Genomic DNA, 112,768 nt, shown 5'->3' on the forward strand with positions numbered 1-112,768 from the left:
TGCCGGGACGGTCGGCGTGGCTGTGGTCAGCAGCGGTGTCGTTCACGGATTTCGGCCTGCCTGCCGATCCGAGGAAGCGCCGCAGCACTCCTCCCCGATCCGCGGGTGCGGCCGCACCTCCCCTGTCGGCTCTGGTGGTGTCCAGTGGAGCCCCTACCATAGCCACCTCGCCCGTTAGCTCCGGATAAGCGGTTTTACGAAAATTTGATCTGGGCTGACACGGCTCGTACGGCTGCGTCAGCACTTGCTCGGCGCCCTGGCCCACTTCGCTGCCCCCGTCGTGTCCGGCCGTTCGGTCGTCCCTCTTTGCTCTCCCCTTAAACGACCGGTCCCATCTGCGGGTTCCCGACGGCAACGGATACAGTCACGCCGAGGCAACGACGGGGACAGGAGAGGGTCATTACCGGCAACCGGCAGACGAGCTGGGCGTTCGCCGACGCCTATGTCGCCGAGGACGACGCGCTGCTCTGGGCACGCGACCGGGCCCGCGAGGCGGGCCTGCGCTCGGTGACCCCGGGCACGGGCTCCGCGCTGGGACTGCTCGCCGCCGCCGTGGACGCCAAGGCGGTCGCGGAGATCGGCACCGGCTGCGGCGTCTCCGGTATCCATCTGCTGCACGGAATGCGGCCGGACGGCGTACTGACCACGGTCGACCCGGAACCGGAACACCAGCAGTTCGCCCGTCAGGCCTTCCGCGCCGCGGGCTTCGCCAGCAACCGGGCCCGGTTCATCCCGGGCCGCGCCCTGGACGTCCTGCCCCGGCTCGCGGACGCCGGCTACGACCTCGTCTTCTGCGACGGCGACCGCCTGGAGTACCTCGACTACCTCGCTGAATCGTTGCGTCTGCTGCGCCCCGGAGGCCTCGTCGCCTTCGAGGGCGTCTTCGGCACCGGCCGGACGATCGACTCCGGACCGCAGCCCACAGAGGTGCTGCGGCTGCGGGAACTCCTGCGCGCGGTCCGGGAGAGTCAGGAACTGGTGCCGTCACTGCTGCCGGTGGGCGACGGCCTGCTGTGCGCCGTCAAAAGGTGAATCACCGCCCGTACGGCCCATGAGAACGGCCCGGGGAGAGCGGAAAGCAGTCGCCCCGGCACCGCGTGCGGCACCGGGGCGACTGAACGGGTATGGTCGCTCGCGCGTCAGCCGACGACCTGCTTGAGGGCGTCGCCGAGCGCGTCGGCCTCATCGGGGGTCAGCTCGACGACGAGCCGCCCGCCGCCTTCGAGCGGAACGCGCATGACGATGCCCCGCCCCTCCTTGGTCACCTCGAGCGGGCCATCGCCCGTCCGCGGCTTCATGGCCGCCATGCTCGTTCCCCTTCCTGATACCAGCTCACCGTCACCGCCGACGGCCCGTGAGGGCACGCGCAATCCGGCCCGGACGCGCGACACCGGCATCGAACACATTGCTTCCCGGCCATTATCCCGCATCCCACGACCCGATGACCAACATCGGTCGGCATCGCTTGGGCAACGCGCGCGAGCAAAACCACTCAATTCGGCGATGTGACTGCGATACTGCGCGCCCCCGCCCACTTCCGCCGAACGGATACGGACCGGAATCCTTTGACGCAGGTCACATCCGTGGAGCGATCCACTTCCCGTGATCTCCGTCATGCTGAGTCCGGACACACACGTGCGACCGTCTACGACGCGGAGGGGAATCCATGGCCGACACCGTGCTCTACGAGGTGAGCGACGGGCTCGCGACGATCACGCTGAACCGCCCCGAGGCGATGAACGCGCTGAACATCGAGACCAAGGTCGCGCTCCGGGACGCGGCGCGTGCCGCGGCGGCCGACGAGGCCGTACGGGCGGTGCTGCTGACGGCGGCCGGGGAGCGGGCGTTCTGCGTCGGGCAGGACCTCAAGGAGCACATCGGGCTGCTGGCCGCCGACCGGGAGACGGGCTCGGGCCAGACCATGAGCACGGTGCGCGAGCACTACAACCCGATCGTGCGGGCGCTGGCGGGCGCGCGGAAGCCGGTGGTCGCCGCCGTGAACGGCGTGGCGGCCGGGGCGGGCTTCGGCTTCGCGCTCGCGGCGGACTACCGGATCGTCGCGGACACGGCGTCGTTCAACACGTCCTTCGCCGGCGTCGCGCTCACCGCCGACTCAGGGATCTCCTGGACGCTGCCGCGCGTCGTCGGTCCCGGGCGCGCCGCCGACCTGCTGCTCTTCCCGCGCAGCATCAAGGCGCAGGAGGCGTACGAGCTGGGGATCGCCAACCGGGTCGTGCCCGCCGCGGACCTGCGCGCCGAGGCGGAGAAGGTGGCCCGGACGCTGGCCGAGGGGCCGACCGTCGCCTACGCCGCGCTGAAGGAGTCGGTGGCGTTCGGCCTGACGCACTCGCTGGACGAGGCCCTGGAGAAGGAGGACGAGCTGCAGTCCCGGGCCGGGTCCTCCGAGGACCACGCGATCGCCGTGCGGGCCTTCGTGAACAAGGAGGCACCGCGCTATCTGGGCAAGTGACCCGGTGACAGCCGGGGCGGTGCGGTGACCTGCCCGGGGGCTACCGCACGCCCCCGGGCGCGTTGCCGCGCGCCACACACGTCTCCAGGTGGTCGTCCACCAGACCGCACGCCTGCATCAGGGCGTACGCAGTCGTCGGGCCGACGAAGCGCAGGCCCCGCTTCTTCAGGGCCTTGGACAGCGCCGTGGACTGCGGGGTGACGGCCGGGACGTCGGCGAGAGTCTTCGGGACCGGGCGGCCGGCGGGGTCCGGGGCGTGGGACCAGATCAGCTCGTCCAGCTCGCCGGGGGCCCATTCGGCCAGTACGCGCGCGTTGGCGAGGGTCGCGTCGATCTTGGCACGGTTGCGGATGATGCCGGCGTCGGCGAGCAGACGGTCGCGGTCCGCGTCGGTGAAGGCCGCCACCTCGGCGATCCCGAAGCCGGCGAAGGCGGCGCGGAAGCCGGGGCGGCGGCGCAGGATCGTGATCCAGGACAGGCCGGACTGGAAGGCCTCCAGGCTGAGGCGTTCGAAGAGGGCGTCGTCACCGTGGACCGGGCGGCCCCACTCCTCGTCGTGGTACGCCACGTAGTCCGTGGTGGACAGGGCCCAGGGGCAGCGCGGCGCCCCGTCGGGCCCGGCGATCGCCTCCCCGGCGCTCACCGCTGCTCCTCGGGGCCCGGCTTCTCCATGGAGACGTGCTGGTGGGCTGCGGCGGCCCGGGCGCCGGCCAGTGCGGACTCCAGGTCGGCGATGCGGGCGTCGCGCTCGGCCAGTTCGGCGCCGAGGCGGCCGAGGGCGTCGTCGACGTCCGCCATGCGGTAGCCGCGGGCGACGAGCGGGAAGCGGAGCCGCTCCACGTCCGCGCGGCCGACCGGGCGGTCCGGGGGCAGGGAGTCCCGCAGCCGCTCGGGCGCGGCGTCGGGCAGCGGCCCGCTGTCACCGCCGCTCACCACGGCGAGCGTCACCGCGGCGACCACGACGGCCAGCGCGACGACGAGGAACAGGAACATGACCATCGCTGGGCCCCCATGGTCGGGTAGTCGGATCGGGTCCCGGTCCGGTGCGGGTCCGAGTGGACTCGAAGCCGGAGTCGGTTGTGCCGGGTCCGATCGTGCCATGCGAGTCTGACAGTCGGGGCCGCAGGCGGTCCAAGGCCGGGTGTCCGGCTCGATTCGCCGCGCTCGGTTCGGCGGTCGGTGACGTGAGAAGGATGTGGACGAGGAGATGTCACAGGGGATGCTCAGACTGGGCAGGCGTGAATTCGCGGCGCACGAGCCGGTGATCATGGCGATCGTGAACCGGACCCCGGATTCCTTCTACGACCAGGGGGCGACCTTCCGCGACGAGCCCGCCCTCGCGCGCGTGGAGCAGGCGGTGGCCGACGGCGCCGCGATCATCGACATCGGCGGGGTGAAGGCCGGGCCGGGCGACGAGGTGTCGGCCGAGGAGGAGGCGCGACGGACGGTGGGGTTCGTCGCGGAGGTGCGGCGGCGGTTCCCGGACGTCGTGATCAGTGTGGACACCTGGCGGCACGAGGTCGGCGAGGCCGTGTGCGAGGCCGGGGCGGATCTGCTGAACGACGCGTGGGGCGGGGTCGACCCCAGGCTCGCGGAGGTCGCCGCGCGGTACGGGGTGGGGCTGGTGTGCACGCACGCCGGCGGCGCTCAGCCGCGGACGCGGCCGCACCGGGTGACGTACGACGACGTCATGGCCGACATCCTGAAGGTGACGGTGGGGCTGGCCGAGCGGGCGGTGGCGCTCGGGGTGCCGCGGGAGTCGGTGATGATCGATCCCGGGCACGACTTCGGGAAGAACACGCGGCACAGCCTGGAGGCGACGCGGCGGCTCGGGGAGATGGTGGAGACGGGGTGGTCGGTGCTGGTGTCCCTGTCGAACAAGGACTTCGTCGGGGAGACGCTGGACCGGCCCGTGAAGGAGCGGGTGCTGGGGACGCTGGCGACGACGGCGGTGTCGGCGTGGCTGGGGGCGCGGGTGTACCGGGTGCACGAGGTGGCGGAGACGCGGCAGGTGCTGGACATGGTGGCGACGATCGCCGGGCACCGGGAGCCGGCGGTGGCGCGCAGGGGGCTGGCGTAGCGCCGAGGCGTGGTGGCGGGACGAGAGGGGATTCTCGCCCCGCCACCCTCGCCCGCCCTAGCGCCCCGCCTCCTTGGAGACCAGGGCCACCGCCTCGTCCACGTCGTCCGTGACGTGGAAGAGCATGAGGTCCTTCTCCGCGGCCTTGCCCTGGGCCACCAGGGTGCCGCGCAGCCAGTCGACCAGGCCGCCCCAGTACTCGGAGCCGAAGAGGACGATGGGGAAGCGGGTCACCTTCTGGGTCTGGACCAGGGTGAGCGCCTCGAAGAGCTCGTCGAGGGTGCCGAGGCCCCCGGGCAGAACGACGAAGCCCTGCGCGTACTTCACGAACATCATCTTGCGGACGAAGAAGTAGCGGAAGTTCAGGCCGATGTCGACGTACGGGTTGAGCCCCTGCTCGAAGGGCAGCTCGATGCCGAGGCCGACCGACGTGCCCTTCGCCTCCAGGGCGCCCTTGTTCGCCGCCTCCATGGCGCCGGGGCCGCCGCCGGTGATGACCGCGAAGCCCGCCTCGACCAGGCCCCGGCCCAGCCGCACGCCGGCGTCGTACTCCGGCGAGTCCACCGCCGTCCGGGCGGATCCGAAGACGCTGATCGCGGGCGGGAGTTCGGCGAGCGTGCCGAAGCCCTCGATGAACTCCGACTGGATGCGCAGGACGCGCCACGGGTCGGTGTGCACCCAGTCCGTGGGAGCGCGCTCGTCCAGCAGGCGCTGGTCCGTGGTGCTCTCCTGGACCTGACCCCGCCGCCGGAGGACAGGGCCCAGGCGCTGCTCCTCCGGTGGCCGCTTCTTGCCCTCGGGGTTGCCGGTAGCCATGCGCGCGCTCCCTCCAGTTGCAGGTTCTTCCACCTCAGCGTAGATCTACGCGGGTTACGTACGAGGGACCTCAGCATGTCCGCCACGCAGCGGCCTAAACTCTCGCTGGATCACGCGGTCAGCCAGGACCGCAGGCGCTCCTCCCCCGCGAGGATCTTCGCCGTCTCCACCCGTTCGTCCCGCTTGTGCGCCAAGTGGGGGTTGCCGGGGCCGTAGTTGACGGCCGGTACGCCGAGCGCCGAGAAGCGGGACACGTCCGTCCAGCCGTACTTGGGCTGCGGGGTGCCGCCGACCGCCTCGATGAAGGCCGCCGCGGCCGGGTGGGACAGACCGGGCAGGGCCGCGCCGCTGTGGTCGTCGACGACGAACTCCGTCACCCCGCAGTCCGCGAAGACCTCCCGCACGTGGGCGAGGGCGTCCTCGGGGCTACGGTCCGGGGCGTAGCGGAAATTGACCGTGACCACGCACTCGTCGGGGATGACGTTGCCCGCGACCCCGCCCGTGATGCCGACCGCGTTCAGGCCCTCGCGGTACTCCAGGCCGTCGATCACCGGGTAGCGCGGCTCGTACGCCGCGAGGCGCGCGAGGATCGGGGCGGCGGCGTGGATGGCGTTGGAGCCCATCCAGGAGCGCGCCGAGTGCGCCCGCTCGCCCGTCGTCTTCAGCAGCACCCGCAGCGTGCCCTGGCAGCCGCCCTCCACCTGGCCGTCGGACGGTTCGAGGAGCACCGCGAAGTCGCCCTCCAGCCACTCGGGGTGCGCCTCGGCGACGTGCTTCAGCCCGTTCAGCTCGGCGGCGACCTCCTCGTTGTCGTAGAAGACGAAGGTCAGGTCGCGGTTGGGGGCCGGGACGGTGGCGGCGATGCGCAGTTGTACGGCGACGCCCGCCTTCATGTCGCAGGTGCCGCAGCCCCACAGCACGCCGTCCTCGTCCAGCCGGGACGGCACGTTGCCGGCGATCGGGACGGTGTCGATGTGGCCCGCCAGGATCACACGCTCCGCCCGCCCCAGGTCCGTGCGGGCCACCACGTTGTTGCCGTACCGCTCGACCGACAGGTGCGGCAGGGCGCGCAGGGCGCTCTCGACCGCGTCCGCCAAGGGCTCCTCGGTGCCGCTCTCGGAGGGGAAGTCGACGAGCCGCGCGGTAAGCTCCGCGGCGTCCAGCGTGAGGTCAAGCGGGGTATCGGCCATGGCTCCGACCCTAACGCCCCTGCCCTTTCGGGCATTGCTCGTACCGGGCGGACACCACTGGCTACCCTCCAGTACCTTGTACGCGTGCTTCAGCCGTCACCCGCCCGCAAACGCCGTGGCCGCCTTCTCCGTTCGGGGGCGGCCTTCGTGGTCCTGCTCTCGGTCGCCGGTTACCTGGCGGTGCAGTACGTCACCGGGGGCGCGGGCGCCCCGGGCTGCAAGGTGGTCTCCTCCGAGGACGGCCGGAAGGCCTACGAGTTCACGCCGGAGCAGGCGGTGAACGCGGCGACGATCACCGCGGTGGGCACCGCGCGCGACCTGCCCGAACGGGCGGTGACGATCGCGCTGGCGACCGCGCTGCAGGAGTCGACGCTGCGCAACATCGACCACGGCGACCGCGACTCGCTCGGCCTGTTCCAGCAGCGCCCCTCGCAGGGCTGGGGCACACCGAAGGAGATCATGAACCCGGCGTACTCGGCGGGCATGTTCTACGACCACCTGGTCGAGGTCCCCGACTACACCCGCCTCCCGCTGACCGTCGCCGCCCAGCGCGTGCAGCGCAGCGGCTTCCCGGACGCCTACGCCAAGCACGAACCGGACGCCGCGCTCCTGGCCGCCGCGCTGACCGGACGGTCCGCGGCGACGCTGACCTGCCAGGGCCGCCCGGGCACCACCCGGGACAAGGGTCCCGACGCGGTCCGCGCGGCGCTCGTGCGGGACTTCGGGCACGATGTGCTCCAGCCGGCCGGCGCGGAGGCGGGCAGTGGCGACGCCGCCGCCCCGGAGCCCATGTCCTCGCCGGCCGCCGGCGGCTCCGCCGACGCCGACCGGACCGTGACGCTGCCGGTCGCCGCGGCCGGTTCGGGCACGGAGGCGAGCCCGGAGCGACGCGGGTGGCAGCTGGCGCACTGGGCGGTGGCCAACGCCTCCTCGCTGCACATCCAGCGGGTCTCCTACGCGGGCCGGCAGTGGACGGCGGGGAACACCGACAGCAAGTGGCACCCGACGGGCGAGGGCGGCGCGCAGGGCGCCGAGCGGGCCGCGGGCTCGGTCCGGATCACCACCGCGCGGTAGCGGCCGCCCGTACGATCCGTCACCCCTGGGGGTTACTCGCGGCGGCGTCGTGTCGACGCGGCGCCCGCGTTTTCGGTGCCTCACCGTCCGATCCGTCGGAGGCCAGGAAAATCAAGGGCTGTAAGGATTCAGCAGACTTTCCGACCGGCTCCCTTTTGCCCGTTTTTATGGGCACCCGATAATGCGACGCATTACCAACTCTTTACGTTGTGCGTCCGCAACCTTCGTCGCCTTCGAGCGGTAGTCACTGCGTCCGAGCCCGGTCGATCACTCGCCGGGCACGGTCGGATTCCTCATCGTTGACTTCCGTCGAAGGAGCATCATGTCCCTCCCCCTGACCCGCCGGATCGCCCGTGCCGCGCTGCTCGTCGCTGCGGGAGCGGCCGCCGGGGTCGGTGCGGCCGGCTCCGCCAGCGCGGCTCCCGAACTGCCCGCCACCCCGAACCTCGGGGGACTGACCGCGCTGGACGGGGCGAACGTCGGCAACACCGTCGACGCCGCGGCCCAGAACGTCACCGAGACCGCGGGCGACACCGGCAGCAAGGCCGTCAAGAAGACCGTGCCGGCCGCGGGCAAGACCGGCGGCTCGCTCGTCAAGAAGACCACGCCGGTGGCGCAGAAGGCCGCGGGTGACGCGGCGGGTTCGGCCGGTGAGGTCGTCGGTGACACCGCGTCGACGGCCACGGACAGCGGGCTGCCGACGGACGCGCTGGGCACGGGCGGGCTGCCGGTGCAGGGTCTGCCGGTCGGCTAGCGCCGGGCTTGTACGGCGCCGGGGCCCAGGGATTGCTTCCCTGGGGCCCGGCGTTTTGCGTGCCTACGCCGGTGCGGTGGGCGTTTGTTGGCCGGGGGCCCGGCATTGGTGGCTGTGCCCACCCGTTCCGCCCCAGCGGAACGACTGCCCACAGCCGCGTCAGGCCGTCAGGCGGGACACCGCCTGTTGGACGCGTTCGTCCGTGGCTGTGAAGGCGACGCGGATGTGGTTGGTGCCCGCGGGGCCGTAGAAGTCGCCGGGGGCGACCAGGATGCCGTGGTCGGCCAGGTGGGCCACCGTGTCCCAGCAGGACTCGTCGCGGGTGGCCCAGAGGTAGAGGCTGGCCTCGCTGTGCTCGATGCGGAAGCCGTGGCCGAGGAGCGCCTCGCGCAGGGCCGTGCGGCGGGCCGCGTAGCGGTCGCGCTGGACGCGGACGTGCTCGTCGTCGCCGAGCGCCGCCACGACCGCCGCCTGCGTCGGCGCGGACGTCATCATGCCGCCGTGCTTGCGGATCTCCAGGAGGGGCCCCAGGACGCCCGGGTCGCCCGCCAGGAAGGCCGCGCGGTAGCCCGCGAGGTTGGAGCGCTTGGAGAGCGAGTGGACGGCGACCAGGCCGTCGTACGAGCCGCCGTTGACGTCCGGGTGCAGGACGGAGACCGGGTCGGCCTCCCAGCCCAGCTCCAGGTAGCACTCGTCGGAGACGACGAGGACGCCGTGCTCGCGGGCCCAGGCCACGATCCGGGTCAGGTCGGCCTTGGACAGGACCTTGCCGGTCGGGTTCGACGGGGAGTTGAGCCAGAGGAGCCTCAGGCCCGTCGGGTCCAGGTCCGTGGGGTCGTCGTACGCCTCGTACTCCGCGCGGGCCAGGCGCGCGCCGACCTCGTACGTCGGGTAGGCCAGGCGCGGGAAGGCCACCTTGTCGCCCGGGCCGAGGCCCAGCTGGGTCGGGAGCCAGGCGACGAGTTCCTTGGAGCCGACGATGGGCAGGACGTGGCGGTGGGTGACGTCGCGGGCGCCGAGGCGGCGCTCGACCCAGCCGGTGATCGCGTCGCGCAGTGCCGGGGTGCCCCAAACGGTCGGGTAGCCCGGGGAGTCCGCCGCATCGACCAGGGCCTTCTGGATCAGTTCGGGGACGGGGTCGACCGGGGTGCCGACGGAGAGGTCGACGATGCCGTCCGGATGCGCGGCGGCCGTCTTCTTGTACGGCTCCAGCTTGTCCCAGGGGAAGACGGGAAGGCGGTCGGAGACTGCGGACACGGTTGGTGGCTCACTTTCGTCGGTACGGCGAACGCCTCGGCCCCGTACGGCGCCGATCGGGTGACCGGGCCGTACGGGACCGAGGCGGCGCGAGTGCTTACGCCTGCGGCGGCAGCGCGGCGACGAAGGGGTGATCGCGCTCGATCAGCCCCAGCTTGCTGGCGCCGCCGGGCGAGCCCAGCTCGTCGAAGAACTCGACGTTCGCCTTGTAGTAGTCCTTCCACTCCTCCGGAGTGTCGTCCTCGTAGAAGATCGCCTCGACCGGGCAGACCGGCTCACAGGCGCCGCAGTCGACGCATTCGTCCGGGTGGATGTACAAGGACCGCTGGCCCTCGTAGATGCAGTCGACCGGGCACTCCTCGATGCACGCCTTGTCCTTGACGTCGACACAAGGCTGCGCGATGACGTAGGTCACGCTGTCGTTCCTCCTCGATACGGGCGCTGGCGGGCCTCCTCAGGCTCCGCCGCCTGGCGCGCGGGAGCGCGGCGTCGTCGATGCCCGCCCCTAGTATCTCCGTTCTTGGGCATGATCCGAACAGGAGGGGTGCACCGACCCGTGGAAATCTCTGCCGCAGGCCGTCTCGAAGTCCGCATCACCGCCGCTGACGTGGGCAAACGAGTCTCCGTACGGCGCTTGAACGAAGCCGGCGCCGCGGCGGAGAAGTTCACCGACACGGTTGGTGTTCTCACATCATGGGACAACGGTGTGCTGCTGATCACACGAAAGAGTGGCGAGAGCGTCCGCATACCCGAATCCTCGCTGGTCGCGGGGAAGGTCGTGCCGTCCGCTCCGGCGCGTCGCCGTGGTCCCGCCGCCTCCTACGAGGAGCTGGCGCGCGCCGCCTCGCGGGCCTGGCGGCCGGTGGAGAGCGAGTGGCTCGGCGACTGGGAGCTGCGGGCGGCCGGCGGATTCACGCGGCGGGCCAACTCCGTGCTGCCGCTCGGTGATCCGGGGATGCCGCTCGACGAGGCGCTGACGACCGTACGCCGCTGGTACGGCGCCCGCCGCCTGCCCGCGTACGTCCAGACCGCCACCGGTGCCGAGGGCGCGCAGGAGCTGCTGTGCGCGGAGCTGGAGCGGCGGGGCTGGGTGCGGGAGGTGACGGCCGAGGTGTGGACCGGCGGGCTCGCGCCGGTCGCCGACCGGGCGGAGGGCGCCGGCGTCGTCCTGTCCCGGGAGGCGGACGAGGCGTGGCTGTCGCGGTACCAGCGCAAGGGCGTGAGCGACGTGGCCCTGCGGGTGCTGGGCTCCGGACCGTCGGTGTGGTTCGCGACGGTGCCCGGCGCCGACGCCCCGGCGGCGGTCGGGCGGTGTGTCGTGGACGGGCGGTGGGCCTCCTTCGCGGCCGTCGAGGTCGATCCCGCGCAGCGGCGCCGGGGGCTCGCCACCGCCGTGATGGCCGCGCTGGCCCGGCGGGCGCTCGACGAGGGCGCGTCGGCGGCGTGGCTCCAGGTCGAGGCCGACAACCCGGCGGCGCGGGCGCTGTACACCGGGATGGGCTTCGCGGCGCATCACGCGTACCACCACTACCGGGAGCCGGCGGACGCCGGTACGGACCGGTAACCGATCGCCGTGGAAGGGCACGAGCCAGTCATGCGTCACCCACGTTCTCCGCAGCCCCCGTCCCCGGAACGCTCCGCCGAGGTGCGGCGGCTGTTCGCCGAAGAGGCGCGTTCCGAGCGGCCCGACCTGTCGACGCTGTGCCTGCTGGTGGGCGCGGAGGCGGACGGGGCGCTGGACGGCGCGGGGCTGGACGCCGCGCAGGTGGAACTGGACCGGCTGGCCGGGGAGCTGCCGTTCCGGCCGGGTTCGCCGCGGGCCTGGGCGGTGGCACTGCGGGACCTGCTGGGCGAGCGGTACGGGTTCCACGGAGTCGCCGCGGACTACCAGCGGCTGGAGTCGTCGCTGCTGCACGAGGTGCTGCGGCGCCGGCGCGGGCTGCCGATCCTGCTGTCGGTGGTGTGGCTGGAGGTGGCCCGGCGGGCGGGTGCGCCGGTCTACGGGGTCGCGCTGCCGGGGCACTTCGTGGTCGGCTTCGGGTCGGAGCTGGGCCCGGCGTTCGGGTCGGAGGAGGAGGACGAGCGGCGGGTGCTCGCCGATCCCTTCGACGGGGGCCGGCTGCTCGAGGGGAACGACGCGGAGGTGCTGGTCGCCGGGGCGACGGGGGCGGGGTTGCAGCCGTCGATGCTGGAGCCCGCGGCGCCGTTGGACGTGGTGGCGCGGATCCTGAACAACATCCGGGCGTGGGCGGCGGGGCGGCCGGAGCAGTCGGCGGTCGGGCTGTGGGCGATCGAGCTGGCGCTGCTGCTGCCGGCGCATCCGGCGCGGCTGCGGTACGAGCGGGCGCGGTTGCTGGTGCAGCGGGGGGAGTTCTCGGCGGGGGCCGGGGAGCTGGAGGCGTACGCGGAGGTCGTGGAGGCGGTGGACGAGGAGGCCGCGGAGCGGGTTCGGGAAGAGGCGCGGGGGGCTCGGGCGATGCTGAACTGAACGCCGGACAGGCCCTGGGGGTGGCCGCCGTACGACGCGAGGGGCGCCCGGCGAGTGCCGGGCGCCCCTCCTCCTGCTCGGTGGGTCGTCAGCTGGGGTTGGTCTCGATGACCGCCACGCGGTCGGTCTTGCTCTTCAGGGCCTGGCGCAGGGCGCCGTAGACGTCCTGGGGAGTGACGGCCGTCTTCTCACCGTTGGCCCGGGCGATGAGCACGCCGTCGAAGGTCTGCCCGTACAGGCCCTTGAGGGCGTTCAGGTCGGGCTTGTCGACGAGCTTGCCGTTGACGGAGGTGACCCTGAGGAACTTCCACAGCGACTTCTCCGGGCTGAACGCGATGCTGTGCGCCGGGTCCGTCTGCACGGTCACCTTGGCCGACATCGCCGGCTCGGCGAACTCCTTCATCATCCGGTCGACCTCGGCCTTGGAGACCGTGGGCTGCTGGGTGGTCGTCGGCACGTTCACCGGGGTGGCGGTGCCCGTCTCGACCTGGGCGCGGTACGCCTCCCGCACGGCCTCGGTGGACTTGGCGACGTCGATGCCCTTGCCCGGCTTGCCGTACACGGGGACGGCCTTGCCGGACTCGAACTCGATCGTGCCCTCGGTCACCGATCCGGCGCCGCCCGCGGCGTCCTCCAGGGCGGCGTGCAGCTTCTCCTCGTCGACGGGCATGACCGGCTCGACGACCCGCTCCTGGCCGAAGAGCGAGCCGATCACGGAGACCGGGTTGTAGTCGCTGGTCGCCGCGTTGCTGGCCGTGGCCTGCGTGTCGAGCTGGAGCCCCGCCTGGTCCGGCTTCAGGGAGACGGTGTCGCCGCCCACCGTGAGCTTGAGCGGCTTGGCCGCGCGGGCCCCGAGGACGTCGTCCAGCTTCTCGACGGCGTCGTCTCGCGTGCTGCCGCCGATGTCGACGCCGAGCACGGTGGTGCCCTTCGGCACGTCGGAGCGGTTCATGAGCAGGCCGGCGCCGTAGGTGACACCGGCGACGACGACCAGGCCGCCGACGAGCAGCGGGAGCTTCCCGCGCCCCTTCTTCTTGGCGGGCTTGGCGGAGCTCGTCGGGGGCGCGGAGACCGGCTCGGGCAGCTTCGGGGGCGTGTGCGGCGACGTCCCGTCGACGGGCGCGCCCCGGAACGGCGCGGTGCGTTCCGACGGTACGACGGGGATGCCGCTGGTGACGGTGTTGCCGGAGACGTTGTCCGGGTTGCCGCGGGTGCCGGGCTCGGGGGCGGGCTTCTGCGGGGTGAGGATCGCGGTGTCGTCGCTGAGCCCGCCGCCGGGACCGGGCCGGGCGGCGCCGGGACCGGCGCCGGGGCCCTGCGGCCCGCCGGGGCCGCGCAGGCCGTTGGGTTCGGGACCGCGCTGTCCGCCCGGCACGCCGGGGCCACCGGGCAGACCGGGACCACCGGCCGGCGGCGCCAGGGCGCTGTCGCCGGTGACCGGACCGCCCGTCGGGCCCGCCGGGCCCTGGGGGCCGCCGTACGGGGACTGCCCGTTCGGTCCGTGCTGCCCCTCGCGGGGTCCGGGAGCCCGGCCGCCCTGCCCGTCACCCGGGAAGTACGGCTGGTCGTCGCCGCCCGGACGGGTGCCGTTGCCGGTGCCGAGCGGTCCCGCCGCCAGCGCCTCGGTGACGTCGAAGGAGCCGGTGCCGCCGCCGTGGCCGGGCGCCACGGGACCGCCGGTCGCACCGGAACGGCCGGCGCCGCCCCCGGAACCGGACCGGGAGCCTCCGGGGGCGTTCATGGAACCGACGACGCCACCGGGACGGCCACTCCCGCCGCCCGGACGCGCGCCCGCACCGGAAGCACCCGGGCCGGAGGCGCCGGGCGCACCGGGCGCGGTCCCCGAACCACCGGCCGTACCGCCGCCGTTGGTGGAGCCACCGCCCTGAGCGCCCTTGCCCGGACCGGACTTGCGCGGCGCGAACCAGTCGCTGGCCGGCTTGTCCTCGGCGGGCCTGGCGTGCTGCTCGGGCTCGGCGGGAGCCTCCGCGACGCCGGGGGCCGGCGCGGAGGCGCTCGGCTCGGTCCGCCCGGCCGTCTCCGCGTCACCGGCGTCGGTCTCGGTGTCGGCGACGGGCTTGCGCACGACGACCGGCGGGATGGGACGCGACCCGGGGATGTTGATTTTGATACGGGTCGTCAGCGTCGTCTCGGTCTTGCGCTCCTCGGGCCGCGGGGCCGAACGGCCCGCGTCCGCACCGGCGTCGGAAGCCGTGGGTGTCCCGTAGGGCGGGGTGCCCGACGGGTAGGCGGCTCCGCCGCGCCCGTGGGGCCCGGAGGACGAACTGTCAGTTTCACGACTCAAGGCAGGTTCTCCCGGTTGGCTCCGCCGCCCGTCACACCTTCAGCGGGCGGCTCGGCGGCGCGCACCACCATACTGGCCGCCTCTCGCGTGTATCCCGTGACCGCTGGGGAAACCCACACCGGACTCGCACGCCGACGCCACGGCGAAGCGGTACGTCACTTGCGAAGTCGGACGGCGTCGCCGTCCGGTTGCCGCACCGGTGCGAGGGTGGCGCACATCACAGCGATGGCGATGCCGCCGAGCAGGAAGAGATAGGAGCCGCTGCCGACGGCGAAGAGGAAGTCGCCCTCCGGCCGGCTGGTGGTGAGCAGGACCACGGCGAGCGCCCAGCCCGCGGCGGGCGCGACGGCTCCGCCCCGGCGTCCCACGGCCCGGCCCGCGCCGAGGCAGAGGCCCGCCTCGGCGGCCAGCGCGAGCAGCAGCCCGCCCGGGAACCACGCCGGCTGCACCAGCGCGCCCGCCACGCCGACCACGGCACCGAGCACGAAGAGACCGAGGTAGAGGGCGGCCCGCCCGAGGGACGGCGGACGCAGCGGCTGGGCCAGGGCGGAGTTCGTCGGTCCGGTGCGGCCGCTCACGACGCCTCCTGGATGCCGGTGCCGGCGAAGAGATCCGTCTCGCGCCCGTCGCCGGGGCCGCGCTCGCCGCGCACCAGTTCGTAGTACTCGGTGGTGAAGAGCGGCTGGGCCAGTTCGTTGGAGAGGACGAAGTACGGCCCGTCCACGGTGATCTGCGTGGCGTGCGCGCGCATGGCGGCGGCCTTGGCCGCGTGCGTGAAGCCCTCACCGCGGATCTCGGTGGTGATCAGCTCGTCGTCCACGACGCCCGGTACGTCCCCGACGCCGGCCGCCTTCTCGAAGGGCAGCAGCGGCAGCTCCTCGTCCAGCCGGGTGAAGGCGTCCTCGGCGACGGAGCGCGGCACGCGGTTCCAGTAGACCTTGGCGACGGGGCACCCGGCGTCGGCCGCCAGCTCCACCGCCCGCATGGCGATGCGGTGGGCCTGGATGTGGTCGGGGTGGCCGTAGCCGCCGTCCGGGTCGTAGGTGACGAGGACCTGCGGCCGGACCTCGCGGATCACCTCGACGAGCAGTTCGGCGGCCCGGTCGACGTCGGCCTGCCACAGGCAGCCGGGGTCGTCGTTGTCGGGCAGGCCCAGCATCCCGGAGTCCGCGAACCGGCCCGGCCCGCCGAGCAGCCGGAAGTCCTCGACGCCGAGCGCGCGCATGGCGGCGGCCAGCTCCTGAGCGCGATGCCCGCCGAGGGCGGCGCCGGTCAGGTGCGCGAGCCCGGGCGGGATGACCTCGCCCCGCTCACCGAGGGTGCAGGTCACCAGCGTCACGTGGGCGCCCTCGGCCGCGTACCTGGCCATGGTGACGCCGTTGTTGATCGACTCGTCGTCCGGGTGCGCGTGCACCAGCAGCAGACGCCGGGAGGGCAGTTCCGTCATGGGCTCCACCCTATGAGGCCGCGGGGTCGTCCACGTAACGCGGGAAACCGTCAGGACCCACGCACACGCTGCGCAGAGCCGGGTCATGGATTGTGTTGTCGTGCTGCCCGGCAGGGGAAGAGGTCGTCGCCTTCGCCCCGCCGCGTGGGCCGGCTTCGTGCCGTACGCGGCCGGGGGCTGACACACCCTCCCGAAACCGTGAGCAAGTGGCACCTCACTGTCATCCGGGCGCTCACCCGAGCGCCCGGATGACAGTAAGGGCCGGAGTGCTCACGCTTTGTCGTCAGAAGTTGATGCTCCCGATCATCCCCGCGATGTTCGTCGTCAGCTCACTGATCGTGGGCGCGACGGTCGAGGAGGCCAGGTAGAAGCCCAGCAGCATGCAGACGACCGCATGCCCCGCCTTCAGGCCTGACTTCTTGACCAGCAGGAAGACGATGATCGCCAGCAGCACAACCGCCGAAATCGAGAGTGCCACGGCGGCTCACCTCCAATAAGCCCAGGGACATGGGGAGTCGGACGCAGTCGAACCTTGGGACAGATAAATGCACGCAGCGGGCACCTGGTTGATACCCACTATGCGCTAGTGATCATAACTATCCGTGCGCGCGCATCTCTCGGCGCACGGCCGCACAAGGGGGCGCATGGCCAATATGGTCAAGGCATGACGACCGAGTCCGACTCCTTCCCCAAACGGCACGCCCGCACCCAGCGGTTCACGCTCGGCGCGCCGCGTTCGTTCACCGTGGCGCCCGACGGTTCACGGGTCGCCTTCCTGCGCTCCGGTTCCGGTACGGACCGGGCCAACGCCCTCTGGGTCCTCGACGTCGAGGAGGGCGGTGAGCGCGTCGCCGCTGACCCGCGCGCCCTCCTCGGCGGCGCCGAGGAGCATCTGCCGCCCGAGGAACGGGCACGGCGCGAACGCAGCCGCGAGGGCGGCGCCGGCATCGTCGGCTACGCCACCGACGCGGCCCTGGAACTGGTCTCCTTCGCCTTGTCCGGGCGCCTCTTCGCGGCCGAGCTGCGGGCCGGGACCGCCCGCGAACTGTCCGTCCCCGGGCCGGTGATCGACCCGCGCCCCTCCCCCGACGGCCGGCACATCGCCTACGTCGCCCGGGGTGCCCTGCGGGTCGTCGGGGCCGAGGGGGACGGCGACCGGGCGCTGGCCGAGGCGGACGCGGAGGGCGTCACATACGGGCTCGCCGAGTTCATCGCCGCCGAGGAGATGGGCCGCAGCCGGGGCTTCTGGTGGGGGCCGGAGTCGGACCGGCTGCTGGTGGCGCGGGTGGACGACACGCCGGTGCGGCGGTGGTGGATCTCCGATCCCGCCCATCCCGACCGTGATCCACACCACGTCGCGTATCCGGCGGCGGGCACCGCCAACGCGGACGTACGGCTGTTCGTGGTCGGGCTGGACGGGGGGCGCACGGAGGTCCTGTGGGACCGGGCGCGGTACCCGTATCTGGCGCGAGTGCACTGGTCGGCGGCGGGTGCCCCGCTCCTTCTCGTACAGGCGCGCGACCAGCGCAGCCAGTTGTTCCTGGCCGTGGACACCGAGTCCGGGGCGACCCGGATGGTGCACGCCGACGAAGATCCAGTTTGGCTGGAACTTTTCCCCGGCGTCCCCTGCTGGAGCCCCTCAGGACAGCTCGTGCGGATCGCCGACGAGGGTGGCGCGCGCGTCCTGGCGGTCGGTGAACGGCCGCTCACCGGAGCCCAGTTGCACCTGCGGGCCGTGCTCGACGTGTCCGGCGACGACGTGCTGGTCTCCGCGTCGGCCGGCGAGGAGGCGGAGGGGCCCGAGACGGGCGAAGTGCACGTCTACCGGGTGAACGAACTCGGCGTGGAGCGCGTCTCGCAGGAGCCCGGCGTGCACTCCGCCGTGCGCTCCGGGAACGTGACCGTTCTGGTCTCGGCGACGCTCGACCGGCCGGGGGCCCGGGTGCAGGTCCTGCGGGACGGGAAGCCGGCGGCGGTCGTCGCCTCTTACGCCGAAGACCCCGGTTTGTCCCCGCGCGTGACACTCACCCAGGGGGGCGCACGCCGTGTCCCGTGCGCCGTGCTTATGCCAAGGGACTACCACGGTGACACCCCCCTCCCCGTCCTCCTGGACCCGTACGGTGGCCCGCACGGCCAGCGCGTCGTGTCCGCGCACAACGCCCACCTCACCTCGCAGTGGTTCGCCGACCAGGGATTCGCGGTGGTCGTCGCCGACGGACGGGGCACCCCGGGCCGCTCCCCCGCCTGGGAGAAGGCCGTCAAGGACGACGTCGCCGCCGTCGTCCTCGAGGACCAGGTGGACACACTGCACGCCCTCGCCGCCGACTTCCCGCTGGACCTGAGCCGCGTGGCCATCAGGGGCTGGTCCTTCGGCGGCTACCTGGCGGCGCTGGCCGCGCTGCGCCGGCCGGACGTCTTCCACGCCGCCGTCGTCGGCGCTCCGGTCACCGACCTGCGGCTGTACGACACCCACTACCAGGAGCGCTACGTCGGCCACCCCGACGAGCAGCCGGAGGTCTACCGCCGCAACTCGGTCATCGACGACGCGGGACTCGTCGACGCCGCCGAGCCGCACCGGCCCATGATGGTCATCCACGGGCTGGTGGACGACAACGTCGTGGTCGCCCACTCGCTGCGGCTGTCCTCGGCCCTGCTGGCGGCCGGCCGCCCGCACGAGGTGCTGCCGCTGTCCGGCGTCACGCACATGACCCCGCAGGAGTCGGTCGCCGAGAACCTGCTGCTGCTCCAGGTGGACTTCCTCAAGCGGTCGCTGAACATGCCGCGGGCCTGACGTCACCCGTGTGCGCCAACGGCTTTAACACGCGGGCAACTTCACCGAAGCGGTACCGATATACGGACGCGCGAAGCTGATCGGCGTACGGCCGTGCGGGTGCCGTGAGCGGGCCGGGGAGCACCATGTCACCCCGGCCCGCTGCCGTGTCCGCCCTCCTCCGCACTGTCCTCCCGGTGGGCGCCGTGCGGGTGGGGCGCGCCGGTCTCCTCCGGCGGCACCACCTGCTTCTCCTCGGCGAAGTGGCACGCCGAGTCGTGAGCGGCGGGGCCCTGGACGCCCCGGAACTCGGCGGGCACCGCGAGCGCCGGCACCTCCAGGGCGCAGCGCTCCCGCGCCTTCCAGCAGCGGGTGCGGAAACGGCAGCCGGAGGGGATGTTGGTCGGGGACGGGACGTCACCGGCCAGGATGATCCGCTCGCGGTGTTCCCGGGCCTCCGGGTCGGGCACGGGCACGGCGGACAGCAGCGCCTGGGTGTAGGGGTGCGTCGGGTGGTCGTAGATCTCGGCGTCGCGGCCGGTCTCCACGATGCGGCCGAGGTACATCACGCCGACCCGGTCGGAGATGTGCCGGACGATCGACAGGTCGTGGGCGATGAAGATGTAGGAGAGGTCGAACTCCTCCTGGAGGCGGCCCATCAGGTTGATCACCTGGGCCTGGACGGAGACGTCGAGGGCCGAGACCGGCTCGTCGGCGACGATGATCTCGGGGCGCAGGGCGAGGCCGCGCGCGATGCCGATGCGCTGGCGCTGGCCGCCGGAGAACTGGTGGGGGTAGCGGTTGATGTACTCCGGGTTGAGGCCGACCACGTCCAGCAGGTGCTGCACCCGCCCCCGCCGGTCGCCCTTCGGAGCCACCTCCGGATGGATGTCGTAGGCCTCCCCGATGATGTCGCCGACCGTCATGCGCGGGTTGAGGGAGGTGTAGGGGTCCTGGAAGACCATCTGGATGTTGCGGCGTACGGCCTTCAGGGCCTTTCCGGACAGCCGGGTGATGTCCTCGCCCTTGTAGCGGATCTCGCCGGACGTCGGCTTCTCCAGGTTGACCAGCATCTTGGCGACCGTGGACTTGCCGCAGCCGGACTCGCCGACGATGCCGAGGGTCTCGCCGCGGTCGAGGTGGAAGTCGACGCCGTCGACCGCCTTCACCGCGCCGACCTGCTTCTTGAAGAGGATGCCGGTCGTCAGCGGGTAGTGCTTGACGAGGCCGGTGACCTGAAGGATCGGCTCAGCCATGCAGGCACTCCCTCCAGAAGTGGCAGGCGCTGCCCCGCTCGGCGTCGGACTCCGTCACGTCGTACAGGGGCGGTACGTCGGTGCGGCAGACGTCCTGGGCCATCGGGCAGCGCGGGTGGAAGGCGCAGCCGGGCGGGATGCGGGTGAGGTTGGGCGGCAGACCCTTGATGGCGTACAGCTCCTGGCCCTTCTGGTCCAGGCGCGGGATCGACTCCAGCAGGCCGCGGGTGTAGGGGTGGGCGGGCGCCTTGTAGATGTCGTGGACGGGGGCGGTCTCGACGATCCGGCCCGCGTACATCACCGCGATCTTGTCGGCGACGTCGGCGACGACGCCGAGGTCGTGGGTGATGAGGATCAGGCCCATGTGCAGCTCGCGCTGGAGTTCCGCGAGCAGGTCCATGACCTGGGCCTGGACGGTGACGTCGAGGGCGGTGGTGGGCTCGTCGGCGATGATGAGCTTCGGCTCCAGGGCCATCGCCATGGCGATCATGATGCGCTGGCGCATGCCGCCGGAGAACTGGTGCGGGTACTGCCGCACCCGCTCCTTCGCGGCCGGGATGCGGACCCGGTCCATCAGCTCCACGGCCTTGGCGCGGGCGTCCTTGCGCGACATCCCCCGGTGCACGGTGAACATCTCGCCGAGCTGATCGCCGACGGTGAGGACGGGATTGAGCGAGGACAGCGCGTCCTGGAAGATCATCGCCATCTCGGCGCCGCGGACCTTCCGGCGTTCCTCCTCCTTCAGTTTCAGCAGGTCCCGGCCCTCGAAGAGGACCTCGCCGGCGGTGATCCGGCCGGGCGGCATGTCGAGGATGCCCATGACGGTCTGGGCGGTGACGGACTTGCCCGAGCCGGACTCACCGAGGACCGCCAGGGTCTCGCCCGCGTCGACCCCGTAGCTGACGCCGTTGACGGCCTTGGCGACGCCGTCCCGGGTGTGGAACTCCACGTGCAGGTCGCGCACTTCGAGCAGCATGCGGCGACTCACCTCAGCTTCGGGTCGAGGGCGTCGCGCACCGCGTCGCCGAGCATGATGAACGCGAGGACGGTGATGGCGAGGGCTCCGGAGGGCCAGAGCAGGGCGTGCGGGGCGTTGCGTACGTAGGGGGCGGCGGCGGAGATGTCGATTCCCCAGGAGACGCTGGGCGGCTTGAGGCCGACGCCGAGGAAGGACAGGGTCGCTTCAAGGGAGATGTAGGTGCCGAGCGCGATGGTCGCCACGACGATGACGGGGGCTACGGCATTGGGTGCGATGTGGCGCAGGAGGAGGCGGGAGTTGGAGGCGCCCAGCGCGCGGGCGGCCTGCACGTAGTCGTTCTGCTTCGCCGTGATGACGGAGCCGCGGGCGATGCGGGAGATCTGCGGCCAGCCCAGCAGCACGATGAAGCCGATGACCGGCCAGACGGTGTTGCTGGTGATGACGGAGAGCAGGACCAGGCCGCCGAGGACCACCGGGATCGCGAAGAACACGTCGGTGATCCGGGACAGGACCGCGTCCCCCGCGCCGCCGAAGAACCCGGCGAGCCCGCCCAGCACGCTGCCGAGCACGGCGACCCCCAGCGTGGCGAGGACGCCGACCGCCACCGACGTACGGGCGCCGTAGACGGTGCGGGTGTAGACGTCGCAGCCCTGGCCGTTGAAGCCGAAGGGGTGGCCGGACTGGGAGCCCTCCTGGGCCTTGGCCAGGTCGCACTTGAGGGGGCTGCCGGAGGCGATCAGGGACGGCCAGACGGAGATGACGATCAGGAAGAGGATCACCAGGGCCGAGACGATGAAGACGGGGTTGCGGCGCAGGTCGTGCCAGGCGTCGGACCAGAGGCTGCGGGGCTTGTCGCGCGGGTCCGCCCCGTCCGGTCCGGGCGGCTGCTCCAGGGTGACCGCCTCGCTCGCGCCCAGGTCCATCTGCCCGCCCATGCCGGTACCGGCGACGGCGCGCTCGGGCTCGTAGGGCTGCTGGTGGTCAGGCATAGCGGATCCTCGGGTCGAGTACGGCGTACAGGAGGTCGACGAGGAGGTTGGCGACGAGGAAGACGAGGACCAGGACGGTGACGAAGCCGACGACGGTCTGGGTGTTCTGGCGCAGGATGCCCTGGTAGAGCTGGTAGCCGACGCCGTGGATGTTGAAGATCCGCTCGGTGACGATGGCGCCGCCCATCAGGGCGCCGATGTCGGTGCCGATGAAGGTGACGACGGGGATGAGGGAGTTGCGCAGCAGGTGCCGGGTGATGACCCGGTGGCGGGGCAGGCCCTTGGCGATGGCGGTGCGCACGTAGTCGGAGCGCCGGTTCTCCGCGATCGAGGTGCGGGTGAGGCGCGTGACGTACGCCAGGGAGACCGAGGCGAGGACCAGGCCGGGGACGATCAGCTCGCGGAAGGGTGCCTCGGTGGAGACGGCCGGGTCGATCCACCCCCACTTGACGCCGAGGAGGAGCTGGAGGAGGAGGCCGGTGACGAAGGTGGGGACGGAGATGACGACGAGGGTCAGGAGCAGCACCCCGGTGTCGACGGGGCGGCCGCGGCGCAGGCCGGTGACGACGCCCAGGATGATGCCGACGACGATCTCGAAGAGGATCGCCACGACGGTCAGCCGGATGGTGACCGGGAAGGCGGTGCCCATCAGCTCGGTGACCGGCTGACCGTTGAAGGCGGTGCCGAAGTCGCCGGTGAAGAGGTTGCCCATGTAGGTGACGTACTGCTGCCACACGGGCTGGTCGAGGCCGAACTCGTGCCGCAGTTGCGCGGCCGTCGCCGGGTCGCACTCCCGGTCGCCGCAGAGTCCCGCGATGGGGTCGCCCATCACGTTGACCATCAGGAAGATCAGCAGCGTGGCCCCGATGAAGACCGGGATCATCTGGAGCAGCCGCCGGACGACGTAGCGTCCCATGGCGCCCCCTCAGCCGACCTTGATCTCGTTGTAGACCGGGACGCTGAACGGGTTGAGCTCCACGTTGGACAGCCGCTCCGAGTAGCCGGCGCTGCCGTTCTGGTACCAGAGCGGGATGGCCCCCATCTCGTCCCGCAGGACCTCCTCGGCCTGCTGGAAGAGGTCGATGGCCTTGGCGGTGTCGGTCTCGGCGTTGGCCTGGTCGACGAGCTCGTCGAACTTCTCGTTGGACCACTTGCCGTCGTTGGAGGAGGCGTTGGTGTAGTAGAGCGGCTGGAGGAAGTTCTGGATGAGCGGGTAGTCCATCTGCCAGCCGGCGCGGAAGGGGCCGCTCATCTTCTGGTCGGTGATCTGGTTGCGGAAGTCGGCGAAGGTGCCGACCGGGTTGCCGACGCAGGCGCGGTCGTTGTCCAGGGCGTTGTTGATGGAGTTGCAGACCGCGTCGACCCACTGCTTGTGGGAGCCGGTGTCGGCGTTGTACGTGATCTTGACCTGGCCGCCGGGGAGGCCGCCGCCGTCCTTGATCAGCTGCTTGGCCTCGTCGGGCTTGTACTGGCAGGCCTCGCCGCACAGGCCGGCCTTGTAGCCGCCGTCCTCGCCGAGGACGGGTGAGGTCCAGTCGGTGGCCGGGGTGCGGGTCTGCTGGAAGATCGTGTCGGTGATCTGCTTGCGGTCGATCGCCATGGACAGGCCCTTGCGGACCTTCTCGGCGCCGGGCTTGCTCCAGTCGTTGTCGTAGAACGGGAAGGCGATGGTCTGGATGATGCCGGCGGGGGTGTTGATGTACCGGTCGCCGAGGTCGCTCTTGACGTTCTTGAGCTGGGCGGCGGGGATGTCGTCGACGAGGTCGAGGTTGCCGGCCATCAGGTCGGTGTAGGCGGTGTTGTTGTCGGTGTAGACCTTGAGGTCGACGCCGCCGTTCTGCGCCTTGTCCGGGCCGGGGTACTCCTCCCACTTCCGCAGGGACATCTGGGAGCCGCGGGTGTAGTTGTCCACCATGTACGGGCCGTTGCCGATGGGCTTCTTCAGCCAGGCGTCGTGGTCGTCGAAGAAGGCCCGGGGCAGCGGCGCGAAGGCCGGGTAGCCGAGGGTGTCGGGGAAGGTGGAGAACTTCTGGCTGAGCCTGACGGTGAAGGTGAGCGGCCCGGTCACCTTCAGCCCCGAGAGGGTGTCGGCGCTCTGCTCGCCGCTGACGGGATGCACCTTGTCGTAGCCGTCGATGTACGCGAAGAAGTACGCGTTGCGCTGGTTGTTCTTCAGGCTGGCGCCGTAGTTCCAGGCGTCCACGAAGGACTGGGCGGTGACCTTCTCGCCGTTGGAGAAGGTCCAGCCGTCCTTGACGGTGATGGTGAAGTTCTGCGAGTCGGAGGTCTCGATCTTCTCGGCGAGCATGTTCTGCGCCTCGCCGGTCTCCGGGTCGTACTTCTTCAGTCCCCGGAAGATCATGTCGAGGACCTTGCCGCCCTGCACCTCGTTGGTGTTGGCCGGCTCCAGCGGGTTCTGCGGGTCGCCCCAGGAGGAGCTGAGCACGGCGCCGGCGTCTCCCCCGCCGCTTCCGCCGCCGCCTGAGCAGCCCGTCGCCGCGAGGACCGCCGCCGCCGCGCAAGCGGCCCATTTTGCGTGCCTGACTCCGCGCATGGGGTGCCTCCTCGTGCCCTGACCCGTCCGGCTCGTTCCCCGACGCGTCCGCTGTTCTCTCCGCTGATCCATTACCGGCCAGCATCAGGGGGCGGGCACGAAAACGCCCGTTCGTCCGGTCCGTACGGGTACGGCACTGCTCCGGACGGGGGTGCCGGACACACGGGGACACACGAGAACCGGGGCGGGAGCTCGTGCTCCCGCCCCGGTTCCGGGGTGCCGTACCGGTCGCCGGCTCAGCCCTTGGCGAGCTTCGCGCCGTCGCCGTCGCCGTCCTCCAGGGCCTTCAGCCCCCGGTCCATCACCACGTCCTCGGCCCGCGCCTCGATGGTGGGTTCCTCCGGGAAGTGACAGGCGGTCAAGTGACCCGCCCTGCTGCCCTCGATGCGGACCAGCGGCGGCTCCTCGGTCGCGCACTTGTCCTGTGCCTTCCAGCACCGGGTGCGGAACCGGCAGCCGGACGGCGGGGCGATCGGCGAGGGGACGTCGCCCTCGAGGCGGATGCGCTCCCTCTTGTCGCCGTCGATGTCGGCTTCCGGCACCGCGGACAGCAGCGCGTGGGTGTACGGGTGCCGGGGCCGGGTGTAGATCGACTCACGGTCCGCGATCTCCACGATCTTGCCGAGGTACATCACCGCGACGCGCTGCGAGAAGTGGCGCACGATCGCCAGGTCGTGGGCGATGAAGACGAACGCGATGCCCATCTCCCGCTGCACTTCCTGCAGCAGGTTCACCACCTGGGCCTGGATCGACACGTCCAGCGCCGAGACCGGCTCGTCGGCGACGATCAGCTTCGGCTCCAGGGCGACGGCGCGCGCGACGCCGATGCGCTGGCGCTGACCGCCGGAGAACTCGTGCGGGAAGCGGTTGTAGTGCTCCGGGTTGAGACCGACGATCTCCAGGAGCTCCCGGACGCGCTTCTCACGGCCGCCGGGCGGGTTGATCCCGTTGATCTCCATCGGGCCCGAGATGATCGTGCCGACCGTCTGCCGCGGGTTCAGCGACGCGTACGGGTCCTGGAAGATCATCTGGATCTCGGACCTGATCGGCGCCAGCTGCCGCCGGCTGGCGCGGGTGATGTCCTGGCCCTTGTACTGGATGTTGCCCTGGGTGGGCTCGTACAGCCGGGTCAGCAGCCGGCCGGTGGTCGACTTGCCGCAGCCCGACTCGCCGACCAGGCCGAGGCTTTCGCCCGGGTAGACCTCGAAGTCGACGCCGTCGACGGCCTTGACGTGGCCGACGGTGCGCTTGATCGGGAAGCCGCCCTTGATCGGGAAGTGCTTCGTCAGGCCGCTGACCTTGAGGAGCGGTCCGCCGTCGCCGTCCCGCTGCTGCGGGATCGGGTCGGCCACCGCCGTGGTCGTCTTGCTGTTGTCGCTCATGGTGATGCCCCAGTCGCCGGTTTCCGCTCAGCCCAGCCGGGGCTGAATCTTCTCGATGAACGCCTGCTGCCGCTGTTCCCCCGTCAGGTGACAGGCCGCGGCCCGCCCGGCGGCGAGCGCCGGCCGCTCACCGGAGCAACGGTCCCCGGACACCTTGTCGGTGAACGCGCACCGCGGGTGGAACGCGCAGCCCGAGGGCGGGTTGAGCAGCGAGGGCGGCGACCCGGGAATGGGCAGCAGCGGCTCGTCCACGTCGGACGCGAGCCTCGGCATGGAGCCCAGCAGCCCCCAGGTGTACGGGTGCTGAGGCGTCTTGAGCACCTCGCGCACCGACCCGCGCTCCACGGCCCGGCCCGCGTACATCACGAGGATGTCGTCGGCCATGTTGGCGACCACGCCGAGGTCGTGGGTGATCATGATGATGGCGGAGCCGAACTCCTGCTGCAGGTCCTTGAGCAGGTCGAGGATCTGCGCCTGCACCGTCACGTCGAGTGCCGTGGTCGGCTCGTCGGCGATGAGCAGGTCCGGGTCGCAGGCGAGCGCCATGGCGATCATGGCGCGCTGCCGCATACCGCCGGAGAACTGGTGCGGGTAGTCGTCGACCCGCTTCTGCGGATGCGGGATGCCGACCTTCTCCAGCAGGTCGATGGCGCGCACCCGGGCGTCCTTCTTGGAGGCGCCGGTGTGCTTCATGAACGGCTCGCCGATCTGCCGGCCGACCGTGTAGTACGGCGACAGCGCGGTCAGCGCGTCCTGGAAGATCATCGCCATCTTCTTGCCGCGCAGCGTCTCCAGCTGCTTCTCACCGGCGCCGGTCAGCTCCTGGCCGTCCAGCGTGATCGACCCGTCGATGGCGGTCTTCCGGCGGTCGTGCAGGCCGAGGACGGCCAGGTTGGTCACCGACTTGCCGGAGCCGGACTCGCCCACGATGCCGAGGGTCTTGCCGCGCTCCAGGTCGAAGGAGAGCCCGTCCACCGCCTTGACGACGCCGCCCTCGGTGGAGAAGTGGACCTTGAGGTCGCGCACCGAGAGGAAGGCGTCCCCCGAGGCGGCGGCAGCGGCCTCTTCGGGCTTGGTCTGAGTGGTCACGGTGGTTCTCCTAGGACAGGCGCACGCGCGGGTCGATGACGGCGTACACGGCGTCCACGATCAGGTTGAAGACGATGATGAGCGCGGCACTGACGAGCATGACGCCCATCAGCATCGGCAGGTCCTTGTTGGTGACGGAGTCCAGTGCGAGCCGGCCGATGCCGGCCAGATCGAACGTCATCTCCGTGACCATGCCACCGCCCATGAGCGCCGACAGGTCGATGCCGAGGATGGTGACGATGGGGATGAGGGAGCCGCGCCAGGCGTAGCGGAAGAAGGTGTAGTTGCCCGACATGCCCTTGGCACGGGCCGCTCTCACATGCTCTTCCTGTAGCTGCTCGATCATCGACGAGCGGCTCATCCGGGTGTAGTTGGCGGTGAAGATGGTCGCCATGACCAGCCAGGGGATCAGCAGACCCATGAACCAGCCGCCGAGATCCTCGGAGAAGGGCACGTACTTCGGCTTCTCCAGCCAGCCCGTGCTGTACACGAGCGCCAGCATCACGAGCGGGCCGAGGAAGTAGATCTGCAGGGAGCTGACGACCAGCGAGCTGGAGCTGAAGGTCTTGTCGATCCAGGTGCCGCGGAACTTGGCGGCCAGCATGCCGGCGCCGAGACCGAGGATGAGGAAGACGATCATGCTGCCGATGGTCAGCGAGACGGTCAGCGGGAAGCGATCCATGATCGTGTCCCAGACGTTCTGGTCGTTGGCGAAGGACACACCGAAGCAGGGCGCCGGGCAGTGCCCGACGGCGAAGTCGCGGCCGGCGAAGATCCCGACCATGAAGTCCCAGTACTGGACGGTGACCGGCTTGTCGAGCCCCAGGTTCTGGTGAATGATCGCCAGCGCGTCCGGAGTGCAGTTCTTGCCACAGGCCAGCATGGCCGGGTCCTGCGGGATCGCGAAGAACATGAAGAACGTGAACGCACTGATCAGCACGAGGATCAGCGCCGCGCCGAATGTCCGGCGAATGAGGAATTGAAGCATGGCAGACAGCTGCTCTCAGGACGGCGGCAGTCGGGTGGGAGGTCTGGGAGGGTCCGGGGCCGGTGGTGGGCGCTCCGCCGCGCACCCAACCACCGGACTCCCGACCGAGCGGGCTACTTCTTCAGGAAGATCCGCGTGACGTCCACGTAGCTCGTGTCGTGGCTGTAGCGGATGCCGCCGATGTTCGAACCGAAGATCTGGAAGACCTTGGTGTAGTACAGCGGGGCGGCCGGGTTGATCTCCGTGGAGATGTACTTGGCCAGCTCGGCCCATGCCTTGGTGGCCTCGGCCGTGTCCGTGATCTTCTCGATGCGCTTGATCTCGGAGTTGACGTGGTCGTCGTTGATGTGCGAGTAGTTCGACGCGCCGTCCTGGATCTGCGTGCCGTCGTACACCGGCGGGATGACCGTGGAGGCGGACGGCCAGTCCTGGCCCCAGCCGGTCATGTACAGGTCGTAACCGTTCTTGACCTTACCGACCTGCTCGTACCAGGTGGCGGAGTCGATCTCCTTCTTCTGGATGTCCAGACCGATCTTCTCCAGCGCGTCGGCGATCAGAACGGCCTGCTTCTGACGGGTCGGCGTGTTGGCGTAGGCGTAGACGAGGCTCTTGCCCTCGAAGCCGCCTTCCTTGATCAGCTTCTTGGCGGCCTCGATGTCGCCGTTGGGCTTCTTCAGGCGGTTGAAGGGGTCGAACTTCGCGTCGTAGCCCGGAGTGGTGGGCGAGATCAGCGAGTTGGCGACCTCACCGCCGTAGGCACCGCCGTCGGCCTTGTAGACCGAGGCGGAGGGCAGCGCCAGGGTGATGGCGTCACGGAGCTTCTTGTCCTTGACGCGGTCCATGTTGAAGTTGAGCTGCCACACGTAGGGCGCGTAACCCTGGATGGTGCGCTTCATCGCCTCCTTGTTGCTCACCACCTTCTGGAGCTGGGTGGTGGCGACCTGACCCGTGAACATCATGGCGTTCTTGGCGTCGCCCTGGTCGGCGAGGAGGGTCTTGGTCTGGCTCTCGTCGTCGGAGTTCATCGAGATGTTGAAGCCGTCGACGTACTGGTGGCGCACCGAGTCGGACTTCGGGTCCCACTGGTCGTTCTTGACCAGCTTCATGGACTTGCCCGGCTTGAACTCGGCGATCTTGTACGGGCCGACGGAGACCGGGTCGGAGTCGTACTTCGCCTTGGTGTCCGTCTCCTCCGGGACGACGCTGTAACCGGGCATGGTCAGCATCTGCGGGAGGTCGGGGCGCGGGGTGTTGAAGTGGAAGACGATCGTCTTCTCGTCCGGCGTCTCCAGGACGGACTTGGGCAGGTGCTTGCCCTTGTCCGGGCCCTGGTACGCGTCGCGGTAGGTGGTGCCGGCGCCGGACAGCCACTGCTGCAGGTACGTCGGGCCGTCGGTGATGTAGTTCGAGTACAGGCGCTCGACGGTGTTGCGGATGTCCGCCGAGTTGATCGGGTTCCCGTTCTCGTCCTTCAGGTTGTCCTTCAGGGTGTACGTCCAGGTCTTGCCGCCGTCCGACGACTTGCCCGCGTCGGTGGCGAGGTCGCCCACGACGGTCAGGTTGCCCTGGTCGTCCTCGGAGTACTGAGTCAGACCGCGGAAGATGAGGCGGCCGAGCAGCTTGCCGTCCGAGACGTAGATCTGGCCCGGGTCCAGGTGCGAGAAGTCCGCCTCCTGGTAGACCGTCACGGTGCCGCCCGGCTTGGCGCCCGGCACCTCGGGGGCCGGACCGGTCGACGCCTCGGCGTCACCGATCTGGACCGGCTTCGACTGCGACTTGGCGTCCTCCTTGGTCTTGCTCTTGTCCTTGGAGGAACTGTCGCCGCCGCCACCACCGCAGGCGGTGAGAGTGAGTGCGCCGGCCGCGACCGCGACTATCGCGGCCGTGGCGGTGCGGTTACGGAAGATGCTCATAGGGACGAATCCACCTGCCTGTGAGTAGTGAACACTGCTGGTACGTGGCCGGGGCGGGCTGAGCGGCGCCGGACCGGCCGGGCGGGGTGTGGGGGGATTCCCCTGGGGGATCAGCGGCTCGACTTGGGATCGAAGGCGTCCCGCACCGAGTCGCCGAGGAGGTTGAAGGCCACCATGAAGACCACCATGGCCACTCCGGGGAAGAGCATGTAGTACGGGTCCTGCTCGACGATGCTGGCGCCGATGGCGAACATCCGTCCCCAGTCCGGCGTGGGCTCGACGTAGCCGACGCCCACGAAGGAGAGGAACGCGATGCTCAGGATGGTGGCGGGCAGCGTCAGCGTCGCCTGTACCAGCGTGGGGGTGACGATGTTGGGCAGCAGTTCCTTGCGGATGATGCGCCAGGGCGAGGCCCCGGAGATGCGCGCCGCCTCGACGAACTCCCGGTCGCGCAGGGAGAGGGTGGCGCCGCGGACGATGCGGGCCATGCTCATCCAGCCCAGGAAGGACAGAACGATGATGATGGCGGAGGCCCGCACGTAGGTGGGCGTCTCCTTGTCGGGGGCGACGAAGACCGTGGTGATGACGGGCATCGCGGCGACGAAGAACAGCTGGCTGGGCAGGGCCATGAAGAAGTCGGTCACCCGGCCGAGCCAGTAGTCGATCCTCCCGCCGAAGTAGCCGCCGGTGAGACCGATCAGCACGCCCAGGATCGTCATGATCAGGGTCGCGGCCAGCGCGGTGGCGATCGAGTTGCGCATGCCGTACAGCAGCTGCATGAACACGTCGCGGCCCAGGCCCGGTTCGATGCCGAACCAGAACTCTCCGGTGATGCCGCCGAACGGCGCCGCCGGCATGGTGAACATGTCGAGCAGCTCGGGCCGCTCCTGCCCGTAGAGGGTGTACGGGTCCTTGCCGTAGACCTTCGAGATCAGCGGCGCCGCGGCGGAGATCGCGAAGAAGAAGAGGACGACGCATGCCGAGATGACACCGGCTCGGTCGCGCTTGAAGCGCGCCCACATCAACTGCCCGGGCTTCTGCCCCGCCGGCTCCTTCGGCTTGTCGGCGTCGCCCTTGGGCGCGCTCTCCTTGTCCAAGACGGAAGAGGCTTCAGCACCCTCAAGCTCGATTGGACTCGTCATGATTCGTCCGTTTCACAGGTTGGAGGTCGTCGGGGGCGCGCTGCGGTCCGACGGCCTTCGCACGGCGTACGTCATTCGCAGCGCGCGAGGGGAACAACGACGGAGGGGCGTCACCACCCCTGGGGAACCCTGGCTCGCGGTCGGGGCCTACCGACCGACGGAACGAGTCGTCAAGGGAGTTCGCGACGTCGCGTCGCTACCGCAACCACCGTGACGGCACAGGACGTGCCCGCGGGGCCTTCAGCCGCCATCGGGGACGATGCGACCCATATGGCGCTTGTGGCACCTCGCATGGGTTCCTCCTCATGAATCCGCTGGTTCACCGCAAAGGGGAGCACATGACACATCCCGGCCACCTCGCGGTGCCTGAATTCGCCTGGTGCCCCCGCGCTCGCGAGTCTTCGCCGTCAGCGCGTGACCCGTTCATCCGAGCTCTACGCGCCTAACTATCTGCCATCCGCAGGGGAACGAACCACACTCTTGAGGTCTCGGTTCGATCACAGATAGGGGCTAGATCTTTCAAAATCCGGACAAAGGGTTTGGTGAGAGATCACTGCGAAACGGACTTGTTACACATCTGGCGGTGGTCACTGTCCGCATAACGAACGCCGGTGTGACGAAAAGTGATTGCGCGTAACGCGTCCGCAGTGCAGAGTCCCGTACAGGTCTGTCCTGCGCCCGGCGCACACCGCGACGGCCGGCGTGCCGGGCGGAATGCTTCCGCGGAGGTTAGTGCGGTTCCGGCCGCTGGACGGCGTTCCGCCCGCGAATCGAGGGTTTTCCCTAGAGTTGGCCCGAAACGGCGCCGGGCCCCACGTGAAGACGTGGGGCCCGGCGTTTCGGAACGGGGTGTCAGCCGTGCTTGGCGCGGCTCGCGGCGCGGGCGCGCTCGCGGGCGTCCAGGTTCACCTTGCGGATGCGGACGGCCTCCGGGGTGACCTCGACGCACTCGTCGTCGCGGCAGAACTCCAGCGACTGCTCCAGCGAGAGCTTGCGCGGCGGGACGATCGACTCGGTCACATCGGCCGTGGACGACCGCATGTTGGTGAGCTTCTTCTCCTTGGTGATGTTGACGTCCATGTCGTCGGCGCGGGAGTTCTCGCCGACGATCATGCCCTCGTACACCTCGGTGCCGGGCTCGGTGAAGAGCACGCCGCGCTCCTGGAGGTTGGTCATCGCGAACGCGGTGACGGCACCGGAGCGGTCGGCGACCAGCGAGCCGTTGTTGCGGGTCTGCAGCGTGCCGAACCAGGGCTCGTGGCCCTCGTGGATGGAGTGGGCGATGCCGGTGCCGCGGGTCTGGGTCAGGAACTCCGTCCGGAATCCGATCAGACCGCGGGACGGCACCACGAACTCCATGCGGACCCAGCCCGAGCCGTGGTTGGACATGTTGTCCATCCGGCCCTTGCGCACGCCCATGAGCTGCGTGACCGCACCCATGTGCTCCTCGGGCACGTCGATCGTCATCCGCTCGACGGGCTCGTACGTCTTGCCCTCGACCTCCTTGGTGACGACCTGCGGCTTGCCGATGGTCAGCTCGAAGCCCTCGCGGCGCATCTGCTCGACCAGGATGGCCAGCGCCAGCTCACCGCGGCCCTGCACCTCCCAGGCGTCGGGGCGCTCGGTGTCCAGGACGCGGAGCGAGACGTTGCCGATCAGCTCGCGGTCCAGGCGGTCCTTGACCTGGCGGGCGGTGACCTTGCGGTCCTTGACGGCCGCCTTGTTGTCCGCGCCCTTGCCGGTGGCGCCGCGGCCGACCAGCGGGGAGGTGTTGGTGCCGATCACCATGGAGATCGCGGGCTCGTCCACCGTGATCAGCGGCAGCGGAACCGGGTTCTCCTGGTCGGCCAGGGTCTCGCCGATCATGATGTCCGGGATGCCGGCGACGGCGCAGATGTCACCGGGGCCGGCCTTCTCGGCGGGCTTGCGGGTGAGCGCCTCGGTCATCATCAGCTCGGAGATGCGCACGTTGCTGACCGAGCCGTCGCGCTTCATCCAGGCGACCGTCTGGCCCTTCTTCAGCTCGCCCTGGTGGACGCGGAGCAGGGCGATGCGGCCGAGGAAGTTGTCGGCGTCGAGGTTGGTCACGTGTGCCTGGAGCGGGGCGCCCTCGTCGTAGGTCGGCGCCGGGATGTGCTCCAGGATGGTGGAGAAGAACGGCTCCAGGTTGGTGGAGTCCGAGGGGACCGTGCCGTCGTCGGGCTTGGTCAGCGAGGCGACGCCGTCCCGGCCGCAGGCGTAGACGATCGGGAACTCGATCTGCTCCTCGTCGGCGTCCAGGTCGAGGAAGAGGTCGTAGGTCTCGTTGACGACCTCGTCGATCCGGGCGTCCGGACGGTCCGTCTTGTTGATGCACAGGATGATCGGCAGCCGCTGGTGGAGCGCCTTGCGCAGCACGAAGCGGGTCTGCGGCAGCGGACCCTCGGAGGCGTCCACGAGCAGCACGACACCGTCGACCATCGACAGACCGCGCTCGACCTCGCCGCCGAAGTCGGCGTGGCCGGGGGTGTCGATGATGTTGATCGTGATGGGGTCCCCGCCGTCCTTCGGGTGGTACTTCACCGCGGTGTTCTTGGCGAGGATCGTGATGCCCTTCTCACGCTCCAGGTCGTTCGAGTCCATCATGCGGTCGTCGACGGAGTCGAGCTGGTGGGCGGCGAAGGCACCGGCCTGCTTCAGCATTCCGTCGACGATGGTGGTCTTGCCGTGGTCGACGTGGGCGACGATGGCGACGTTGCGGATGTCGTGGCGCGTGGCCATATGAGGCGTACTCCCGGAGGGTGTGAGATGGGCCCTCGCGTACGTCCTTGTCACGCGGGCCTGCCGGGCGGTACATGCCACGGCCTCACCCCATCGTACGGGGCCCCGGGGGCGGCGGCTTGCCGGGGCGGGGGCGTACGGGCCGGGGACGCCCGCTCACTTCGACGGGCTCGCCGGGGCCTCGGCGCCCCGGGCGCCCTTCTTCAGGAAGCCCATGTCCTCGTAGACCGGGGTCTCGAAGCCGAAGGCGCCGGCGTTGGCGAGGTTCTCGCGGGCCGCCATGAGCTGGGGGCGCTGGTAGAGGGGGATGGAGCCGGCCGCCGCCCAGATCCGCGAGTCGGCCTTGCGCAGCAGGTCCCGTGCCTTGTCCTGGTCCAGCGTGCCCATGGCCTGGTCGAAGAGCTGGTCGACCTGGTCGGTGCCGACCCGGGTGTAGTTCTGCGCCACGTTCAGGGAACCGTCGGCGGCCGGGACGGGCTTGGCGTAGATGGGGCGGGCGTCGGTGGCGGGGAAGGCGGAGGCGGGCCAGGAGTAGAGCGCCAGGTCGTACTCGCCGGAGGCGACGTGGTCCTTGAAGTAGCTCTCGTCCGGAACCTTGGTGATCTCGGTGCCGATGCCGATCTTCTCCAGCATGTCCGAGATGCGGTCGGCCACGGTGCGCAGGGCCTGGGAGCCGGGGCCGGAGGGGACCACGAAGCTGAGGGTGAGCGCCTTGCCGTCCTTGGCGACGGGGGCCGCCGCGGCGCCGGCCGGGGCGGCGGTGCCCTTGGGGGCGTAGGCGCCGGGGGCGCCGCCCTGCGCGGTGTTCTTGCCGCTGCTGTGCTTCTCGCCGGTCTCCTGGTCGCTGTCGTCGGCGTCCTTGCCGTCGGCGTTCCCGTCGTCGGCGTCCTTCTGGTCCGTCTTCTTGTCGTCCGCGTTCTTGTCGTCCGTCTTCTTGTCGTCCGTCTTCTTGTCGTCCGTCTTCTTGTCGTCCGTCTTCTTGTCGTCCGTCTTCTTGTCGTCCGTCTTCTTGTCGTCCTCGCCGACGATGTACGTGCCGTCGTCGCCGCCGTCGGACTTCTTCTCGTCCTTCTCGTCCGCGGACTTCTCCGCGCCGGCCGCCTTCTCGCCGTCCTCGGTCTTCTTCACCGGTCCGCCCGGCACCCATCCGGCGTCCGCGAGGAGCGCTCGGGCCTCCTTGGCGTCCTGGTCGCCGAGGGCGCCGCTGCCGTCGGCGTAGACGGGCTGGCCGGACAGCGCGAGGTGGCTGCCGACCGGCTCGGCGGGCAGGCCCAGCGGCTTCAGCACCGCCTCCGCCAGCTTCTCCCGGTCCAGGGCCCGGGCCACGGCGCGGCGGACGCGTTCGTCGGCGAGGGGGCCGTCGGCGCCGTTGAGGGCGAGCTGGGTGTAGGCGGGCTCCAGCGACTTGCGGACCTCGAAGCCGCTCAGGGCCTTGCGCCGGCGTTCCGTCTTGGCCTCAGCCTTGCGCCGCTTCTCCCGGGCGAGGATCTCCTCCTCGGCCGCCTCCTCGTCGGAGCCGTTGGCGACCGCCCAGGAGCGCAGCGCCTCGGCGGCGGACCTGCCCTGCGGGCCCGGGAGCGCGGAGGTGCCCGAGCCCGGGGCCGGGGTGCCGTCCGGGCCCATGAGCGGGGTGCCGGTGCCGGCGTCCCGGGGGCCGGCGGCCACGGCGACCTGTTCGGCGGTGTCCGGGTCGATCTCGGCCAGGTCGAGCTCGCCTGCGACCAGCTCGGAGACCCGCTCGTCGCGCGGCACGGCACGCAGGACGATCTTGTCCAGCTTGGCCGGCTCCCCCCACCAGCGGGGATTGCCGGTGAGGACCACCTCGTCGGCCTTGGTGTCGACCTTCTCGACGGTGAAGGGTCCGGCGGTGACCTCGAGCTTCCGCCGGGCGCCGTCGTTGAAGGCGTCGGGGGAGCCCGTGACGTCCTTCGGGTACAGCGGCGTGAACAGCGACTTCCAGTCGGCGTAGGGCCGGTCGAAGGTGACTCTGACCTCCAGGTCGTTCGCCCCGCGCTCGATCTTCTCGATGCGGTCGTAGCCGGCGTTGCGGGCGGTCCAGTAGGCGGTGTCCTTGCCGGACAGGGCGCGCCACTGGGCGGCGAAGTCGGCGGCGCCGATCTCCCGGCCGTCGCTCCAGACGGCCTGCTGGTTGAGCTTGTAGACGACGACCTGCTTGGGCTCGGTCTCCACGACCTCGGCCGACTCCAGGTAGTCGGGGTTGCGCACCGGGCGGCCCCGCTCGTCCATCCGGTACATGGAGGGCAGCACGGCCTGGGCGACGCGGGTGGTGGTGGCGTCGGCGTCGGACTGGAAGGCGTTCAGCGTCTCCGGTACGGAGTCCACGGCCCAGCGCAGGGTGCCGCCGTCGGCGATCCGGGCCCGGGCCGCGGCGGCGACGTCCTGCTCGGCGAGCGGCTTGCCCGCCGGGTCCTCGGAGGTGCAGCCGGCCAGCGCGGGGAGGGCGAGCACGCCCGCGGTGAGGAAGGCGACCGAACGCATGACCGCGCGCGGTCCGACGCCGACGTGGGACATCTCTGCTACCTCCGGAAGGCCGCGGGCGTTGTGGTCGCTTTTGGCGGTATTTGGAGTTGATCATTTGTATTCGGGCGGGGATGCGGCCACTGAAGAGGAAACGGTTCCGCCACGCCGGGAGACACGGCGGTGACGGTGCGTAAGCCCACCCGTGCGGCGCAACACCACCCGCGATGCACCGACACGCCCCGGCCAATCGGTGCACGTCCCTTCCCAGCGGCAGGTGTGACGCGCGACACTCTCAGGCGCATGAACGTCACCACCAAGGCCGGCCGCCGTGCCGTGTCCGGCGGAAGCGAGGTCACGTCATGTCCGTGCACGACGACCTGTCATCGATCCAACGCAGTCTCGACGACCTGACCCGGTCGGTGGCCCGGCTGGAGCAGCAGCTGGGCAGCGGCGGCCTGGAGGTCCGCCGGGTCCGCACCGACACCGACCACCTGCGCGACAGCGTCGCGCTGCTGCGGGCGGCAGCCGCGCCGGACGCGCCCAGGCGTCCGGACCTCGTCACGATCCCCGACACGCCGTACGACGGCTCACTGTGGACGGACTCGGACGACGAGGGCCTCGGCGCCCGCGACCGCCGCGCCCCCTGAACCCGACCCGACCGACCGGAGTCGCCCAGTGGCCACTGGTACGGAACCCCCAGCCACCGACCCCCATCCCCCGGGCGGCGGCGTCCACACCCCGACGCGCGCCGCCATCCGCGCCCCGCACCTGCGCACCGACCGCTGGTGGCTGGCACCGGCCGCCACCGCCGCCGGACTGCTGGCCTTCGTCGTCTACTCGACCTGGCGGGCGTTCGCCAACGCGGACTACTACGCGGCCCCCTACGTCTCGCCCTTCTACTCCCCCTGCCTGGCGGAGAACTGCGAGCCGATGCGCGGCGGGCCCAACTGGGAGATCTTCGGGAGCTGGTGGGGCATCTCCCCCGCGATCATCATCCTGATCTTCCCGCTCGGCTTCCGCCTGACCTGCTACTACTACCGCAAGGCCTACTACCGGGGCTTCTGGGCGTCCCCGCCGGCCTGCGCGGTGGCCGAGCCGCACAAAAAGTACACCGGCGAGACCCGCTTCCCGCTGATCCTGCAGAACGTCCACCGGTACTTCTTCTACGCGGCCCTCCTGGTCGCGCTGATCCTCACCTACGACACGGTGCTCGCCTTCCGCGACGAGGACTACGCGTGGGGCCACATGGGCCTGGGCACCCTGGTGTTCCTCGCCAACATCGTGCTGATCTGGGCGTACACCCTCTCCTGCCACTCCTGCCGGCACATCGTCGGCGGCAAGCTCAAGCACTTCTCCCGGCACCCCGTGCGCTACCGGATGTGGCAGTGGGTCGGGAAGCTCAACGCCCGCCACATGCAGCTCGCCTGGGCGTCGCTGGTGAGCGTGGCGCTCGCCGACTTCTACGTGTATCTCGTCGCGTCCGGTGCCTTCGACGATCCGAGGTTGTTCTGATGTCCGTGGTCGACCGGCAGGAATGGGACGTCGTCGTGGTGGGCGCGGGCGGCGCCGGGCTGCGCGCCGCGATCGAGGCCCGCGAGCGGGGCGCCCGTACGGCCGTGATCTGCAAGTCCCTGTTCGGCAAGGCGCACACCGTGATGGCCGAGGGCGGCATCGCGGCCGCCATGGGCAACGCCAACTCCGGTGACAACTGGCAGGTCCACTTCCGCGACACCATGCGCGGCGGCAAGTTCCTCAACCAGTGGCGGATGGCCGAGCTGCACGCCCAGGAGGCACCGCAGCGGGTGTGGGAGCTGGAGACCTGGGGCGCGCTGTTCGACCGTACGGAGGACGGCCGGATCTCGCAGCGCAACTTCGGCGGCCACGAGTACCCGCGCCTCGCCCACGTCGGCGACCGCACGGGCCTGGAGCTGATCCGCACCCTCCAGCAGAAGATCGTCGCGCTCCAGCAGGAGGACTTCCGGGAGACCGGCGACTACGAGTCCCGGCTCAAGGTCTTCCAGGAGTGCACGGTCACCCGCGTCCTCAAGGAGGGCCGCCAAGTTTGCGGCGTCTTCGGCTACGAGCGCGAGTCGGGCCGCTTCTTCGTGCTCCAGGCGCCCTCGGTGGTGATCGCCACGGGCGGCATCGGCAAGTCCTTCAAGGTGACGTCGAACTCGTGGGAGTACACCGGCGACGGACACGCGCTGGCGCTGCTGGCCGGGGCGCCGCTGCTGAACATGGAGTTCGTGCAGTTCCACCCGACGGGCATGGTCTGGCCGCCGTCGGTGAAGGGCATCCTCGTCACCGAGTCGGTGCGCGGTGACGGCGGGGTGCTGAGGAACTCCGACGGCAAGCGGTTCATGTTCGACTACGTCCCGGACGTCTTCAAGGACAAGTACGCGGTGACGGAGGACGAGGCCGACCGCTGGTACGACGACCCGGACCACAACCGGCGGCCCCCGGAGCTGCTCCCCCGGGACGAGGTGGCGCGGGCCATCAACGCCGAGGTGAAGGAGGGCCGGGGCTCACCGCACGGCGGCGTCTTCCTCGACGTGTCGACCCGGATGCCCGCCGAGGTGATCAAACGCCGGCTGCCGTCCATGTACCACCAGTTCAAGGAGCTGGCGGACGTCGACATCACGGCCGAGCCGATGGAGGTCGGGCCCACCTGCCACTACGTGATGGGCGGCATCGCCGTCGACTCCGACACGGCCGCCGCGCGCGGGGTGCCGGGGCTGTACGCGGCCGGTGAGGTGGCCGGCGGCATGCACGGCTCCAACCGGCTGGGCGGCAACTCGCTCTCCGACCTGCTGGTGTTCGGGCGCCGGGCGGGCCGGCACGCCGCCGAGTACGCGGCGGGGCGGGACGACGGGGCGCGGCCCCGGGTGGCCGACGCCCAGGTCGACGCCGCCGCCGCGGAGGCCCTGCGGCCGTTCTCCGCGGAGGTCTCCGCCCAGACGGAGGCGGAGGAACCCGGCGACGGCCCTCCCGAGAACCCGTACACCCTCCACCAGGAACTCCAGCAGACCATGAACGACCTGGTCGGCATCATCCGCCGCGAACCGGAGATGAAGCAGGCCCTGGAGAAGCTGGCCGAGCTGCGGCTACGGGCCCGCCGGGCGGGGGTGGAGGGGCACCGGCAGTTCAACCCGGGCTGGCACCTCGCCCTGGACCTGCGCAACATGCTGCTGGTCAGCGAGTGCGTGGCGCGGGCCGCGCTGGAGCGCACCGAGTCGCGTGGCGGGCACACCCGTGAGGACCACGCGGCGATGGACCGCGCCTGGCGGGGCGTCAACCTGCTGTGCGCCCTCACCGACCCGACCGGGGGTCTGGCGGCCACCGACCCGGTGCGCGGCCAGATCGCCCTGACCCGCGAGGCCACCGAGCCCATCCGTCCCGACCTGCTCGCCCTCTTCGAGAAAGAAGAGCTGGTCAAGTACCTCGCCGAAGAGGAGCTGTCCGAATGAGCGGCTACGAGGCCCGCTTCAAGGTGTGGCGCGGCGACGTGGAGGGCGGCGGTCTGGAGGACTTCCGCGTCGAGGTGAACGACGGCGAGGTGGTCCTCGACATCATCCACCGCCTCCAGGCCACCCAGGCCCCCGACCTCGCCGTGCGGTGGAACTGCAAGGCGGGCAAGTGCGGTTCCTGTTCGGCGGAGATCAACGGGCGTCCGCGGCTGCTGTGCATGACCCGCATGTCCGTCTTCACCCGCGAGGAGACGATCACCGTCACGCCGCTGCGGGCCTTCCCGGTGATCCGTGACCTGGTGACGGACGTCGGCTTCAACTACACCAAGGCCCGCGAGGTCCCCGCCTTCGTGCCGCCCGCCGATCTGGGGCCGGGCGAGTACCGGATGATGCAGGAGGACGTCGACCGCTCGCAGGAGTTCCGCAAGTGCATCGAGTGCTTCCTGTGCCAGGACACCTGCCATGTCGTCCGTGATCACGAGGAGAACAAGCCGGCCTTCGCGGGCCCGCGTTTCCTGATGCGCGTCGCGGAGCTGGACATGCACCCGCTGGACGCGGCCGGGGACACCGGCCTGGACCGCGGTCGCACGGCCCAGGACGAGCACGGCCTCGGCTACTGCAACATCACCAAGTGCTGTACGGAGGTCTGCCCCGAGGGCATCAAGATCACGGACAACGCGCTGATCCCGCTGAAGGAACGGGCCGTGGACCGCAAGTACGACCCGCTGGTGTGGCTGGGGTCGAAGATCCGGCGCCGCTAGAGAGTCACGGGTTCACCCAGCCCTCGCGGTACTCCTTCCAGTTCGTTTCCGTCGCCGCGAAGTCGATGTACGGGGCGACGCCGAAGAGCTCGCGGTCGGCGTCCGTCCGGGAAAGGCCGAGGCGGACGCCGCGGACGGCGGCTTCGACGGTCTCGGCGTGGCCCCAGTGGTCGAAGTTGCTCTCGTAGTAGAAGGGCAGGCCCATCAGCAGGTGAGTGGTGGGCGGGGTGACCTCCAGGGCGAGGGACGTCTGCTGGGCGACGTAGCCGCCGTAGGTACCCTCCAGCGGCTGCGCGGTGTCGTACGACATCACCGCGATCTGGTCGACGCGGCGGGCGACCTGGCCGAAGAACTCCTGCGACCACCACTTGGGGTTCTCGGTGAAGACGCCGAAGACGGTGTGCAGGGCGGGCAGCGGGTCGATCTGGTGGGCGGCCACCGAGAGCTGCGCCTTCTCCGCGCGGGTGACGGTGCGCAGGTCGTCCAGGAGGGAGAGGTAGTTCCGGTCGCCGGAGTGCAGGGGCTCCAGGTCGAGGTGGACGCCGTCGTAGCCGGCGTCGAGGACCTGGCGGGCGGAGTCGACGACGGCGGCGCGGGTGTCGGCGCGGTCCAGGTGCATGCCGTCGGGGCCCTCGGTGACGAGGACGTCGCCGAGGAAGGCCTGGACGCGGACGCCGGGCAGTTCGCGGTGCACGGCGTCGATCAGCCAGCGGGCCTTGGGGTAGCGGGCCTTCGGCAGGGTGCCGTCGTGTTCCAGCGGGCCGGTGTGGACGTACAGGTCGCGGATGCCGGTGGTCTTCAGGCGGGCGGCGAAGGCGGCGAGGTCCGCGTCGTCCTTGCGGCCGTCGACCCAGGCGTGGCCGAGCCACATGGCGTCGCGGTTCCTGGTGTGGGTGCCGTCGGCGGGGTCGCCCATGTAGTTGACGCGGAGGGCGGTCTCGGCGGTGAGGAGGGGGAGGAGCAGGACGAGGAAGGCGGCCAGGACGATACGGCGTGTGCGACGCAGCCGCCTCTTCCTCTGCTGTGGGGGCTGGTCGCCGTCGGCGGCTTTCCGGTCTGCTTGCGGGTCGGTGTTTCTCGGCTCCGTGTCCTCCACGGTGTCCCCTCCCTGTGGCCCGTCACCGGTCGCGGTGGCCGGTTCACGTGCATACGCTCGCTGCGTGTTGCCAGCAGGGACGACTCGAACCGGTGTTCCGGTTGCGGTCGGGGGTGCGCGGCGGTGATCTCCGCCGATCTGGTGCCGCCCCTGGTCACGGCCGGGGCGGCCCTGCTGCTGGCCGGGTACGGGCATGTGCGCCGCACCCGGCGGGCCCGGAACCGTACGACCCCGGGCCAGGTCAGAACAGGCTCAGCAGCGCCTCCGCCGGGTCGGTGAGCTGGGTGTCGCCGCCCGGTAGGGGCAGCTCGAACCAGACCGTCTTGCCGCGCGGCGTACGGCGTGAGCCCCAGGCCGCGCTCAGCAGGCCGACCAGTTGCAGGCCGCGGCCGCCCTCGTCGGTGTCGCGGGCGCGGCGCCTGCGGGGCTGGACCAGGCCGGAGTCCCAGACCTCGCAGACGAGGGTGCGGTCGAGGAGGAGCCGGAGTCTGATTTCGCCCTCGCCGTACCTGAGGGCGTTGGTGACCAGTTCGCTGACGAGCAGTTCCGTGGTGTCGACCAGCGGTTCCATGTCCCAGGCGAGCAGCTTGGCGCGGGCCAGTTCGCGGGCCCGGCCGACGCTGCGCGGCTCGCGGGGCAGGGTCCAGTCGCCGACGGACTCGCTGGGCAGGCCCTGGACGCGGGCCATGAGCAGGGCGATGTCGTCCTCGCCGTGGTGGCTGTCGAGGGTGTTGAGGACCTGGTCGCAGACGTCCTCCAGGGGGCGCGCGGGGTCGGTGAGCGCGCCGACGAAGGCCTGGAGCCCTTCGTCGAGGGGGTGGTCGCGGCTCTCGACCAGGCCGTCGGTGTAGAGGGCGAGCAGGGCGCCCTCGGGCAGTTCGACCTCCACCTCCTCGAAGGGCTCGCCGCCGACGCCGAGCGGCAGGCCCGGCGGTACGTCCAGCATCAGCGCGGACTCGCCGGGCTCGACGAGGACGGGCGGCAGGTGGCCGGCGTTGGCGAAGGTGCAGCGCCGGGTCACCGAGTCGTAGACGGCGTAGACGCAGGTCGCCAGGTAGACCTCGGAGAGGTCGGCCTCGCGGGGGCGGCGGGCGGCGCGGGTGGCCTGCTGGACGCCTCCGGGCGCGCCGAGGCCGCAGGCGATCTCGTCGAGCTGGGAGAGCACTTCGGCCGGTTCGAGGTCGAGTCCGGCGAGGGTGCGGACGGCGGTGCGGAGTTCACCCATGGCGACGGCTGCGCGCAGGCCGCGGCCCATGACGTCGCCGACGACGAGGGCGGTGCGGTGGCCGGGCAGTTCGATGACGTCGAACCAGTCGCCGCCGACCTCGCTGGGCCGGCCGGTGGCCGCGTTGCCGGGCAGGTAGCGGCAGGCGATGTCGAGGCCGGACGCCTCGGGGTCGCCGGGCGGGAGCAGGGACCGTTGCAGTATCAGGGCGCGTTCGTGCTCGCGCCGGTAGAGGCGGGCGTTGTCGATGCAGACGGCGGCGCGCGCGGCGAGTTCCACGGCGAGGTCGCGGTCCCGGTCGCCGAAGGGTTCGCTGCCCTTGGTGCGGGCGAACTGGGCGAGCCCGACGACGGTGTCGTGGGCGACCATCGGCACGGCGAGCGTGGACTGCACCAGGCCGCCGTCCTCGGCGGGGACCGTGCGCGGCCGTGCGGTGCGCAGGGCGTCCGCGCAGGGCGAGTTGAACGGGTAGTGGTGGACGGCGCCGAGCTTGACCCGCTCGCCGGTGCCGTGGAAGGGCGCGTCGGAGACGGCGCTGGAGAAGGCGACGCGGCGCAGTTCCGCGCTGCCGTCGGCGAGGCCGGGCGGGGTCTCGTCGCCCACCAGCAGTCCCTGGTAGAGGTCGACGGTGGCCAGGTCGCAGAAGCCGGGGACGACGACGTCGAGGAGTTCGCGGGCGGTGGTCTCCAGGTCGAGGGAGTTGCCGATGCGGGCGCCGGCCTCGTTGAGGAGGGCGAGGTTGCGCCGGGCGGCGGCGGCCTCGCGGGCGGCCTCGCGGCGGGCGGTGATGTCGGTGCCGAGCCAGGCGACGCCGATGGGGCGTCCGGAACCGCTGTGCACGCGGTAGAGGTTGACCGACCAGTGGCGGCGGTCCTCGGTGCCCGGGGTGAAGCCGGTGACGTGCATGTCGGTGATGGAGTCGCCGGTCTCCAGCACCCGGCGCAGGGTCGCGGAGACCCGGTCGGCCTCGGCGCGCGGCAGGTAGTCGTGGACGCCCTTGCCGCGGTGGTCGTCCGGTGTGCCGCCGAAGACGGAGGCGAACCGCTCGTTGGCGCGGCGCACCCTGAGGTCGGGGTCGATCAGGAGGAAGCCGAAGGGAGACTGGCCGAATATGGCCTGCGAGGCGGCGAGGTCTGTCTCGATGCTCCGGAGCACGCGGACGTCGACGACGATGCAGACGGCGGCCTTCTCCCCGTCCTCCGTCCGCGTCGGCATGACGTACACCTCGGCGAGCCCGCGCTGCCCGCGTCCGTGCCGGCCGCCGCCCTCGGCACCGCGGTCCGGCACCCGGAAGGGCACCACGCCGGTCCACTCCCGCCCGTCGAGGATCTCGGCCATCTTGCGCTGGCCCCGCTCCCGCAGGTCGGGGTCGATGAAGGCCTCGATGGGATCGGTGCCGACGGCCTGCTCGGCCCGGATGCCGAGCAGTTGCTCGGCGCGCAGGCTCCACTGGGCGACGAGACCGTCGGGGCCGATGGAGAAGGAGGCGACCTTGATGTAGTCGTAGATGGAGCCGGGCGGGCTGCTCTGCCACACCGCGTCACCGAACGGCGCGCCGTCCGACGGGCCCTCGGACCCCGTGGCCCTCGCTGGTATCTCGCTCACGCGAACCGTCCCCTCCAGCTCACCGCGTCCGGCACCGGTCACCGGCAGCGGCTGCCCGCAGTATCCAGCACTACGGGGCCGCACGACACGGTGTTCACGATCACAGCACGGTCCCGATGGTTTTCGGTCCGGACCGTGACAACACTTCCAGTCTTCTAACCAGCGGACACGGCATCGAATCACGCAGTTCGACAACTGCCACTGGCCTGAACCAGTTGGTGGGCGGAAAACAGAGCGTCACTCGGGCCGTTCGGTCACTCGGGCACGGCGAGTTCGAACCAGACCGTCTTGCCCGCCTCTCCGGGCCGGGTCCCCCAGCGGCGCGCGGAGGAGGCCACGAGTTGCAGGCCGCGGCCGTCCTCGTCGCCGGGCCGGGCGACGCGGGCGCGGGGCGGGTCCGGAAGCGGGTCGGAGACCTCCACCAGCAGGACGCCGTCCGGCCCGGCCCGGTGGCGCACCAGGCGGACGCCGATGGGTCCGGTGGCGTGCCGCAGGGCATTGGTGACCAGCTCGCTGACCAGGAGGGCGGCGACGTCGCCGACGTCGTCGAGGCCCCATTCGCGAAGGGCGCCGCGGACGCGGGAGCGGGCGGTCCGCACGGCGTCCGGTGCCGCGGGAAAGACCCACTCGGCACAGCCGCCTTCGCTGTCGATCACGCCGATCACTTCCCCGGCCGGCGACCCCCACTCCTGTCCGGTTTCGTGGGGTTAATGGGCACATACCCGGTTCCCGGGGGCCGGTACCGTCGGAGAGGGCGCACAGTTGCACTCACGGCGCACGAGGCGCTCGCGCCGGGCCGTTCTCACGCACCGCGCGCGTCCGGCGCGCCCAGTCCGAGGTGGGCGAGGGCCCGCTCGACGGCCGGTACGTCCTGGTCGAGCCACGGCACGTCCCAGACCTCGGCGGGGGTGAGCCAGCGCAGGTCGTCGTGGTCCTCGAGCGGTGCGGGGGCCGCGGAACCGGGGAGCAGACGCGCGGTCCACACGTGCAGGACGAAGGGGGCTCGCAGGGGCCACTGCCCCGGGACCCGTTCACCGGGCTCCGCCGTCACGCCCAGTTCCTCGCGCAGCTCGCGCACGAGGGCCGCCTCGGGCGCCTCTCCCGCCTCGACCTTGCCGCCGGGAAGCTCCCAGCGTCCGGCCAGCTCGGCCGGTGCGCTGCGGCGCGCGGCGAGCAGGCGTCCGTCGTCGACCAGGGCGGCGCCCACCACGATCCGTTCCGTCATGCGCGGGAGCCTACGGCTCTTTCCCGGGCGATGGCCCGTCGGTCCCGCCGGCGGCTCGCGCGGCGCGGTCAGTCCGCCGCGCCCGCGCCGCCCGCGCCGAGCTTCTCGACCCAGTAGAGCTGCTGGTGGCCGCGACCGTCGAGGGTGTCCGCGATCCTCTGGGCCTCGGCCCGGGTCGCGTACCTGCCCACGCGGTAGCGGTTGCCGTTGTCGTCCTGCCGGAAGACCAGCCAGGGGAGAGTGACCGTGCCGTCGTTCATCGCGCCCCTCCACTTCCCGTCCACGGCCCGCGCCGCGCCCCGCCTGCTAAGGAAACCCCAATCCGCATATGCCCGAGCCTACGCCTAACCTTCACGCAGCGAATACGGCTTTACACAAAGAGGTACCCAACCGGCCAGAACGGAGGGGGCGCACGATGCGGAGTGCGCCGTGCACGCGCCGATGCTTCGGGTCGGAGCCGTGCCGAGGACACGGAGACGACCTGCGGGAACGGCCGGATCGCGGCACCGCGCGGACGTCGGCGAGGGTGCGGACGTCCGTACGGACACGGAAAAGGGGCGCGGGAGGCGCACGAGAGGCGTGCGCCATCTCACACCACCGGGGACGCGCGAACTCCCCCGGCGGCGCCGCTACTTGACGGGCAGGTGGTACGCCACCCGGTAACGGTCGGCGGGAACCACCACGTCGGCCGTCTCGACGGCCCGGCCCGAGGCGTAGAAGGTGCGCTGGACGACCAGCACCACGTGCCCGGGGACGCCGCCGAGCGCGAGCAGCTCCTCCGCGAGGCCGGGGCGGGCGCCGACCTCCTCCGTCACGTTGTCGACGACGACATCGATGGCGGCCATCCGCTCGACGACGCCCATGCCGCCGAGCGGCCCCTCCTCGGGCAGCATCACCGGCGTGCGGCCGGTGAGGTCCAGCGGCTCCCAGGAGGTGGAGAGCATCATGGCCTCGCCGCCGTCCCGGAAGACGTACCGCGTGCACATCACCCGGTCCCCGGGTTTGATCCCGAGCCGCTCGGCGACGGCGCCGCTCGCCTCGGCCTGCTCGCTGCGCGACTCCCACGTGCCGCGCGCCTCACCGTCGGCCTGCTCCTGCCGGAAGGGCGTGGCACCGCCCGCCGGCCGGAACCCGGACCGGGCGACGCGCCGGGGCACGGGCCGCTCACGCACATACGTCCCGGAACCGGACCGGCCCTCGACCAGCCCCTCGGCCATCAGCACCTTGCGCGCCTCGAGCGCGACGGTGTCCGAGACGCCGTACTCCTCGCGGATCCGTGCCTGGGACGGAAGGCGGGTGTGGGGCGGCAGCAGTCCGTCGGTGATCTTCTTGCGGAGATCGCCCGCGACGCGGAGATACGCCGGCTGCTCACCGAATGTCACTGGCCGCTCCCATCAGGTTGTACAGACAGCAACAGCGTGGCAACCGTAGGTTGTGCCAGGCAAGCAAAGGCCAGAGAATCACTCGAAGTGATGACTTGTGCCCTCGGAGGGCTTTACGCAGGCACTTTCTCCCCGCTATAGCCGCCGTCACACCTCCTTGCCGGGGCTCTCTCCTCCACCGTCACCGGACTCGTCGTAGACCGGCGGCGTGGTGTCCAGACCCAGGGACTCGCGGGCGGTGACCGTGCTGTCGCCCTCGACGAGCGAGAGGGCCTTGCCGAGGTGCAGGTAGTACGTGTCGGCGTCGGCCGCCCCGGAGGCGAGGCCGAACTCCTCCCGGGCGGTCTCCAGGTCCTCGACCAGGCCGGCGACCGGCCGCTCCGCACCGGCGGGCCAGCTGTGCCCGCGCAGCATCCCGGTCTCCCGTTCGAGCGCCGCCGACATCCGAGCCGCCCAGTGCTGGTATCCCGCGAGGTCCTGCTCGACCGTCTGGACCACGGGCATCTCGTCCATCGCCAGGTTGAACTGGAACTCCGCCGACAGATAGGTGTGCTGGTGGTGGTCGAGCCTCGTACCGTCGTTGCGCAGGGAGCCGGTCAGCGTGCCCCGCTCGTCCGTGTTCCCGAACAGGCAGGTGACCTCGCGGTCGCCGCCGCGCCAGCTCTGCGCGGTCGGCGTCAGGTAGTACACGTCCACGTCGGCCGGCAGAGCCCAGCGGTCCATGGCGTAGGAGTCCTGGAGGGCGTAGCACCGCTCGTCGGCGACCCGGGTGACCTCCCCCTCGCCGGGGAAGGCACCACCCGGCAGGTCGAACACGGCGAACACCTCGCCGTCGTGCTCCCGCGCGCAGGGCACCTGGTCGACGTCGTACGTCACGCCCTGCAGGGAGCCGCTGGGGGTGGTGAAGCAGTCGCCCTTCTGGAGCGCGTACGCGGTGCCCTCGCCCCGCGCGGCGTCCCGGAAGCCGTCCCAGAAGTCGCCGGCGGCACCCGTGGAGAGCGTCACCGCCCACAGGACCAGCCCCACGGACGACAGCACGGAACCGGCCACCGCGAAGCCCTTGCCCCGCTCGCCCCGCTTCCTGATCCGGGCCAGCGCGACCAGGCCCAGCACCAGCCCGACCGCGGGCACGCAGCAGAGGATGCCCAGCACGAAGGCGGCGATGGCGAACCCGTTGACGGGCGGCTGCCGGGGGTAGGGCCCGTAGGGCTGGCCCCAGGCTTCGCCCGGGTACTGCGGCTGCGGCGGCGAGTACGGGCTGCCCTGGGGGTAGTGCCCCTGCGGGTACTGCGGCGGTGGCTGCTGCTGCGGGGACTGCCCCTGGGGGAAGGGCTCTTGGGGGCCGGGCGGCGGCGGTATGGACACGTGTACCGTGCTCCTGTTTCGGGCGGTGACGCGGAGGCGCCGCGGGGCTGGGGGACGGGCCGCCCGCTGGGTGGCCGGGCGATCACTGAGCGCATCGTAAGCGCGCGGAGGGCGGGGACGGCATGCGGGTCACGAGCACGACGGTCCATGCGGTGAACGGGCTCACGGCACGCTGGGCGGCCACCGCCGACGGGGGCGCGGTCTTCTCGGCGGTGGGCGTGTGGCCCCTGCTCGCCCTGCTCGCCGACGGCGCGGCGGGCGCGGCCCGGTCGGAGTTGGAGGAGGCGGTGGGCGTGCCCGCCGGCCGGGCGGCCCCGGCGGCCCGCGAACTGCTCACCGGCCTCGGCTCGGTGCGCGGCCTGGAGAGCGCCCTGGGACTGTGGACCAAGCGCACGCTGGAACTGCGCGAGCGGTGGGAGGCCGGGCTGCCCGCCGACGCGCACGGCGTGCTCACGGGCGACGTGGAGGCCGACGGGGCGGCGCTGGACGCCTGGGCGGCGAAACGCACGGGCGGGCTGATCGAGCGCATGCCGGTGCGGACGACGCGGGACACCGAGATGGTGCTGGCGAGCGCGCTGGCGCTGCGCACCCGGTGGCTGAAGCCCTTCGAGGAGGGGTGGCTCACCCCGGAGACCGGCCCCTGGGAGGGGCGTGAACTGGCGGGCCTGTGGCGCCACAGCGCGCTGCTCGACCGGATCGGCGTGGCGGACACGCCCGACGGCCACGTCACCGAGCTGAAGGTACTGGGCGACACCGCAGTGGACGTCCATCTGCTGCTCGGCGAGGAGGGCATGACGCCCGGACAGGTGCTCGGGGCGGGGATCGGTGTCCTCGCGCGCCGGCACCCGGTGACGCCGGGTTCGCGTCTGCCGTACGGGGAGGTGGGCCCGGGGGTCGAGGTCGTACGGGAGCGCACGATGCGGCCCGAGCCGCCGACGCTGGACGTGACACTGCCGCCGTACGCGGTCACGTCCGAGCACGACCTGCTGGAACGCCCGGAGCTGTTCGGACTGACGACGGCCGTGCGGCGCGTGCCCGGTCACTTCCCCGGCGTCAGCTCGTACCCCCTGTGCGTCGAGTCGGCCCGGCAGTCCGCCCTGGCCCGGTTCGGCGCCCGGGGGTTCGAGGCCGCCGCGGTGACCGCGATGGGTGCGGCGGGCGCCGGGATACCGGAGCTGCGCTGGCGGCGCACCACCGTGCGGGCCGTCTTCGACCGCCCCTTCGGCTTCCTCGCCGTCCACCGGCACACGCGCCTCGCCCTCGCGGCGGGCTGGGTCACCGACCCGGAGCCGTTCCGCGAGGACGAGGATCAGTACTGACCGGGGGTCAGAACTGCAGGGCCCAGGCGTCGATCCGCCCGGTGTCCCACGACGCGTTGTCGCTGACCCGCAGCTTCCACGTGCCGTTCGCGCTCTCCGAGGAGGCGTTGACGGTGTACGTGGTGTCGATGTCGTTGGCGCTGCCGCCGGTGCCGTACGACTTGAGCGTGTACGCCGTGCCGTCCGGGGCGACCAGCTGGACCCGGAGGTCGCCGATGTAGCTGTGGACGATGTTCACGTCGACGGAGAGCGCGGAGGGGGCGTTGCCCGAGACGCCGGAGACGGTCACCGGGGACTCGACGGTGGCGTTGTCCCGGATGGTGTAGTCACCGGTGTTCTCGAAGCGGTCGCCGGGGGGCTGGGGCGTGGTGCCGCCGTCGCCGACGTTCAGCAGCCGGTTGGGCGAGCCGCTGCCCGGGTTCGAGACGGCGCCGCTGGTGGCGGCGGACGTCAGCGCGGAGGCGACCTGGGCGGGGGTGGCCGAGGGGTTGTCGGCCAGGTGGAGGGCGGCGGCCCCGGCGACGTGCGGGCTCGCCATGGACGTACCGGAGATGGTGTTGGTGGCCGAGTCGCCGCTGTTCCAGGCCGAGGTGATGGACGAGCCGGGCGCGAACAGGTCGAGGACCGAGCCGTAGTTGGAGTAGTAGGCGCGGGCGTCACTCGAGGTGGTGGCGCCGACCGTGATCGCCTCCGTCACCCGGGCCGGGGACTTGGTGGAGGCGTTGGTGGACTCGTTGCCGGCCGCGACGACGAAGGTGACGCCGGAGGAGATGGCGTTGCGGACGGCCGCGTCCAGGGCGCTGTCGGCGCCGCCGCCGAGGGACATGTTGGCGACGGCGGGCTTCACGGCGTTGCGGGCGACCCAGTCGATACCGGCGACGACCTGCGCGGTGGTGCCGGAGCCGGAGTTGTCGAGGACCCGGACGCCGACGATGTCGGCCTGCTTGGCGACGCCGTACGCACTGCCCGCGACGGTTCCGGCGACGTGGGTGCCGTGGCCGTGGCCGTCCTGGGCGGTGTTGTCGTTGTCGATGGCGTCGTAGCCGTAGGAGGCGCGGCCGCCGAAGTCGTTGTGGGTGATGCGGACGCCGGTGTCGATGACGTACGCCGTGACGCCCTGTCCGGCGCTGTCCGGGTAGGTGTAGGAGTCGTCCAGCGGGAGGTTCTGCTGGTCGATGCGGTCCAGGCCCCAGGAGGGCGGGTTGGGCTGGGTGCCGGTGACGTGGAAGGTGCGGTTCTGGACGACGGAGGCGACGGCCGGGTCGGCGGCGAGACGTTTCGCCTCCGTCTCCGAGGCCTCGACCGCGTAGCCGTTGAGGGCCTTGGTGTAGGTGCGCTCGATGTCGGCGCCGTACTTCTTCGCGACGGCGCGGCCCTCGGCGGAGCCGGACCTCGCCTCGTCCGCCTTGAGGGTCACGATGTAGCTGTCGGCGACCGCGTTCGCCGCGTCCTGGTACTGGATGTGGCCCTCGGCGGCGGCCGGGGCGGCGCCCGCGGGGAGCGCGGAGACCAGGCTCGCGGTGAGGGCCGCGGTGGCCACGGCGCCGACGGCGGCCAGTCTTCGCCGGGTGGTGCGGTGGGGGTGGTGACGCAGCACTGCCATGTGAGGGGTCCTCCTCGGTGGGGGTGGTGCATGGTGGGGTTCGTGCACGCCGAGCAGACCGCCCGCAGGACACGGACAGGACACAGGTAAGTCATGCCCATGACAACGTGGGGCGGCTTTGGTGCGTCAGCCGAAAGATTGAGGCTTCCAGAGGAATTGCACAAGGGCCCTGCACGGATGTGCGGGGCCCCGTGCCGTTTGAGCGGAGCACCTCACGCCCCCTCTTGCTGACTCCCCGTTCAGTCCCCGAAGGCGGTGGCCCGGGTGCGCTTCTCCCACGCCTCGACGTCCTCGCGGACCTGGTCGAGATGGCCGAGAACCGCGCTGACACCGTCGTCACCGAGGGGCAGCCGCAACGGGGTGCGCTCGGCCGTCAGGGCCGCGAGGACGAGGGCCGCCGCCTTGGCGGGGTCTCCCGGCTGGTTCCCGTCGCCGCCGGAGACGAGCCCGCGGGTTTCGGCCACCTTGGCGTACACGCCGCTGTCCGCGCTCATCCCGGCGTTGCCGGCCCCGAACAGCCCGGTGCGGAAGGCTCCCGGCTCGACGATCAGCACCTTGATGCCGAACTCCCGCACCTCGTCCGCGAGCCCCTCGGACATGCCCTCCAGCGCGAACTTCGTCCCGCTGTACGCCGAGAAGCCCGCGAAGGACAGCTGCCCGCCCATGCTGCTCATCTGCACGATCGCCCCCGAGCGCCGCTCCCTCATGTGCGGCAGCACGGCCCGGGTCAGCGCGGCCGGCCCGAAGACGTGCACGTCGAACAGGGCGCGCAGTTCGTCCTCGCCCGTCTCCTCGAAGGCACCGACGTGCGTGCGGCCCGCGTTGTTGACCAGGACGTCGATCCGTCCGTGCCGCGCCACCACGTCCCGCACCGCGTCACCGGCGGCGGCCGTGTCGGCGACGTCCAGGCGCAGCGCCTCCATCTGGTCGGGGTGCGCGGCCACGAGGCCGTCGAGCGCCTCGGGCCGCCGCGCCGCACCGACGACCACGTCACCGTCGGCGAGGGCCGCCTCGGCGATCGCCCTCCCGAAGCCGCTGCTGGCACCGGTGATCAGCCACACCTTGTTCATGCCGACTCCCTCGTATCCGCCGTTCCGACGCGAACCACCCTTCCCGACAAGCGGGTTGATGGTCCAAGACCCGCGGTGATAGCCAGTGGTTATGACGACGACGGACGTGCACGTACGGGAGTTGCGATACTTCGTCGCGGTGGCCGAGGAGCTGCACTTCACGCGGGCGGCCGAGCGGCTGTACGTGTCCCAGCCCGCGCTGAGCAAGCAGGTCCGGGCGCTGGAACGGCAGTTGGGCACCGAGCTGTTCCGGCGTGGGCCGCGGGGCGTGACGCTCACCGAGGCGGGCGCGGCACTGCTGCCGCACGCCCGTCAGGTGCTCGCCGAGTGGGCCTCGGGCGCGGCGGCTCTGGACGCCGTGCTGGCTGCGCGGCACGGCACGCTGACCGTCGGCATGAGCACCAGCCCCGGGCGCGGAGGCCTGCTGCCCGCGATCCGCTCCCGCTTCACGGCCGCCCACCCGGACGCGGTCGTCCGGCTGCGGCAGATGAGCTGGGAGGACCCGACAGCGGGGCTGGCCAACGGCACCTCCGACCTCGCCTACGTGTGGCTCCCGCTGCCCGGGGCCGACCGCTACGCGTGGACCGTGGTCGCCGAGGAACCCCGCCTGGTCGCCCTCCCCGACACCCACCCCCTGGCCTCGCGCCCGGAGGTCGACTTCGCCGACCTGGCCGACGAGCCGTTCCTCGCCCTGCCGCCGGAGGCGGGCGTCCTGCGCGACTTCTGGCTGGCGCTGGACGAACGGCGCGCACTGGGCGGCCCCGCGGCGGGCCCACCGCGCGTCGGCGCGGAGATCGCCGGTACGGAGGAGACGTACGAGGCCCTCGTCGCCGGCCTCGGCATCTGCTTCGTGGCCACGGGCAACGCCCCGCTGATCACCCTGGGCGGCGTGACCACGCGTCCGGTCCGCGGCCTGAGCCCCAGCCGCTACGCCCTGGCCTGGCGCCGGGAGGACGCGGGGCGGGCGCTGGTGCGGGGGTACGCGGAGGCGTGCCGGCGGGTGGCGGGGCGGGAGTGACGCCCGTTCCAGGACGCCCGCCGGTCAACCGCTGCGCACATGCGCCCGTACCCCTTGCAGCCCGAAGAGGACGAGCAGTTCGACCGCGCCGCCGTCGACGCTGCCCAGCCAGTGCGGCAGGGACGTGTCGAACTCGGCCGCCTCACCGGGCGACAGGGCCAGATCGCGCTCCCCGACCAGCAACCGCAGCCGGCCGCTGAGCACGTACAGCCATTCGAAGCCCTCGTGGGTCTGCGGTGTCGGTTCGAGCGCTGCCGGGCGACTCGGGATGATCATCTTGAAGGCCTGCGTGCCGCCCGGCCGCCGGGACAACGGCACGAAGACCATCCCGAACCGCCGGATCGGCTTCAGGTGGATCCGGGGGTCGCCCGTGCGCGGGGCGCCGACGAGGTCGTCCAGCGGGACGTCGTAGATCCTGGCGAGCGGCAGCAGCAGTTCCAGGGTGGCCCGGCGCTGTCCGCTCTCCAGCCGGGACAGGGTGCTCTCGGACACCCCGGTCGCCGCCGAGAGGTGGGCGAGGGTGATGCCCCGCTCGCGGCGCAGCGCGCGCAGGCGCGGGCCCACGGCGTCGAGTACGTCGAGTACGTCGTCCGTTCCGGCGTCGCCCATGGGGTCAGCTTGCCACAACGGCAAGTTCGCGTGCCGGGTTCCGTCGCGGGTGGTGAGACTGGCCGCGTCACCTCCTCCCGACCGAAGGAGTTCCCATGAGCACCACGGACGCGGTCGCCTTCTGGGACGGCCTGTACGCGGCCCGCCCGGCGGCCACCGAGCCCAGCCCCAACGCCCGCCTCACCGAGACGGTCGCGGAACTGCCGCCCGGCGACGTGCTGGACCTCGGCTGCGGCGACGGCGGCGACGCGCTGTGGCTCGCCCGCCGCGGCTGGCGCGTCACCGCCGTCGACATCTCGCCGGTGGCGGCCGAGCGGCTGGCCGGGCGGGCCCGCGCACAGGGTCTCGGCGACCTGATCGACGCCGCACCGCACGACCTGCGCGCCTCCTTCCCCGAGGGCCGCTTCGACCTGATCTGCGCGCACTACCTCCACACTCCCTTCGACCTGGACCGGGCGGCGGTCCTGCGCACGGCCGCGCACGCGCTGCGCCCCGGCGGGCGGCTGCTGGTCGTCGACCACGGCTCGACCGCGCCGTGGTCGTGGGACCAGGACCCGGCCGCCCGGTACCCCACCCCGCGGGAGGTCGCGGCGGACCTCGGTCTCGACCCGGCGACGTGGCCGGTCGAGCGGGCGGACGCATCGCGCCGGACCGGGACCGGCCCGGGCGGACGCACCGCGGAGGTCGTCGACCACGTCCTGATCGTCCGCCGCGACGGCTGACGCGTACGCCCCCGCCCCCGCCCCGCAAGGAGGCCACCATGCCCAGCACCCCCCGTCGCACCCACCGCCGGGACACCCCTCCGCCCCGCACCGGAAGCAGCGAGGCCGAGACCCTGCGCGGGTTCCTCGACTACCTCCGGAACTCGATCGCCGCCAAGGTCGACGGCGCCCCGGAACCGCGAGTCCGCACGGCCGCGGTGCCGTCCGGCACGAATCTGCTCGGACTGCTCAACCACCTGACCCACGTCGAGCGCGCGGTCTTCCTAGGGGAGGAAGTGCGGGACTGGCCGGTGACGTTCCGCGCGGCGCCGGAGGACACCGTGGCCGAGGTCGTCGCCCGCTACCGGGAGGCCGTCGAGCACGCGAACCGGGCACTCGACACGTGCACCGACCTCGGCGCACCGCTCCCCCGCCCCCGCCCGGACCGGCCCGCCCCCAGCGTCCGCTGGGCCCTCACCCACCTGATCGAGGAGACCGCCCGCCACGCCGGCCACGCGGACATCCTGCGCGAGCTGATCGACGGTTCGACGGGACGCTGACTTGGCGACCACGGCGCGACACCCGCGTCACCAACCTGTCCGGACAGCACATCTAATGCGTACCGCGCCGGAACAGAACCCCGGCCGCCGCCACCGACACCGCCGTGATCCCCGCGCACCACGCCAGCGCCAGCCACGGGTCGTCGCCCACTCGCTGGCCGAGGAGCAGACCACGCATGGACTCGATCACCGGTGTCAGCGGCTGGTGTTCGGCGAAGCCGCGGAGCCAGGACGGCATCGTGTCGATCTGCACGAAGCCGCTGGACGGATACGGCAGGAAGGCGATGAAGAAGGTGAATCCCCCTGCCGCCTCCGGGGACTTGGCGATCAGGCCCACCCCCGCCGACAGCCACGACAGCGCGACGATGTAGCAGACCAGCACCCCGATCGCCGCGAGCCACCCGGCCGCCGACGCCTGCGGGCGGAAGCCGATCGCGGCGGCCACGCCGAAGACGACGGCGGTGGCGGCGAGATTGCGGACCACCGAGGCCGCAACATGTCCGGCCAGGATCGCCGTACCGCCGACGTCCATGGACCGGAAGCGGTCGATGATCCCGCCCCGCATGTCGTTCGCGACGCTCATCGCGGTGTTGCCGGCGCCGAAGCCGGCACAGAGCACGAGCACGCCCGGGACCACGTACTGCACGTACTTCCCGCCGGTCTCGATCGCCCCGCCGAAGAAGAAGACGAAGACCAGCATCAGCATCACCGGCATCGCGAGCGCGGTGATCAGCGCGTCGGGCGTACGGGCGCTGAGGCGGACGGAGCGGCCGGTCATGGTGAGGGCGTCAGACATGGGCGGGCTCCTCGGTTTCGTCGTGGTGCGTGCTGCCCGTGAGGGCCATGAAGACGTCGTCGAGGGTGGTGCCGTGGACCGCGAAGCGGGTGACGAGGCGGCGTTCCGGGTCGACGGCGTCGAGGAGTTCGCGCACGTGGTCGGCGCGACCGCTGGTGGACACCCCGAGCCGCAGGCCGTCCGGATCGCGCCGCACGACGAGGTCGCCGAGCAACCGCTCGGCGGTTGCGTACGCCTCGGGGCCGGCGAAGGTCAGATCCAGCCGCTCGCCCGCCACTCGTCGCTTCAGCTCCTCGGCCGTGCCCTCGGCGACGATCAGTCCGCCGTCGATCAGCGCGATCCGGTCGGCGAGGCGGTCGGCCTCCTCCAGGTACTGCGTGGTGAGGAGGACCGTCACCCCGGAGTCCGCCAGCCCGGCGACCAGCTCCCACACCTCCTGCCGGCTGCGTGGGTCGAGCCCGGTGGTCGGCTCGTCGAGGAAGACGACGGCCGGCTCGCCGACGAGCGAGGCGGCCAGGTCGAGGCGCCGTCGCATGCCTCCGGAGTACGTGCCCACGCGCCGGTGCGCGGCGTCGGTGAGCCGGAAACGGGTGAGCAGCTCGTCGGCGCGGACGCGGGCGGCGGCGCCCGGAAGTCCGGTGAGCCGCGCCGTCATGCGGAGGTTCTCGGCGCCGGTGAGCTCCTGGTCCAGGGCGGCGTACTGGCCGGTGAGGCTGATCGTCCGGCGGACCGCGGACCGCTCGGCGACGATGTCCCGCCCGGCGATGCGGGCCTCGCCGGCGTCGGCGGCGATGAGGGTGGCGAGGATCCGGACGGTGGTGGTCTTGCCGGCGCCGTTGGGCCCGAGCAGGGCGAAGACGGTGCCGGGGGCGATGGCGAGGTCGATGCCGCGCAGGACGCGGACGTCTCCGTAGGACTTGGCGAGACCGCGGGCCTCGATGGCGGGTGGGCTCTCCACGCTGACTCCTTGCCGACTTTTCTGCGTATGCCATACACGCTACTGCGTAGACCATACACGGAACTGCGTATGACATAAACTCGCCTGCCATGGAGAGCAAGACCCCGGACCCCTTCCCCGCCGGCCTCGAGGTCGCCTGGGGCCTGCGCGACCGCCCGCACAAGGGTCCGAAGCGCGGCCTGACCCTGGACGGCATCGTGACGGTGGCGATCGCGGTCGCGGACGCCGAGGGCATCGAGGCGGTGTCGATGAGCCGGGTGGCCAAGGAGCTCGGCGCCTCGACGATGGCGCTGTACCGGTACGTGTCGACCAAGGACGAGCTCGTCATGCTGATGGTCGACGCGGCGATCGGCCCGCCGGCGCCGCTGCCGGAGGCCGCCGGGGGCGACTGGCGGGCAGGGCTGGAACACTGGGCGGCGGCGATGCGCGACTGCCTGCTCACGCACCTGTGGGCGGTCCCGCTGGTGGCGGCACACGGACCGCCGGTGACGCCGAACCAGCTGGCCTGGCTGGACCAGTGCCTGGCAGTGCTCGCAGACACGCGCCTCGGCCACGGCGAGAAGATCGCGGTGTCGCTGCTGATCAGCGGCCAGGTGCGGAGCGAGCTGACCATCCTGTCGCTGCTGCACCAGGACCCGGAGGGGTCGGCGCGACGGATGGCTGGCTACGGGAAGTTCCTGCGCCGGGTGACGGAGAGCGGTCGGCTTCCGGCACTGCGCGAGGCGGTGACGGACGGCGCCTTCGACGACTTGGACGCGGATACGGCGCCTACGGCCGACGACTTCGACGACTTCGCCTTCGGGCTCGCGCGGGCGCTGGACGGGGTGGCGGCGTACCTGGGGGAGGGAGGGGGGTGCGGTCTCCCCGGGGGCAGCCCGCCCCCGTCCAGGCGCACCTGAGGGAAGGGCCCGACTCCGAAGAGTCGGGCCCTTTCCGAACTGTGCGTTCGCCAGATCGCGGCGTTGAGGGCGACCGTGTGCCGAAGGACCGGATCGGGACCCTTCGCGGCACCCCCCAACCCTTCGTGGCGCGCTTCCCGCTCTTTCCTGGGACGCACTCTCGTCGATTGACATGCAACTAAATGGTTGCCATTCTGGTGCCGAGGGGGTTGGATGGCATGGACGAGGTGTTCAAAGCACTCGCGGACGCGAGCCGAAGAAGACTGCTGGACCGGCTGAACGAGCGGGACGGGCAGAGTCTGCGCGAGCTGTGCGCCGGGCTGGAGATGACCAGACAGGCCGTTTCCAAGCATCTGGCGGTGCTGCAGGGAGCGGGCCTGGTCACGTCGGTCCCGCGCGGCCGAGAGCGGCTGCACTACCTCAATCCCGTGCCCATCCACGACATTGCCGACCGCTGGATCGGCCAGTACGAGCGGGGCCGGATGGCAGCGCTCAGCAATCTGAAGCACGCCCTGGAAGGAACGGCGATGACCAAGCCCGAGTACGTCTACACGATCTACATCCACACCACGCCCGAGAAGCTCTGGCAAGGGCTGACCAGCCCGGAGTTCCTGAAGCAGTACCACGGCGGCTACGCGCCGTCCTCCGACTGGCAGCTCGGCTCCAAGGTGCTCTGGCCGGTCGAGGACGGCGGCGAGCCGCAGGACCTCGGCCAGGTCGTCACCGAGTCGGAGCCCGGCAAGCGGCTCGCGTACACCTGGCACACGCTGCAGCCGATGCACCAGGAGATGTTCGGCATGAGCGACGCGGAGTTCACCGAAGCGGCCAAGGAGCGTTCGAAGGTCGCCTTCGACATCGAGCCCGCCGAGGAGCCGGAGATGGGCGTGAAGCTGACCATCACCCACGACGGCTTCGCCTCGGCCGACTCCAAGATGCTCGAGGGCGTCAGCGGCGGCTGGACCGCGATGCTGTCCGAGCTCAAGACGATCCTCGAAAAGGACTGACCTTTTCGGTGGGCCACCGCAGATCTCGGTCTGCGGTGCCCCATGTGCGGGTGCTCCGTGGAACGGCGCGCGGCGCCTGCGGCACTCCGGTCGCGGCCGGCGTGCCGCGGGCTGAAAGCAAGGGGCCTGCCCGGATCCCGCACGGGCGGGGACGTCCTCGCGCTCGTGTCCATACGATCGCGGGCGCCGACGGTTGAGCTCGGGCGGGTCCTGGCCAGGGCGTGCGGGCCAGGTGCACCGACCAGGAGCGTTGTTGACGGTCGACGGGGGTCTGTCTCTTGTGTTTCCGGCCGCGGCACGGCTCTTGTGCGGTCAGCCGACGGCGACGGCCTCAGTGGGATCCGTCTCGTCCGCGACCGCGGAGGACGTGTACTCGGGGCCGCGGAGGGCGATGTAGACCAACAGGGCGCCCATGATGACGGCGCCCGCCCACATGGCCTGCTGCCAGCCGTCGACGAAGGACTGCTGTGCCGCGTGGATCAGGTCCGGTGCGTGCGGTCCGGTGCTGCCCGCCACCTCGATGGCGTTGGCGACGCCTTCCCGGGCGGTGTCCGCAGGGCCCTGGGGGATGCCGTGCAGCCTGTCGTCGATGGCGTTGCGGTAGCCGGCGGACACGAGTGCGCCGAGCAGGGCGACGCCGAGTGCGGTGCCGAACTCGCGGGTGACGTCGTTGAGGGCGGAGGCGACGCCCTGCTTCTCGCGCGGCAGGGAGGCGGTGATGACCTCCGTGGACGGGGTCATCGACAGTCCCATGCCCACGCCCATGGCGATCAGGCCGGGCAGGACGGACAGGTAGCCGCCGCCGACAGATACGAACAGCGCCATGAGCGCCATGCCGATACCGGCCAGTGCGATGCCCACCACCATGGTCGAGCGGGTGCCGACCGCCGAGGTCAGCTTGGGGGACAGGCCGGCGGCCATCATCATCGCGACGGCCATGGGCATCATCGCGACCGTGGACAGCAGTCCCGACCATCCGAGTACGGCCTGGAAGAATGGGAAGAGGACGACACCGATGCCCGCCTGGACACCGAAGACCACCAGCAGCGTGATCGAGCCGCCCGACAGTCCCCGCTCCCGGAACAGCCGCACGTCCAGCAGGGAGGCGTCGCGGCGGCGCAGCTCCCAGACCACGAACGCGACCGCGGCGACAAGTCCGGCAGTCAGGCTGATCAATGTCACGGGTGCGGCCCAGCCACGTTCGGGCCCTTCCTGCAGGACGAAGATGAGGCCGGTCACGGCGATTGCGGAGAGCAGGGCGCCGGCGGTGTCGAATCGGTGGGCCGAGGTCTCACGGGAGTTGGGAACCGACTTGAGCGTCATGGCCAGGGCCACGAGGGTCAGGACCGCCGGCAGGGCGAACAGCCAGCGCCAGTCGGCGACGTCAACGAGGAGCGCGGAGAGGAACATGCCCAGGATGCCACCGCCTCCGGCGATACCGGTCCACACACCGATCGCCTTGCCCCGCTGCTCCTCGGGGAAGGTGGAGGTGATGACGGCAAGCGTGATCGGCATGATCATGGCGGCACCGATGCCGCTGACCACGCGGGCGGCGAGCATCACTTCGGCCGTCGGGGCCAGGCCCGCGAGCACGGTGGCGACGCCGAAGACCCCCAGGCCGGCGATGAGCATGGGCTTACGGCCCAGGCGGTCGCCCAGGGCCCCGAGCGGCAGCAGCAGCGCGGCCAGGGCGAGGGTGTAGATGTTGATGATCCACAGGACCGTGCTCTGGGAGGCGCCGAATTCCACGGCCATGTGGGTCTGCGCGACGTTCAGCCCGGTGACCGAGGCGATGACCGCCATCAGGGCGACGGACACGGTGATCAGGATCATGCGCAGCGTACGCGCGTTCAGGGCACCCCGGTCACTGGCCTGCGCGGCCGGTACGGGCTCGTTCGTACTCATGGATTCCTCTCAAAAGGGCATGCCGACTCAGCGCCTGAGCAGGACCGGGCGCCGGACGAAGGGGATGGGCGGTTCCCGGACCGCCGCACGCACACAGGACGTGCAACGGCCGGTGCCGCGCCGGATGTCAGAGGTCGGGAGTCTCGCCCGGGGCTGAGGCGAGGGCCGCGTCGGTGTCCGCGGTGGCCAGCACGCTGTTGATGTGGGCGCCGGCCAGGGCGCCGGCCGCCGCGGAGGCGCCGACCTGAGCGGCGAGGTCGGTGGCGTTGCCCGCCACCCACACGCCCGGCACCTCGGTAGTACCGGCCATGCCGGAGACGAAGCCGCGGCCCATGTTGTCGGGCAGGTCCTGCACCGGCAGTTTCAGACCGTCCAGACCCTCGGTACGGGCCTCCATCCGGGTGGCGACCGCGAGGACGCGGCGGGCTACGAACTGCCCGTCGGCCAGGCGCACTCCGGCGAGGGTGCCGTCCTCGTTGTCGACGACCCCCTGTACCGGGGTGTCGACGATGCGGATGCCCCGGGCTGCGAACCGGGAATGGGTGGTCTCGTCCAGGTCGGTGCCCTGGGTGAAGAAGGTCAGATCCTCGGTCAGCTGCCGGAACAGGAATGCGTGGGCGACGGAGGCCGGGCCGGTGGCGAGGATGCCGATGGGCTCATCGCGCACCTCCCAGCCGTGGCAGTACGGGCAGTGCACCACGCCGTGGCCCCAGTGTTCGGCGAGGCCGGGGATGTCGGGCAGCACATCCTTGAGGCCGGTGGCCACCAGGACCCGGCGCGCGCTCAGGCTCCGTCCGTCGGTCAGGGTGATGGTGAACCGCAGATCCCCGTCCGACGACGGCGCGGCGGGATCGGCCGAGGCCACCTCACCGAAGGTGACGCGCCCTCCATACTGGCGCACTTGCTCCCGGCCTCGCTGAAGGATCTCGGGCGGCGGGGTGCCGTCCAGGACGATGAAGCCGTGCATGGCCTCGGCGGGCGCGTTGCGCGGGGAGCCGCTGTCGATCACGACGACCGAGCGGCGGGAGCGGGCGAGCATCAGCGCACCGGTCAGCCCTGCGGCACCCCCGCCGATCACCACCGCATCGACGGTCCCATCGGGCAGGGTGTCGCTCGCGTACGGAGAAGTCGTCACAGCCATGGCTTCCTGCCTTTCCTCGTGCACCGGTCCCAGACCTTGCGGACCACCTGCACACGACGTTAAGCCGAGTTTGCCGTGAAGGCATACACTGTTGCTCATGACGCAAGAAGATGGCGATCTGGACAGCCTCGTACGCAAACGCATCCGCGCCTTGCGGGTGGCGCAGGGCTGGTCACTGGAGGAACTGGCCTCCCGCGCCCACCTCAGCCAGTCCTCACTGAGCCGCATCGAGAACGGCCAGCGCCGCCTCGCGCTGGATCAGCTGGTCACCCTCGCCCGCGCCCTGGACACCACGCTCGATCAGCTCGTGGAGACCGCCACCGACGACGTCGTCGCCAGCCCGACGATCGACAGCGCCCACGGCCGGATGCGCTGGACCATCAAGGCCGACCCCGGGATGAGCGTGGTGCGCCAGCGCATGACCGAACCGCCCCCCGAGAACCCGGCGCGCATGCGCGCCCACCCTGGGCGCGAATGGCTCGTCGTCCTGTCCGGCGCGGCGATCCTGATGCTCGGCCACCGCCGCTTCCGCCTTGAGACCCATCAGGCCGCCGAGTTCCCCACGATGATGCCCCACGCGATCGGCGCAGACGGCGGGCCCTGCGAGATCCTGGGCATCTTCGATCGCGACGCCCGCCGCGGCCACCAGCGCGACAGCGGCGACGACACCCAGGGCACTCCCGAGTGACAGTGCGGCCGCGCGACGGCCTTCCCTGGCGGTGACCTCTTGCGCATCGAGCAGCACCCCCGGCCATCATCTTGCGCAAACCGGGACACTTCCTGCCGCAGACGCAATCTGTCTTACTCTGAGGAGCATGAACCACGCACACCCCCACACCCCCCACCACGACGCTTCGCACCGTCACCACCCCGAGCGCGCGACGGACGGCCAGGCGGAGATCCTCGACCTGGACGCCGAGATCCTCGCCGAACACACCGCCTCCATCACCGCTTGGCTGCCGCTGCCGACCGCCCCGCAGCACATCGTCGACCTGGGCTCCGGCACCGGCGCGGGCACATTCGCCCTCCTCGACCGCTTCCCCGACGCGCACGTCACCGCCGTCGACGCCTCCGCCGAACACCTTCAGCGCCTACGCACCAAGGCGTGCACCCGCGGCGTCCAGGAGCGTGTGTACACGGTGCAGGCCGACCTCGATGAAGCGGCCTGGCCCGACCTCGGCTCACCGGACCTGGTCTGGGCGTCGGCCTCGATGCACCACATGGCCCACCCCGACCGCGCTCTGCGCAACGTTCACCGCACACTCGCGCCCGGCGGCCTGTTCGCCGTCGTCGAACTGGCCGGCCACCCCCGCTTCCTGCCCGAAAACGCTCCCGAGGGCCGACCTGGCCTGGAAGAGCGCGTCCACGCCGCAGCCGACCGCCGCCAAGACGAACACATGCCCCACCGCGGCGCCGACTGGGGGCCGATCCTGACCGCCGCCGGATTCACCGTCGAGGGCGAACGCACCATCACCGTGAACCTCGAAGGCTCGCGCAGCGAACCGATCGGCCGCTACGCCATCAGCGTCCTGCAGCGCATCCGCAGCGTCATCGCCGACAGGCTCTCCCTCGAGGACCTCACCGCGCTCGACCAGCTCCTCGACACCAGCAGCCCACGCAGCATCCTGCGCCGCGATGACCTGACGCTACGCACCGAGCGCACCGTCTGGGCCGCCCGCCGCATCTGACCACGGACGGTTCCACTCGCCAGGGCGGGCCTGACTCCAAGCCTGCGGACGGTGATGGGCCGGGCGCGCAACAACCCCGAAGACACGATCTCCGTCCCGCTGGTCGGACACACTGGCCACGTCCCGAGCACCCGTCGAACGAGGCATGGCACGACTCAAGTCCTGGCAAAACTCCCGGAGATCGCGATGCAGCCCGAATCGCATGACGTCAATCGCCAAAGCCGTCCTCACCCCTGGAGAGGCAACGCTGAAATGCTCACTGATCAAACGTCGAAAGGCAGAAGCCGGACCAGGGGACCCGGCATTCATCAGCAACTTTGAGGCAGCCCTCGCCCGGAAAGCACCCAGTTCAGGCGGGGCATGTTCGTACGGGCATGGACGGCTTCGATGATGGTGAGTGAACTGATCACGACGTCCATGCCGCGCGAGCGTGCCTCAGCGATCAGAGCCACCACCTGCTCGTCGTCAATGAGCAGCTTCGAGAGTCCTTCGCCGTCGCAGCACGGGCATCCCCATCCCACCCAAACACCATCCCAGCACGGGAAAAGCGAAGGGCCCGACTCCGAAGAATCGGGCCCACTCTGACCTGAATGTTTGCCAGGTTGCGACGTGGTGATATATCAGCCGCTACACATTGAAGCGGAACTCCACCACGTCCCCGTCCCGCATCACGTAGTCCTTGCCCTCCATGCGCGCCTTGCCCTTCGCGCGGGCCTCGGCGACCGAGCCCGTTTCGACCAGGTCGTCGAAGGAGATGACCTCGGCCTTGATGAAGCCCTTCTGGAAGTCGGTGTGGATGACGCCGGCGGCCTCGGGGGCGGTGGCGTCCTTCTTGATGGTCCAGGCGCGGGATTCCTTGGGGCCGGCCGTCAGGTAGGTCTGCAGGCCGAGGGTGCGGAAGCCGACGTGGGCGAGAGTGGCGAGGCCGGGCTCGTCCTGGCCGACGGACTGGAGGAGTTCGAGGGCCTCGTCCTCGTCCAGCTCGGCGAGGTCCGCCTCGAGCTTGGCGTTGAGGAAGATCGCCTCGGCGGGGGCGACCAGGGCGCGCTGCTCGTCCTTGAAGGCTTCGTCGGTCAGCTCGTCCTCGTCGACGTTGAAGACGTAGAGGAACGGCTTCGTCGTGAGGAGGTGCAGGTCGTGGAGGAGCTCGTTGCGCTCGGTGCCCTGGACGATGCCGTGGGCGAAGAGCGTGTCGCCCTTCTCCAGGATCTCCTTGGCCTCCTCGACCGCCTTCACCTTCGGCGCGACGTCCTTCTTGATGCGCGACTCCTTCTGGAGGCGCGGGAGGACCTTCTCGATGGTCTGGAGGTCGGCGAGGATCAGCTCGGTGTTGATCGTCTCGATGTCGTCCTTGGGCGAGACCTTGCCGTCGACGTGGACGACGTTCTCGTCCTTGAAGGCGCGGATGACCTGGCAGATCGCGTCGGACTCGCGGATGTTGGCCAGGAACTTGTTGCCCAGGCCCTCGCCCTCGCTCGCGCCGCGCACGATGCCCGCGATGTCGACGAAGTCGACGGTGGCCGGGAGGACCTTCTCGGAGGAGAAGATCTCGGCCAGCTTCGCCAGGCGGGGGTCGGGGACGCCGACCACGCCGACGTTGGGCTCGATCGTGGCGAACGGGTAGTTGGCCGCGAGCACGTCGTTCTTGGTCAGGGCGTTGAACAGGGTCGACTTGCCGACATTCGGCAGACCGACGATTCCGATCGTGAGCGACACGTTGCGACTTCCCGTACGTGAGGATGCGGAGGGGGCGGGCCAGGCGGGCCGATCCACCAGTCTACGGGGTGGCCGGTACGGCCGGTGCGCCCTGTCGAACGCTTGGCCAAGCTCTCCCCCACGGCGTGTCTGTCGGCCTATTCGGCACATAAACCGACCTAAGTTGGTCCAGTGGAGCAACACAGGACGCGACCTGCGCAGTACGGACCGCGACGGGGCCGGGCGCCGCTGCCCCCGCAGGGGCGGGGACCGGCGGGCGGCGGACCGGCGGGCGGCGGGGTTCGCAGGCAGGCCTCCGCACGTCCGGTCCCGCCACGTCCCGCACGCCCCGCCCCGGCACGTGGACCGGCGGCGCGGCCGGCACCGAGGCCCGGTCCTCCGGTGGCGCGGGCGGTGCGGGCCCTGCGCCAGATGCCCAACCCGCGGCTGACCGGGCTGGGCAGCGGACTGTTCTGCGCGGCGGTGATGCTGGTGCTCGGGTTCCTCGACCACGCGCTGTTCGGTGCGTCCCTGACGGTGTACGGCGTGCTGTTCCTGCCGGTGTGCCTGCTCACCGCGCTCTGGGTGCGGCGGGGGGACCTGCTCACCGCGCCCGTCGTGGTGCCGATCGCCTTCGCCGTGGGACTGGTGGCCGTCACCGAGAGCGGCAAGGGGGTGGGCGGGCGGCTGATGGGCCTGGTGACCGCCCTGGCCACGGAGGCCGGCTGGCTGTACGGCGGGACCCTGGTCGCCGGATCGACGGTGCTGGTGCGCCGGGTGCGGATGCTGCGGCGGCGTCGGACCGCCGTCGCCGCCGCCCGGGGACGTACGCCCGTGTGACCGCAGAGCTACGGCGCCGGGGCTGGCGGCTCAGCCCGCGGCGGGACGGCCGGCTCCCTCCGCGGCGCGCATCGCCGCGCCCACGATCCCCGCGTTGTTCTGCAGCTCGGCGGGGACGATCTCCGCCCGGATGCCCTCGATGTGGTGCAGGAACTTGTGGGACTTGCGGCTCACTCCGCCGCCGATGATGAAGAGCCGCGGTGAGAACAGCATCTCGACGTGGGCGAGGTACTTCTGCACGCGGTGCGCCCAGTGCTCCCAGGACAGGTCGTGGTCCTCCTTGACCTTGCTGGAGGCGCGCTTCTCCGCGTCGTGGCCGTCCAGCTCCAGGTGTCCCAGCTCACTGTTGGGGACGAGGACGCCGTCGGTGAAGACGGCACTGCCGATGCCGGTGCCGAAGGTGAGCAGGACGACGGTGCCCTTGCGGCCGCGGCCGGCGCCGAAGTGCATCTCGGCGACGCCCGCCGCGTCCGCGTCGTTGACCACCGTCACGTCGAGCCCGCCCAGCCGCTCGCCGAACAGGGCCCGCGCATCGGTGTCCACCCAGCTCTTGTCGACGTTGGCCGCGGTGCGGACCGTGGCACCGTCCGTCACCACGCCCGGGAAGGTCAGCCCCACCGGCCCGGTCCAGCCGAAGTGCTCGACGACCTGCCTGACGCCGTCGGCCACGCCGTCGGGGGTCGCCGGGTGCGGGGTCAGTACCTTGCAGCGCTCCTGGGCCAGGTCGCCCCTGTCGAGGTCCACAGGGGCGCCCTTGATCCCGGATCCGCCGATGTCCACGCCGAAGATCTGCATGGCACCACGTTACGGCCTGCCACCGACAGTCACGCCCCGGCCGGACCGGAGGCGGTCGTGCCGGAGCCGCCCCGCTCCGCCACCAGGGACGCGGCCTCCTCGCGGAGGTCCCGGCGGAGCTCCTTGGGCAGCGAGAAGATGATCGACTCCTCGGCGGCCTTGACGATCTCCACGTCCTCGAAGCCGCGCCCCGACAGCCACTCCAGGACCTGCTCGACCAGCACGTCCGGGACGGAGGCGCCGGAGGTGACGCCGACCGTGGTCACGCCCTCCAGCCAGGCCTCGTCGATCTCGTCGGCGAAGTCCACCAGGTACGCCGCGCGGGAGCCCGCCTGCTTGGCGACCTCGACCAGGCGCTTGGAGTTCGAGGAGTTGCGGGAGCCGACGACGATCACCAGGTCGGCCTCGGCGCCCATCTGCTTGACCGCGAGCTGGCGGTTCTGCGTGGCGTAGCAGATGTCGTCGCTCGGCGGGGAGATGAGCTGCGGGAACTTGTCCTTGAGGGCGTCGACGGTCTCCATGGTCTCGTCGACGGAGAGGGTGGTCTGGGAGAGCCAGACGACCTTGGACGGGTCGCGGACCTCGACCTTCGCCACGTCCTCGGGGCCGTCGACGAGCTGGATGTGGTCGGGGGCCTCGCCGGAGGTGCCGATGACCTCCTCGTGGCCCTCGTGGCCGATCAGGAGGATGTCGTAGTCGTCGTTCGCGAAACGGACGGCTTCCTTGTGCACCTTGGTGACGAGCGGGCAGGTGGCGTCGATGGTGGCGAGCTGCCCGCGCTCCGCCTCCTCGTGGACGACGGGGGCCACGCCGTGCGCGGAGAACATGACGATGTTGCCCGGGGGGACCTCCTCCGTCTGCTCGACGAAGATGGCGCCCTTCTTCTCCAGGGTCTGGACGACGTACTTGTTGTGGACGATCTCGTGGCGGACGTACACCGGAGCCCCGTACTGCTCCAGGGCTTTCTCGACGGCGATCACGGCGCGGTCCACACCCGCGCAGTAGCCACGGGGGGCGGCGAGCAGGACACGGCGGCCAGGCGAAGCAGTCATGGCACCCATCGTAAGGCCGCGTTCGGCCGGTCAGAGATCGCGTGGGTGCGGGTTCGCCGGAGAGACTGACGGGGACGTGGACGGGAACGTTCCGAGGCGGAGTCCGGGGCGGAGTCCGAGGCGCTGGCGGAGGCACGATGTCCGAGACCGGTACGGCGGCCCAGGGGCCCGGTGGAGAACACCATGGGCGCCGGGAGGACCAGCAGGAACAGCAGCTGAAGCGCAGCCTGGGCTTCCGGGACCTGGTCGTCTACGGGCTGCTCTTCATCGCGCCCATGGCCCCGGTGGGCGTCTTCGGCACCCTGGACGCCAAGTCGCACGGCGCGGTGGCGCTCGTCTACGTCGTCGCCACGATCGCGATGGCGTTCACCGCGTTCAGCTACGCCCAGATGGTGCGGGTGGTCCCCCAGGCGGGGTCGGTGTTCGCGTACGCGCGCGTGGGGCTCGGGAACGGGGCCGGGTTCATCGCCGGCTGGATGGCGATGCTGGACTACGTCCTCATTCCGGCCGTAGCCTATCTCTTCTCCGGCATCGCGATGGAGGCGCTGGTCCCCGAGGTGTCGCGGTGGGTGTGGACGGCGCTCGCGGTGGTCGTCACCACCCTGCTGAACCTGTGGGGGGTCCGCGCGGCGGCGCGGGTGGGCTTCCTGGTGCTCGCCATGGAGATCGTGGTCCTTGTCGTCTTCGTGGTGGCGGCGATCGTCGTGCTCGCGCGGGACGGGGCGGCGCGCGACTGGCTGTCGCCGCTGTCCGGGGACGGCACGCAGGGGGCGTTCGCGCTGTCGGCGGTGGTGGGCGCGGTGTCGGTGGCGGTGCTGTCGTACCTGGGCTTCGACGCGATCGCGACCTTCGCGGAGGAGGTCACCGGCGGCTCGGCGAAGGTCGCGCGGGCGCTGCTGTTCTGCCTGGCGCTGGCGGGCGTGCTGTTCGTGGCGCAGACGTATCTGGTGGCGCTGCTGGAGCCGGTGTCGTCGGCGCAGCTGGCGGCGGAGCCGGAGCGGCAGGGTTCGGCGTTCTACGACGCCGTGGACGCGTCGGTCGGGACGTGGCTGCACGACCTGGTGGCGGTGAGCAAGGCGATCGGCGCGGCGTTCGCGGCGCTGGCCGGGCAGGCGGCTGCCGGGCGGCTCCTGTTCGCGATGGGCCGCGACCGGCGGCTGCCGAAGGTGCTGTCGCGGACGGATTCCGGCGTGCCGCGCGTGGCGCTGCTGGTCTCCGCGGTGATCACGATGGTGGCGGCGGTGTGGGCGGCCCGCCGGGACGACGGCCTCGACCACTTGGTCTCGGTGGTCGACGTCGGCGCGCTGACCGCGTTCACGCTGCTCCACGCGAGCGTGGTGGGCTGGTTCGTGGTCCGGCGCGGCGGGGGACCGGTGAGCTGGTGGCGCCACGCACTGGTGCCCGTGCTCGGCGCGGCGATCACCGTCGCCGTGATCGTGGAGGCGTCGGGTACGGCCCAGGTGGTGGGGGCGATCTGGCTGGTGGTGGGGTTGGCGGTACTGGCGACGCAGGCGCGCGGGAGGCGTACGGCGGGGGTGTGAGGCGGGCCGGCAGGTTCGGTGGGCGCGCGTTCGGCGGGGCGGGGCGGGAGCCCTGCGGGCGGGTGCGGCGGGCCACGCGGTCGCGCACCGCGCGGAGAGGGACGCCAGCCGAAGCGAGGCAGGCCCGCCAGACCGACAGGGCACGTCCGGCGCGGCGAGGTGAGGGACCTAAGAGCGGGCCGTGCGGTCGTGCAACGCGCGGGGAAGGGCGGCGGCCGGCAGGTGGGGCGACCGCGCGTCCCCGTGCTCCGGGTCGTGCCGTGCGGCGACCCCGGCCACGGGCCCCGAGGTGCTGCCGAGCAGGTATGGCACGGTGCGCGGGTCGGTGGCGTCCCGCCCGGCCGGGGTTGTCGTACTCGGCCGGGGTTGTCGTACCCGGCCGTTACGCTCGGGCGCATGGCTGTTAACTCGACCCCCGAAAGCCCGCTGCCCGTGGGTGAGGTGTCACGGCTGATCGGGGGCTGGATCGACCGGCTCGGCGCGGTGTGGGTCGAGGGGCAGATCACGCAGTTGTCGCGGCGGCCGGGCGCGGGAGTGGTGTTCCTGACGCTGCGTGACCCGTCGTACGACATCTCCGTGAGCGTGACCTGCTACCGGCAGGTGTTCGACGCGGTGGCGGACGTGGTCGGCGAGGGTGCGCGGGTCGTCGTGCACGCCAAGCCGGAGTGGTACGCACCGCGCGGGCAGCTGTCGCTGCGGGCGGCCGCGATCAAGCCGGTGGGGGTCGGGGAGCTGCTGGCGCGGCTGGAGCAGCTGAAGAAGGCGCTCGCGCGGGAGGGGCTGTTCGCGGCGGAGCGCAAGAAGCCGCTGCCGTTCCTGCCGCAGCTGATCGGGCTGGTGTGCGGGCGGGCCTCGGCGGCCGAGCGGGACGTCCTGGAGAACGCCCGGCACCGCTGGCCCGCCGTCCGCTTCGAGGTGCGCAACGTCCCCGTGCAGGGCGTGCACGCGGTGCAGCAGGTGGTGCAGGCGGTGAAGGAGCTGGACGCGATCGACGACGTGGACGTGATCGTCGTCGCGCGCGGTGGTGGCAGCGTGGAGGATCTGCTGCCGTTCTCCGACGAGCAGTTGGTGCGGGCGGTCGCCGCCTGCCGTACGCCGGTCGTCTCGGCGATCGGGCACGAGCCGGACAGCCCCCTGCTGGACCTGGTCGCGGACCTGCGCGCCTCCACGCCGACCGACGCCGCGAAGAAGGTCGTACCGGACGTCGGCGAGGAGTACGAGCGGGTGCGGCAGCTGCGGGACCGGGCGCGGCGGTGCGTGGCCGCGTTCGTCGACCGGGAGGAGCGGGGGCTGGCCCACGCGCTCACCCGGCCGTCGATACAGGACCCGCACCGGATGATCGACGAGCGGGCCGAGCAGGTGACGGCCCTGCTGGAGCGGGGCCGCCGCACCCTGCGGCACCACCTCGACCGGGCCGACTCCGAGCTGACGCACACGCACGCGCGCGTGGTGGCCCTTTCCCCCGCCGCGACCCTGAAGCGCGGGTACGCCGTGCTGCAGCGGGCCGACGGGCACGCCGTCCGTGACCCCGGCGAGGTGGAGCCGGGCGAGACCCTGCGCGCCCGCGTGTCCGAGGGCGATTTCTCCGTACGAGTCGATGCATAAGGTGAGTGGATGACCAGCGAGGTGGAGCAGCCGACGACCGTGTCCGAGGCGCTCGGGTACGAGCAGGCGCGGGACGAGCTGATCGAGGTCGTACGGCGGCTGGAGGCCGGCGGTACGACGCTGGAGGAGTCCCTCGCCCTGTGGGAGCGGGGCGAGGAGCTGGCGAAGGTCTGCCGCCGCTGGCTGGACGGCGCCCGCGCCCGCCTGGACGCGGCGCTGGCCGAGGAGGCGGAAGCGGAGGCGGAGGCAGACGAGGACACTCCCTAGGACAGGCCCTGGGGCCTGTCCCGGCCGCGCGGGTCGCGGCTCACTTCCCGCTGTCCTCGGCGAGTGTGTGCGCGACCAGCGCGTTGGCGTGTCCGTGGCCCAGGCCGTGCTCGGTCTTGAGCCAGGAGACGAGCTCCATGTGCTTGGTGAGCGGCGAGGAGCGGATCAGCTCCTTCCACTCTGCTACCGGGCGGCCGTACTTCTTCTCGATCGACGGGAAGTAGGAGGCGGGTCCCTTGACTGCGCCGCTGCTGGTCATGCCGATGCTCCCTCGGTGCGAGTGGTAGGTGCTTCACCCAGTACGACCGGCTCCCAGGCAGGAAGTGATCGCCGGTCGCCCGTGATCCGCGTCACTCGCCCATCAGGATTCAGACGCCCCTGTGAAGCGGATCACCGCGGACCGATTTTGGTTGAAGGTTGAACTTCTTTCGCGTAGCGTCGTCCTCGTCAACGCACGCACCCTCCGAGGAAGATCACGTATGTCTCTCGTCCTTGACCCCGCCGCCCAGGACCTGCTGTTCCGCGAGGCCCGCACCGCGAACACCTTCACCGACGAGCCGGTGACCGACGAGCAGGTGCAGGCGATCTACGACCTGGTCAAGTACGGCCCGACCGCCTTCAACCAGTCGCCGCTGCGCATCACCCTGGTCCGCTCCCCCGAGGCCCGCGAGCGCCTGGTCCAGCACATGGCCGAGGGCAACCGGCCCAAGACGGCCACCGCCCCGCTGGTCGCCATCCTGTCGGCGGACAACGAGTTCCACGACGAACTGCCGCAGCTCATGCCGCACGCTCCGCAGATCAAGGACGCCTTCTTCAGCGAGCGCCCGGTGCGCGAGGGTGCCGCGGGCCTGAACGCCGCCCTGCAGGCCGCGTACTTCATCGTCGGCGTCCGCGCCGCCGGGCTGGCCGCCGGCCCGATGACGGGGCTGGACTTCGAGGGCGTCCGCAAGGAGTTCCTGGACGACGACCACACCCCGCTGATGGTCGTCAACATCGGCCGCCCCGGCCCGGACGCCTGGTTCCCGCGCTCCCCGCGGCTGGCGTACGAGCAGGTCGTCACCACGGTCTGAGTCCGGCCCCCGGCACGGACACGACGAAGCCCCCGGTGCGCACCGGGGGCTTCGTCGTGTCCGTGCCGGGGTGCGGCGTACGGCGCCGGCTCAGGCCAGCTTCAGCGCCGCCGCCATCTTGCCCAGCTGCTCGAAGGATCCCGTGCCGGCCACGACCGTCGTCGCGCCCTTCACGCCGTCGGTGTCGTGCAGCACCAGCGCCTCGTACCGGCCGCCCGTGTACCGGGTCCACGTCCGGCCGCCGATCTCCTCGGTGGCCCCGGTCTTCCGCGCACCCTGGCTGGCCTCCTCGATGAACTCGGCCGGCTTCCGCGTCGACTGCTCGACCGCCACGTACTCACCGTCGGGGGCGTGGTAGCCCAGGTGCCAGGCGTTGTCCTCGGCGCCGCGGTAGCGGACGGAGGTCGGCTTCCACTCCTGGGACAGCCCCTCGGGCGCCGCCACCGGGTACGGTGCGGCGCGGCGCGCGGTGGTCAGCTCGACCGTGTAGTCGACCCGCTTGAGGTCGGGACCGCCGTCGTCGTCGTGCGGGATGAAGAGATACATGACCAGTCCCGCGAGAACGATGACGCCCAGGGAGAGCACCATGTCCCGGGCCGTCTTCTGCTTGCCGTTCGTACCTGCCACGCCCCTATCGTCGCAGGTCCCCGATGTGCTCATACGTGGGGTCCCCTGCTCATTTTGTCGGACTGACGATAGAGTCATGGCCACACCCTCATCCGGCCGTCGTCGTATCAGAAAGGTGCGTTCCGATGACCGAGCATCATCTGCCCTCCGAGCTGGACGTTCCCTCGGAGGCCCCCGACCGCAACCTCGCCATGGAACTGGTGCGGGTGACCGAAGCCGCGGCGATGGCCGCCGGGCGCTGGGTCGGGCGCGGAGACAAGAACGGCGCCGACGGTGCCGCGGTCCGCGCCATGCGGACCCTCGTCCACACCGTCTCGATGAACGGCGTCGTCGTCATCGGTGAGGGCGAGAAGGACGAGGCCCCGATGCTCTTCAACGGGGAGCGGGTCGGCGACGGCACCGGCGCCGAGGTGGACATCGCCGTGGACCCGATCGACGGGACCACGCTGACCGCCAACGGCATGACCAACGCCATCGCGGTGCTGGCCGCGGCCGAGCGCGGCTCCATGTTCGACCCGTCGGCCGTCTTCTACATGGACAAGCTGGTCACCGGTCCGGAGGCCGCCGACTTCGTCGACATCAACGCGCCCGTCTCCGTGAACATCCGCCGCATCGCCAAGGCCAAGCGGCGCACCCCCGAGGACGTCACCGTCGTCATCCTCGACCGGCCCCGCCACCAGGGCCTGATCAAGGAGGTCCGGGAGACCGGCGCCCGCATCAAGCTGATCTCCGACGGCGACGTGGCCGGCTCCATCCTGGCGCTGCGCGAGGGCACCGGCATCGACCTGCTGCTCGGGGTCGGCGGCACGCCGGAGGGCATCATCTCGGCGTGCGCGGTGAAGTGCCTGGGCGGCACCATCCAGGGCAAGCTGTGGCCCAAGGACGACGAGGAGCGGCAGCGCGCGATCGACGCCGGGCACGACCTGGACCGGGTGCTGACCACCGACGACCTGGTCTCCGGGGACAACGTGTTCTTCGTCGCGACCGGCATCACCGACGGCGAGCTGCTGCGCGGGGTGCGGTACCGGTCCGAGACGGCGACGACCGACTCGATCGTGATGCGGTCGAAGTCGGGGACGGTGCGGCGGATCGACTCCGAGCACCGGCTGAGCAAGCTGCGGGCGTACAGCGCGATTGATTTCGACCGGGCGAAGTGACTCCGTCGGTTTCGCGGGGCGCCCTCTGAATCGGGGGCTTCTGTCGCGGTGGCGAGTGCGGGCGCGTTGTGGCTGATCGCGCAGTTCCCCGCGCCCCTTGGTGGGTGCACCTCGCGGCGTCGGGAAGTGCGGTCGGCCGCGCCCACGCGGCGGAGCCGCAGATCAGACTCAGCCCCGCGCCCCTTGGTGGGTGCACCTCGCGGCGTCGGGAAGTACGGCCGGTCGCGCCCGCGCGGCGGAGCCGCAGATCAGACACAGCCCCGCGCCCCTTGGTGGGTGCACCTCACGGCGTCGGGAAGTACGGCCGGTCGCGCCCGCGCGGCGGAGCCGCAGACCCCGTCCCAGTGTGAAAAGGGCACCCTCTGTGCGGAGAGGGTGCCCCTTTCGTTTGCCCGAGTGTCAGCCGGCCGCCGCTATGCGGCCCGTTGTGCCGGTGGCCTTCTGCAGTTCCAGGTCGCGGCGGCGGCGGCGCGCCAGGACCACGCGGCGTTCGGCGGCGGTGAGGCCGCCCCAGACGCCGTAGGGCTCGGGCTGCAGGAGGGCGTGCTCGCGGCACTCGACCATGACCGGGCACTGGGCGCAGACCCGCTTGGCCGCCTCCTCACGGGAGAGCCTGGCCGCGGTGGGTTCCTTGGAGGGGGCGAAGAACAGTCCGGCCTCGTCGCGCCGGCACACCGCCTCGGTGTGCCAAGGAGCGTCCTGGTCCCTGTGCCGCACAGGCACCCGCTGGGCCGGAACGGCAGCTACCTGCAGGGACGAATGCGGCGGTTGCAGCACGGTCTACTCCTGACGACGGCTTCGCGAGCGAGAGACGATGCGTCAGGCTTACCCGTTGTACGCGCGCCTATGCACAGGGTTCTCAACCGGCGCGCGAGTCGCGCTACAGGTGCTTGCGCAAACGCTTCTCGACCTTGCGGTGCACCCGGTCCAGGATGTCCGCGACGAGCTTGCCCCGCTTCGGCCGGGCCTCCACGCTGCCCAGCACCGCCCAGCCGTCCACGTAGACGACGGGGGCGTCGGCCTCGGCGGAGTCGACGGCGTCGACCTCGAAGCTGCCGAGCACGCCGCCACCGGCTCCACGCAACGACACGTTCTCCGGGACCCGCACCTCGACGCTGCCGAAGACGGAGAACGCCTTGATCACGACCTGCCGGTGCTCGAAGAGCGCCTCGCTGAGGTCGATCTCCACGCTGCCGAAGACCGCGTACGCGTGGATACGGCGGCCGGCCCGCCAGCGGCCCTTGCGGACCGCGCTGCTGAAGACCGCGACCATGTTCTCGTCGGGCTCCGCCGGGACGGTGCCGGCGGTGGGGCGGTGGGGAGCCGGGGGAACACTGTGACGGCCCGCGTGCGCGGCGGGCAGGTCGCGCACGAAGACGTCCAGCTCGCCGACCGTTCTGGCGGCCAGCACGCCCTCGACGCGCTCGGCGTGCTCGTCGGCAGTCAGCCGTCCCTCGGCGAGGGCGTCGCGGAGCATGTCGGCGATGCGGTCGCGGTCGGCGTCCGAGGCGCGCATCTCGGAGACGCTCGGCGCGGTGCCGCGCGGTGCCGCGTCCTGCGTTGGGGCGTGCTTCTGTAGGTCCACGGCAACAGAGTAGCGAAACGCGATAGATCGCGACTAGCCCTGTGGACGACCCTTCTCGCGATCGACCCGGGACTTACTGAGCCTTACCTCACAGGCTCGGCGCCGCGGGCAGGTTTTACGCTGGTTGGCGCTGCCGATGGAGGCCAGCCATGTCTAGTGAGGAATGGGCGAGATGCCTGAGTTCGCGTACACCGATCTGCTCCCCCAGGGTGAGGACACCACTCCGTATCGGCTGGTGACCGCCGAGGGTGTGTCCACCTTCGAGGCCGACGGGCGGACGTTCCTCAAGGTCGAGCCGGAGGCGCTGCGCAAGCTGGCCGAGGAGGCCGTCCACGACATCCAGCACTACCTGCGCCCGGCCCACCTCGCGCAGCTGCGCCGCATCATCGACGACCCCGAGGCGTCGGGCAACGACAAGTTCGTGGCGCTGGACCTCCTGAAGAACGCGAACATCGCGGCGGCGGGCGTACTGCCCATGTGCCAGGACACCGGCACGGCGATCGTCATGGGCAAGCGCGGGCAGAACGTGCTGACGGCGGGCGGCGACGAGGAGGCCCTGAGCCGGGGCATCTACGACGCGTACAAGAACCTGAACCTGCGCTACTCGCAGATGGCTCCGCTCACCATGTGGGAGGAGAAGAACACCGGCTCCAACCTCCCGGCCCAGATCGAGCTGTACGCGACCGACGGCGGCGCCTACAAGTTCCTGTTCATGGCCAAGGGCGGCGGCTCGGCCAACAAGTCATTCCTCTACCAGGAGACGAAGGCCGTCCTGAACGAGTCCTCCATGATGAAGTTCCTGGAGGAGAAGATCCGCTCGCTCGGTACGGCCGCCTGCCCGCCGTACCACCTGGCGATCGTGGTCGGCGGCACCTCCGCCGAGTACGCGCTGAAGACCGCGAAGTACGCCTCCGCGCACTACCTGGACGAGATCCCGGCCGAGGGTTCGGAGCTCGGGCACGGCTTCCGGGACCAGGAGCTGGAGGAGAAGGTCTTCGAGCTGACGCAGAAGATCGGCATCGGCGCGCAGTTCGGCGGCAAGTACTTCTGCCACGACGTGCGCGTGGTGCGGCTGCCGAGGCACGGGGCGTCCTGCCCGGTCGCCATCGCCGTGTCCTGCTCGGCGGACCGCCAGGCGGTCGCGAAGATCACCGCCGAGGGCGTCTTCCTGGAGCAGCTGGAGACCGACCCGGCGCGGTTCCTGCCGGAGACGACGGACGAGCACCTCGACGAGGCGGGGGACGTCGTCAAGGTCGACCTCAACCAGCCGATGGACGACATCCTCGCCGAGCTGACCAAGCACCCGGTCAAGACCCGGCTGTCCCTGACCGGCCCGCTCGTCGTGGCCCGCGACATCGCGCACGCCAAGATCAAGGAGCGGCTGGACGCGGGCGAGGAGATGCCGCAGTACCTGAAGGACCACCCGGTGTACTACGCGGGTCCGGCCAAGACGCCCGAGGGGTACGCCTCCGGGTCCTTCGGGCCGACGACCGCCGGGCGCATGGACTCCTACGTGGAGCAGTTCCAGGCGGCCGGCGGCTCCAAGGTGATGCTCGCCAAGGGCAACCGGAGCAAGCAGGTCACCGACGCGTGCGACACGCACGGCGGCTTCTACCTCGGCTCCATCGGCGGTCCGGCGGCGCGCCTCGCGCAGGACTGCATCAAGAAGGTCGAGGTCGTCGAGTACGAGGAGCTCGGCATGGAGGCGGTCTGGAAGATCGAGGTCGAGGACTTCCCGGCGTTCATCGTGGTGGACGACAAGGGCAACGACTTCTTCCAGGACCCGGCGCCGGCGCCCACCTTCACGTCCATTCCGGTGCGCGGTCCCGGACTCGCCTGAGCCCTGGCCGTGACGATCCGCCTCCACGGGGAACAGTGGTCCCGGCGCGGACGCTGTGACACGTGGAGGTGATCGTCGATGGCCGACGAGCAGGACAGGGACGAGCGGAACACGACCGAGTACCGCACCGAGCACGACTCCATGGGCGAGGTGCGGGTGCCCGCCCACGCCAAGTGGCGGGCCCAGACGCAGCGGGCGGTGGAGAACTTCCCCGTCTCCGGGCAGCGCATCGAGCGCGCGCACATCGAGGCGCTCGCCCGGATCAAGGGCGCGGCGGCCAAGGTCAACGCCGAGCTGGGCGTCCTGGACGAGGACGTCGCCGCCGCGATCCAGGAGGCGGCCGGCGAGGTCGCGGAGGGGAAGTGGGACGAACACTTCCCCGTGGACGTGTTCCAGACGGGCTCGGGCACCTCGTCCAACATGAACACCAACGAGGTCGTCGCCACCCTGGCCGGTGAGCGGCTGGGCCGCAACGTGCATCCCAACGACCACGTCAACGCCTCGCAGTCCTCCAACGACGTCTTCCCGTCCTCCATCCACATCGCCGCCACCGCCGCCGTCACCCGTGACCTGATCCCGGCCCTCGACCACCTCGCCGGCGCCCTGGAGCGCAAGGCGGAGGAGTTCGCCGACGTGGTGAAGTCGGGGCGTACGCACCTCATGGACGCCACTCCGGTCACCCTGGGGCAGGAGTTCGGCGGGTACGCGGCCCAGGTGCGGTACGGCATCGAGCGGCTTCAGGCGTCGCTCCCCCGGCTCGCCGAGCTGCCGCTGGGCGGCACCGCGGTCGGTACCGGCATCAACACCCCGCCCGGCTTCTCCGCCGCCGTCATCGCGGAGGTGGCCCGCGCCACGGGGCTGCCGCTGACCGAGGCACGGAACCACTTCGAGGCGCAGGGCGCCCGGGACGGCATCGTCGAGACCAGCGGGCAGCTGCGGACCATCGGCGTCGGGCTGACGAAGATCGCCAACGACCTGCGGTGGATGGCGTCGGGGCCGCGCACCGGGCTCGCGGAGATCTCGCTCCCCGACCTCCAGCCCGGGTCGTCCATCATGCCCGGCAAGGTGAACCCGGTGATCCCGGAGGCGGTCCTCATGGTCGCCGCCCAGGTCACCGGCAACGACGCGACCGTCGCCGCCGCCGGAGCGGCCGGCAACTTCGAGCTGAACGTCATGCTGCCGGTCATCGCCAAGAACGTGCTGGAGTCGGTGCGGCTGCTCGCCAACGTCTCCCGCCTGCTCGCCGACCGGACCGTCGACGGCGTCGTCGCGCACCGGGACCGGGCCCGGGAGTACGCCGAGTCGTCGCCCTCGGTCGTCACGCCGCTGAACAAGTACATCGGGTACGAGGAGGCCGCCAAGGTCGCCAAGAAGGCGCTCGCGGAGCGGAAGACGATCCGTCAGGTCGTGCTCGAGGGCGGGTACGTCGAACGCGGCGACCTCACGGGCGAGCGGCTGGACGAGGCGCTGGACGTGCTGCGGATGACCCGCCCGTGACCGGACGGGCCCGGCGGGCCCGAACGGTCCGGAAATGCCGTGGCGGCCGTCCCGCGCGCGGGTGCGCTCCTCGCGATCACCGGCGCGTCGGATGGCCGGGGCACCTAATATCTGCCCATGACAGACGGTGAGACGGTGAGCGCGGCGGAGGCGGACGGGCCGGCGGCCCCCACGGAGTTCTGGTCGCCCGGGAGTCACATCCTGTGGCGGTACCGGGAGAACGGCGGCCCGCACGTGCACATCGCGCGCCCCGTCACCGTCGTACGGGACGACGCGGACCTGCTCGCCGTCTGGCTGGCGCCCGGCACCGAGTGCGTGAAGCCGGTCATCGCCGACGGCACGCCCGTGCACCTGGAACCACTGGTGACGCGCTACACCAAGCCGCGCACGGTGCAGCGCGACCGGTGGTTCGGTACGGGCGTGCTGAAGCTGGCGCGGCCCGGTGCGCCCTGGTCGGTGTGGCTGTTCTGGGACCCGGGCTGGCGGTTCAAGAACTGGTACGTGAACCTGGAGGAGCCGCTCGCCCGCTGGGAGGGCGGTGTCGACTCCGAGGACCACTTCCTGGACATCTCCGTGCACCCGGACCACAGCTGGCACTGGCGGGACGAGGACGAGTTCGCGCAGGCCCAGCGGGACCGCCTGATGGACGCCCGGCTGGCCGAGCGGGTGCGGCAGGCGGGGCGGGCCGCGGTGGCGGAGATCCGCGCCTGGGGCTCCCCGTACGCGGACGGCTGGGAACACTGGCGACCGGATCCGTCCTGGGAGGTACCGTCGCTCCCCGGGGACTGGGACCGCACGCCCGCGCATGTGTCCTCATGAGACCCTTGATGCGCCCCCGGGCAGGAAACGTAGGATCGTCCTCCGCAACCAGCAGGGCAGCAACCGGCGGAGCGTGCACCGTGCTTGACCGATCGTCACCGAGGGGCGGCAGGACGTGAGCGAGAGGGACGCAGACAGCACGGGCACGGGCACGGGCCGCGGACGGTCCGCCGGTGATGCCGGCGATGCCGGTGACACAGGAACAGCCTCTGACCACGCGGCAATCCCGTTCCCGGGGCACGTATTCCGGGTATCGGGATTTCTGCGGGACGAACTGCACGCGCCGCGCGCAGTCCCGGACGGATGGATTCGACACGCGTGACGGAGCACCCGACCTCCTTCGACCGCCCGACGGCGGGCGGTGACCCCGCGGACCCCCGCGGGGCGCTCCTGCGTACCCCCGTGCCGCCGCGCGCCTCCGGGTCCGCGTTATCGGCACAGGGGCGCGCCGGCCAGACGCCGCCGACCTCCGGCACGGGCGCCTTCGAGCACTCCCAGCCCGGCACCGAACCGGCCACCGGTTCCGACGCCCACCGCCCGCGGCCCACGCCCGACGGCGTCCCGGTGCAACCGGGCGGTGCGCAGACCGGTGCGGGAACCGGGCCCGGGTCCGACCCGGCCGCGGGCGCACCGGCACGGACGGAGCGCCGTACCGGGCAGCTCACCTCGCCCGGCCGGCCCACGCCCATGCGGCGGGACGGGGACCGGCTGCGCTTCGTGGGAGCCGCGACCCGGCGGATCGCGCGGGGCATGGACCTCGACGAGATCGTGATGGGGCTGTGCCGGGCCACCGTGCCGACCTTCGCGGACGCGATCCTGGTCTACCTGCGCGAGCCGCTGCCGGTCGGTGACGAACGGCCCACCGGCCCCCTGGTGCTGCGACTGCGGCGCACCGACCGCATACCGGCCGAGCGGGACACCGAGAACGGGTTCGCGCCCGCGGCCCAGCCCGAACCGTCGGAGCTGGAGACGGTCGGCTCCGAGCTGTGCGAGGTGCGGCCGGGCAGCGCGCTGGCCGAGGTGCTGCGCGGGGTACGGCCGGTCTTCACGGACACCCCCGCGGCCCGCGCCGCCCTGCCCGAACTGCTGGGGGACGGCGGCGGCTTCGCCGTGCCCGACGGGCAGCGGGCGATCCTCGCGCCGCTGCGCGGCCGGCGCCGGGTGATCGGCGCCGCCCTCTTCCTGCGCGGCCCCGAGCGCGTCGCCTTCGAGGCCGACGACCTGCTGGTCGCCGCCCAGCTGGCCACGCACAGCGCGCTCGGCATCGACAAGGCGGTGCTGTACGGCCGTGAGGCGTACATCGCCGACGAGCTGCAGCGCACCATGCTCCCGGAGAACCTGCCGCACTGCACCGGCGTACGGCTCGCCTCCCGCTACCTCCCGGCCGCCGAGACCGCGCGGGTCGGCGGCGACTGGTACGACGCGATCCCGCTGCCCGGCAGCCGCGTCGCGCTGGTCGTCGGCGACGTGATGGGCCACTCCATGACGTCGGCGGCCATCATGGGCCAGCTGCGGACCACCGCGCAGACCCTGGCCGGGCTCGACCTGCCGCCGCAGGAGGTGCTGCACCACCTCGACGAGCAGGCCCAGCGCCTGGGCACCGACCGCATGGCGACCTGCCTGTACGCCGTGTACGACCCGGTCTCGCACCGCATCACCGTCGCCAACGCCGGCCACCCGCCGCCCGTACTGCTCCACCTCGGCGGCCACGCGGAGGTGCTGCGGGTGCCCGCGGGCGCCCCGATCGGCGTGGGCGGCGTGGACTTCGAGGCCGTGGAGCTGGACGCCCCCGCGGGCGCCACGCTGCTGCTCTACACCGACGGGCTGGTCGAGTCCCGCCTGCGCGACGTGTGGACCGGCATAGAGCAGCTGCGGGAACGCCTCGCCGTCACCGCGCAGCTCACCGGCCCCGACCATCCGCCGCCCCTGGAAGCCCTGTGCGACGAGGTGCTGGACATGCTCGGGCCGGGCGACCGGGACGACGACATCGCGCTGCTCGCCGCCCGCTTCGACGGCATCGCGCCCAGCGACGTGGCGTACTGGTTCCTGGAGCCCGACGACACCGCTCCGGGACGGGCCAGGCGGCTGGCCCGCCGCGCCCTCGGCCGCTGGGGCATGGAGGACCTGACCGACTCCGTGGAGCTGCTGGTCAGCGAGGTCGTGACCAACGCCGTGCGGTACGCCACCAAGCCGGTCACCCTGCGGCTGCTGCGCACGGACGTGCTGCGCTGCGAGGTCGGCGACGACGTGCCGCAGTTGCCGCGGCTGCGGCAGGCTCGGGCCACGGACGAGGGCGGGCGCGGGCTGTACCTGGTGAACCGGCTGGCCCGGCGCTGGGGAGCGACCCGGCTGAGCACCGGGAAGGTGGTCTGGTTCGAACTGAACCGGGGGTGAGCCCCGCGTACACGTGGAAGGGCGCCCGGTGCTCACCGGGCGCCCTTCCACGTACCTGCTGCGGCTACCGCTCCTGCTCCGGCTACCGCTCCTGCCGGTCCCCGTCCGGGAAGAGCGGGTTCTCCGGTTCCGTGGACGCCCCGCCGGTGGGCGGCGCCTCCGACGACGGGCTGCCGGACGGCGACTCGGACACCGACTCCGACGGCGACTCGCTCACCGGCGGCTCGGACGTCGGGTCCTCGGTCTCCGGCTCCTCGCTCTCCGGCGGCTCGGGCGACTCCTCCTGGGACGGCGACTGGGACGGCGACTGGCTCGGCGACGGGGTGGTGCTCGGCTTCACCGCGTTGCCCTGCTTGGTCTCCAGCTCGAACTCGGTGACCTCGTCCATGACGCCGAAGGTGTACGCGGCCCAGATCTCCGCCGGGAAGCCACCGCCGTTGACGCGGTAGTCGACGCCGCCGGCCTTGTACATCGGGACCTGGGCGTGGGTCTTCGGGTCCTCACCGAACAGGCCGACCGAGGTGACCAGCTCGGGCGTGTATCCACTGAACCAGGCCGACTTGTTGTTGTCGGACGTACCGGTCTTGCCGGCGACGGTCTGGCCGTCGCGCAGCGGGTTGTTCCGCACGGATACCTTGGCCGTACCGTCGTCGACCACGCCGGTGAGCACCGAGGTCACCGTGTCGGCGGCCTCGCGGCTGATGACCTGCTCGCCGATCGGCTCGGGGAACTCCACCGTGCGGTCCTTGTGCTCGACCGACTTCACGATGGCCGGGGTGACCTTCTTGCCGTGGTTGTCGAGGGTGGCGTAGACACCCGCCATCTCCAGCGGGCTGGCGCCCATACTGCCCAGGGTCTGGGCGGGCACGGCCTGGTCGCCCTCGGTGTTCATGCCGAGGTCGCCGGCGACCTTCATGACCTGGTCCATGCCGACGTCGACGCCCATCTGCGCGAAGACGGAGTTGACGGACTTGTTCATCGCCTCCTGGACGGTGATGTCGCCGTAGTCGACGTCGTCCTCGTTGGGCGGTGCGAAGCCGACCTCGCGGTCACCGTCCACGACCGGGCGCTTGCTGGTGCCGTCGTAGATCGTGTTGGCCGTGATGGGCACGCCGTCCTGGGTCTCGGCGTCCTGGTCGACGGCGGCGGCGAGGATCACCGGCTTGAAGGTGGAGGCGGGCTGGTAGTCGTCGCGGGTGGCGTTGTTCGTGTAGTGCTTCACGTAGTCCACGCCGCCGTACATCGCCACGACCCCGCCCGTCTTCGGGTCCACGGAGACGGCACCGGCCTGGACGTCGGCGTCGACGTCGCGCTTCTCGGGGTCAAGCTTGCTGGTGAGCTTGGCCTTGACGGCCTTCTCCAGCTCCGTCTGCTTCTTCTTGTCGATGTTGAGGGTGACGGTGTAGCCACCGAGGTCCAGGAGGGCCTTGGCCTGCTCCATGTCCTCGGCCGCGCCCTGCTCGACGAGCTGCTTCTTGATCTCGTAGTCGGCCGCGGTCACCAGGTACCCGGTCTGGCCCTGCATTCCCGCTGCGGCCTTGGGTTCCTTCGGCTCCGGAAACTTCATGCCCTGGCGTTCGGACTGGCTCAGCCAGTCCTCCTCGACCATGTTGTCCAGGACGTAGTTCCAGCGCTCCTGGACGAGCTTCTTGCCGGTGTCGCTGGCGATCGCCCAGTCGTACTGGTTCGGTGCCTGGAGCAGCGCCGCGAGGTACGCGCCCTGCTCGACCGTCAGGTCCTGGGCGTCGACGCGGTAGTAGGCCTGCGCGGCGGCCTGGATGCCGTAGGCGCCGCGGCCGTAGTAGCTGGTGTTGATGTAACCGGCGAGGATGTAGTCCTTGGACTTCTCCCGGTCCAGCTTCAGGGAGATGACCAGCTCCTTGAGCTTGCGCGAGATCGTCTGTTCCTGGGACAGGTAGTAGTTCTTCACGTACTGCTGGGTGATGGTCGAACCGCCCTGCGCGCCCTCGCCGGAGAGCGTGTTGAGCAGGCCGCGCGCGGTGCCCTTGAGGTCGACGCCGGAGTCCTTGTAGAAGGTCTTGTTCTCGGCGGCGACGAAGGTGCGCTGGACCTCCTTGGGCACCTTGGCCAGGTCGACGATCTCGCGGTTGCGCTCGCCGGTGCGGGTCATGACGCTGCCGTCGCTGTACTTGTAGACGTTGCTCTGCAGCTCCGCCTCGGGGTTGCCCTCGGGGATGTCGATCACCATGTACAGCACGATGAAGGCGCCCATGCCGAGCAGGCAGAGGCCGAAGAACGTGCCGAGGATCTTCTTCCAGGTGAACAGCCGGCGTATGCCGCTCTTCTGGTCGGCCCCCGACGAACGGCGGGTTTTCGGCGCCGCGCGGCGGCCACCGCGCTGTCGCGCTCTTCTCTCTTCCGCTCGTCCCATGGGTCCGTTCCGCTCCGCTTCCTTCATCCGTGGGCACGTTCTGCTCACGTGTCACACAGGTTCGTCGCTCAGGTCAGCTCAGAAAGCTAACACCGGGAGATAAGACAAACGCCTGCCGATCCGGCCTTGTACGGACGTGAGAATCAGCACCCGTTCCCTTGGAACCGACGTACGAGAGCGGTTGAGGGTTGCCGTTCGAGGGTAAAGTGATATCACTTAGATAGATTTGAGATAGACGACCGAGCGCGTGCCAGCGCGCCCGCCGAGAACGGGGGACTCGCCATGTCCACACACGACGCGCACGACACTTCGCAGGTCAGGGCGGACGTACCGGAGATGCCGGCGCCACGGGTGCGTGAGACGCAGGCGAACAGCATCGGTGGCGGGATGGCGCTGCTGCTGGGTCTGGTGGGGCTGGTGGTCGGGGCCGGCCTGATCGCCGTCGCCACCGCGGTCTCCTCGGCCGGGGGCAAGGCAGCCCTGATCACCGCGGGGATCGTGATCGCCCTGGCCGCCTTCCTCGCGATGTGCGGGCTGAACATGGTGGCGCCGGGTGAGGCCCGGGTGGTGCAGCTCTTCGGACGGTACCGGGGGACGATCCGGCAGGACGGGCTGCGCTGGGTCAATCCGCTGACCTCGCGCACCAAGATCTCGACGCGGGTGCGGAACCACGAGACGGCCGTCCTGAAGGTCAACGACGCCTACGGCAACCCCATCGAGCTGGCGGCCGTGGTGGTCTGGCGGGTCGAGGACACCGCGCAGGCCAGCTTCGAGGTGGACGACTACGTCGAGTTCGTCTCCACCCAGACCGAGGCGGCTGTGCGGCACATCGCGATCGAGTACCCGTACGACGCCCACGAGGAGAGCGGCCTCTCCCTGCGGGGCAACGCCGAGGAGATCACCGAGAAGCTCGCCGTCGAGCTGCACGCGCGCGTGGAGGCGGCCGGCGTGCAGATCGTCGAGTCCCGCTTCACACACCTCGCGTACGCGCCGGAGATCGCCTCGGCGATGCTCCAGCGGCAGCAGGCGGGCGCGGTGGTCGCGGCGCGGCGGCAGATCGTGGACGGGGCGGTCGGCATGGTCGAGGCGGCCCTCGCGCGGATCAGCGAGCAGGACATCGTGGAGCTTGACGACGAGCGCAAGGCGGCGATGGTGTCCAACCTGATGGTCGTGCTCTGCGGGGACCGTGCCGCCCAGCCGGTCCTGAACACCGGGACGCTCTACCAGTGACGGCCCGGTCCGAGGGCACGCCGTCCGAGCCGCCCGAGGAAGCCCCGTCCGAGGGGCCCGACTCCGAGGGCCTGGCCGCCGCCCCGAAGCGCAGGTCGCCGCAGCAGCGCAAGCAGGTGCTGCTGCGGCTGGACCCCCAGGTGTACGAGGCGCTGGCCCGGTGGGCGGGCGACGAGCTGCGCTCGGCCAACGCCCAGATCGAGTTCCTGCTCCGCCGGGCGCTGGCGGAGGCGGGCCGGCTGCCCGGCGACGCCGGACCGCTGCCCCGGCGGGGGCGCCCGCCCCGGCGCCCTGGGCCGGGGTCCACGCCACCGCCGGGGGCCACCCCACCGCCGTAGAGGAGTCGGCGAAGCCGCGTCACCGCACACTGCGGAGGCGCGGCTTCCGTCGTAGCGGAACCGTGACAATCGCCTCCGACCTGGGGGCCCGTACGCGCGGCCATGTTCTCTGCACTGCGCGTATACATGGCGCGTATACACCGTGTGTAGAGTGCTCGGCATGTCCATCGGTCACACCCTCCTCGGGCTCCTGGAGTCCGGGCCGCGCCACGGTTACGACCTCAAGCGCGCCTTCGACGAGAAGTTCGGTCACGACCGGCCGCTCCACTACGGCCAGGTCTATTCGACGATGTCCCGCCTGCTGAAGAACGGCCTCGTCGTCGTCGACGGCATCGAGACCGGCGGCGGTCCCGAGCGGAAGCGGTACGCGATCACCGACGCGGGGATCACCGACGTACAGCGGTGGCTCGCCACGCCCGAGAAGCCCGAGCCGTACCTCCAGTCGACGCTCTACACGAAGGTCGTCCTCGCGCTGCTCACCCGGCGCGACGCCGCCGACATCCTCGACACCCAGCGTTCGGAACACCTGCGCAGCATGCGCATCCTGACCGACCGCAAGCGCAAGGGCGACCTCGCGGACCAGCTGATCTGCGACCACGCCCTGTTCCACCTGGAGGCCGACCTGCGGTGGCTGGAGCTCACCGCGGCGCGTCTCGACAAGCTCCGTGAGGCGGTAACCCGATGACTCCTCCCGCAGGTTCGCTGCTCTCGGCCGAGCAGCTCCGCAAGGCCTACGGTCCGACCCTCGCCCTCGACGGCGCCGAGTTCTCCATCCACCCCGGCGAGGTCGTCGCCGTGATGGGGCCCTCCGGGTCGGGCAAGTCGACGCTGCTGCACTGCCTCGCCGGAATCGTCCCGCCCGACTCGGGCACGATCATGTACGGCGGGCGGGAGCTGTCCGCCATGAGCGACGCCGAGCGCAGTGCGCTGCGCCGCTCCGATTTCGGGTTCGTGTTCCAGTTCGGGCAGCTGGTGCCGGAGCTGACGTGCGTGGAGAACGTCGCCCTGCCGCTGCGCCTGAACGGCACCTCCCGCAAGGAGGCCGAGCGGGCCGCGCTGACCTGGATGGAGCGGCTGGAGGTCGACGACCTCAAGAAGAAGCGGCCCGGTGAGGTATCCGGCGGTCAGGGGCAGCGGGTCGCGGTGGCGCGGTCGCTGGTCACCAACCCCCGTGTGCTCTTCGCCGACGAGCCGACCGGCGCGCTGGACTCCCTCAACGGCGAGCGCGTCATGGAACTCCTCACGGACGCCGCCCGCTCCACCAACGCCGCCGTCGTGCTGGTCACGCACGAGGCACGGGTGGCCGCCTACTCCGACCGCGAGATCGTCGTGCGGGACGGCAGGTCCCGGGACATGGAGCGGGTCGTATGAGCGTGCCCACACGCGAGAGGCCGCCGAGCCTGGCCGCGGGAGAGGCCCGGCGCGAGCGGGGCCGGACACGGGCAGCCGTCGCCGACCTGGCCATGGGGGCCCGCTTCGCCTTCACCGGCGGGCGCGAGGGGTGGACCCGGGCGGTGCTGACGGCGGTCGGCGTCGGGCTCGGCGTGGCGCTGCTGCTGCTGACGACGGCGATCCCCAACGCGCTCGACGTCCGGCACGAGCGGGAGGCCGCGCGCACCGACATCACCTTCACCGACGAGCGGCCGGCCAAGGCGGACGACACCCTCGTGGTCGCCAACGTCGGTACGGACTTCCGCGACGACACCATCCGGGGCCGGGCCCTCGAACCCGAGGGGCCGCGGGCGCCGCTGCCCCCGGGAGTCGAGAGGTTCCCGGCGAAGGGCGAGATGGTGGTCTCCCCCGCGCTGAAGGAGTTGCTGGAGTCGGACTCCGGCGCGCTGCTGCGCGAGCGGCTGCCGGACCGGATCATCGGCACCATCGGCGAGGAGGGCCTGATCGGCTCGGCCGAACTCGCCTACTACCAGGGCGCCGAAGGGCTCGCGCCGCACATCGACAGCGGCCGGATCGTCCGCATCGACGGGTACGGCAACCCGAACGCCACCTCCGAGCGGTCCGACCCGGTGCTGCTCCTGCTGATCCTCGTCGTCTTCGTGGTGCTGCTGATGCCGGTCGCGGTCTTCATCGCGGCGGCCGTGCGGTTCGGCGGGGAACGGCGGGACCGGCGGCTGGCGGCACTGCGGCTGGTGGGCTCCGACAGCGGCATGACTCGGCGGATCGCCGCCGGTGAGGCGCTGGCGGGCGCGGTGCTGGGACTGGTCTTCGGCGCCGGGTTCTTCATGATCGGGCGGCAGCTCGCGGGGACCGCCGAGGTGTTCCGCATCAGCGTGTTCCCCAGCTACCTCAACCCCTCGCCGCTCCTCGCCCTGCTGGTCGCGGTGGCCGTGCCGGCGGCGGCGGTGCTGGTGACGCTGTTCGCGCTGCGCGGGGTCGTCATCGAGCCGCTCGGCGTGGTGCGCGCGGGCCGGCCGCCCCGGCGCCGGCTGTGGTGGCGGCTGCTGCTGCCGCTGGCCGGACTGGCGATGCTCTACCCGATGATCGGCGACGGGCGGGACAACGGCGACTTCAACCAGTACCTGGTGACCGGCGGCGTCGTCCTCCTCCTGGTCGGCGTGACCGCGCTGCTGCCGTGGATCGTGGAGGCCGTCGTCGCCCGGCTCGGTGCCGGTGGCGTGGCCTGGCAGCTGGCCGTGCGCAGGCTGCAGCTGAGCAGCGGTACGGCGGCCCGCATGGTCAACGGCATCGCGGTGGCCGTCGCGGGCGCGATCGCGCTGCAGATGCTCTTCGCGGGCGTGGAGGACGACTACACCCGGTCCACCGGGCAGGACGTGTCGCTGGCGCAGATGGAGGTGGTACTGCCGGACGGAATGCCGGTGACCCGGGCGGCCGACAAGCTCCGTGACACCAAAGGCGTGACGGCGGTCTACGGCTACTCCGAGGGCTACCTCGGCGACCGCGCCCAGAACCCGGACCACGGCTCGACGCTGACCGTGGGCGACTGCGCGTCGCTGCGGGAGATGGCCGAGCTGCCCTCCTGCGAGGACGGGGACGTGTTCGTCGTCCACGGTGCCGAGTGGGACGCCGGGGAGGACATGACGAAGCTGGCCGCGCCAGGCCGGAAGCTGTACCTCGACCCGTCGTACGAAGGCAGCCCGAAGAGCCTGGAGATCCCCTGGACGGTGCCGCAGGGCGTGAAGGCCGCGGAGCCGCGTCGCGGTCTGCTGGCCGGAATCGACCGGGGCGGCTTCCTGATCACGCCGAAGGCCATGCCGGACACGATCGTGCCGGCCCTGGCCGGGCACGCGTACCTCAGGCTGGACGAGTCGGTGCCGGACGTGCACGACCGGGTACGGAACACCGCGGCGGCCGTCCATCCGCTGGCGGACACCATGGTGTGGGCGGCGACGGAGCGCACCGGCCGGTTCGACGCCATCCGCACCGGTCTGTTCGTCGGGGCGGCGTGCGTGCTGGCGCTGATCGGCGCGAGCCTGCTGGTCTCGCAGCTGGAGCAGCTCCGCGAGCGGAAGAAGCTCCTGTCGGCCCTGGTCGCCTTCGGTACCCGGCGCCGCACGCTGAGCCTGTCGGTGCTGTGGCAGACGGCCATCCCCATCGTGCTGGGCCTGCTGCTGGCCATGGTGGTGGGCCTGACGCTGGGCACGGTCCTGCTGAAGATGACGAACACCCCGGTACGCGTCGACTGGGCCGGCGTCCTCGCCATGACCGGCATCGGCGCCGCGGTCGTCCTGGTGGTGACCCTGCTGAGCCTGCCGCCGCTGCTGCGGCTGATGCGACCGGAGGGGCTGCGCACGGAGTAGGGCCCAGGGACTGAGCGACCGTCCGGCCGGGCGGTCGCTCAGTCGTGCACCGTCCGCACCGGCAGGTTCGTCATCGCCTCCCGCAGCGCCCCCGCCAGTTCCTCGTACTCCGCGGAGCGGGCCGCGCCCGTGCGCATGGCGAGGGCGATGCGGCGGGTGGGGGCCGGGTCGGCGAAGGAACCGGTGAGGAGCTGGCTGGAGCGGGAGGTCTCCACGCGGACCGCCGTGCGCGGCAGCAGCGTCACGCCCAGGCCGCCCGCCACCAGCTGCACCAGCGTCGACAGCCCGGCGGCCGTCGTGGTCGCGGGGACGTCCGCGCGGCCGGCCTCCCGGCAGATGTCGAGCGCCTGGTCGCGCAGGCAGTGGCCCTCGTCGAGGAGCAGCAGGTTCAGCTCGCGCAGCACCGAGCGCTCGATGCCCTCCCGCCCGCCGAGCCGGTGGTCGAGCGGCGTGACGAGCACGAAGTCCTCGTCGAAGAGGGGGAGTTCGGTGACTCCGGGGACGCCGAGCGGCACCGCCAGCAGGAGCAGGTCGAGGCGGCCGGAGGACAGCCCCTCCAGCAGGCTCGCGGTCTGCTCCTCGTGGACCTGGAGGTCGAGGTCGGGGTAGCGGTCGTGGACGAGCCGCAGCACCGTCGGCAGCAGGTACGGTGCGACGGTCGGGATGACGCCGAGCCGCAGCGCGCCGGTGAACGGCGCCCGTACCGCCTCCGCCTCCTCCAGCAGCGCGCCGACCTCCGCCAGTACCGCCTTCGTCCGCACCGCGAGCCGCTCCCCCGCCGGGGAGAGCAGTACCTTACGCGTCGTACGCTCCAGGAGGGTGACACCCAGTGCCTCCTCCAGGGCGGAGACGGCGCCCGAGAGCGCGGGCTGGCTCATGCCGATCGCGGCGGCGGCGTCACGGAAGTGCAGGTGCTCGGCGACCGCCGCGAAAGCCCGCAGCTGGGCGAGGCTGGGCTGCCTCTTCTTGCCCGACATTAATAGCCACCTCCGATCAACTCGACCGAGTGTAGCTATTTCCGTAATCAATGCACCCTGTGCCAACATCAATAACGTCCAACCCATGGGAAACACCCACAAAACGGGTGTTTTCTCGCTGCGTTATTTGGAGAGCGTGTGCTCACTGTCGGTGACAAGTTCCCCGAGTTCGATCTGACCGCCTGCGTCTCGCTGGAGAAGGGCAAGGAGTTCGAGCAGATCGACCACAAGACCTACGAGGGCAAGTGGAAGGTCGTCTTCGCCTGGCCCAAGGACTTCACCTTCGTGTGCCCGACCGAGATCGCCGCCTTCGGCAAGCTGAACGACGAGTTCGCCGACCGTGACGCCCAGATCCTCGGCTTCTCCGGCGACTCCGAGTTCGTGCACCACGCCTGGCGCAAGGACCACCCGGACCTCACCGACCTGCCCTTCCCGATGCTGGCCGACTCGAAGCACGAGCTCATGCGTGACCTCGGCATCGAGGGCGAGGACGGCTTCGCGCAGCGCGCGGTCTTCATCGTGGACCAGAACAACGAGATCCAGTTCACGATGGTCACCGCCGGCTCCGTCGGCCGTAACCCCAAGGAGGTCCTGCGGGTCCTCGACGCCCTGCAGACCGACGAGCTCTGCCCGTGCAACTGGAGCAAGGGCGACGAGACCCTGGACCCGGTCGCGCTGCTGTCGGGGGAGTGAGCTGACATGTCCCTCGACTCCCTGAAGTCCGCCGTACCGGACTACGCCAAGGACCTGAAGCTCAACCTGGGCTCGGTCATCGGCAACTCCGACCTCCCGGCGCAGCAGCTGTGGGGCACCGTGCTGGCGACCGCCATCGCCTCGCGCTCCCCCATCGTCCTGCGCGAGCTGGAGCCGGAGGCGAAGGCGAACCTCACGCCCGAGGCGTACTCGGCCGCCAAGTCGGCCGCCGCGATCATGGCGATGAACAACGTCTTCTACCGCACCCGGCACCTGCTGTCGGACCACGAGTACGGCACCCTGCGCGCCGGTCTGCGGATGAACGTCATCGGCAACCCGGGCGTCGACAAGGTCGACTTCGAGCTGTGGTCCTTCGCGGTGTCCGCCATCAACGGCTGCGGCATGTGCCTGGACTCGCACGAGCAGGTGCTCCGCAAGGCCGGTGTGGACCGCGAGACGATCCAGGAGGCGTTCAAGATCGCCGCCGTGGTCGAGGCCGTCGGCGCCACGCTGGACGCGGAGGCCGTGCTGGCCGCGCAGTAGTCCCCTGCGGAAGGCTGCCCACGCACGACAACGGGCCCCGCTCACCGACTCGGTGAGCGGGGCCCGTTGCGTCACCGCGCCGGTGCCGGCCGACGGACTCCGCTAGGGGCTGTCGTTTGGATCATGCCGCAGACGCGGGGTCTGGCACGCACATCTGCCGCGTTGTCGTCGGTTGTCAACTCCCCCACGCTCGGCTTCGCTCGCGCGGGGGGACCCCCATCGCGTTGCCGCCCTCCTCCGCCTTGCAGCTGCACGCACCAGACCCCGCTCACCGGCGTTGATCGGTCACGCGTCTTCCCTGCGACCTGATCCAAACGACAGCCCCTAGGCCGACGATGCGCCCGTGGGCGGCCCGTCTCCCGTGCCGTTGGCCGTGTCGTTCGCCGTGTCCTTCGTCATGGTCTTCGCCGTGGCCTTCGCCGGCGCTTCCGTACCCACGTCCGCAGCGGCCCCGGAGCCCCCCGCGCCCCCGGAGCCCCCCGGCGTCGCCGGAGAAGCGTCCGTGGACGTCGCGCCGCGCGGCTTCGGCGCCTGTCGTACGGCGGCCTCCCGCGAGTACGCCCGCAGATAGCCGACGACCGTGTTCGTCACCGCCACCAGCGGTACGGCGACCACCGCGCCGCCGATGCCGGCCACCATGCCGCCCGCGGCCACCGACAGCACCACCGCCAGCGGATGGACCCGCACCGCGCGCCCCAGGATGAACGGCTGGAGGATGTGGCCCTCGATCTGCTGCACCGCCAGCACGACGACGAGCGTCATGACGGCCGCGAACACGCCCTGCGTCACCAGCGCCACGACCACCGCGAGCGCACCCGAGATCACCGCGCCGACCAGCGGGATGAAGGCGAACAGGAAGATGAAAACGGCCAGCGGGACGGCCATCGGCACGTCCAGGAAGTAGATGCCGAGACCGATGAAGATGGCGTCGATCAGCGCCACGATCACCGTGCCGCGCACGTACGCGGTCAGCGTCCGCCACGCGCGCGGACCGGCACCGGCCACGCCCGGCCGGGCCGCCGCCGGCACCAGCTTCAGCGTCCACTGCCAGATGCGCTTGCCGTCGTAGAGCAGGAAGAGCGTCGAGAAGGCGGCCAGCAGGATGCCGGTGAGCGCCTCGACGACGACCGTGACGCCCTCCAGACCGGCGGACGTTATCTGGTCGGTGTTGGCGCCGACCGCCTCGCGCAGGTTCTTGGCGATCTCGTTGATCTGCTTGTCGGTGACGTGGAAGGGGCTGTTGAGCAGCCAGTTGCGCAGTTCGTCGATGCCGTCCTGGACCTGGTCGGAGAGGTTGTCGATGTTCTCCATGACCTGCCAGGTCACGAACCAGCCGATCAGCCCCATCACCACGAACCCGAGGATCGCGGTCAGCGCGGTGGCCGGCCCCCGCGGCACCCCGAGCCGCCGCAGCCGGGCCACGGTCGGCTGGAGCAGCGCCGTGATCAGCAGCGCGGCCACGAACGCCAGCACCACCAGCTGTACGGCGCTGATCACCCGCATCAGCACCCACACGGTCCCCGCGAGGATCAGCAGCCGCCACCCGGCCTCCGCGGCGACCCGTACGCCCCAGGGGACGGCCTGCGCGGGATCGGGACGGCTCTGGACCACGACCTGGTGCCGCGGTGCGGTGGCGTGCTCCGGGGACGGGTCCTGCCGCGACGGCGGCGCGTGGTGGGCGGCCTGTGACGGTTCGCCGTCGGGGCCCTCTTCCCGCGCCTCTTCGCGGCGCTGCTCCAACCGCCTGCTCATCTGCGTCAGTCCGGCGCCGAGCCGACCGAGCCACCCTGGCACTCGCGACATGATCCGTCCTCTTCCCCCGTCTTTCCCCACCACTCCCCCCTGGAGTCGTTTCGGTCCGACCGTACATCGCGGGCACGCGAAAGCCCCTCACCGAAGGACGGCGAGGGGCTTCGCGAGGTTGAGCGGTGGGGCTCAGTACCAGTGGTTGGCCTGCCAGAAGGCCCAGGCGTCGCACGGGCTGCCGTAGCGGTTGTCCATGTAGTTGAGGCCCCACTTGATCTGGGTGGCCGGGTTGGTCCGCCAGTCGGCGCCCGCCGAGGCGTACTTGCCGGCCGGGAGGGCCTGGAAGAGGCCGTAGGCGCCGGAGGAGGGGTTGACGGCCTTGTAGTTCCAGCTGGACTCGTGGTCCACGATGTTGCTGAAGCACTGCCACTGGCCGCTGGGCACCATCTGACGGGCCATCGCCTGGATCTGGCTGGTGCTGTAGGAGCTCTGGACGGAGAAGCTGGTGGCCTCGCGCTGGGCGTCGCGGCTGGCCGCTTCCTTCGCCGCCTCGCGCTCCTTGGCCTCCTCGGCCGCCTTCTTGGCCTTCTCCTGCTTGGCCACGGCGGTCTCGGCGGCTGCCTTGCGGGCCGCCTCCTCGGCGTCCTTCTTGGCGCTCGCGTCCGCGGCGATGGCCTGCGCGTCGGCCTGCTGCGTCAGGGACGCGGTCTGCACCTGGGCCTGCTCGCCCATGGGGATGTCCGCAAGCAGCGTCGTGCCGGCTGCTGTGGCTTCCGCGTCGTTGTTCTGCGCGGTGCTGCCCGAGGCAACGCCGACGACACTTCCGACAGCGGTGACCGCCGTGGCCGAGGCCACTGCGAATCCCCGGACCGAGATCCGGCTCACACGGTTTCCTTCCAGCATCGCCCGCTTCGGTGACCCTCGCGGACGCAATCGTGCCCCTGGCACTGGCCTCCCCAACTACGGGTCACGGGAGGCACGGGCCCGGTGGACAACTCCCCCCGAGGGGAGCGCCGCGTGGTGCTCGGGCGGCATACGACGCTGCTATGGAGTTGGGACTGGTGCTTCTGTCGTGCTGCCCTACCGCTGGGGGTACGGCTGTGTCGTATGCGGGGCCTGACAGGAACGAGACTCTGCCGTAACCCGACGGGGTGAGGCAATTCTGTGTTGCGTGTGAAAGCTCACATCTCGTTTGGCCCAGGGGGTTTCCGGAAACCCACACACGCCGAGACGCCGCCCGGCTAGGCTCTCGGCCTTCCGGACGGCGCCGACGTCACGCGATATGCCTCAGATGTGGCCGTCCTCCAGCATTTCGGTCACGAGTGCCGCGATCTGCGACCGCTCGGACCGGGTCAGGGTGACGTGCGCGAAGAGCGGATGCCCCTTCAGCTTCTCGACGACGGCGACGACACCGTCGTACCGCCCCACCCGCAGGTTGTCCCGCTGCGCGACGTCGTGGGTCAGTACGACCCGCGAGTTGGCCCCGATGCGGGAGAGCACGGTCAGCAGGACGTTCCGCTCCAGAGACTGGGCCTCGTCCACGATCACGAACGCGTCGTGCAGCGAGCGCCCCCGGATGTGGGTGAGCGGCAGCACCTCCAGCATCCCGCGCGCGGTCACCTCCTCGATGACCTCCCGGCTGGTGACCGCCGACAGTGTGTCGAAGACCGCCTGCGCCCAGGGGCTCATCTTCTCGGCCTCGGAGCCGGGCAGGTAGCCGAGCTCCTGCCCGCCCACCGCGTACAGCGGCCGGAAGACCATCACCTTCTGGTGCTGCCGCCGCTCCAGCACCGCCTCCAGCCCCGCGCACAGCGCTAGCGCCGACTTGCCGGTGCCGGCCCGGCCGCCCATCGACACGATCCCGACGTCGGGGTCGAGGAGCAGGTCGAGCGCGATCCGCTGCTCGGCGCTGCGGCCCTTGATGCCGAACGCCTCCCGGTCGCCGCGCACCACGCGGACGCTGCCGTCGGGCGTGACCCTGCCGAGGGCCTTGCCGCGCTCCGACTGGATGGTCAGACCGGTGTGCACGGGCAGCTCGGCGGCCTCGGGGACGTAGACCCGCCCCTCCTCGAAGAGGATGTCCACCTGCTCGCCGGGCAGCGTCAGTTCGGACATGCCGGTCCAGCCGGAGGCGTCCGTGATGGCGAGCTCGGCGCGGTACTCCTCGGCGAGCAGGCCGACGGAGGACGCCTTGATCCTGAGCGGCAGGTCCTTCGACACGACGGTGACGTCGTATCCCTCCGCCTGGAGGTTGCGGGCGACCGCGAGGATGCGGGAGTCGTTGTCCCCCAGGCGGTAGCCGGTGGGCAGCACGCTGGGGTCCGAGTGGTTGAGCTCGACACGGACGGTCCCGCCGAAGTCACCGATCGGGATGGGGGCGTCGAGGCGACCGTGCCGTACCCGGAACTCGTCGAGCAGGCGCAGGGCCTGCCGGGCGAAGTAGCCGAGTTCGGGATGGTGCCGCTTGGCCTCCAACTCCGTCACCACGACGATCGGGAGCACGACCTCGTGCTCGTCGAAGCGGTTCAGGGCGTTCGGATCGGCCAGCAGGACGCTGGTGTCGAGAACGTAGGTGCGCCTGTCTGGCTTGTGGCGCTTTGCGCTGGTCACCACGGAAGGACGTACCCCCTCGGATGAGGTCGGGGAGCGACGGAGTGGACGCTGGGCCGGGAGAGCGGGAACGAACCGACCGGCCGACGGCCGCCCTGCACTGACGAGTCGGCCGGTCGACGGCCGCCCCGGACGGGCGCGGGCCGCGAGCCGGCCCTCCGCCGCGTCTTCCGTGCCGTGACCGCACGGTGGGGCTGGTGCAAAGGGCCTCCCGGGCGGACGGCTCCGTGCCGTCCGCTGAGATACGACACCCGTGGTTCGGGCGTCGACCTGCTTGCTTTATGCCCTCGAACAAGCGCCGCCATGCCACGGCACAGGACGACGCACCGGTGAACTCCTCATGACGTGCGCCCCTCGCGCGCTCGCCGGGTGCCCCGCCCGAATGCGGGCAGAAAAAACGGGCCGGTCCGTGGGGGGGAGACGGACCGGCCCGAGGGGGGGTTTCCACCATAACCCTTCGTAAGGGATGTCGTGTGCATCGGCGTGCCACAACTACTCTCCGAAATCGCCCGGCGACGCCCGGGTGGCCACGGAAGCGCCCATTCCGCCCTGAATCATGGCCAGAACAGAGCGGGCGGGAGAGAGAAAACCGCGCCCCCGGAGCACTGGAGGGACGGTCCGGCAACACCCCGCGCGCGCCGGCGCCCGCACGGCGGACCGCCCGCGCTTCCCCCCACCGGGTGACCCCGCCGGCGAACCCCCGCTTGACCGGGCACCGCGCAGCCCCCTCCACTGCGCGGTGCCACACGCGCAGCTTTGCTCACGCGAATTACCTGACACCGAACCTACGTGATCGGGCGGGGCGGTTCGACGCGGGAAGGGCAACGATGAATAACGATGTGGAAACCCTGTGAGGATCGCCGGGTGATTCCACACCCTCCCTCCAGGCGCGCGGATATTTGCGAAGGTGCGTCCTGTATGCCCAGAAGATCCCGCACGGCCTCGTGCCCGCGAAAGCCTCCGCCGCGTCCATCGAGGCCACACACTGCCTACTGCTCCCCTGACATCTCACCTCATGACGAAGAGGACGGCTGTCTCTTGGGTGGCGGCGAGCACACGGCGCCTCGAACGACAGTTCCTCGCCAACTCCGCCCGAACGGGCACGCCGTCGCCGAAGCGGTCGGTGCGACGCTCGGCGTCCACGCCCAGGTCCTCTCCGCGGCGGAGTGTCGGTCGGCATCCGGGTCGACGGCGCGACCCGGACGGTCGTACGGACGGCACTGTGGCCGACCGGATCGGCGGCGCTCCCTACTGACGCGGCTTCTGGACCTCGAAGAGGTGCCGCGCGCTGTGGGCGACGAAGGGCCCCTCCGCCTGGATGCGCTCATGCATCTCCCGCAGCCGGTCCCGGTACGCCTCGACGGTGAACCCCGGGACCATCCACACGACCTTGCGCAGGAAGTGGACGACGGCCCCGACGTCATGAAACTCCATCCGCAGCCGCTCCGCCCGCAGGTCGACGACCTCCAGCCCGGCGGCCTCGGCGTCGGCCCGTTCCCGGTCAGGGTGCCGGCCGTTCCGGTTCTCCTCCGGCTGCGGCCCGAGGAAGAACTCGACGACCTCGAACACGCTGGCCGGCCCGACGTGCTGGGCGAAGTACGTACCGCCGGGCGCGAGCACGCGGGCGATCTCCGACCAGTGCGGCACGACGGGATGGCGGCTCACGACCAGATCGAAAGCCCCGTCAGCGAAGGGGAAGGGCACGTCGTCGGGCGAGGCGACCACGGGGACGCCGCGGGGGCGGAGCAGTTCGGTGGCCTTCGCGACGTTGGGCGGCCACCCTTCGGTGGCGACGAGCAGCGCGGGCCGGCCGGGCGCCGCTGCCCCGAGGGCGAAGTCCAGCACCTCCCCTCCCCCGGTCTGCACGTCCAGCACGGCACCGGCCCCGGCGAGCCGCCCGCCCATGGAACGGGCGTACTCCCAGGAGGGCCGCGCCTCGGTGGCCCGCCCCTCGAACCAGGAGAAGTCCCAGCCTTCGGTGGGGACGGAGGCGCCTTCGGCTACGAGGTCGTCGAACGCGCGGGGGGTCGGGGGTGTCATGGGAGTCCCATCGGTATCGGTGCGTGGGGGGGAGGTGGAGGGAGGACGGGAGGAGAGAAGGAAACAAGAAGGAGAGAGGAGAGGGCGACGATCTACGCCACCAAGGGACGGACCTCCTCGGCGGCGAACCGTACGAATCCCTCCGGATCAGGCTCGTCACCCGTCGGCTGGAGGATCACGGAGTCCGCGCCGGCCTCGGCCAACCGCCGCACGGCCCCGGCAACGGCCTCGGCATCCCCCGCGACACCAAGCCCCGTAACCTCTTCGTCTCCTTCGGCGACCAGCTCGGCCCGCAACCGCTCGTGGGCGCCGGCTCCGGTGGCGGTAAGCAGGTAGACGACGACCTTGTGCGCGTCCGTACGCCCGGCCGCCGCACGCCCCTCGTCGATCAACCGCCGGGCCCGGCGGACGCCGTCCGGCGGGGTGGACGCGGTGAGAACGGTCCCGTCGGCGGCCTCACCGGCCAGCCGCAGCGAACGGGGGCCGGTGGCACCGGCGAGCACCTCGACGCCCTGTCCCGGCGGCCAGTCCAGCGCCACGCCGTCGAGCCGGACGTACCGCCCCTCGGTCGTCACCCGCTCGCCTGCCAGCAGGGCCCGCAGCGCGAGCAGATGCTCCCGCAACAGAGTGACGGGCGACTCGGCCCTCGCCCCGACCTGCCCCATCCAGTCCTGCACGCCGTGGCCGACGCCGAGGATCGGGCGGCCGGGGAAAATTCGGTGCAGGGTGGCAGCCTCCATCGCGGTGATCGCCACGTTCCGCAGGGGCACGGGCAACAGCCCGACCCCGACCCGCACCCTCTCGGTCCACGCGAGCGCGGCGGCGGCCGTGGAGATCCCACCTTCACGGAAACAGTCCTCCCAGAGCCACAGCTCCTCCAGCCCCGCCTCGTCGGCGACGCGAGTGACGGTTCGCAGCCGCTCGGGGGCGAGCTGGGGGCGGAATACGGCGCCGAGGGCGGTCGTCATGGGGGTCATGGAGGCCTTCCTACCTGCGCCTCCGGCCGCCGGACAACCGCTTTACGGGGCATCCCCGAGGGCATCCGTCAGCGGTTGACTGCCTGGATCTCCTGGACGACGACGTCCTGTGTGGCGCCGAACGTGCCGTCGGGGAGGTCACCACCCGCGCCGCCGCTGCCGGTCCAGTGGATCTCCCAGGTGACCGTCGCCTGGAGCGGGAACGTACCGTCGCCCGAGGAGCGGAGGTACTTCACTCCGCACGGCGGTGTGTCGTTGGCCTTGCCCTGCTCGTACGGCTCACCGATACGACCGTCATTGATCTCGCAGACACCCGAGGCCGGGTAGACCTCCGCGTCCGGGGTGCCCGGCTCGATCTCCAGCGAGACCGGCTCCGCTGTGGCCGTCGCATCGACACCGATCTCTTCCACGGACGCGGTGACGGAGACCGGCTTGAACTCGGCACCGTCGAGCCATGCCCACGTCGGGAGGTTCACTTTGGTTGCCCCCTCGGGGGCCAGCGTCACCTCGGTGCCGGGTACACGGATCTCCGCGTAGGCGAGTTCCGCGAGGACCTCAGGTGTCACCGCGTTCTCAATGTCGGCGGGAGGGGCGTCACCCGTGTCCACCCAGAAGTAGTCCTTGTCGCAGGAGTCCCAGCCGGGTGGATAGCTCTTATTGACGTACGAGCCCCACCAGTAGCCTTCGCCGGTCTTGTCCTTGTTGAAGCCCTTTTCCTCGTCGTTGGCGTTGTACTTCTCCCGCTGCTCGGCATCCCACTGGTACCCCGTGGAGCCGGCTTCCCAGATCGGCTCCAGGTACTTCTGCAACTGCTCGGGGGTGTACTTGGGGGCGTACCAGCAGGGCGGCGGGCGCCAAGACGTGGATGACGTCAAGGTTCCGACCGAGTCGCCGCTGCCGTTCTTCGAATGGTCGAACACGACGCCGCCGACGGTGACAGATACAGTGCCGTCGCCGCTCGCGTCCGCACGCTGCTCCGTTTGCCCGTCTGTTCCGCCGCCGAAGCCCTTCTCCGCGTGGGCCGGACCGACGGCGCCAAGAATGAGGGCCGCCAGCACGGCAAGAAGGACCAGGTAGTTTCCTCGAGTCACGCCTGGCACTTTGAGCTCCCCCGCTCCGAAACGAGTCGCTCCGTCACCCAGACGCCCTTCTTGTTCTTACGCAAGGTACTTGCATACACGACGTAACTGTCCCGGGTCACCGGCGTGACATCAATCTTCCCCGTCTTGATGAACTTGTTGAACGACTTGCTCTGATCTTCGCAATACACGAGTGATGCGGTGCCATCGCCCTTGACGTTCAAGCTCTCGCGGTAATAGCGAGTCATACCTGTCGTGCGCGCTTTGTGGTCAATGAATTCCTGGATGTACTTCTGGCTTCCGGCGGCGGCTTCGCCCTCGGAGTAAAAACGATAGGCCTCATGAAGCGCGTTCTGCTCTGCGATCGCCATGTCCACGGCCTTGATGCGCTGTTCGGCGTCGTGCAACACAGCGTCCTTAACTGGATCACCGGTCTTGTCCCACTCGAACCTGTACGTCACATCAGTCGGTAGTTCGATCTCCGGTCGGTCTACCTCGGCCGGCACCGACTCGCTCGGTGGACTCGACGGCTCACTGCCCGTGTCGGCCCCCGCGATCTTGTCATTGTCGCCGGAGGCGCTGTCTTCGCTTCCGCACGCGGACAGCGTCAGCGCCGCTGCGGCGGTCAGCGTGACCGCTGTAAGGAGAGTGGGGCGGCGGCGTTTCACGGTCGACTCCTGGTGGGGGACGGGGCTTCTCTCGAGCGAAGCAACGCTATCCAGAGGGATCTGGCGGCACCAGGGTGGAGCCTGTCTACCCGCGGGGTCCACGGGACTCAAATCAGCCTTACGTGTGCGTTCTTGGGCAGTAACGGTTGCGTAACGCGTGAGCGCGGCTGCGAAGGAGCCACGCGGTCGGGTCGTGACCGATACGTTCGGTCGATCGGTCGGCCGGGGCAGCGGAACTGCCGGGTGCGGGAGGAGTTCGGTATGGGGCGGCGGTGGCGGGACGGGGTGGGGCAGTTGGTGGTGGGCGGGGAGGCCGGAGGCAGAGCTGTCCGCGTTCCGTTGGAGATCGCCGGGTCGTACCGTGCCCGTACTCAAGGGCTGCTGGGGCGGGACTCGCTCGACGGGGCGATGCTCCTGTCTCCCGCCAATAGCGTCCACACCTTCCGCATGCGGATGCCCATCGACGTCGCCTACCTCGACCGGCGGCTCGTCGTCATCGCGGTGCGCACCATGCGGCCGGGCAGGCTCGGGCTTCCCCGGGCGCGTTCCCGGCATGTTCTGGAGGCAGAGGCCGGGGCGATGGCTGGGTGGGGTGTCCGGGTCGGCGTGCGGGTGGGAGTAGAGGTAACGGGGGCCGGTGAGACACACGGGGAGGCTGGTGCGACGAGCGAGTGAGGCGACTTGGTCGGACGTGTGAGCCCGCCCGGAGACGACCGCGCCCTCACGGCCAGACGGTGGCCTGCGCCGCGAAGACTTCCCTCTCGCTCTCCACTGGCAGGACGCAGACCAGGTGGCCGCCCGGGACACGCAGTATGCGGCACTCCTCCCACTGCGAAACCTGTTCCGCTCCCAGGGAGGTCAGGCGCTCGGTCTCCGCGTCGGGGTCGTCTGTCTCGATGTCCAGGTGGATGCGAGGTGCGTCGTCGACTGCCTGCACTGTGGTGACCAGCCCGGGCAGTGCCTGGTGGAGCGTGGTGAACTGCGGTTGTGGAGGGAAGGAGCCGACCTTCACCCCGAGGGCCGCTGCCCAGAACTTCGCTGCCTGCGCGGCTTCCGCTTCCGGCGCGTCGATCAGAACGGCGTACACACGGCTTCTGTGCATGCTTTGCCTCTTTCCATGTGACGGGTCGTGTCACTGGCGCGGGCGCATCAAGTGCAGGTCCTCGCCCCATTCGTCCAGGACCGGCCCATGGCCGGCCTCTCGTGCCACCGCTTCGACCTGGCCGAACATCTGTCGTTGCAGATCCCTGTCGCCGTGTGCCGCGATCCGGCCGATCGTGGCCAGGAGCTCGGGCGCGTCCCAGCCCGGTAGTGGGAACCTCTCGAGTTCCCAGGTCAAGTACTTGTTGTACGGACGGGGGCGGCGGTCGAGAGCAAACAGGAAGTCGAGCAGGAAGCCGATGCTGTCGCCCGCGTCCAGGTGCGCGGCGAGCGGGTGGCCGTCGCGGGCGTTCTTCACCGACCGGTAGTGCGAGTTCGAGTAGGCGTCCAGCCAGGCGGCTGCCGCGCGGGACGCCTCCTCGGCCTCCAGTCGTCCCTTCGCGGCGACGATCGACGCGATCTCACCGTCCAGCCGGTCGAGCAGGACTCGACCCCGAGCGATTCCGTAGCGCTCCAGGCCGTCGAGCCGTCGGAAGCCCTCCACCGTCGTGACGACGAGGTCCAGATCGGCGGTACGGCAGTCCGCGAAGCCCGCGAGGGCGGCTTCCTGTTCGTCGGAGACGATGGCGTACACGTCGTGGTCGGAGTGCTCGGTGACCATGCCCTCGTGTGCGTGGGAACCCTTGAGGACGAGCCCCAGGATGCCGGGGACAGTGGCGGCCTGTGCCGTCATCGACGCGTAGTTCGTGGGGTGGTGGGATGTGTAGGAGAACTCCGGCACGTTCAGGACGCTATCTGCTTCGTTCACCGAAGTCAGCTCGATTTCCGGCGCCCGCGGAGCTTCAGCCGGAGACGATGTCGAGGACGGCCGTGCCGTCTTCTCCCGCCACTGCTCGAATCACCACGGCGTCAGCTCGGGGACTCGGTCTGGCACGGTCGTTGCCCACGCCACCGCAGGAGTTGCCGCTTCCGTTGGCGCGGAGGACGGTGATGCACCCTTGCCCCGGGCCACGGGCGGTGCCCTTTGACTGGCTCTGGGGAGACTTCACCGCGTAGGCGACCTCGTTCGGGCCGACTTCCGTCACGTCGAGCGTCACCGACACGCCAGTAGGTCCCTTGAACCGGATCGTGACCGGCTCGGTCACCAGGATCTGGCAGTCACCGTCCTTGCAGGCGTCCACGTCTCGGCCATCCGCTGCCGACGGCGGCGGTGCCGGTCGCTTCGTGGTGGCAGGAGGACTGGGAGCAGGCAGAGAGGGCTGTGACGCGCCAGGTTCTGTCGTACGGGCACCGTTCGAGGGCGTTCCGTCGGCCTTGCCCGAGTCGCCGCAACCGGTCGCCGTCGCCAAGGACAGCAGGGCCGCGACGGCGAGAAGCCGGGCCGTTGACGTCGCTGCCACAGTGATCTCCCCACCACGTCATCCCAGTAGGGCGGTTGGCCTATCGTCGACCTACCTCAGCCCTTCCCGCCCATGCTTCCCTTGCCACCCGGACACCACGCCGGTGCAACGAGTCCGATGATGCCAGGGACGTTTGACCCACTTCTTCCGAGTATGCGATCTCAGTCGAAGTGTGCGCGGTGATGGCTGGAGCAGGAGGCTTGTCGGCGACCGGGTGTAGGACGGTGCGCCGGAGCGGTGTCCGTGAAGCAGCTGGCACACGTCCCGGATCGGGCGACCGCTACTGTACGACGCCACGCCATGAGTTCCTTCGAGACGACCCAGGAGCTGGATGTTCGGGAGGTCTAGGCCGTCAGCACCTGCGTGGGCCGGTCATGTCGAGGCGGCCACAGGATGCCAGCAGAACTATGCAGTACGTCGACAGCGTCCACTCGGTCGGCGGTGGGCAGTCAGGACGAACGAAAGGCGAGGAAGGTGGGAACCGGATGTCCTTTCTGAGGTTCGCCGAAGACGAGGTGAAGGACATGGCAAGCAAACTGGAGACCAGCGGCAGCCATATGAAAAGCGCATCGAAGGAGATGGAAGACGCCGATTTGAAGGAGATAGGCCACAAGGACCTGGAATCCGCATGTGACGACTTCGTCGAAGTTCGCCAACAAAGCCGCTGAAGAGTTCACCAAACTCGACCAGAAACTGTATGACGAACTCCAGAGAGCGCGTGAAGTAACAGGAGAAAAGTGAGTTTTCGACGGCACCTCAGGAAGCTCCTGCGCGAGACCGAAGGGGGTGGTCGGCCTTACGGGTCTCCTCACGTCTCAAGCGTCACGGACGAAGCCGAGGTGTCGTTCACGACAGAGGCCCCGTGGCCGTCGCTGTGGAAGTTCGCGCAGTTCGCGTACATCGCCGAGCAGTACGGCTACCTCTACTCCGGCCTGGATCCTGAACTGCGGGACTCCGGAACACCGTTCTTCGTCTTCCGGCCACTGCCAGACGCGCGCGAGCGCTCCGCTCGTACGAGAGAGCGTTTTCCCGGCGCCCTCGACGGCGGTCGGCTGCCCGGTATGCGCGCATGGCCCGTGCCCATACTGACGGGGCCGAAGGCACGGAACGAGGTCAAGCTGCTACATGCCCGGATCGCCATCGACTACTACGGAGCGCTGGGGCGGCAGCGTATGCGTCCGTGGCTCATCGGCATTCCGGTGGCGTTCTTGCTCTTCCTGCTGGTGAACGGCGAGCTGCACGGGACCGGACTGCGTGTCGCGGCCAGTATGGTCGCGGCGCTGCTCATTGCGTTGGCGATTTCCCGCGCCTTCGTGCGTCGTCGACGTGCGGCGTACCAGCGGCTGCTTAACCGGTCCGGTGTCCGTTGGCCTCCATGACCACGTTGTTGTGCGTCGAAGATGAATGTCCGCCCGATGTGTGCGAGGCGCGCACTGTAGGAGTCCAGAAGGTAGACCGACGGCGTCGCGATCGTGACGTACGCGCAGTAGTCGACCGGCGCGGGAACAATCAATTGGAGCAGCGCCATGGGGATCTTCTGCATGGTCGAGTCCTCAGTACCCGCAGAGGCCTGTTCACCGGCGCGTAGTTCGACGGTCCGCAGGGAGGCCGACATCACCCCCGGCCCGCTCGGCAGCTGGTCGCGAGCAGCATGTCCTGTCGCCCTCGGAGGCCCTTGCCCAGTGCGAAGTCCAACTCCTCCGCCTCGGGCTCTCCGGCGAAGAAGCACCGTTCCTTGGCCCGGTAGATTCCTTCGGCAGCCAGAAGCCGCTCACCATGAGTGCTGGGGCGTACGGAGACGACAAGCAGCCCGTAGGACAACTTGTCCTCATTGCGGACGCGTTCGGCTCCCAGGCACATGGCGATGTCGACGAGCGTGTCGTCCCGCTCCAGGAACATGGGGAGACGGCGCCGCATGCTCTCGGCGGACTGTGCACGCTCCACCACGTCGGCACCCGGCATCGGCTCTGTCAGTGCCTCCGTCCAGCCCTCCACGGTGGCCGGGTCCTCAACCGTCACGAACTCCTCCGGAAGGAGGTAGCGGAAGGCGTACGGCACATCCCGCCGATCCGTCCGGTCGGAGGGCAGGGGCGTTGTCATGACGCCGCCCGGGGACCCGGGGACTGAAGCCCGTCGGCAAACGTGCACACGGGCCGGAATTCACCGGCGCGAAGGCCCAGCTGACCAAGTACCGTGCCCACTTGGAATGGATGGAGGACGCCGCGCTGTCAGCGTCAGCCTCGCGTGATCTCATCCGTCGTGTCGCCCGTGAACTCTGAGGAGATGGCCACTGTGTCAGGCATCGACTGGGAAGAGCCCTTCTGCGGTGAGGGCAACAACTGCTTCCGCATAGGCACGGATTCCGCATAGGCACGGATGACGAAGGCAACGCCTACATCGCCGTTGCCGGGCAGGAGGACCGTCCGCTCGTCGACAGCCACGCGGCTCTCCGGTCGCTCATCCTGGAGATCAAGGCGGGCAAGGCGGACCATCTGCTCTGACCGCCATCAGTCCTCCGTGCGTGGGAAGGAGACTTCCACCCTGCGGTTCTTCTTGCGGCCGGCCTCGGTCGAGTTGTCGGCGATGGGGTACTGCTCGCCGTAGCCGCGGACCTCGTAGGTGATGCCAGCGTCGTTCAGGGTCTCGGTGAGGATGTCGTGCACGGCGTTGGCCCGCTTCTTGGAGAGTACGTCGCCGTGGGCCGAGGAGCCGAGGTTGTCTTTGAAGCCGAAGACTCGGACGCGGGTGGCGTTCTGGGTCTTGATCTCCTCGGCGATGCCGGTGATTCGCGACTTGGCCTCGGCGCCGAGTTTCGCGCTGTCCTTGCCGAAGAGGACCTCTGCCTGCAGCGCGAAGGTGACGCTGGTGTTGGTGTCCTCGCGGCGTTCGTCGCCGCTCCGGTCTTCCACGACCGACTTGATGTCCAGCACCTTGGCCTGCGCGAGCGTGGCGCCGTCGGGGAGTTTGAGGTCCGGGTCGGCGGGGTCGACCTTTACGGGGGCTGCTGCGGAGGGGTCGGTGCCTGGGGGGTCGTTCGGGTCGTCATCGGCGGCGTGGGCCGACGTTGTTCCCACGACGCCCGTTGCGATGAGTACGGAGGCAGTGAGGAGCACTGTCAGACGGGTGTGGATCATCGGTGGCCTCACCCTGAGATCTCAATGGGAGCGGCCGCGAAGGTCGGAAGCTGGAAGGTGACCTTCGTCGTGTCGGCAGGTGGTGCCGGGAACTGCATGAAGACGGGAATGGAAGCACCAGGTTTGATGCGGGGCATATCCGTGGTCGTCAGAGGGCGGCCGTCGGTGTCGCGCAAGACGTAGAAGCGCTTCTTATTGCCGGAGTCCACGAGGGTTGCTCCACCGAGCGAAGCACCGTGCCGCATGATCTCGGTTTCATCGCCCCTGGTCCGAATCGGCACACGCGTCGCATCAGCTCCGTCGTTCTTGATTTCGCCGCTTACGGTCACGAATCCGCCCGCGTCTCTGGCGGCGGACTCGATCGTAAGCACCAGACCATCCTCGCCCTTGACCTCGGCCAAGACTTCGTCAGAGCCCTGTTGGGTGCTGGGGCCCGCCTCGCCGCCCGAGGAGGCAGACGTCGGCGCCTCTGGCTTCTTGTCGCCGTTGCCACCACCACCGCAGCCGGCAACACCGAGGGACAGTCCGGCTACAACGGTCAACGCAGCCATCCCCCTGCGGACCCTCGTCGTGAACCGAATACTCATGACTCCGCTTCCTTCTTCGCTCGTCGCACGCTTGTCAGTCGGTCAGGTGCACGTCGAACAGCTCCTGAGGCTCTGGCAGGTCGAGAAGATCATCCAGGTCCCAGGACTGCTCCTTGCAGGTGAGCCTCGGTAGCGCATCACCAACCTCCGCGCCCGCCTCGGGTAGCTCGAACGTGCAGTTCGGCTCGATCACAGCGACAGCTGACGCCTGCGCGTAGTCGTCCTCCGTGCCTGGCACTATCGAGTCCCCGACCGGCTCGTCCGTCGTGACCTCGACCGAGTACCGGAGCGGACCGTCCATCGTGCAGTCGTCGACGTGTGCCTCGTTCTGCGCTGCAAGTTGATCCGCTCGCCAGCAAGAATCGCCGAGACCGGTCACTACTCCGTCGAAAATGGTGTCCCAAGAGGTCGGATCTTCCACGTTATCCGCCCACTCACCAGCCAGCTGATCCCTGGTTTCCTGCGCCGCCGCGAGCGCCGCCGCATCGGCCGCCGTTTGGGCTCCGTTACGGTTTGTTGCGGCTTGACCGACCGCGAGATACGCGAACGCGAGAAAGAGCAGACCCGCCACCACCGTGATGTAGATGGGGAAGGCCTGCCCTGCGTCGTTGCGATGAGGCTGCGAGTTCAGCCGATGAGTTCGTCGATTTGGTCCGTGATCGCCTCGTAGATGGTCTCCCCGATGTCCGTCCCCGTAATAGCCAACACAATCGCCACCACCACCGCGATGATCCCCAGATACTCCACCGCCGTCTGCCCCTTGTCGTCCCGGGCGGTGCGGGTCTGAAGGTGGGCGGCGATGGTGTGGAGCCAGTTGGTCATGGTGTTCCCCTCCAGGGTGGGCGGTGCCGCGGTGGTCGTCTGGAAGGTACGGCGGGACGGTGCTGTGGTCCGAGGGTCCGTGGGCCCAATCGGGGGCCCAAACGCGGGGCGGGCGTCGGTTGGTCATCGCGGTCACCCCAGGCCCAGCCACTTGGCGGTGGCCTCTGAGCGGCTGGTGCTGTGGAGCTTGGCGAAGATGCGGTTGATGTGGTTCTTGACCGTCTTCTCGCTGATGAAGCAGGTGCCGGCGATCTGCTGGTTGTTCATGCCGGACGCGATGAGATCCATGATCTCCACCTCCCTCGCGCTCAGTTGGAACCTCGACCTGTCGGGAGTACCTGAAGAAGACTGTGCCATAGTTGGTTGCAGTTGCGAAAGGTTTTGGGTTGAGTGGGGCCATCTGGGTTGTGGCGCAGCGGATTTTGACTCGTTCCGAACGTGTGCAGTCGCGTTTGCTTCAGGTGTCCCCCGCAACTGTTCCAGCAACGCCCCCGCCGCCGTCGGTGTGAAGTGGGCCCTGCCCTGCCTCACGTCCCGCACCGCCGTCACCAGCTGCTCCGCCGTGAACTCGCCGTGGACCAGGTAGCCGCCCGCCCCGCGTCGCAGGGCCTCCTGGATGATGTCCGACTCTCTGCTGTACGTCAGCATCATCACCGGAGCGATGGCCACCAGGTACGGGAGGGCCGAGATGCCGTCCACGCCGGGCATGCGTACGTCCAGCAGGACCACGTCGGGGCGGTGCTGTCGGGCGGCCTCGCAGGCCGCGTGGCCGTCGGCGGCCTCTGCCACGACCGTGATGTCCGCGCGGCCCGAGAGCAGGGCGGTGAGGCCGGCGCGGACGACCGGGTTGTCGTCCGCCACGACGACCCTGAGCGGTGCTGGGGGTTCGGGGGTGGTGGTGGCCGGCAGGGGTGGGCGGTGGGACTGTTCGTCGCGCATCGGGGGCCTCCCTCCTGACGTGAGCGGTGGTGTGGTGGTCACGGGGTGGTCCTCCCGCCCGGTGTCAGCGCGGCCAGAGGCAGGTCCACCCGTACCTCCGTGCCGTGCGCGTGCTCGCCCCGGCCGATGCGGATGCGGGCGCCCACCGAGGCGGCCCGCTCGACCATGCCGACCAGGCCGAAGTGGCCCTCCTTGCCCAGCTTTTCCAGGCTCGTTGCCTCGGGGAGGCCCTTGCCGTCGTCGTACACGCTGATTCGCAGGTGACCGCAGTGGACGCCCACGCGTAACTCGACGCGGGTCGGTGACGCGTGGCGGTGGGCGTTCTCCATCGCCTCCGAGGCGATCGTGAGGAGTTGGCGGGCCACGGAGGGAGGGATGGGGGGTACGGGTACGGCTTCCGTGTGTGCGAACGTGGTGGGGACGCCCGTGCGGGTCGTGAAGTCCGCCGCGCGCGAGGCCAGTTCCGCCCGTACGTCCGTGCCGTGGGCCGGGTCCGTCTCGCGGCGGAGGTCGGTCAGGAGTTCGCGGGACTCGGCGGCCGCCCTGCGGGCCGAGCGTGCGATCAGTTCGGCCTGGTGGCGGGCGAGTGCCGGGTCCATGACGTCGTTGCTCACCGTGGCTGCCAGGCCCTCGGCCGCCAGGGCTACGCCGTGCAGGGTCTTGGCCACGGAGTCGTGCAGCTCCCGGGCGAGACGGGCGCGTTCCGCGCTCACCGCCTCCGTGACGGCCAGGCGGGCCTGGACCTCGGTCAGGGCCCGGGTGGCGGCGCCGAAGCGGAGCAGCAGGTTGCGGAGGGTGGAGCCGATGGCTCCGGTGATGACGCACAGGCCGGGCAGGAGGAGTGACTCCGCCGGGTCGGGGTGCGGGTGGTGTTCGTCGGTCAGGGCTGCGTGGACCAGGAGCAGGAGCAGGATCTGGAGGGAGGCGAAGAACGCCGCGCCGCGCCAGCCGTAGGCCAGGCCGGCCAGGAGCGGGGTGCAGACGCTGACGTACGCCAGCGTGGTGTCCGGGCCCGCCGAGATGAGGAGCAGGAAGCCGAAGAGGGTGTCCACCGCCAGGAGGGTGGGGTGGCGCAGGAGGAGGGGGCCGAATCGCTCCCAGTCCCGGAAGAGGACGTACGAGCCCATGAAGGTGACGACCACCGCTGCGCCGACCAGCTTGACGCCCAGGCCGGGGCCCGCGTTGAGGAGGGCGGCGGGGGCGGCGACCGCGATCATGGCCAGGCGGAAGCCGAAGACCTGTCGGCACAGGGCTTGCAGGGCGTTCACCTGGAGAGGGATGGCCGGGGGCGCGGGTGGGGGTGCCTGCCCTGCGATCGGGGCGCTGCGTGGGGCGCTGCGTGGCGAGGGGTTCGCCGCCGGGGCGGTGGTCGGCGGCTGCGGTGCGGCTTCCCATCCCGGTGGGAGAGTCGGGAGTGTCATCGGTGGGTTCGTGATCGTCATGCCGTCCTCGTCCTCCCCTGCTCACCCGTGTGCCATGGTTCGTCGGTCGTCGGTCGTTCCGGTCGGCTACTCGCCCGTGATCGTTCCGAAGTCCGTTCCCGAGCCCAGGATCAGGCCCGCGCCGAGGAGCAGCATCGTGGCCGGGACCATGAACGTCGTGATCATCATCGTGGCCTTGGGGACGGCGCGGGCGGCCTTGCGGCGGGCGTTCTGGGCGTCGGTGCGGCGCATGTCCTTGGCCAGGGAGACCAGGGTGTCGACGATGGGGGCGCCCAGTTCCTCGCCCTGCTGGAGTGCGGTCACGAACATCGCCACCTGTTCGGAGTCGTTGCGCCGGCGCAGTTCCGCGAAGGCCTGGCGGCGGCCCATGCCGAGGTCCATCTGGCGGAGGGTGATGCGCAGTTCGTCGGCCCAGGGACCCGCGTAGCGCGTCGCCACGCGGTCCAGGGCCTGGCGGAAGCCGAGGCCGGCGCTGACGACCACGGCCAGGACGTCCAGGAAGTCGGGGAGCGTGCGCTCGATCTCGTCCTTGCGGATGCGGATCGCCGACCAGATGCCGACCTCCGTCCAGAAGGCGCCGAAGGCCAGCAGGAGAAGGGCGACGACGAACTGGCCGCGGAGGAGGAAGACCAGGAAGCCGACCGCGCCCAGGAAGCCGTAGACCGCGCGGCGGGCGGCGTAGCGGTCGATGGTGAGGCCGCCGGGGTTGCCGGCCAGGTCGATCCTGCGGCGGTACTTGGCGACCAGGGCGGGGCCCATGACGCGCAGTACGGCGGGGGCGTAGCGCATGCCCATGCGGTCGACGAGGGAGTCGACGGCGCCGGTGCGGGTGGAGCCGACCTCCAGGGCGAGAGCGAGGTCGCCGGGGAGTTTCGCCTCCGCCCGGTACATGCGGATGCCGGCGAAGACGCCCCACACGCTCAGGGCCGCCAGCAGTGCGAGGAGCAGTCCGATACCCATTGCGGCTCCCTTCTCAGACGTCGATGCGGGACAGGCGGCGGATGAGGACGAAGCCGACGGCGTAGAGCGCGAAGGCGACGACGACGGCGACCTGGCCGGCCGGGGAGCCGGTCATGCGTTCCAGGGCGCCGTCCTTCACCCCGTTCATCAGGAACAACGAGCCGACGCCGAGGACGGGGACGGCGTACGAGGTCATGCTGACCTGGGAGAGCTGGGTGCGGACCTCGCGGCGGGTCTCCTTGCGTTCCTCCAGGGTCTCCGTGAGGTTGCGCAGGGCGCTGACGACCTGGCCGCCCGCACGGTTGGAGAGGACCAGGGTGGTGACCAGGACGACGAGTTCGCGGGAGGGGAGGCGGTCGGCGAGTTCGCCGAGGGCGTCGTCCATCGAGGCGCCGATGGCGAGCTGGTCGGCGACCTTGCCCAGTTCCTCGCCGGCGGGGGCCTCCAGTTCCTCCGCCGCCATGCCGATGGCGGTGCGCAGGGCGAGGCCGGCCTGGGTGGCGTTGGCGAGGATGCGGGCGAGTTCGGGGAGCTGGTTGATGAACTTCTCGATGCGTTTCTGGCGTTGCCAGTTGAGGAACTGGACCGCCACTCCGATGCCCAGCAGGCCGGCGAGGGGGCCGAAGAAGGGGGCCAGGGCGGCCTGGCCGATCAGCCACAGGCCGGCGACCGTGGCGAGCATGTAGGCGAAGAACTCGCCGGGGGTGACGTCCAGGCCGGTCGCCGCCAGGCGCAGTTCCAGCTTGCGGCCGAGCTTGGTACGGCGCAGGCGGCGGTCCAGGGTGCGGAAGCGGCGCCTGCGGCCGGCGGGAGGGAGCTGGCCGGCGGCGGAGAGGCGGTCGACCAGGGCCTGGCGCTGGGCCTTGCCGGATGCGTAGGAGTGCACTCCGATGACTGCGAGGGCGCAGGTCAGCAGCGTGATGCCGGTGGTGAGGGTGACGAGTGTGTCGAG

The 112,768-nt window shown here is 70.8% G+C and carries 106 protein-coding genes and 3 pseudogenes (2 of these 109 running past the window's edge); 42 read left to right on the forward strand and 67 right to left on the reverse strand.

From position 1 onward, the window contains the following. Positions 1-46: the beginning of an RNA polymerase sigma factor SigE gene (sigE, locus tag KUM03_RS09400; protein WP_073724459.1), read on the reverse strand. The gene continues 626 nt to the left of window position 1, outside the view; only the first 46 of its 672 coding nucleotides appear in the window; it begins with the start codon at positions 44-46; its stop codon lies off the left edge, out of view. Positions 47-333: 287 nt separating this feature from the next. Here sigE and KUM03_RS09405 point away from each other — a divergent pair, with 287 nt between their 5' ends. Continuing rightward, positions 334-1,032, forward strand: a complete 699-nt coding sequence (locus KUM03_RS09405) for an O-methyltransferase (protein ID WP_308406287.1) — start codon at positions 334-336, stop codon at positions 1,030-1,032. 107 nt (positions 1,033-1,139) lie between these two features. Here the strand turns inward: KUM03_RS09405 and KUM03_RS09410 are convergent, their stop codons facing one another. Further along, positions 1,140-1,307 carry a DUF3117 domain-containing protein gene (locus tag KUM03_RS09410; RefSeq protein ID WP_018105485.1) on the reverse strand — a complete coding sequence of 56 codons (168 nt, stop codon included), beginning with the start codon at positions 1,305-1,307 and terminating at the stop codon, positions 1,140-1,142. Between the two features lie 359 nt (positions 1,308-1,666). Here KUM03_RS09410 and KUM03_RS09415 point away from each other — a divergent pair, with 359 nt between their 5' ends. After that, complete coding sequence (locus tag KUM03_RS09415) at positions 1,667-2,470, forward strand: enoyl-CoA hydratase/isomerase family protein (protein ID WP_217246571.1); 804 nt, start codon at positions 1,667-1,669, stop codon at positions 2,468-2,470. Positions 2,471-2,510: 40 nt separating this feature from the next. Here KUM03_RS09415 and KUM03_RS09420 read toward each other — a convergent pair whose 3' ends face one another. Continuing rightward, entirely contained in the window at positions 2,511-3,113 is a 603-nt protein-coding gene (locus KUM03_RS09420) for a DNA-3-methyladenine glycosylase I (RefSeq protein WP_217246572.1), read from the reverse strand. Beyond that, positions 3,110-3,469 (reverse strand): DivIVA domain-containing protein, encoded by a 360-nt coding sequence (locus tag KUM03_RS09425; RefSeq protein WP_217246573.1) that lies wholly within the window; start codon positions 3,467-3,469, stop codon positions 3,110-3,112. The genes KUM03_RS09420 and KUM03_RS09425 overlap by 4 nt, the downstream gene beginning before the upstream one ends. A 220-nt stretch (positions 3,470-3,689) precedes the next feature. On the opposite strand from KUM03_RS09425, the gene folP reads away from it, so the two are divergent. Further along, positions 3,690-4,550: a dihydropteroate synthase gene (gene folP / locus KUM03_RS09430; protein ID WP_217246574.1), complete on the forward strand. Its 861-nt coding sequence runs from the start codon at positions 3,690-3,692 to the stop codon at positions 4,548-4,550. Positions 4,551-4,607: 57 nt separating this feature from the next. Here the strand turns inward: folP and KUM03_RS09435 are convergent, their stop codons facing one another. Beyond that, positions 4,608-5,366 carry a TIGR00730 family Rossman fold protein gene (locus tag KUM03_RS09435; protein WP_217246575.1) on the reverse strand — a complete coding sequence of 253 codons (759 nt, stop codon included), beginning with the start codon at positions 5,364-5,366 and terminating at the stop codon, positions 4,608-4,610. A 110-nt stretch (positions 5,367-5,476) separates the two neighbouring features. Then, complete coding sequence (dapE, locus tag KUM03_RS09440; protein ID WP_217246576.1) at positions 5,477-6,556, reverse strand: succinyl-diaminopimelate desuccinylase; 1,080 nt, start codon at positions 6,554-6,556, stop codon at positions 5,477-5,479. A 147-nt stretch (positions 6,557-6,703) separates the two neighbouring features. Between dapE and KUM03_RS09445 the strand changes: the two genes are divergently transcribed. Then, positions 6,704-7,630 carry a heavy metal transporter gene (locus KUM03_RS09445; protein WP_217246675.1) on the forward strand — a complete coding sequence of 309 codons (927 nt, stop codon included), beginning with the start codon at positions 6,704-6,706 and terminating at the stop codon, positions 7,628-7,630. A 322-nt stretch (positions 7,631-7,952) separates the two neighbouring features. Continuing rightward, on the forward strand, positions 7,953-8,384 hold the full coding sequence (locus KUM03_RS09450; RefSeq protein WP_217246577.1) for an ATP-binding protein: 432 nt from the start codon (positions 7,953-7,955) through the stop codon (positions 8,382-8,384). Positions 8,385-8,543: 159 nt separating this feature from the next. Here KUM03_RS09450 and KUM03_RS09455 read toward each other — a convergent pair whose 3' ends face one another. Both KUM03_RS09455 and fdxA read right to left on the reverse strand, forming a co-directional pair. Further along, the gene (locus KUM03_RS09455; protein ID WP_217246578.1) at positions 8,544-9,641 is read right to left on the reverse strand and encodes a bifunctional succinyldiaminopimelate transaminase/glutamate-prephenate aminotransferase; all 1,098 of its coding nucleotides are present in this window, start codon (positions 9,639-9,641) and stop codon (positions 8,544-8,546) included. Between the two features lie 97 nt (positions 9,642-9,738). Further along, entirely contained in the window at positions 9,739-10,056 is a 318-nt protein-coding gene (gene fdxA / locus KUM03_RS09460; protein WP_005480604.1) for a ferredoxin, read from the reverse strand. Between the two features lie 141 nt (positions 10,057-10,197). Here fdxA and KUM03_RS09465 point away from each other — a divergent pair, with 141 nt between their 5' ends. Both KUM03_RS09465 and KUM03_RS09470 read left to right on the forward strand, forming a co-directional pair. After that, entirely contained in the window at positions 10,198-11,205 is a 1,008-nt protein-coding gene (locus KUM03_RS09465; protein ID WP_217246580.1) for a GNAT family N-acetyltransferase, read from the forward strand. A gap of 30 nt (positions 11,206-11,235) precedes the next feature. Further along, entirely contained in the window at positions 11,236-12,129 is an 894-nt protein-coding gene (locus KUM03_RS09470; protein ID WP_217246581.1) for a transglutaminase-like domain-containing protein, read from the forward strand. An 88-nt stretch (positions 12,130-12,217) separates the two neighbouring features. On the opposite strand, the gene KUM03_RS09475 is transcribed toward KUM03_RS09470, so the two are convergent. The 4 genes from KUM03_RS09475 to KUM03_RS09490 form a co-directional block, all read right to left on the reverse strand. Beyond that, on the reverse strand, positions 12,218-14,434 hold the full coding sequence (locus tag KUM03_RS09475) for a hypothetical protein (RefSeq protein ID WP_217246582.1): 2,217 nt from the start codon (positions 14,432-14,434) through the stop codon (positions 12,218-12,220). Positions 14,435-14,589: 155 nt separating this feature from the next. Continuing rightward, positions 14,590-15,012 carry a DUF6113 family protein gene (locus KUM03_RS09480; protein WP_217246583.1) on the reverse strand — a complete coding sequence of 141 codons (423 nt, stop codon included), beginning with the start codon at positions 15,010-15,012 and terminating at the stop codon, positions 14,590-14,592. Then, the gene (mshB, locus tag KUM03_RS09485; protein WP_217246584.1) at positions 15,009-15,881 is read right to left on the reverse strand and encodes an N-acetyl-1-D-myo-inositol-2-amino-2-deoxy-alpha-D-glucopyranoside deacetylase; all 873 of its coding nucleotides are present in this window, start codon (positions 15,879-15,881) and stop codon (positions 15,009-15,011) included. Before mshB ends, KUM03_RS09480 begins: the two co-directional genes overlap by 4 nt. 283 nt (positions 15,882-16,164) lie before the next feature. After that, a complete protein-coding gene (locus KUM03_RS09490) occupies positions 16,165-16,359 on the reverse strand; it encodes a hypothetical protein (RefSeq protein ID WP_029393692.1) in 195 nt (64 codons plus the stop codon). A gap of 186 nt (positions 16,360-16,545) precedes the next feature. On the opposite strand from KUM03_RS09490, the gene KUM03_RS09495 reads away from it, so the two are divergent. Continuing rightward, positions 16,546-18,672: a S9 family peptidase gene (locus KUM03_RS09495; protein ID WP_217246585.1), complete on the forward strand. Its 2,127-nt coding sequence runs from the start codon at positions 16,546-16,548 to the stop codon at positions 18,670-18,672. Positions 18,673-18,800: 128 nt separating this feature from the next. Here the strand turns inward: KUM03_RS09495 and KUM03_RS09500 are convergent, their stop codons facing one another. The 12 genes from KUM03_RS09500 to KUM03_RS09555 form a co-directional block, all read right to left on the reverse strand. After that, positions 18,801-19,907, reverse strand: a complete 1,107-nt coding sequence (locus KUM03_RS09500; RefSeq protein WP_217246586.1) for an ABC transporter ATP-binding protein — start codon at positions 19,905-19,907, stop codon at positions 18,801-18,803. After that, positions 19,900-20,883, reverse strand: a complete 984-nt coding sequence (locus KUM03_RS09505) for an ABC transporter ATP-binding protein (protein ID WP_217246587.1) — start codon at positions 20,881-20,883, stop codon at positions 19,900-19,902. Before KUM03_RS09505 ends, KUM03_RS09500 begins: the two co-directional genes overlap by 8 nt. 8 nt (positions 20,884-20,891) lie before the next feature. Continuing rightward, entirely contained in the window at positions 20,892-21,875 is a 984-nt protein-coding gene (locus KUM03_RS09510; RefSeq protein ID WP_217246588.1) for an ABC transporter permease, read from the reverse strand. Continuing rightward, positions 21,868-22,791 carry an ABC transporter permease gene (locus tag KUM03_RS09515; RefSeq protein ID WP_217246589.1) on the reverse strand — a complete coding sequence of 308 codons (924 nt, stop codon included), beginning with the start codon at positions 22,789-22,791 and terminating at the stop codon, positions 21,868-21,870. Before KUM03_RS09515 ends, KUM03_RS09510 begins: the two co-directional genes overlap by 8 nt. A gap of 9 nt (positions 22,792-22,800) precedes the next feature. Further along, on the reverse strand, positions 22,801-24,429 hold the full coding sequence (locus tag KUM03_RS09520; protein ID WP_217246590.1) for an ABC transporter substrate-binding protein: 1,629 nt from the start codon (positions 24,427-24,429) through the stop codon (positions 22,801-22,803). A 236-nt stretch (positions 24,430-24,665) separates the two neighbouring features. After that, entirely contained in the window at positions 24,666-25,811 is a 1,146-nt protein-coding gene (locus KUM03_RS09525) for an ABC transporter ATP-binding protein (protein ID WP_217246591.1), read from the reverse strand. A gap of 27 nt (positions 25,812-25,838) precedes the next feature. Beyond that, positions 25,839-26,900, reverse strand: a complete 1,062-nt coding sequence (locus tag KUM03_RS09530) for an ABC transporter ATP-binding protein (protein WP_217246592.1) — start codon at positions 26,898-26,900, stop codon at positions 25,839-25,841. A 10-nt stretch (positions 26,901-26,910) separates the two neighbouring features. Further along, entirely contained in the window at positions 26,911-27,888 is a 978-nt protein-coding gene (locus KUM03_RS09535) for an ABC transporter permease (protein WP_217246593.1), read from the reverse strand. A gap of 113 nt (positions 27,889-28,001) precedes the next feature. Then, entirely contained in the window at positions 28,002-29,801 is a 1,800-nt protein-coding gene (locus KUM03_RS09540; RefSeq protein WP_217246594.1) for an ABC transporter substrate-binding protein, read from the reverse strand. 110 nt (positions 29,802-29,911) lie between these two features. Beyond that, positions 29,912-30,943, reverse strand: coding sequence for an ABC transporter permease (locus KUM03_RS09545; RefSeq protein WP_217246595.1), 1,032 nt, complete (start codon positions 30,941-30,943; stop codon positions 29,912-29,914). 852 nt (positions 30,944-31,795) lie between these two features. Continuing rightward, a complete protein-coding gene (typA, locus tag KUM03_RS09550) occupies positions 31,796-33,703 on the reverse strand; it encodes a translational GTPase TypA (protein ID WP_217246596.1) in 1,908 nt (635 codons plus the stop codon). A 156-nt stretch (positions 33,704-33,859) separates the two neighbouring features. Continuing rightward, positions 33,860-36,235 carry an ABC transporter family substrate-binding protein gene (locus tag KUM03_RS09555; protein ID WP_217246597.1) on the reverse strand — a complete coding sequence of 792 codons (2,376 nt, stop codon included), beginning with the start codon at positions 36,233-36,235 and terminating at the stop codon, positions 33,860-33,862. A 308-nt stretch (positions 36,236-36,543) separates the two neighbouring features. On the opposite strand from KUM03_RS09555, the gene KUM03_RS09560 reads away from it, so the two are divergent. From KUM03_RS09560 to KUM03_RS09575, 4 genes are read left to right on the forward strand one after another with little or no spacing between them, the layout of a single operon-like run. Then, positions 36,544-36,831, forward strand: a complete 288-nt coding sequence (locus KUM03_RS09560) for a hypothetical protein (protein WP_217246598.1) — start codon at positions 36,544-36,546, stop codon at positions 36,829-36,831. A 28-nt stretch (positions 36,832-36,859) separates the two neighbouring features. After that, entirely contained in the window at positions 36,860-37,696 is an 837-nt protein-coding gene (locus tag KUM03_RS09565) for a hypothetical protein (RefSeq protein WP_217246599.1), read from the forward strand. After that, positions 37,696-39,651 carry a fumarate reductase/succinate dehydrogenase flavoprotein subunit gene (locus KUM03_RS09570; RefSeq protein WP_217246600.1) on the forward strand — a complete coding sequence of 652 codons (1,956 nt, stop codon included), beginning with the start codon at positions 37,696-37,698 and terminating at the stop codon, positions 39,649-39,651. The genes KUM03_RS09565 and KUM03_RS09570 overlap by 1 nt, the downstream gene beginning before the upstream one ends. After that, a complete protein-coding gene (locus KUM03_RS09575) occupies positions 39,648-40,412 on the forward strand; it encodes a succinate dehydrogenase/fumarate reductase iron-sulfur subunit (RefSeq protein WP_217246601.1) in 765 nt (254 codons plus the stop codon). Before KUM03_RS09570 ends, KUM03_RS09575 begins: the two co-directional genes overlap by 4 nt. 4 nt (positions 40,413-40,416) lie before the next feature. Here the strand turns inward: KUM03_RS09575 and KUM03_RS09580 are convergent, their stop codons facing one another. The 7 genes from KUM03_RS09580 to KUM03_RS09610 all read right to left on the reverse strand — a co-directional run bounded on the left by KUM03_RS09580 (position 40,417) and on the right by KUM03_RS09610 (position 48,310). Continuing rightward, positions 40,417-41,508: a glycoside hydrolase family 18 protein gene (locus KUM03_RS09580; protein ID WP_308406284.1), complete on the reverse strand. Its 1,092-nt coding sequence runs from the start codon at positions 41,506-41,508 to the stop codon at positions 40,417-40,419. Between the two features lie 241 nt (positions 41,509-41,749). After that, positions 41,750-44,338: a SpoIIE family protein phosphatase gene (locus tag KUM03_RS09585; RefSeq protein WP_217246602.1), complete on the reverse strand. Its 2,589-nt coding sequence runs from the start codon at positions 44,336-44,338 to the stop codon at positions 41,750-41,752. Between the two features lie 254 nt (positions 44,339-44,592). Beyond that, positions 44,593-45,003, reverse strand: a complete 411-nt coding sequence (locus KUM03_RS09590) for an ATP-binding protein (protein WP_217246603.1) — start codon at positions 45,001-45,003, stop codon at positions 44,593-44,595. A gap of 137 nt (positions 45,004-45,140) precedes the next feature. Continuing rightward, the gene (locus tag KUM03_RS09595) at positions 45,141-45,563 is read right to left on the reverse strand and encodes a (deoxy)nucleoside triphosphate pyrophosphohydrolase (RefSeq protein WP_217246604.1); all 423 of its coding nucleotides are present in this window, start codon (positions 45,561-45,563) and stop codon (positions 45,141-45,143) included. 68 nt (positions 45,564-45,631) lie between these two features. Further along, on the reverse strand, positions 45,632-45,823 hold the full coding sequence (locus tag KUM03_RS09600) for an SPOR domain-containing protein (protein WP_217246605.1): 192 nt from the start codon (positions 45,821-45,823) through the stop codon (positions 45,632-45,634). A 369-nt stretch (positions 45,824-46,192) separates the two neighbouring features. Then, a complete protein-coding gene (locus KUM03_RS09605) occupies positions 46,193-46,945 on the reverse strand; it encodes a GntR family transcriptional regulator (RefSeq protein ID WP_217246606.1) in 753 nt (250 codons plus the stop codon). Between the two features lie 147 nt (positions 46,946-47,092). Beyond that, positions 47,093-48,310: a DUF4190 domain-containing protein gene (locus KUM03_RS09610; protein WP_217246607.1), complete on the reverse strand. Its 1,218-nt coding sequence runs from the start codon at positions 48,308-48,310 to the stop codon at positions 47,093-47,095. A gap of 122 nt (positions 48,311-48,432) precedes the next feature. Here KUM03_RS09610 and KUM03_RS09615 point away from each other — a divergent pair, with 122 nt between their 5' ends. Beyond that, positions 48,433-49,629 carry a serpin family protein gene (locus KUM03_RS09615; RefSeq protein ID WP_217246608.1) on the forward strand — a complete coding sequence of 399 codons (1,197 nt, stop codon included), beginning with the start codon at positions 48,433-48,435 and terminating at the stop codon, positions 49,627-49,629. A 7-nt stretch (positions 49,630-49,636) separates the two neighbouring features. Here the strand turns inward: KUM03_RS09615 and KUM03_RS09620 are convergent, their stop codons facing one another. Together KUM03_RS09620 and KUM03_RS09625 are read right to left on the reverse strand one after the other, a co-directional pair. After that, complete coding sequence (locus KUM03_RS09620) at positions 49,637-51,232, reverse strand: S8 family peptidase (protein WP_217246609.1); 1,596 nt, start codon at positions 51,230-51,232, stop codon at positions 49,637-49,639. Between the two features lie 239 nt (positions 51,233-51,471). Further along, entirely contained in the window at positions 51,472-52,302 is an 831-nt protein-coding gene (locus tag KUM03_RS09625; protein ID WP_217246611.1) for an oxidoreductase, read from the reverse strand. 91 nt (positions 52,303-52,393) lie between these two features. Between KUM03_RS09625 and KUM03_RS09630 the strand changes: the two genes are divergently transcribed. Continuing rightward, positions 52,394-53,320, forward strand: a complete 927-nt coding sequence (locus tag KUM03_RS09630; protein ID WP_217246612.1) for a LysR family transcriptional regulator — start codon at positions 52,394-52,396, stop codon at positions 53,318-53,320. Positions 53,321-53,344: 24 nt separating this feature from the next. Here KUM03_RS09630 and KUM03_RS09635 read toward each other — a convergent pair whose 3' ends face one another. Continuing rightward, positions 53,345-53,929 (reverse strand): helix-turn-helix domain-containing protein, encoded by a 585-nt coding sequence (locus tag KUM03_RS09635; protein WP_217246613.1) that lies wholly within the window; start codon positions 53,927-53,929, stop codon positions 53,345-53,347. A 95-nt stretch (positions 53,930-54,024) separates the two neighbouring features. Between KUM03_RS09635 and KUM03_RS09640 the strand changes: the two genes are divergently transcribed. Both KUM03_RS09640 and KUM03_RS09645 read left to right on the forward strand, forming a co-directional pair. Then, positions 54,025-54,651 carry a bifunctional 2-polyprenyl-6-hydroxyphenol methylase/3-demethylubiquinol 3-O-methyltransferase UbiG gene (locus KUM03_RS09640; RefSeq protein WP_217246614.1) on the forward strand — a complete coding sequence of 209 codons (627 nt, stop codon included), beginning with the start codon at positions 54,025-54,027 and terminating at the stop codon, positions 54,649-54,651. Positions 54,652-54,689: 38 nt separating this feature from the next. Next, positions 54,690-55,190 carry a DinB family protein gene (locus KUM03_RS09645; protein ID WP_217246615.1) on the forward strand — a complete coding sequence of 167 codons (501 nt, stop codon included), beginning with the start codon at positions 54,690-54,692 and terminating at the stop codon, positions 55,188-55,190. Between the two features lie 52 nt (positions 55,191-55,242). Here KUM03_RS09645 and KUM03_RS09650 read toward each other — a convergent pair whose 3' ends face one another. Further along, on the reverse strand, positions 55,243-55,986 hold the full coding sequence (locus KUM03_RS09650; RefSeq protein WP_217246616.1) for an ABC transporter permease: 744 nt from the start codon (positions 55,984-55,986) through the stop codon (positions 55,243-55,245). Further along, the gene (locus KUM03_RS09655) at positions 55,979-56,944 is read right to left on the reverse strand and encodes an ATP-binding cassette domain-containing protein (RefSeq protein WP_217246617.1); all 966 of its coding nucleotides are present in this window, start codon (positions 56,942-56,944) and stop codon (positions 55,979-55,981) included. Before KUM03_RS09655 ends, KUM03_RS09650 begins: the two co-directional genes overlap by 8 nt. A gap of 89 nt (positions 56,945-57,033) precedes the next feature. Between KUM03_RS09655 and KUM03_RS09660 the strand changes: the two genes are divergently transcribed. Together KUM03_RS09660 and KUM03_RS09665 are read left to right on the forward strand one after the other, a co-directional pair. Continuing rightward, positions 57,034-57,843 carry a TetR/AcrR family transcriptional regulator gene (locus KUM03_RS09660; RefSeq protein WP_217246618.1) on the forward strand — a complete coding sequence of 270 codons (810 nt, stop codon included), beginning with the start codon at positions 57,034-57,036 and terminating at the stop codon, positions 57,841-57,843. Between the two features lie 218 nt (positions 57,844-58,061). Continuing rightward, positions 58,062-58,847, forward strand: a complete 786-nt coding sequence (locus KUM03_RS09665; RefSeq protein ID WP_217246619.1) for a metalloregulator ArsR/SmtB family transcription factor — start codon at positions 58,062-58,064, stop codon at positions 58,845-58,847. 312 nt (positions 58,848-59,159) lie between these two features. Here the strand turns inward: KUM03_RS09665 and KUM03_RS09670 are convergent, their stop codons facing one another. Both KUM03_RS09670 and KUM03_RS09675 read right to left on the reverse strand, forming a co-directional pair. Continuing rightward, on the reverse strand, positions 59,160-60,752 hold the full coding sequence (locus KUM03_RS09670) for an MFS transporter (RefSeq protein WP_217246620.1): 1,593 nt from the start codon (positions 60,750-60,752) through the stop codon (positions 59,160-59,162). Between the two features lie 127 nt (positions 60,753-60,879). Beyond that, positions 60,880-61,893, reverse strand: coding sequence for an NAD(P)/FAD-dependent oxidoreductase (locus KUM03_RS09675; protein ID WP_217246621.1), 1,014 nt, complete (start codon positions 61,891-61,893; stop codon positions 60,880-60,882). A 97-nt stretch (positions 61,894-61,990) separates the two neighbouring features. Here KUM03_RS09675 and KUM03_RS09680 point away from each other — a divergent pair, with 97 nt between their 5' ends. The 3 genes and pseudogenes from KUM03_RS09680 to KUM03_RS38185 all read left to right on the forward strand — a co-directional run. After that, a complete protein-coding gene (locus KUM03_RS09680; RefSeq protein ID WP_217246622.1) occupies positions 61,991-62,581 on the forward strand; it encodes a helix-turn-helix domain-containing protein in 591 nt (196 codons plus the stop codon). Positions 62,582-62,708: 127 nt separating this feature from the next. Next, positions 62,709-63,581: a trans-aconitate 2-methyltransferase gene (locus KUM03_RS09685; protein ID WP_217246623.1), complete on the forward strand. Its 873-nt coding sequence runs from the start codon at positions 62,709-62,711 to the stop codon at positions 63,579-63,581. 112 nt (positions 63,582-63,693) lie between these two features. Then, positions 63,694-63,832, forward strand: a pseudogene (locus KUM03_RS38185) (IS5/IS1182 family transposase); the annotation flags it as partial. A 4-nt stretch (positions 63,833-63,836) separates the two neighbouring features. On the opposite strand, the pseudogene KUM03_RS39000 reads toward KUM03_RS38185, so the two are convergent. Both KUM03_RS39000 and ychF read right to left on the reverse strand, forming a co-directional pair. Beyond that, a pseudogene (locus KUM03_RS39000) lies at positions 63,837-64,057 on the reverse strand (DNA-binding protein); the annotation flags it as partial. Between the two features lie 151 nt (positions 64,058-64,208). Further along, on the reverse strand, positions 64,209-65,297 hold the full coding sequence (ychF, locus tag KUM03_RS09690; protein WP_217246625.1) for a redox-regulated ATPase YchF: 1,089 nt from the start codon (positions 65,295-65,297) through the stop codon (positions 64,209-64,211). Positions 65,298-65,468: 171 nt separating this feature from the next. Here ychF and KUM03_RS09695 point away from each other — a divergent pair, with 171 nt between their 5' ends. Continuing rightward, complete coding sequence (locus KUM03_RS09695; protein ID WP_217246626.1) at positions 65,469-66,116, forward strand: DUF6542 domain-containing protein; 648 nt, start codon at positions 65,469-65,471, stop codon at positions 66,114-66,116. Positions 66,117-66,146: 30 nt separating this feature from the next. On the opposite strand, the gene ppgK is transcribed toward KUM03_RS09695, so the two are convergent. After that, a complete protein-coding gene (ppgK, locus tag KUM03_RS09700; protein WP_217246627.1) occupies positions 66,147-66,911 on the reverse strand; it encodes a polyphosphate--glucose phosphotransferase in 765 nt (254 codons plus the stop codon). A gap of 29 nt (positions 66,912-66,940) precedes the next feature. Beyond that, positions 66,941-67,972: a 4-hydroxy-3-methylbut-2-enyl diphosphate reductase gene (locus KUM03_RS09705; protein WP_217246628.1), complete on the reverse strand. Its 1,032-nt coding sequence runs from the start codon at positions 67,970-67,972 to the stop codon at positions 66,941-66,943. Between the two features lie 128 nt (positions 67,973-68,100). Between KUM03_RS09705 and KUM03_RS09710 the strand changes: the two genes are divergently transcribed. The 3 genes from KUM03_RS09710 (at position 68,101) to KUM03_RS09720 (ending at position 71,376) form a co-directional block, all read left to right on the forward strand. Beyond that, complete coding sequence (locus KUM03_RS09710; RefSeq protein ID WP_254399064.1) at positions 68,101-69,504, forward strand: APC family permease; 1,404 nt, start codon at positions 68,101-68,103, stop codon at positions 69,502-69,504. A 396-nt stretch (positions 69,505-69,900) separates the two neighbouring features. Further along, on the forward strand, positions 69,901-71,109 hold the full coding sequence (xseA, locus tag KUM03_RS09715; protein WP_217246629.1) for an exodeoxyribonuclease VII large subunit: 1,209 nt from the start codon (positions 69,901-69,903) through the stop codon (positions 71,107-71,109). Between the two features lie 9 nt (positions 71,110-71,118). Next, on the forward strand, positions 71,119-71,376 hold the full coding sequence (locus KUM03_RS09720; protein ID WP_217246630.1) for an exodeoxyribonuclease VII small subunit: 258 nt from the start codon (positions 71,119-71,121) through the stop codon (positions 71,374-71,376). 40 nt (positions 71,377-71,416) lie between these two features. Here KUM03_RS09720 and KUM03_RS09725 read toward each other — a convergent pair whose 3' ends face one another. Further along, the gene (locus KUM03_RS09725; protein ID WP_217246631.1) at positions 71,417-71,635 is read right to left on the reverse strand and encodes a DUF4287 domain-containing protein; all 219 of its coding nucleotides are present in this window, start codon (positions 71,633-71,635) and stop codon (positions 71,417-71,419) included. A 220-nt stretch (positions 71,636-71,855) separates the two neighbouring features. On the opposite strand from KUM03_RS09725, the gene KUM03_RS09730 reads away from it, so the two are divergent. Next, positions 71,856-72,446, forward strand: coding sequence for a malonic semialdehyde reductase (locus KUM03_RS09730; RefSeq protein WP_217246632.1), 591 nt, complete (start codon positions 71,856-71,858; stop codon positions 72,444-72,446). 90 nt (positions 72,447-72,536) lie between these two features. Here KUM03_RS09730 and KUM03_RS09735 read toward each other — a convergent pair whose 3' ends face one another. Continuing rightward, positions 72,537-73,073, reverse strand: a complete 537-nt coding sequence (locus KUM03_RS09735; protein ID WP_217246633.1) for a DUF4245 domain-containing protein — start codon at positions 73,071-73,073, stop codon at positions 72,537-72,539. A 125-nt stretch (positions 73,074-73,198) separates the two neighbouring features. On the opposite strand from KUM03_RS09735, the gene glpX reads away from it, so the two are divergent. Then, on the forward strand, positions 73,199-74,230 hold the full coding sequence (gene glpX, locus KUM03_RS09740) for a class II fructose-bisphosphatase (RefSeq protein ID WP_073724569.1): 1,032 nt from the start codon (positions 73,199-73,201) through the stop codon (positions 74,228-74,230). Positions 74,231-74,629: 399 nt separating this feature from the next. Here glpX and KUM03_RS09745 read toward each other — a convergent pair whose 3' ends face one another. After that, a complete protein-coding gene (locus tag KUM03_RS09745) occupies positions 74,630-75,007 on the reverse strand; it encodes a WhiB family transcriptional regulator (protein WP_217246634.1) in 378 nt (125 codons plus the stop codon). Positions 75,008-75,110: 103 nt separating this feature from the next. Next, positions 75,111-75,815, reverse strand: coding sequence for a DUF1707 domain-containing protein (locus tag KUM03_RS09750; RefSeq protein WP_217246635.1), 705 nt, complete (start codon positions 75,813-75,815; stop codon positions 75,111-75,113). Positions 75,816-75,987: 172 nt separating this feature from the next. Between KUM03_RS09750 and KUM03_RS09755 the strand changes: the two genes are divergently transcribed. From KUM03_RS09755 to KUM03_RS09770, 4 genes are all read left to right on the forward strand, one after another. Beyond that, positions 75,988-77,655 carry a fumarate hydratase gene (locus tag KUM03_RS09755; protein ID WP_217246636.1) on the forward strand — a complete coding sequence of 556 codons (1,668 nt, stop codon included), beginning with the start codon at positions 75,988-75,990 and terminating at the stop codon, positions 77,653-77,655. Positions 77,656-77,733: 78 nt separating this feature from the next. Further along, entirely contained in the window at positions 77,734-79,152 is a 1,419-nt protein-coding gene (locus KUM03_RS09760; protein ID WP_217246637.1) for an aspartate ammonia-lyase, read from the forward strand. 117 nt (positions 79,153-79,269) lie between these two features. Next, positions 79,270-79,971, forward strand: a complete 702-nt coding sequence (locus KUM03_RS09765; protein WP_217246638.1) for a DUF402 domain-containing protein — start codon at positions 79,270-79,272, stop codon at positions 79,969-79,971. Between the two features lie 303 nt (positions 79,972-80,274). Then, positions 80,275-82,365: a SpoIIE family protein phosphatase gene (locus tag KUM03_RS09770; RefSeq protein ID WP_254399065.1), complete on the forward strand. Its 2,091-nt coding sequence runs from the start codon at positions 80,275-80,277 to the stop codon at positions 82,363-82,365. A gap of 82 nt (positions 82,366-82,447) precedes the next feature. Here KUM03_RS09770 and KUM03_RS09775 read toward each other — a convergent pair whose 3' ends face one another. Beyond that, complete coding sequence (locus KUM03_RS09775) at positions 82,448-84,757, reverse strand: transglycosylase domain-containing protein (protein WP_217246640.1); 2,310 nt, start codon at positions 84,755-84,757, stop codon at positions 82,448-82,450. Between the two features lie 282 nt (positions 84,758-85,039). On the opposite strand from KUM03_RS09775, the gene KUM03_RS09780 reads away from it, so the two are divergent. The 5 genes from KUM03_RS09780 to KUM03_RS09800 all read left to right on the forward strand — a co-directional run bounded on the left by KUM03_RS09780 (position 85,040) and on the right by KUM03_RS09800 (position 90,098). Beyond that, positions 85,040-85,987, forward strand: coding sequence for an SPFH domain-containing protein (locus KUM03_RS09780; protein ID WP_217246641.1), 948 nt, complete (start codon positions 85,040-85,042; stop codon positions 85,985-85,987). Then, complete coding sequence (locus KUM03_RS09785) at positions 85,933-86,325, forward strand: hypothetical protein (protein ID WP_217246678.1); 393 nt, start codon at positions 85,933-85,935, stop codon at positions 86,323-86,325. Before KUM03_RS09780 ends, KUM03_RS09785 begins: the two co-directional genes overlap by 55 nt. Positions 86,326-86,485: 160 nt before the next feature. Then, positions 86,486-87,010 (forward strand): PadR family transcriptional regulator, encoded by a 525-nt coding sequence (locus tag KUM03_RS09790; protein WP_073725660.1) that lies wholly within the window; start codon positions 86,486-86,488, stop codon positions 87,008-87,010. After that, the gene (locus tag KUM03_RS09795) at positions 87,007-87,696 is read left to right on the forward strand and encodes an ABC transporter ATP-binding protein (RefSeq protein ID WP_217246642.1); all 690 of its coding nucleotides are present in this window, start codon (positions 87,007-87,009) and stop codon (positions 87,694-87,696) included. Before KUM03_RS09790 ends, KUM03_RS09795 begins: the two co-directional genes overlap by 4 nt. A 92-nt stretch (positions 87,697-87,788) precedes the next feature. After that, on the forward strand, positions 87,789-90,098 hold the full coding sequence (locus tag KUM03_RS09800) for an ABC transporter permease (protein WP_217246679.1): 2,310 nt from the start codon (positions 87,789-87,791) through the stop codon (positions 90,096-90,098). Positions 90,099-90,136: 38 nt separating this feature from the next. Here the strand turns inward: KUM03_RS09800 and KUM03_RS09805 are convergent, their stop codons facing one another. Next, positions 90,137-91,075 (reverse strand): LysR substrate-binding domain-containing protein, encoded by a 939-nt coding sequence (locus KUM03_RS09805; protein WP_217246643.1) that lies wholly within the window; start codon positions 91,073-91,075, stop codon positions 90,137-90,139. A 138-nt stretch (positions 91,076-91,213) separates the two neighbouring features. Here KUM03_RS09805 and KUM03_RS09810 point away from each other — a divergent pair, with 138 nt between their 5' ends. Together KUM03_RS09810 and KUM03_RS09815 are read left to right on the forward strand one after the other, a co-directional pair. Next, complete coding sequence (locus KUM03_RS09810; RefSeq protein WP_217246644.1) at positions 91,214-91,768, forward strand: peroxiredoxin; 555 nt, start codon at positions 91,214-91,216, stop codon at positions 91,766-91,768. A 6-nt stretch (positions 91,769-91,774) separates the two neighbouring features. After that, positions 91,775-92,311 (forward strand): alkyl hydroperoxide reductase, encoded by a 537-nt coding sequence (locus tag KUM03_RS09815; RefSeq protein WP_217246645.1) that lies wholly within the window; start codon positions 91,775-91,777, stop codon positions 92,309-92,311. Positions 92,312-92,635: 324 nt separating this feature from the next. On the opposite strand, the gene KUM03_RS09820 is transcribed toward KUM03_RS09815, so the two are convergent. From KUM03_RS09820 to KUM03_RS09850, 7 genes are all read right to left on the reverse strand, one after another. Beyond that, a complete protein-coding gene (locus tag KUM03_RS09820; protein WP_254399066.1) occupies positions 92,636-94,114 on the reverse strand; it encodes an AI-2E family transporter in 1,479 nt (492 codons plus the stop codon). A gap of 132 nt (positions 94,115-94,246) precedes the next feature. After that, positions 94,247-94,942 (reverse strand): transglycosylase SLT domain-containing protein, encoded by a 696-nt coding sequence (locus KUM03_RS09825; protein WP_217246646.1) that lies wholly within the window; start codon positions 94,940-94,942, stop codon positions 94,247-94,249. A gap of 402 nt (positions 94,943-95,344) precedes the next feature. Next, on the reverse strand, positions 95,345-96,670 hold the full coding sequence (locus tag KUM03_RS09830; RefSeq protein ID WP_217246647.1) for a PhoH family protein: 1,326 nt from the start codon (positions 96,668-96,670) through the stop codon (positions 95,345-95,347). A 1,245-nt stretch (positions 96,671-97,915) separates the two neighbouring features. Continuing rightward, positions 97,916-98,707, reverse strand: coding sequence for a class I SAM-dependent methyltransferase (locus KUM03_RS09835; protein WP_217246648.1), 792 nt, complete (start codon positions 98,705-98,707; stop codon positions 97,916-97,918). Positions 98,708-98,799: 92 nt separating this feature from the next. Beyond that, positions 98,800-99,684 carry an LLM class flavin-dependent oxidoreductase gene (locus tag KUM03_RS09840; protein WP_254399068.1) on the reverse strand — a complete coding sequence of 295 codons (885 nt, stop codon included), beginning with the start codon at positions 99,682-99,684 and terminating at the stop codon, positions 98,800-98,802. Between the two features lie 68 nt (positions 99,685-99,752). After that, the gene (locus tag KUM03_RS09845) at positions 99,753-100,784 is read right to left on the reverse strand and encodes a hypothetical protein (RefSeq protein WP_374225289.1); all 1,032 of its coding nucleotides are present in this window, start codon (positions 100,782-100,784) and stop codon (positions 99,753-99,755) included. Beyond that, the gene (locus KUM03_RS09850; RefSeq protein WP_217246649.1) at positions 100,772-101,431 is read right to left on the reverse strand and encodes a hypothetical protein; all 660 of its coding nucleotides are present in this window, start codon (positions 101,429-101,431) and stop codon (positions 100,772-100,774) included. Before KUM03_RS09850 ends, KUM03_RS09845 begins: the two co-directional genes overlap by 13 nt. 261 nt (positions 101,432-101,692) lie before the next feature. Between KUM03_RS09850 and KUM03_RS09855 the strand changes: the two genes are divergently transcribed. Then, a complete protein-coding gene (locus tag KUM03_RS09855; RefSeq protein WP_217246650.1) occupies positions 101,693-102,106 on the forward strand; it encodes a DUF192 domain-containing protein in 414 nt (137 codons plus the stop codon). 46 nt (positions 102,107-102,152) lie between these two features. Here the strand turns inward: KUM03_RS09855 and KUM03_RS09860 are convergent, their stop codons facing one another. From KUM03_RS09860 to KUM03_RS38195, 3 genes are all read right to left on the reverse strand, one after another. Next, on the reverse strand, positions 102,153-102,533 hold the full coding sequence (locus KUM03_RS09860; RefSeq protein WP_217246651.1) for a VOC family protein: 381 nt from the start codon (positions 102,531-102,533) through the stop codon (positions 102,153-102,155). Positions 102,534-102,563: 30 nt separating this feature from the next. Continuing rightward, positions 102,564-103,265: a hypothetical protein gene (locus KUM03_RS09865; protein ID WP_217246683.1), complete on the reverse strand. Its 702-nt coding sequence runs from the start codon at positions 103,263-103,265 to the stop codon at positions 102,564-102,566. Positions 103,266-103,374: 109 nt separating this feature from the next. Then, positions 103,375-103,713 (reverse strand): hypothetical protein, encoded by a 339-nt coding sequence (locus KUM03_RS38195; RefSeq protein WP_254399069.1) that lies wholly within the window; start codon positions 103,711-103,713, stop codon positions 103,375-103,377. Between the two features lie 626 nt (positions 103,714-104,339). Here KUM03_RS38195 and KUM03_RS09875 point away from each other — a divergent pair. Both KUM03_RS09875 and KUM03_RS09880 read left to right on the forward strand, forming a co-directional pair. Continuing rightward, positions 104,340-104,600 carry a hypothetical protein gene (locus KUM03_RS09875; protein ID WP_254399070.1) on the forward strand — a complete coding sequence of 87 codons (261 nt, stop codon included), beginning with the start codon at positions 104,340-104,342 and terminating at the stop codon, positions 104,598-104,600. A gap of 171 nt (positions 104,601-104,771) precedes the next feature. Further along, entirely contained in the window at positions 104,772-105,311 is a 540-nt protein-coding gene (locus KUM03_RS09880) for a hypothetical protein (protein WP_308406285.1), read from the forward strand. Between the two features lie 235 nt (positions 105,312-105,546). Here the strand turns inward: KUM03_RS09880 and KUM03_RS09885 are convergent, their stop codons facing one another. After that, the gene (locus KUM03_RS09885; protein WP_254399071.1) at positions 105,547-106,032 is read right to left on the reverse strand and encodes a hypothetical protein; all 486 of its coding nucleotides are present in this window, start codon (positions 106,030-106,032) and stop codon (positions 105,547-105,549) included. Between the two features lie 183 nt (positions 106,033-106,215). Between KUM03_RS09885 and KUM03_RS38205 the strand changes: the two are divergent. Further along, positions 106,216-106,433, forward strand: a pseudogene (locus tag KUM03_RS38205) (hypothetical protein). A gap of 6 nt (positions 106,434-106,439) precedes the next feature. Here the strand turns inward: KUM03_RS38205 and KUM03_RS09895 are convergent. The 8 genes from KUM03_RS09895 to KUM03_RS09930 form a co-directional block, all read right to left on the reverse strand. Next, on the reverse strand, positions 106,440-107,066 hold the full coding sequence (locus KUM03_RS09895) for an OmpA family protein (RefSeq protein ID WP_217246655.1): 627 nt from the start codon (positions 107,064-107,066) through the stop codon (positions 106,440-106,442). An 8-nt stretch (positions 107,067-107,074) separates the two neighbouring features. After that, on the reverse strand, positions 107,075-107,653 hold the full coding sequence (locus KUM03_RS09900; protein WP_217246656.1) for a hypothetical protein: 579 nt from the start codon (positions 107,651-107,653) through the stop codon (positions 107,075-107,077). A 34-nt stretch (positions 107,654-107,687) separates the two neighbouring features. Then, positions 107,688-108,284 (reverse strand): pilus assembly protein TadG-related protein, encoded by a 597-nt coding sequence (locus KUM03_RS09905; protein WP_217246684.1) that lies wholly within the window; start codon positions 108,282-108,284, stop codon positions 107,688-107,690. Beyond that, positions 108,281-108,475: a Flp family type IVb pilin gene (locus KUM03_RS09910; protein WP_217246657.1), complete on the reverse strand. Its 195-nt coding sequence runs from the start codon at positions 108,473-108,475 to the stop codon at positions 108,281-108,283. Before KUM03_RS09910 ends, KUM03_RS09905 begins: the two co-directional genes overlap by 4 nt. Before the next feature lie 132 nt (positions 108,476-108,607). Continuing rightward, positions 108,608-109,414, reverse strand: a complete 807-nt coding sequence (locus KUM03_RS09915; protein ID WP_217246658.1) for a response regulator transcription factor — start codon at positions 109,412-109,414, stop codon at positions 108,608-108,610. Between the two features lie 38 nt (positions 109,415-109,452). After that, a complete protein-coding gene (locus tag KUM03_RS09920) occupies positions 109,453-110,856 on the reverse strand; it encodes a sensor histidine kinase (protein ID WP_254399072.1) in 1,404 nt (467 codons plus the stop codon). 66 nt (positions 110,857-110,922) lie between these two features. After that, positions 110,923-111,816, reverse strand: a complete 894-nt coding sequence (locus KUM03_RS09925) for a DUF5936 domain-containing protein (RefSeq protein WP_217246660.1) — start codon at positions 111,814-111,816, stop codon at positions 110,923-110,925. Between the two features lie 13 nt (positions 111,817-111,829). Continuing rightward, positions 111,830-112,768, reverse strand: the 3' portion of a protein-coding gene (locus tag KUM03_RS09930) for a type II secretion system F family protein (RefSeq protein ID WP_217246661.1). Its footprint extends 6 nt past the window's final position; the window shows 939 of its 945 coding nt (coding positions 7-945); its start codon lies beyond the right edge, outside the window; the stop codon is at positions 111,830-111,832.

It is taken from the genome of Streptomyces sp. AC602_WCS936 (assembly GCF_019049125.1).
In the GTDB taxonomy this organism is placed as follows: Bacteria; Actinomycetota; Actinomycetes; order Streptomycetales; family Streptomycetaceae; genus Streptomyces.

Bases quoted from the DNA above. Each gene is read 5' to 3' on its own strand.
- KUM03_RS09855 (WP_217246650.1), top strand. From the start codon at position 101,693: ATGGGGCGGCGGTGGCGGGACGGGGTGGGGCAGTTGGTGGTGGGCGGG.
- KUM03_RS09515 (WP_217246589.1), bottom strand. From the start codon at position 22,791: ATGGGACGCTACGTCGTCCGGCGGCTGCTCCAGATGATCCCGGTCTTC.
- KUM03_RS09415 (WP_217246571.1), top strand. From the start codon at position 1,667: ATGGCCGACACCGTGCTCTACGAGGTGAGCGACGGGCTCGCGACGATC.
- KUM03_RS09720 (WP_217246630.1), top strand. From the start codon at position 71,119: ATGACCAGCGAGGTGGAGCAGCCGACGACCGTGTCCGAGGCGCTCGGG.
- KUM03_RS09660 (WP_217246618.1), top strand. From the start codon at position 57,034: ATGGAGAGCAAGACCCCGGACCCCTTCCCCGCCGGCCTCGAGGTCGCC.
- KUM03_RS09625 (WP_217246611.1), bottom strand. From the start codon at position 52,302: ATGAACAAGGTGTGGCTGATCACCGGTGCCAGCAGCGGCTTCGGGAGG.
- KUM03_RS09840 (WP_254399068.1), bottom strand. From the start codon at position 99,684: ATGACCCCCATGACGACCGCCCTCGGCGCCGTATTCCGCCCCCAGCTC.
- KUM03_RS09620 (WP_217246609.1), bottom strand. From the start codon at position 51,232: ATGGCAGTGCTGCGTCACCACCCCCACCGCACCACCCGGCGAAGACTG.
- KUM03_RS09795 (WP_217246642.1), top strand. From the start codon at position 87,007: ATGACTCCTCCCGCAGGTTCGCTGCTCTCGGCCGAGCAGCTCCGCAAG.
- KUM03_RS09540 (WP_217246594.1), bottom strand. From the start codon at position 29,801: ATGAGCATCTTCCGTAACCGCACCGCCACGGCCGCGATAGTCGCGGTC.
- KUM03_RS09500 (WP_217246586.1), bottom strand. From the start codon at position 19,907: ATGGCTGAGCCGATCCTTCAGGTCACCGGCCTCGTCAAGCACTACCCG.
- KUM03_RS09900 (WP_217246656.1), bottom strand. From the start codon at position 107,653: ATGAGTATTCGGTTCACGACGAGGGTCCGCAGGGGGATGGCTGCGTTG.
- KUM03_RS09435 (WP_217246575.1), bottom strand. From the start codon at position 5,366: ATGGCTACCGGCAACCCCGAGGGCAAGAAGCGGCCACCGGAGGAGCAG.
- mshB (WP_217246584.1), bottom strand. From the start codon at position 15,881: ATGACGGAACTGCCCTCCCGGCGTCTGCTGCTGGTGCACGCGCACCCG.
- KUM03_RS09575 (WP_217246601.1), top strand. From the start codon at position 39,648: ATGAGCGGCTACGAGGCCCGCTTCAAGGTGTGGCGCGGCGACGTGGAG.
- KUM03_RS09545 (WP_217246595.1), bottom strand. From the start codon at position 30,943: ATGACGAGTCCAATCGAGCTTGAGGGTGCTGAAGCCTCTTCCGTCTTG.
- KUM03_RS09730 (WP_217246632.1), top strand. From the start codon at position 71,856: ATGTCTCTCGTCCTTGACCCCGCCGCCCAGGACCTGCTGTTCCGCGAG.
- KUM03_RS09570 (WP_217246600.1), top strand. From the start codon at position 37,696: ATGTCCGTGGTCGACCGGCAGGAATGGGACGTCGTCGTGGTGGGCGCG.
- KUM03_RS09680 (WP_217246622.1), top strand. From the start codon at position 61,991: ATGACGCAAGAAGATGGCGATCTGGACAGCCTCGTACGCAAACGCATC.
- KUM03_RS09725 (WP_217246631.1), bottom strand. From the start codon at position 71,635: ATGACCAGCAGCGGCGCAGTCAAGGGACCCGCCTCCTACTTCCCGTCG.
- KUM03_RS09925 (WP_217246660.1), bottom strand. From the start codon at position 111,816: ATGGGTATCGGACTGCTCCTCGCACTGCTGGCGGCCCTGAGCGTGTGG.
- KUM03_RS09835 (WP_217246648.1), bottom strand. From the start codon at position 98,707: ATGACACCCCCGACCCCCCGCGCGTTCGACGACCTCGTAGCCGAAGGC.
- KUM03_RS09505 (WP_217246587.1), bottom strand. From the start codon at position 20,883: ATGCTGCTCGAAGTGCGCGACCTGCACGTGGAGTTCCACACCCGGGAC.
- KUM03_RS09670 (WP_217246620.1), bottom strand. From the start codon at position 60,752: ATGAGTACGAACGAGCCCGTACCGGCCGCGCAGGCCAGTGACCGGGGT.
- KUM03_RS09755 (WP_217246636.1), top strand. From the start codon at position 75,988: ATGCCTGAGTTCGCGTACACCGATCTGCTCCCCCAGGGTGAGGACACC.
- glpX (WP_073724569.1), top strand. From the start codon at position 73,199: ATGACCGAGCATCATCTGCCCTCCGAGCTGGACGTTCCCTCGGAGGCC.
- KUM03_RS09815 (WP_217246645.1), top strand. From the start codon at position 91,775: ATGTCCCTCGACTCCCTGAAGTCCGCCGTACCGGACTACGCCAAGGAC.
- KUM03_RS09775 (WP_217246640.1), bottom strand. From the start codon at position 84,757: ATGGGACGAGCGGAAGAGAGAAGAGCGCGACAGCGCGGTGGCCGCCGC.
- KUM03_RS09470 (WP_217246581.1), top strand. From the start codon at position 11,236: ATGCGTCACCCACGTTCTCCGCAGCCCCCGTCCCCGGAACGCTCCGCC.
- KUM03_RS09860 (WP_217246651.1), bottom strand. From the start codon at position 102,533: ATGCACAGAAGCCGTGTGTACGCCGTTCTGATCGACGCGCCGGAAGCG.
- KUM03_RS09915 (WP_217246658.1), bottom strand. From the start codon at position 109,414: ATGCGCGACGAACAGTCCCACCGCCCACCCCTGCCGGCCACCACCACC.
- KUM03_RS09450 (WP_217246577.1), top strand. From the start codon at position 7,953: ATGTCCCTCCCCCTGACCCGCCGGATCGCCCGTGCCGCGCTGCTCGTC.
- typA (WP_217246596.1), bottom strand. From the start codon at position 33,703: ATGGCCACGCGCCACGACATCCGCAACGTCGCCATCGTCGCCCACGTC.
- KUM03_RS09650 (WP_217246616.1), bottom strand. From the start codon at position 55,986: ATGTCTGACGCCCTCACCATGACCGGCCGCTCCGTCCGCCTCAGCGCC.
- KUM03_RS09600 (WP_217246605.1), bottom strand. From the start codon at position 45,823: ATGAACGACGGCACGGTCACTCTCCCCTGGCTGGTCTTCCGGCAGGAC.
- KUM03_RS09595 (WP_217246604.1), bottom strand. From the start codon at position 45,563: ATGACGGAACGGATCGTGGTGGGCGCCGCCCTGGTCGACGACGGACGC.
- KUM03_RS09615 (WP_217246608.1), top strand. From the start codon at position 48,433: ATGCGGGTCACGAGCACGACGGTCCATGCGGTGAACGGGCTCACGGCA.
- KUM03_RS09790 (WP_073725660.1), top strand. From the start codon at position 86,486: ATGTCCATCGGTCACACCCTCCTCGGGCTCCTGGAGTCCGGGCCGCGC.
- KUM03_RS09555 (WP_217246597.1), bottom strand. From the start codon at position 36,235: ATGTCCCACGTCGGCGTCGGACCGCGCGCGGTCATGCGTTCGGTCGCC.
- KUM03_RS09780 (WP_217246641.1), top strand. From the start codon at position 85,040: ATGTCCACACACGACGCGCACGACACTTCGCAGGTCAGGGCGGACGTA.
- KUM03_RS09685 (WP_217246623.1), top strand. From the start codon at position 62,709: ATGAACCACGCACACCCCCACACCCCCCACCACGACGCTTCGCACCGT.
- KUM03_RS09760 (WP_217246637.1), top strand. From the start codon at position 77,734: ATGGCCGACGAGCAGGACAGGGACGAGCGGAACACGACCGAGTACCGC.
- KUM03_RS09910 (WP_217246657.1), bottom strand. From the start codon at position 108,475: ATGACCAACTGGCTCCACACCATCGCCGCCCACCTTCAGACCCGCACC.
- KUM03_RS09865 (WP_217246683.1), bottom strand. From the start codon at position 103,265: ATGACGGCACAGGCCGCCACTGTCCCCGGCATCCTGGGGCTCGTCCTC.
- KUM03_RS09920 (WP_254399072.1), bottom strand. From the start codon at position 110,856: ATGACGATCACGAACCCACCGATGACACTCCCGACTCTCCCACCGGGA.
- folP (WP_217246574.1), top strand. From the start codon at position 3,690: ATGCTCAGACTGGGCAGGCGTGAATTCGCGGCGCACGAGCCGGTGATC.
- KUM03_RS09805 (WP_217246643.1), bottom strand. From the start codon at position 91,075: ATGTCGGGCAAGAAGAGGCAGCCCAGCCTCGCCCAGCTGCGGGCTTTC.
- dapE (WP_217246576.1), bottom strand. From the start codon at position 6,556: ATGGCCGATACCCCGCTTGACCTCACGCTGGACGCCGCGGAGCTTACC.
- KUM03_RS09770 (WP_254399065.1), top strand. From the start codon at position 80,275: ATGGATTCGACACGCGTGACGGAGCACCCGACCTCCTTCGACCGCCCG.
- KUM03_RS09425 (WP_217246573.1), bottom strand. From the start codon at position 3,469: ATGGTCATGTTCCTGTTCCTCGTCGTCGCGCTGGCCGTCGTGGTCGCC.
- KUM03_RS09640 (WP_217246614.1), top strand. From the start codon at position 54,025: ATGAGCACCACGGACGCGGTCGCCTTCTGGGACGGCCTGTACGCGGCC.
- KUM03_RS09705 (WP_217246628.1), bottom strand. From the start codon at position 67,972: ATGGGTGCCATGACTGCTTCGCCTGGCCGCCGTGTCCTGCTCGCCGCC.
- KUM03_RS09520 (WP_217246590.1), bottom strand. From the start codon at position 24,429: ATGCGCGGAGTCAGGCACGCAAAATGGGCCGCTTGCGCGGCGGCGGCG.
- KUM03_RS09820 (WP_254399066.1), bottom strand. From the start codon at position 94,114: ATGTCGCGAGTGCCAGGGTGGCTCGGTCGGCTCGGCGCCGGACTGACG.
- KUM03_RS09560 (WP_217246598.1), top strand. From the start codon at position 36,544: ATGTCCGTGCACGACGACCTGTCATCGATCCAACGCAGTCTCGACGAC.
- KUM03_RS09495 (WP_217246585.1), top strand. From the start codon at position 16,546: ATGACGACCGAGTCCGACTCCTTCCCCAAACGGCACGCCCGCACCCAG.
- KUM03_RS09510 (WP_217246588.1), bottom strand. From the start codon at position 21,875: ATGCCTGACCACCAGCAGCCCTACGAGCCCGAGCGCGCCGTCGCCGGT.
- KUM03_RS09675 (WP_217246621.1), bottom strand. From the start codon at position 61,893: ATGGCTGTGACGACTTCTCCGTACGCGAGCGACACCCTGCCCGATGGG.
- KUM03_RS09645 (WP_217246615.1), top strand. From the start codon at position 54,690: ATGCCCAGCACCCCCCGTCGCACCCACCGCCGGGACACCCCTCCGCCC.
- KUM03_RS09410 (WP_018105485.1), bottom strand. From the start codon at position 1,307: ATGGCGGCCATGAAGCCGCGGACGGGCGATGGCCCGCTCGAGGTGACC.
- KUM03_RS09535 (WP_217246593.1), bottom strand. From the start codon at position 27,888: ATGCTTCAATTCCTCATTCGCCGGACATTCGGCGCGGCGCTGATCCTC.
- KUM03_RS09710 (WP_254399064.1), top strand. From the start codon at position 68,101: ATGTCCGAGACCGGTACGGCGGCCCAGGGGCCCGGTGGAGAACACCAT.
- ppgK (WP_217246627.1), bottom strand. From the start codon at position 66,911: ATGCAGATCTTCGGCGTGGACATCGGCGGATCCGGGATCAAGGGCGCC.
- KUM03_RS09895 (WP_217246655.1), bottom strand. From the start codon at position 107,066: ATGATCCACACCCGTCTGACAGTGCTCCTCACTGCCTCCGTACTCATC.
- KUM03_RS09875 (WP_254399070.1), top strand. From the start codon at position 104,340: ATGCAGTACGTCGACAGCGTCCACTCGGTCGGCGGTGGGCAGTCAGGA.
- KUM03_RS09665 (WP_217246619.1), top strand. From the start codon at position 58,062: ATGGACGAGGTGTTCAAAGCACTCGCGGACGCGAGCCGAAGAAGACTG.
- KUM03_RS09885 (WP_254399071.1), bottom strand. From the start codon at position 106,032: ATGACAACGCCCCTGCCCTCCGACCGGACGGATCGGCGGGATGTGCCG.
- KUM03_RS09800 (WP_217246679.1), top strand. From the start codon at position 87,789: ATGGGGGCCCGCTTCGCCTTCACCGGCGGGCGCGAGGGGTGGACCCGG.
- xseA (WP_217246629.1), top strand. From the start codon at position 69,901: ATGGCTGTTAACTCGACCCCCGAAAGCCCGCTGCCCGTGGGTGAGGTG.
- KUM03_RS09765 (WP_217246638.1), top strand. From the start codon at position 79,270: ATGACAGACGGTGAGACGGTGAGCGCGGCGGAGGCGGACGGGCCGGCG.
- KUM03_RS09525 (WP_217246591.1), bottom strand. From the start codon at position 25,811: ATGAGCGACAACAGCAAGACGACCACGGCGGTGGCCGACCCGATCCCG.
- KUM03_RS09630 (WP_217246612.1), top strand. From the start codon at position 52,394: ATGACGACGACGGACGTGCACGTACGGGAGTTGCGATACTTCGTCGCG.
- KUM03_RS09635 (WP_217246613.1), bottom strand. From the start codon at position 53,929: ATGGGCGACGCCGGAACGGACGACGTACTCGACGTACTCGACGCCGTG.